We start from the raw sequence: 115,343 nt of genomic DNA, 5'->3' as shown, positions 1-115,343 counted from the left end.
GGCAATTTGAGCGCGGGCGAAAAGCTCTTCACAAATATCGACGACCGCATCGTCACCATGGCACAGGGCGCGGTGGCGATCGCCGGGCAGTCCGGCGCGATCGTCATGGCGATCCGCCAGGCGCTGGAGGATCGCGGCGTAGGCGTCGGCTACATGGTGACGACCGGCAACGAAGCAGGGCTCGAGACGCCGGACCTGATGCGCTATTTCGCCGAAGACCCGAGCATCAAGGTGATCGTGGTCTATCTCGAAGGCGTACGCAACACCAAGGCGTTTCGCGACGCGTGCAAGGCGGCCCGCGCCGCGAGCAAACCCGTGATCGCGCTCAAGCTCGGATCGTCGGAAGGCGGTCGTGCCGCGGCGATGGCGCATACCGGCGCACTCGCAGGCTCGATCGAGACGTTCGATGCCGTCGCAACGCGCGAAGGCGTGATCCGGGTCGGCGGCCTCGACGAGCTGATCGAGACCACCGAATGCTTCGTCCACGCAGCGGTGCCCAAAGGCGACCGGATTGCCGCGGTCACGCTGTCCGGCGGCAAGCGCGGCATGCTGATCGACGCCTTCTATGCAGAAGGCCTGAACTTTGCGCCGCTGAGCTCCCATGTCAGCTCGGAACTGGCAAAGATGCTCGGGCCGGGCTCCATCGTCGGCAATCCGCTCGACGCCGGTTTCGCCGCAGTGGTAGATCCCTCCGTGTACATGAAATCGATCGAGCTGATGATCGACGATCCCGAGATCGACATCGTCATCATCGACGCGGAGCTGCCGAAGACGCCGCACGAGCTGCGTGAGCGCAATCTGCGCATTGTCGACGGGATGGCGAGCCGGGCCTCGAAACCCGTGATCTACGTCAGCGCGATGTCGATCGGCTTCACTGAATTCACCAAGGGTCTGCGCAAATCCCTGCCTCATCTCGCCGTCATGCAGGGCATGGACCGCGCCGTGAAGGCGATCAAGTCACTGCTCGACTACGCCAAACTGCGCAAGGAGGTGCCCGACATCGCCTCGAGCTCCAGGCCTGCCGCACGGGCCCTGCTGGATAAGGCGCTGAAATCGGCGAGCGGCGCCGCACTCGACGAGGTCGCCTCGAAGAAGCTGCTGAAGGCCTATGGCATTCCGATCTCGAAGGAGGCGATCGCACAGACGGCGGCCGAGGCCGTGAAGATCGCCAAGCAGATCGGTTTTCCGGTCGTGGCAAAGGTCGTCAGCGCCGAGATCCTCCACAAGTCCGATATCGGCGGCGTGGTGCTGAACCTCAACAGCGCGGCCGAGGTCAAGAAGGCATTTTCCGACATCACCGCGCGGGTGAGCCGGTTGAAGGGCAAGCCGAAGCTCGATGGCATCCTGATCGCGCAGCAGGTCAAGGCCGATCTCGAACTGGTGGTCGGCGCCTCGCTCGACGCCGAGATGGGACCGGTGGTGCTGTTCGGCACCGGCGGCATCGACATCGAGCTGATGAAGGACGTCGCGCTCGCCGGCGCGCCGCTGGACGAGGCCGAGGCACGCCTCCTGATCGGCCGCACCAAGGCCGGCATCAAGATGCGTGGCTATCGGGGCAAGCCGGCCTTGCACGAGGCGTCGGCGGTCAAGGCGCTGGTCGGCCTGTCCAACCTGATGGCCGATGCCGGCGACCGGATCGCCTCGATCGACATCAACCCGTTCCTGATCAACGCCAGGACGGGCGTGGCCGTCGACGCCCTGATCGTGCTGAACAACGCTGCTGCAAAACGCGCGGCTGGGCACTGATGTCGCGTAAGGCGGGCTACGCTTCCGCCTTCGCTCGTCGAGCGACGGCGGACAAGTCGTTAACCGGCCCCCGCTAACATTGCGGCCATTCGGGCTCCTTCCAACTTGCCGGCTTTGGCCCTAAAATCGCACCTGATGGCACGCGCGAGCAATCTTGTGATCGGAACGGCGACGCTGACGGTGATCGCCGTGGCGTTCGGCGGCCTGCTCGGCCTGCAGAAATGGCGCACCGCCCAGAGCCGCAGCCAGTTGCGCGTGGTGTTCGAAGGCGGTTCCGCGAGCGGCCTGCGCCGTGGCGGTCCGGTCAATTTCGACGGCGTGCTCGCGGGCCAGATTCTGTCGATCAAGCTGGACAATCCGCGCAAGGTCGTGGCGCTGGTGATGCTCGATAACTCCGCGCCGATCCGCAAGGATACCGTGGCGGGAATCGAGTTCCAGGGTCTCACCGGCATTGCCGCGGTCTCCCTGATCGGCGGAGCGCCTTCCGCGCCGCCGGTGCCGCTGGATGCGGACGGCATTCCCGTGCTCACCGCCGATCTCAGCGACGTCGAAACCATCGTCGACACTCTGCATAGTGTCGACCGTACCATCGTCAGCAACGCGCCTGCGATCAAAGACGGCCTGCGCACGTTCGAGGGCTACACCGCCGATCTCAGGAGCAAGGGCGGCGAGATCGATTCCGTCATGGCCAAGGTCGACAACGCCTTCGCGGGATTCGACAAGGCGGTCACCAAGATCGAGAGCGTGATGCCCGGCTTCGCCGACGGCAAGGCCGACGAGCTGTTCGAGAAGATCAAGGGGCTGCGCGAGCTTGCCGACACCATGAAGAAGAAATCGGCGAGCTTCCTCGAGGACACCCGCCGCGCGCTGCTCGACGTCAGCGAGGCCGCCAACAAGATGAGCGGGACGCCCTCTCCCGCCGCCGCGCCGCGGCCGCCGCGCAAGCCTCCGCAGAAGAAACAGTAAGGCCTACCACGCGTAGCGGACGACGCCCTTGCCGGCGTAGGAGCGGGTGACGTTCGAGAACTCGCCCTCGAAGGTCGCTGCCGCAGACCAGCCGTTCATCCAGTTCATCTGCACCGACGCCGTGGTCAGCGCGGAGTCGCGCGCCTGCGCGGCACCGTTCACGACGAACGCCGTGCCGGGCAGGGTCTGGAACACTGCACCGACGGTACGATCGGGATTGTAGTCATGCGCCCAGGCGAGGCGGCCTCGCAGGGTCATCAGGCCGCCGGCCGCGGCAAAGGACCTGTCGGCGCGCAGGCCGAGCTCGGTGCGGGTACTGGTGACGTCCTTGGCAGCATAGTTGAGCGCAAAGGTGTTGCTGCCGACCACCGCGAATTCCGAATAGCTCGGCAGGCTGAACAGGGTGGCCTGAGCCGCGGCATAGGGCGTCAGGCCGATCCACTGCGTGGCATAGCGGTAACCGCCTTCGACACGGCCCGAGAAGGTGTTGGCGCTGAACTGCGCCCGCAGCTGATCGGTGCCAGCAGCGGTGACGATGCGGTTGGTCGTGACGTCCTGCCAGCCGTAGGCGAGTGCGGCCGTGATGTAGGCCGGCCCCGCCGTGTGGCGCACGAAGGCGCCGGCCTGGAACAGGTCGGAGCGGCCCCAGCCGAGACCGTTGACGTTGAAGCCGGTGCCGCCGCCGGCCAGCGCGAAGCCGGCAATCGTCGACGGCGAGAAGCGGTAGTCGAGGCCGACGGCAGTGCCATAGACGTTGCTGCTGGTGTTGTTCGAGCCGAGCGCAACATTGCCGTCGGTCGACTGCGAGCCACCATAGCCGGCCGCCCAGACATCCCAGCGCTGCTCGAACGTCGCGGCCGGTGCCTTGCGATAGACCGAGGCAAGGGCATCGCGCGCATCCTTGCCGCGCGCTCCCTTGCCGGTCGCGGCATAGGCATTCGCGCTCGTGTCGCCGGCGTAGGGCGTCGCACCAGGCGTGCCGCTGCGCCCGGAGCCGAACACGTCGGTCAACAGGCTCATGAACAGGTTCATTGCGTTGAAGGTGGTCTGCTGCGAACCGGTGCCGGGCTCGCCGGAGGCTTGCGTCAGCCCGTTGGGCCCGAGGCCGGCGAATCCGGCCTGCAGGAAGCCATTGGCGTTGAAGAAATTCTGAAGCGTCGTGGCAACGTTCTTCTGATTGACGTTGAGGGCGTATTTCGCCCCGTAGTCGAGTGTGAAATCGAGAAAGACGGCGCCGCTGGGGTCCACCGTCGTCGTGCCGATCAGGCCACCCGGAGCCGCGACCCCGGCAAAATTGTCGGTGGCAGAGCCGGAAAACTGCATGATCTTGTACTGCGGCAGTACGGTACTGCCGGCATACAGCGAGACGCCGACGGTGCCATTCAGGATGACGTTGCCGAAAACATTGGCAAAGCTCGCAGTGGTTCCGTTACCGACCTGCACGAGGTAGAGCGCGCCGGACTGGAAGCTGAGGTCCCCCAGAACCTGCATGCTCGAGCCCGGCCCGCCGTCGCCCGGCGCGTAGATGCCGCCGGTCGCGACAACGGTGTTGCCGACGATCCCGGCGCCGAACAGCGCGCCGCCCGCGTTCACAGTGGTCAGGCTCGATTGGGAGATATCACCGTCGACTCGCAGGATACCGCCGTTGACTGTCGTCGTGCCGGTATAGCTATCCGTGCCGGACAGGATCAGCGTTCCGCTACCGACTTTTTCAAGCGAGCCGGGGCCGGCGGGACCGCAACCACAGGGATCGAAATCGCCGATGACGCCGCTGACCTCCGTCGACAGATTGTTGCCGCCGACGACGAGCGTATTGCCGCCGCCGATGTAGTAGGTGCCACTGCCTTCGATCGAGCCCGCGGTGATGCGGCCGTCGCTGTTCGGGCCGATGCTGCTCCCGAAATCGACGATGCCGGTACCCGTGGTGATGAAGCGCGCATTGCCGCCGGTGGAATTGTCGAAGAACTCGGTTCTGCCGCCGTCCCTGGTCACGATCGTCGCATTGGCGGCCGTCGCGAACGCGTTGAAACTGGTGAGACCGTCGGCCTCATTGGTGATCGTTGCGTTGCCGGCAGTCGCCGTGTCGGATCCGAACGGCGTGCCAAACAGGGTGGCACCGAAATCCTTGTTGACGATCGTGGCTGAGGCGGCCGAGGATTGTTCAACGAACGCGGTGGCGCCGTTGTTCTGGTTGGTGATGTTGGCCGTGCCCGCGTCGGTGCGGCCAAAGAAGCCGGTCAAGCCGCCATCATTGTTGATGGTCGCCCGGCCGGCCGTGGCCGTATCGGTCCCACCGCCCAGCGGATCCCCGAAGTAGACCAGACCGTTGTTGGTGATCACCATCGAGCTGGCGGAGACCGCATTGCGGAACGACGTCGTGGCCGCGAAGTCATTGAAGAGCGTCGTGATACCCGAATTGTCGGCATTGACGATGCTGAATAGGCCCTCGTTGATGACGGCGCCGACGATGCTCGCGGTGTGGGTCGCGTCACCGAGCTGCAACGCCGCACACGAGCAGATGAAGGTGCCGCCGGTATAGGTGTTGGCGCCGAGCAGCGCCAAAATGCCGGGTCCCTGAACGTTGATCCCGTCGTTGCCCACGATGCGGGAAACGATGACGGCCGATGGATCGGCAGTACCGGTCACGTCGTTGGTGATGAACGTGGTGCCGCCTGCGGCCAGCCTGAGGTCGCCGCCCTGGATGGTGTAAACGGAATTGTCGGCTGTGAGGTCGAAACCCACGAGGCTGGTGAGCGAGACGCCACCCGGCGTCACCGTCACGGTCCCGCCCGTCGACGGCGTCGAAGGCGCACTGCTGCCGAACATCGTGCCGGCCGACGCGGGATCATAGGCCGCGCTGGTCGAACCGAAGAAATCCGTCCAGTTTGTCGTGGCGTTGTCCCAGACGCCGCCTCCGCCGTTGACGGCACCGTTCGGCGTGGTCTGCGAGCCGTTGAAGACCTGCTGGGCTCTGACAGGGCTCACCATGGCCGTCGCGCTCAAGGCGAGACCCGCCCAGAATGCCGCGCGAACTGCAGCGGCATTCCAGCGCGAGCCGCCCCGCCCGCTCCATGGTGATCGCAATTCCACCCCAACGCCCTTCGTTTCCCGGCGCTCTCAGCAGCACCGGCGGCAAACTAGGCGACCAGTTCCCCCCGTGAAACTACGGAATCGGCCATTGCGCTGACCGGGGCCGCAACTTGCGTTGATTCAACCTGCGATGTTGCAACCGCGCCACGGTTTTGCGCGCCGATTCCCATTCCGCGCATGCGAAGATGCGTCAGACTGTCCCGTCCTATGGACGAACGTTCACACGTTGGGTCGGCCGTTCGCAGCCTACCAAGGACCACCGGCACCGGTAGGCTAGTAATTGGAGGCCGCCGCCTCGTTCGGGATGCCGTCGATCGGGCATTCGTCGGTGCCCGGCGTCGAGCGGGTCATCGCCTCGACCATGTCGCGCGTGCCTTCCGGATCGGCGATCCAGTTCTTGTAGAAATCATACGGGCAGGCCGCGACGCCACGCGGGCTTTCGCCGGAATTGATCATGCCGGTATAGCCGCGGTGGACCAGCTTGTAGAGATGGTTCTGCGACTGGCCATTGCGGCGTGCGTCGCGGATCAGGTGTTTCGAGAGCTGGGCGTACTGGATGCCGTAATCCTCCTCTCCGCACTCACCGAGGGTGCGGCCATCGAAGCCGATGATCGCGGAGTGACCGAAATAGGAATAGACGCCGTCGAAGCCGGCAGCATTGGCGACCGCGACATAGACGTTGTTGGCCCACGCCATCGCCTTGGAAATCAAAATCTGCTGCTCCTTGGCCGGGTACATATAGCCCTGGCAGCGCACGATCAGCTCGGCGCCCTTCATGGCGCAGTCGCGCCAGATCTCCGGGAAGTTGCCGTCGTCGCAGATGATCAGGCTGACCTTCATCCCCTTCGGGCCGTCCGAGACATAGGTGCAGTTGCCGGGATACCAGCCTTCGATCGGGACCCAAGGCATGATCTTGCGATATTTCTGCACGATCTCGCCCTTGTCGTTCATCAGGATCAGGGTGTTGTAGGGCGCCTTTTTCGGATGCTCCTCGTGCCGCTCGCCCGTCAGCGAGAACACGCCCCACACCTTCGCCTTGCGACAAGCCTCGGCAAAGATCGCAGTCTCTTCACCCGGTACTGCCGAAGCTGTCTCGTACATCTCCTTGGAGTCGTACATGATGCCCTGGGTCGAATATTCCGGGAAGATCACCAGGTCCATGCCGGGTAGACCGGCCTTCATGCCAACCAGCATGTCGGCGATCTTGCGGGCGTTGTCGAGCACCTCGGCCTTGGTGTGCAGGCGGGGCATCTTGTAGTTGACCACCGCGACGCCGACGGTGTCGTTGCTGCTGGAAATGTCACCGTGAAGCATGTTGACCGCTCCTGTATTTCATTCGCTTGAGGTTGCCGCCGGGAAGCGCCGAACGCGTCAGTGGCTGATCATCCAGGGACGCGCGGTGGGGAAGCCCTTGGCGCCGCTCCTGGTCTTGGTCACCAGCCGCGCGGGCTTTTTCTTGCCGGACGAGCCCTTGTCCTTCACGGTTTTGCCAGTGGCGCAGCAGCCGCAGCCGGGACCATGCGACGCCTTGTATTGCGCCATCGTCTGCGGCGCGTGCGAGCTGCGCTCGTTGACGGCGTGCGCCTTGCGTTGCTCGGATGGCATGCAGAAGAAGTTCGGCGCGGTCAGGATCACACGTGGCGCCATCGTCTCGCAGTGCGGACAGCTTTGCGGATCGTCGCATTCCGCCATCGGGCGCAGGTCCTTGAACGGACCGCAATCATCACAAAGATATTCGTAGACCGGCATCGTTGATCCCTACGCATTTGGTGACCGCATGTGCGGAGACAGCCCCTCTCCCCGTGAGAACGGGGAGAGGAAGCGCGGCGTTATTTGTCCGGCGAGATCGGCATCTGGATGTCGCCCTTGATGTGCTTGATGGGTCCTGCCGCCGACGGCATCACGTCGAAGTCGAAGATCTCGGTCGGCAGCCACAGCGTGGCGCAGGCGTTCGGCACGTCGACCACGCCGGAGATGTGGCCTTGAACCGGTGCGGTGCCAAGGATCGAATAGGCCTGGGCGCCGGAGTAGCCGAACTTCTTCAAATATTCGATCGCGTTCAGGCAGGCCTGGCGATAAGCGATGGTCACGTCGAGATAGTGCTGCTTGCCGGCTTCGTCGACCGAGATGCCTTCGAAGATCAGATAGTCCTTGTAGTTCGGCGTGATCGGCGACGGCTTGAAGATCGGATTCTTGACGCCGTATTTCGCCATGCCGTCCTTGATCACCTCGACCTTGAGATGCAGCCAGCCGGCCATTTCGATGGCGCCGCAGAAGGTGATCTCGCCGTCGCCCTGGCTGAAGTGCAGATCGCCCATCGAGAGACCCGCGCCGGGCACGTAGACCGGGAAGTAAATTTTGGAGCCGCGGGAGAGATCCTTGATGTCGCAATTGCCGCCATGCTCGCGCGGCGGCACGGTGCGCGCGCCTTCGGCGCCGATCTTGTCCTTGACCTCGCCCTTGGCACGGCCGCCGTGAGCGGTCGGCCCAAACGGCGGATTGGCAAGGCCGGGCACGCGGGTCGGGTTGGTCGAGATCAGCTCGGCTTCGCGCTTATTCCAGGTGTCCAGCATCTTCGGATCGGGCAGGCAACCGATCAGGCCGGGATGGATCAGGCCGGCGAAGTTGACGCCGGGGATGTGGCGCGACGAGGTGTAGAGGCCCTTGATGTCCCAGATCGACTTCTGCGCCAGCGGGAAATGGTCGGTGAGGAAGCCGCCGCCGTTCTGCTTGGAGAAGAAGCCGTTGAAGCCCCACAGGCTTTCCTTGAGTGGGCCGACGTCGAGGAGGTCGACGACGAGGAGATCGCCGGGTTCGGCGCCCTTGACGCCGATCGGGCCGGACAGGAAGTGGACGATCGACAGGTCGATGTCGCGCACGTCGTCGGCGGAATCGTTGTTCTTGATGAAGCCGCCGGTCCAGTCATAGGTCTCGATGATGAAATCGTCGCCGGGATTGACCCAGGCCACGATCGGGATGTCGGGGTGCCAGCGGTTGTGCACCATGTCATTTTCGTAAGCCGACTTGGTGAGATCGACCTTGATCAGTGTCTCTGGCATCGAGATGCTCCCCTTTTACACGGTTGGTTAGACGGACAGATATTTCGAGACCTGCGCGGCATCGACGGCATCGCGCGGATCGTCGCGCACGATTTCGCCGTTCTCGATCACCAGTACGCGGTCGGCGATGTCGAGCGCGAAGCTCAGCACCTGCTCGGACACGACGATCGAGAGCCCCTTTTCGTCGCGGATCCGCTTCAGGGTGCGCGCCATCTCCTTGATGATCGACGGCTGGATGCCCTCGGTCGGCTCGTCGAGCAGCAGCACCTTCGGCTTGGTCGCGAGCGCACGCGCAATCGCGAGCTGCTGCTGCTGGCCTCCGGAGAGATTGCCGCCGCGGCGGCCTTTCATCTCCAGCAGCACGGGAAACAATTCATAGATGTCGGCCGGCACCTCGGTCCCGCCGGAGACGACGAGACCGGTCTCGATGTTCTCCTTCACCGTCATGGTCGAGAAGATCATGCGGCCCTGCGGCACATAGGCGAGACCCTTGGCCACCCGGTCGTAGCTCGGCAGATTGCCGAGCTCAGCACCGTCCATCGTGACCGAGCCGCTCTTCGTCGGCAGAATGCCCATCAGCGACTTCATCAGCGTGGTCTTGCCCATGCCGTTGCGGCCCATGATGGCCACGATCTCGTTGGGCGCGACCTTGACGTTGAGCCCATGCAGCACCTCGCTCTGGCCGTAGGCGACGTGGAGATCAGAAATTGCCAGCATCAGCGCGCTCCTTAGTGGCCGAGGTACACTTCGATGACCTTGGGGTCGTTCTTGACCTTCTCCATGGTGCCCTCGGAGAGGATCTGGCCCTGGTGAAGCACGGTGACCTTGTGCGCGATGTCCTCGACGAACTTCATGTCGTGCTCGATCACCAGAACCGAACGGTTCTTGATGATCCGATTGAGCAGCTCGGCGGTTTTGGCGCGCTCGGACACGCTCATGCCGGCGACGGGCTCGTCGAGCATCAGCAAGTCCGGATCCTGGATCAGCAGCATGCCGATCTCGAGCCACTGCTTCTGGCCGTGGCTGAGCAGATCGGCGTTCACGTTCAGCCGGTCCTTCAGGAAGATCATCTCGGCGACCTCATGCACCCGGTCGCGCACGGCGGCGTCGCGGGTGAAGGTCAGCGCACCGAACACGGAGCGGCCGCGCGGATAGGAGATCTCGAGATTCTCGAACACGGTGAGGTCGTCGTAGATCGACGGGTTCTGGAATTTGCGTCCGACCCCGGTCTTGACGATCTCGTTCTCCTTCATCCGGGTCAGCTCCTTGCCGCGGAACTGGATCGAGCCTGACGTGGCCTTGGTCTTGCCGCAGATCAGGTCGAGCACGGTGGTCTTGCCGGCGCCGTTGGGGCCGATGATGACGCGGATTTCGTTCTCGTCGACGTAGAAGGAGAGATCGTTGACCGCCTTGAATCCGTCGAACGACACGGTCAGCGCTTCGACGGCGAGCAGGAATTCCTTGGGCTGATGACCTACAAGCATGATGATCTCCTCACTCCGCCGGGGCGCCGTCGGCGACCGAGCTGTCGGTCCAGCCTTCGGGTTTCGGTTTGCGCGACGAGATCAGACGATCGATGCGCGGCTGCACATAGTCGCCCCAGATCCCGGCAAGTCCGTTCGGGAAGGCCAGGACCACGGCGATGAACAGGCCGCCAAGGCCGAACAGCCACAATTCGGGAAAGGTTTCCGACAGGCTGGTCTTGGCGAAATTGACCAGCAGGGTGCCGTAGACCGCGCCGAGGATCGACAGGCGGCCGCCGACCGCGGTGTAGATCACCATCTCGATCGACGGCACGATGCCGACGAAGGACGGCGACATGAAGCCGACATTGAGCGCGAACATGGCGCCGCCGATCGCAGCGAACACGGCGGCGATGCAGAAGGCGAAGATCTTGAAGTTCGCGACGCTGTAACCGGAGAACCGGACCCGGTCCTCCTTCTCGCGCATCGCGACCAGGATGCGTCCGAGCTTGGAGTGCCGGACGAACTGCGCGATCATGATGCAGGCAAACAGGCACCCGACCTCGAAGAAGTACAGCACGACCTTGGCGTGATCGGGCCTGATATCCCAGCCCTTCAGTGTCCGCAGATCGGTCATGCCGTTGATGCCGCCGGTGTAACCCTGCTGCCCGACGATGAGGATGGTGAGGATGGCCGCGACCGCCTGGGTAATGATGGCGAAGTAAGTGCCGCCGACGCGGCGCTTGAACATCGCAGTGCCGATGATCAGAGCGAAGATGCCGGGCACCAGAATGATGGCGGCGATGGTGAAGGTAAGGCTGTGAAAGGGCTTCCAGAACAGCGGCAGCGCGGTGATCTGATTCCAGTCCATGAAATCGGGAATTCCGGGGGTCGACTGGATCTTGGTGTTCTCCACGCTCGAGGCCTCGAGCTTGAGGAACATCGCCATGCAGTAGCCGCCGAGCCCGAAGAACACACCCTGGCCGAGGCTGAGAATGCCGTCATAGCCCCAGCAGATCACCAGCCCCAGTGCGACGAAGGCGTAGGTCAGATATTTGGCGACCAGATTGAGCCTGAAGACATCGAGCGTGAGCGGGAGGACCACCACCAGGAAGACCGCGAGCAACAGAATTCCGATCAGCTCCGATCGATTGAAGAAGCGATTGTCGGTCATTGCGTCAGCCTTCCGTTTCTCACTTGCGGACCTTGAGGGCGAACAGCCCCTGCGGCCGCAGCATCAGGATTCCGACAACGGCGAGCAGCGTCAGCACCTTGGCCATCGAGCCCGACATGAAGAACTCGAGGGTGGATTGCGTCTGCGAGATCGAGAAGGCCGATGCGATGGTGCCGAGCAGGCTCGCGGCGCCACCGAACACGACCACCAGGAACGTATCGACGATGTAGAGCTGTCCAGAGGTCGGACCGGTTGAGCCGATCATGGTGAAGGCGCTGCCGGCGATGCCGGCGATGCCACAGCCGAGACCATAGGTGTAGCGATCGACCTTTTCGGTGTTGATGCCGACCGCACCAGCCATAATGCGATTCTGCACCACGGCGCGCACCTGGCGGCCCCAGCGCGATTTGTACATGACGTAGGCGACGCCGACGGTGATCAGCACGGTCAGGCACATCACGAAGATGCCGTTGATCGGCACCTCGATGCTGTCGGTCACTTGCAGCGACCCGAGCATCCACTGCGGCAGCTCGACGCCGACCTCGCGGGCGCCGAACACGGACCGATAGGCCTGCTGCAGAATGAGGCTGAGGCCCCAGGTCGCGAGCAGCGTATCGAGAGGACGCTTGTAGAGATGCCGTATCAGCACCCATTCCACCAGCATTCCCAGCGCACCGGATGCGATAAAGGCCAGGATCATCGCGAGGAAGAAGTAGCCGCTGAACAGGCTCGGCAAATAGGTCTGGAAGAAATTCGAGGTCATCCAGGTGACGTAGGCCCCGAGGATCATGAACTCGCCATGGGCCATGTTGATGACGCCCATCTGGCCGAAGATGATGGCAAGACCCAGCGCCATCAGCACGTAGACCGAGAACAGGATCAGTCCTGCAAAGCCCTGCATGACGAAGATGGAGCCAAGGTCACCAAGCGAGTAGTCGCCGAACATCGATGTCCTCCGTCGGGGATAAGGTCCCGCGTCGCGAGTAGGTTCGCGACGCGGGGGTCTTGGGCGTGGACTTGCGGTCCACGCCAGGGAGAGGCTTTGTCTTTGAGGGAACGGCGATCGACGCCGCGTCTCTTACTGATAGCCGGTGTTACTGGTAGCCCTTGGGGAACGGATCCGGCTCGACGAGATCGGCGGTCTCGTAGATCAGCTCGAACTGACCATCGAGCTTGGCGCGTCCCACGCGGGTCTTCGACCAGAGGTGATGGTTCTCGTGGATGCGCACATAGCCTTCAGGAGCACCCTTGAATTCGACGCCCGGCGAAGCCGCTGCGATCTTGTCGACGTCGAAGGAGCCGGCCTTCTCGACCGTCAACTTCCACAGCCACGGGCCGAGATAGGCAGCCTGGGTGACGTCTCCGATCACGGTCTTTTCGCCCCACATCTTCTTGAATGCGGGCACGAAGGCCTTGTTGTTCGGATTGTCGAGCGACTGGAAGTACTTCATGCAGGCATAGGCGCCCGCAATGTTCTCGCCGCCGATGCCGTCGATTTCGTCTTCGGTCACCGAGATCGTCAGCAGCGCCTGCTTGGAGAGGTCGATGCCGGCAGCCTTGAGCTGCTTGTAGAACGCGACGTTCGATCCGCCGACGACGTCGGTGAAGATCACGTCGGGCTTGGTCAGCTTGATCTTGTTGATGACCGAGTTGAACTGGGTGTTGCCGAGCGGATAATACTCCTCGCCGACGACCTTGCCCTTCAGCACGTTCTCGACGTGCTTGCGCGCGATCTTGTTCGACGTGCGAGGCCAGATGTAGTCGGAGCCGATGAAGAAGAACGACTTGGCGCCCTTTTCCTTGGCGATCCAGTTCAGGCCGGCGAGAATTTGCTGGGTCGCTTCCTGGCCGGTGTAGATCACGTTCTTCGACTGCTCGAGACCTTCGTAGAAGGTCGGGTAGTAGAGCATGCCGTTATACTGCTCCATGACCGGCAGCACGGCCTTGCGGGATGCCGAGGTCCAACAGCCCATGATCGCCGCGACCTTGTCGTTGACCAGCAGCTTCTTTGCCTTTTCGGCGAAGGTCGGCCAGTCGCTGGCGCCGTCCTCCTGGATGAACTTGATCTTGCGCCCGAGCACGCCGCCCATGGCGTTGATCTGCTCGATGGCAAGCTTCTCGGCTTCGATCGAGCCAGTCTCGGAAATGGCCATGGTGCCGGTCGCCGAATGCAGGATGCCGACCGTGACCTCGGTGTCGGTGACCGCAAGGCCGGTGGTGTTGACCGCCGAGGTCGCCGGAGCCTGCGCAAAGGAAGCCTTCGGCAACATCGTGACAGCCGGGATGGCCGCCATTCCCATCAATAGTTTGCGCCGGAGCGGCGACAACAGGCCCTTGTTGGCTTCGTCTGACATGAGCACCCCACTGTTTGTTCGAGGACACGCGATTGGTGCCGTGAGGATGGCTCGAATTTGTGCAACGCAAGCATACGCAAGATCGCGTATACTGCACCGCAAAATACCGACGTAGGCTTTTGGTACGGGATTTGCGAGGTCACGAGAGGTTTCGGAAGAGTTTTGGGAGTGGGGTTAAGTGGCAGGGCGGCAGCGAATAGACCGCGTCAGGCGCCAGTATAATCAATGGGTCGCCAACCAGACGCTGGAAGACTACGCGCTGCGCTTCACCGCCAAGAGCGCGCGGCGCTGGTCCGCCGCCCGCGTCGCCAACACTGCGATGGGCGCAATCTCCTTCCTGGTGCTCGAGGCGATCGGCGGCACCATCACCCTCAATTACGGCGTCACCAACGCCGCCGCCGCGATCCTCGTCGTCTCCACGATCATCTTCTTCTGCGGCGTGCCGATTGCCTACTATGCCGCCAAATGCGGCATCGACATTGACCTGCTCACACGCGGCGCCGGCTTCGGCTACATCGGCTCGACCGTCACCTCGCTGATCTACGCTTCCTTCACCTTCATCTTTTTCGCGGTCGAGGCGGTGATCCTGGCGACCGCGCTGGAGATGTGCTTAGGGATTCCGCGCCCGATCGGCTATCTCATCAGCGCGGTCGCGATCATCCCGCTCGTGACCTATGGCATCACGCTGATCAGCCGCTTCCAGCTCTGGACGCAACCGCTCTGGATCGTCCTGCACATCCTGCCTTTTGCCGCGATTGCGTGGGCCAACCCCCATTCCTTCACGGAATGGCATAAATTCGCCGGCGAGCACGGCGACCCCGGCGGACATTTCGATCTGTTGCTGTTCGGTGTCGCATCCTCCGTGGTATTCTCGCTGGTGGCGCAGATCGGCGAGCAGGTCGATTTCCTTCGCTTTTTGCCGCGCGACCGCCGCACTTCAAAAACGTCATGGTGGATTGCGTTGATGAGCGCGGGTCCGGGCTGGATCGTGCTCGGCGCGTTAAAACTGCTGGCCGGCTCGTTCCTCGCGTTCTTTGCGCTGAGCCACGGCGTGCCGCCCGAAGAGGCCGCCGAACCTGCGCATATGTATCTCGTGGCCTTTCGCTACGTGCTGTCGGAGCCGGATCTTGCGCTGGCCCTCACCGGCGTCTTCGTGGTGCTGTCGCAGCTCAAGATCAACGTCACCAACGCCTATGCCGGTTCGATCGCCTGGTCGAATTTCTTCTCGCGTCTGACGCACAGCCATCCCGGGCGCGTTGTCTGGCTCGTGTTCAACGTGATGGTGGCGCTGCTGCTGATGGAGATCGGCGTCTACAAGGCCCTGGAGCAGACGCTCGCGCTCTACTCCAACGTCGCGATCGCCTGGGTCGGCGCGCTGGTGTCCGATCTCGTGGTCAACAAGCCGCTCGGCCTGCGTCCACCGCAGATGGAGTTCAAGCGCGCGCATCTCTACGACGTCAATCCGGTAGGCGTCGGCGCCATGACGCTCGCGATCATCGTCTCCATCAGCGCCTTTTACGGCCTGTTCGGGCCGACCGCCAAGGCGCTGTCCGCCTTCATCGCACTGGCGGTCGCCTTCGCTGCCGCCCCCTGATAGCATGGGTCACCGACGGCAAATACTACATTGCGCGCAAACCAAAGCGGAGCTGGCAGAACCTCGAAGCGATCCAGTGCTGTATCTGCGAACATTCGTTCGAGCCGGAAGACATGGCCTCCTGCCCCGCTTACGCCGGGCCAATCTGCTCCCTGTGCTGTTCGTTGGACGCCCGCTGCCACGATCTCTGCAAGCCGCACGCACGGATCCAGACGCAATTCTCCGAGACACTCGGCAAGATTCTGCCGCAGCCGATTTATCAGCGGATCAACTCGCAGTTCGGCCACTACATTGGCGTGTTCGTCGTCTCGGCCGGCCTCGTCGCGCTGGTGCTCGGACTGATCTATCTCCAGACCTCCGCGAGCGTGCATGGTGAGAACACGCTCGTCTCCAACGTGCTCTGGAAGGTGTTCTTCTCGCTCAGCATCATCATCGGCGTGGTCGCCTGGCTGTTCGTGCTGGCGCAGCAGAGCCGCCGTGCGGCAGAGGCTGAAACCAGACGGCAGACCACGCTGCTGATCCAGGAGATCGACGCACACAAGCGCACCGATGCCGAGCTCCAGCGCGCCAAGGAGGTCGCCGAATCCGCCAACCTCGCCAAGAGCCGCTATGTGGTGGGCCTCAGCCACGAGCTGCGATCGCCCCTGAACGCGATCAGCGGCTATGCCCAGTTGCTCGAGCAGGACACCTCGCTCCTGACCAAGCCGAAAGACCAGATCCGCGTCGTTCGCCGCAGCGCCGATCACCTCTCCGGCCTGATCGACGGCATCCTCGACATCTCCAAGATCGAGGCGGGGCGGTTGTATCTGTCGCGCGACGAGGTACGGCTGACAGATTTCCTCGATCAGCTCGTCGGCATGTTCCGTCTTCAGGCCGCGGCCAAGGGCATCGACTTCGTATTTCGGCGGCCGATGCACCTTCCGGTCGTGGTCTATGCCGACGAGAAGCGGCTTCGCCAGGTGCTGATCAATCTGCTCTCCAACGCGATCAAGTTCACCCAGACCGGCAGCGTGCAGTTCGTCGTGCACTATCGCAGCCCTGTGGCGGAGTTCGAGGTGATCGATACCGGCCCCGGCATCCAGGGTGACGATCTCGAACGCATCTTCGCGCCCTTCGAGCGCGGCGCGCTGGGCGTCTCGCAGCCGCAGACCGGGACCGGACTCGGCCTCACCATCAGCCGGTTGCTCGCCGGAGTGATGGGCGGCGATATCAAGGTCACCAGCACGGTTGGCCGCGGCAGCACGTTCAAGGTGAAGATGCTGCTGTCCGAGGTCACCAATCCGCAGCGTATCGCGCCGGTGGAGGCCCCGGTCTCGGGCTATCACGGCGCGCGCAAGACCATCCTCATCACCGACGACGATCCCGTTCATCGCGACCTCTTGCGCGAGGTGCTGACACCGCTCGGCTTCATCCTGCTCAGCGCGCCCGACGGGCCGGGCTGCCTCGCATTGGCGCAGCATTGCCGGCCCGATCTGTTCCTGCTCGACATTTCCATGCCGGGCATGGACGGCTGGACCGTCGCGGAGACGCTGCGTGCGAACGGCCATCATCAGGCACGCATCCTCATGGTGTCGGCCAGCGCCCTCGAAGCCCACGGCACGCCGCTGGCGCAACCCTTCCACGACGGCTATCTGATGAAGCCGATCGACATTCCGAGGCTGATCGAGACCATCCGTCAGCTCCTCAAGATCGAATGGCAATACGGCTCGGACGAGATCGTCGTGCCGCTGTGGCGGCCGGAGAACGGCTCGCGGCCGCCGGTTGAGCACATCGAGGCGCTGATCGGGCTCGGCCAGATCGGCTACGTCAAAGGCATCCAATTGAAGCTGGACGAGATCGGCAGCGAGCATCCCGAACATGCCGACTTCGTCGCGCAGATGCGATCGTTGGTCGACCGCTTCGACCTTGACCAGTACATGGCCACATTGAAAACATTGCATGCGCATGAGCACTGAGCCGAAAAAGCGCGACGTCGCGCTGGTGGTCGACGACTCCCCGAGACGCTGCGGCTGCTGACCGACGCGCTGGACGGCGCCGGCATGACCGTCATGGTGGCGCTCGACGGCGCAAGCGCGATGCGCATCGTCGATCAGATCACGCCCGATATCGTGCTGCTGGACGCCGTGATGCCCGGCATTGACGGTTTTGAGACCTGCCGGCGCCTGAAGCGCGACGCGGGGCTCGCGAATGTTCCCGTGATCTTCATGACGGGCCTGGCCGAAACCGAGCACATCGTGCGCGGGCTGGATGCAGGCGGCGTCGACTACGTGACCAAGCCGATCGTGATCGAGGAGATGCTCGCGCGCATCCGCGTCCATCTCGGCAATGCCCGCCTGACCCAGAGCGCGCGGGCTGCACTCGACGTCTCCGGCCGGTTCCTGTTCGCGGTCAACCGCCAGGGCAATTTGCTATGGGCGACGCCGCAGGCACAGAAGCTGTTGGCCGACCATCAGGGTGGGCAGACCGAGGACGACTTCAGCTTGCCGCCATCACTGCTGCAATGGCTGGAACAGGCCAAAGGCAAGGGCAGCTCGAAGTCTCAGGCCGCCTCCCTGCCGGACAACCCGCAGCTCCGCTTCTACTACCTTGGCGAAACCGCGCCGAACGAGTTCCTGCTGCGGCTGTCCAAGGAATCCGGCACCGCCTTGCCGCCGGAATTCACCAGCGAGCTCGGCCTCACCACCCGCGAAGGCGAAGTGCTGGCGTGGCTCAGCAAGGGCAAGACCAACCGCGACATCGCGCAGATTTTGGGTCTCAGCCCACGCACAGTCGACAAGCATCTGGAGCAGATCTACGCCAAGCTCGGCGTGGAGAACCGGACGGCGGCCGCGGCGATCGCGTCGAATGCGACGCGAAGGAATTCGTAGCCTGCGGATGAATTGAGACGTCACTCACCCAACAACCGGTGTCGTCCCGGACAAGCGAAGCGCAGGTCCGGGATCCATAGCCACAGGGAGACATTTGGCGAAGACTCGGAGTGACCCGTTCGCCCAATAACCACTCCCTGGGAGTATGGGTCCCGGGTTCGCTTCGCGCCCCGGGACGACGGCGGAGTGGGGGGACGATAGCTCTCGCCCCCTTACGCAAACAACGACCTCACCCGTACACGAACGCCTTGTCGTCCAGATCCGTCTTCGGGATCTCGTCCTTCTCGGTCCAGTAATCCTGGCTGTGCTGCCATTCCGGCTTGTCGCCGCGCTTGGGGAGCAGATTCATGTCGCGCATGATGTAGCCGGGGTTGAAGTTTTCCGGATCGATCCACGGCAGGATGGGCATGTTGTGGTCTTCGGCGCGGAGCTTGACCTCGACTTTTTTCTTGCCCTTCGCCTTCATGTGGCCGAGCAGCCGGCAGACGAAGTCGGCGACGAGATCGACACGCAGCGTCCAGCTCGCGCGGAAATAACCGAACACCCAGACCAGGTTCGGCACGCCCGTGAACATCATGCCGCGATAGGTGACGGTGTCGCCGAACGCCAGCGGCTTTCCGTCGATCTCGAAGGCGATGTCGCCGAGGGCCGAGAGATTGAAGCCGGTCGCGGTGACGACGATGTCGGCCTCGAGCAGCTTGCCGGACTTGAGCTGGATACCGTTTTCGACGAAGCATTCGATTTCGTCCGTGACGACGGACGCCTTGCCGCTGGCAATGCCCTTGAACAGATCGGCATCCGGCACGAAGGCGATGCGCTGCCGCCACGGCCGGTAGGTCGGCGTGAAATGCGTCTCGACGTCGTAGTCCGGGCCGAGCACCGCGCTGATCTGGCCGATCAGCTCCTTCTTGACCTGCTCGGGCTTGCTGATGCAGAGCTTCGTGAACGCATCCTGCTCGAACAGGATCTTGCGCCGGACGATCTCATGGATCCAGGCCTCGTCGACCTGAAGTCTGCGCAGCTCCTCGGCGATCTCGATGGCATTGCGGCCGAGACGGAAATAGGTCGGCGAACGTTGCAGCATGGTGACATGCGCGCACTTGTCCGCGATGTTCGGCACCAGCGTCGCTGCCGTCGCGCCCGAGCCGATCACGACAACCTTCTTGCCCGCGAGATCGATATCGTCAGGCCAGGTCTGTGGATGGACGATGCGGCCCTTGAAGCTATCAGCGCCCTTCCATTCCGGCGTGTAGCCTTCCGAATGGCGATAGTAGCCCTGACACATCCAGAGGAAATTCGCGGTGAAGGTCCTTGCTTCACCGGTGTCAGTCGTCACCGCCTCGATGGTCCAGAGATTTTGCTCGCTCGACCAGCTCGCCGAATTGATCTTGTGCTTGTAGCGGATGTGCCGGGCGATATCGTTGTCGTCGATCACCTCGTTCATGTAAGCGAGGATTTCCTCGGCGGTCGCGATCGGCGGGCCGACCCAGGGCTTGAAGCTGTAGCCGAAGGTGTGGAGGTCGCTGTCCGAGCGGATCCCGGGATAGCGATGCGTGCTCCAGGTGCCGCCAAACGTCGCCTGCGTTTCAAGGATGACGTAGCTCGTGCCCGGAAGCTGCTTTTCGATGTGATAGGCGCTGCCGATTCCGGAGATGCCGGCACCGACGATCAGGACATCGAAATGTTCAGAAGCCTGTTTGGCCGTGGCGTGACTGCGAACAGCGACATTCATTGTTGCTTCTATGCCTTGCTTGTTTTTGTGGCCGCCCTTGATTGGGCGACGCGTTTCCTCCGCGAAAGGCATCGTCGCCCATCGCGCTTCCCTACCAAAATGACATAGATCAATTCGCGGTCAAATCACAGCGCCGCACCCCAGCTCCGCGCGGTCTGCAAGATCCAGTCGCGATAGAGCGTGAGCGGCGTGACGCCGGTCAATCCGCCGCAGCCGGCGGCGCCGTTCGGTCCCGTGGACCAGCTGATGACGCCGACGAGCACCGGGCCGTTCGCCTTGTCCTCGAACGCGGGCCCACCGGAATCGCCGGTACAGGCGCCAATTCCGTCGCGAACACCGTTGGTTACGGGATCGACCAGGCGAATTTGCAGCGTGCCCGGCTGCCCCGTGGCAACCAGGCCGGCGACCCTTGTCGTGCCGCCGCTCTTGCCATCACCGCGCACGGTGACGCCGATCCCGGCGATCACGAAGCGGCTACCGACCCGGATTGGAATATTCGGTGCGTCGACCGCGACCACCGATTTTCCCTTGAGTGGAATATCGAGCTGCAACAGCGCCACATCGGCCGTCGCGCGATGCGCCTGCATCGCCTGCATGCTGAAACTCGGATGGATCGCGACCGTTCGAACGTTCAGCAATTGCGGCGAACCGTCGGCACTACGATCGACGATCTTGTAGTCTGCGCCGGGCTGCACGCAGTGAGCGACCGTAAGCACCAGTTTCGGTGCGATCAGACTACCGGTGCAGAAATTGCCGCGTGAGCCGACAATGGTGACGACAGCGCGCGCGACGCCATCGGTTTGCGGCGTACCGCCACCGACAATGGCGTAGGCGGGCGTGGCGAGCAGCAGCGCGGCCGTGACGAGAGTTGCAAGCTTCTTCATGGGAACACGGTTTGGCATCAGCATCGGCAAGGCAGGTGATTGCTTCGGACTGGCCCTTGCCGATAGCGCATGCTAGCGCTCTTGGAAAGGAATTGACGAGGGCAGGATAGTGGCGATCGAGGCTGTGATCTTTGATTTTGGCGGCGTTCTGACGAGCTCGCCGTTCGAGGCATTTGCGCGATTCGAAGCGGAACGCGGCCTCCCCGTCGACATCATCCGGCGCACCAATGCCGCCAATCATCTTGAAAACGCCTGGGCCAGGTTCGAACGCGCCGAGGTCGATATCGACACCTTCGATCATTTGTTCGCGGAGGAGTCACGCGCCCTCGGCGCGGAAGTGCGCGGACGCGACGTGCTGCCGCTGCTCCAGGGCGATCTGCGCCCGGAAATGGTCGAGGCCCTGAAGCGCATCAAGGCGCAATTCAAGACCGGCTGCATCACCAACAATCTGCCGGCCAACGCGATCGGCAGCATGACCGGTCGCTCGCTCTACGTCGCCGAGGTGATGGTGCTGTTCGACCATGTCATGGAATCCGCCAAGATCGGCCTGCGCAAGCCTGATCCGCGCATCTACCGGCTGATGGTCGAGACGCTGAAGGTCGATCCGAAGGCTTGCGTCTACCTCGACGATCTCGGCGTCAATCTGAAGCCCGCGCGCGAGATGGGCATGACCACGGTCAAGGTCACGAGCGGCGCCCAGGCGATCGCCGAGCTCGAAGCGGCGACGGGGCTGAAGCTCGGATAGTCTATCGTCCGTCATTGCGAGGAGCGCAGCGACGAAGCAATCCAGAATCTTTCCGCGGAGGGATTCTGGATTGCTTCGCTACGCTCGCAATGACGAGATTGGGGCGATGGCTTTCCTCAAACGGCCTACTCCGCCGCCGCAATGCGCTCCGGGAAGGCGGCCGCCAGCGAGGCGCGGTCGGGCTTCAGCACGCCACGCTCCGTGATCAGGCCGGTGACGAGCCGCGCCGGGGTCACGTCGAAGGCGTAGTTCGCGACCGGTGAACCTTCCGGCACGATCCGAACCGTCTCGAGCCGTCCATCGGCGGTGCGGCCGGTCATGTCGGTGACCTCGGTGCCGCTGCGCTGCTCGATCGGGATATCGCGGATGCCGTCATCGACGGCGAAGTCGATCGTCGGCGAGGGCAGCGCGACATAGAACGGCACGCCGTTGTCATGCGCGGCGAGCGCCTTCAGATAGGTGCCGATCTTGTTGCAGACGTCGCCATTCGCCGCGACGCGGTCGGTGCCGACGATGGCGAGATCGACCATCCCATGCTGCATCAGATGCCCGCCGGTGTTGTCGGGGATCACGGTGTGCGGCACGCCGTGATGGCCGAGCTCCCAGGCGGTGAGCGAGGCGCCCTGGTTGCGCGGGCGGGTCTCGTCGACCCAGACATGGACCTTGATGCCGCGCTCATGCGCCAGATAGATCGGCGCCGTCGCGGTGCCCCAGTCGACGGTGGCGAGCCAGCCGGCATTGCAATGGGTCAGCAAATTGACGACCTCGCCCGGCTTCTTCGCTGCGATCGCCTCGATCAGCTTCAGGCCGTTGTCGGCAATGCCGCGGTTGATCTCGACGTCCTGCTCGGCGATCTCGTCGGCGCGCGCATACGCCGCCTCCGCGCGCTCCACCGGATCGATCGGCGCAAGCGCCGCGTGCATCTCGTCGAGCGCCCATTTCAGATTGATCGCGGTCGGCCGTGCCACGACAAGCGTGTCATAGGCACGTTTCAAACCGGCACCCGATGCATCCTCACGCATCGCGAGGGCCATGCCGTAAGCGGCGGTGGCGCCGATCAGCGGCGCACCGCGCACCAGCATGTCGCGGATCGCGACCGCTGCGTCCTCGCAGGAGGTCAGGCGCGCGACGACGAACTCATGGGGCAGCCTGCGCTGGTCGATCGCGCCGATCGACCAGCCGTCACGCTCGCGCCAGATGCTGCGGAAATGCTTGCCGTCGACCTTCATGGCCTTCTGCCTTTCGTCTCAACCGCGCAGGATGCGCCCCGCCACCGCATCGAGCTTCTTCAGAAGCTCCGGGTCGCGGGCCTCGGGCGCCGTGATCAGCGCGGAGTCGAGCGCACGATCCGAGCCGATCGGGCACAGTTCATGCTCGCGCGGGAACTCCTTTGCCAGCCGCGCCACCAGCGCCTTCGCCTTGTCGGCGTTTGTGGTCAGCACACGGATGATATCCTGCACGGTGACGGCGTCATGGTCGGGATGCCAGCAATCGAAATCAGTCACCATCGCGACGGTCGCGTAGCAAATCTCTGCTTCGCGGGCGAGTTTCGCCTCGGGCATGTTGGTCATGCCGATCACGGAATAGCCCAGCGTTTTGTAGGTCATGCTCTCCGCGTAAGTGGAGAATTGCGGCCCTTCCATGCAGACATAAGTTCCGCCGCGCGCAATCGCGATGCCTTCGGCTTCGGCGGCCGCCGCGAGATGGATGCGCAGCCGCGGCGAGACCGGATGCGCCATCGACACATGCGCGACGCAACCCCGGCCGAAGAACGAGCTTTCGCGCTTGTGGGTGCGGTCGACGAACTGGTCGACGAGAACGAAGGTTCCGGGCGGCATCTCCTCCTTGAAGGAACCGCAAGCCGACAGAGAGATCAGGTCGGTTACGCCGGCACGCTTCAGAACGTCGATATTGGCGCGGTAGTTGATATCGGAGGGCGACAGCCGATGGCCCTTGTCATGCCGCGGCAGGAACACGATCGGCAGGCCGGCGATGGATCCGCGGCGCAGGGGCGCCGACGGCTCACCCCAGGGGCTCTTGATCACCTCTTCGTGCGCGCCCTCGAGACCCGGCAGATCGTAGATGCCCGAGCCCCCGATGATGCCCAATACCGCCTGCGTCATGCCTGCTCCACCCTGTTCGCCACGTGCGACATGGTTAAGCTATGCCAGCTTTACGGCGGCTTTGGAACGGGGGATACAGTAGACGGCGTCTCGCGAGCCGCGGTGAGCGCTCGCTACAAACTTGCTGTCGTCCCGGCGAACGCCGGGACCCCGACCGCGGAATCTATCGAGGTGGTTGGCTACAGTCCCGGGCGACCGATCTTCGCCAAACTGCTCCCTGGGGTTATAGGTCCCGGCGTTCGCCGGGATGGCACCGGGACGGAGCAGCGCACTTGACTAAGCCGCGGTCGCGGGCTGCAACTGGGTGGCAACCATCCGCTCCAGCGTCTCCACGGACTGAAAATTCTCCGGCGTGATCTCGGACTGCGGAATGGTGAAGTCGAACTCGGCTTCGACGCCCAGCATCAGATTGACCATGTCCATCGAGGTCAGACCCGCGTCGACGAGTTTTGCGGACGGCGTGACGTCGGCGGTGAGCGAATTCTGCTCGAGGATGCCCTTCACCAGCTTGATGATGCGGTTGCGCACGTCGGTATCGAAGGCCTGCATTTGAAGCTTCCCGTGTTGTTTCTTGATTGACAGCCTGTACGGCCCGCCAGCTCTGCGATTGACGCCACCATAGGCTCTTTCACGTTAGCAAACGATGACTCACGTTGATTAAAATTAACGGCTCTTCCAATTTGCTAACGCGACCATCTGAATTTGCGAGGTCCAAACAACTCGGCCTTAACTGTCCATTTGGAATGAGACGGCGTTTACCCTGAATTTAATCGACTAATTTGAGTCAAATCCCTAGCCTCCTTTCAAACGTAAATAGGGTCGGATGGTCGTAAGCAGCATCAATGCCGATGCCTGACGATCTCGAACGGCGAACCGGAGGCGGACGAATGAACGTGCGTGAAGCAGTCCTCACTGTCGACGAGACACAGACGAGCTTTCTCGAGCAGGGTCCATCCCTCATCGAGCGCGCCGCCCGAACCGCGACCGTGGCCGCAGCCGACGCCGAGGGCGTCGACCGCGACGCCCGCTTCCCCCACAAGGCTTTCGACGCGGCGCGCGAGCAGAAGCTGCTCGGCGTTATGATCCCCGTTGAGTATGGCGGCTTCGGCGCCTCGATCCACGACGTCACCGACATCTGCTACACGCTCGGACGCGCCTGCGCCTCGACGGCGATGATCTACGCGATGCACCAGACCAAGGTCGCCTGCGTCGTCAGGCATGGTCATGGCATTCCCTGGATGGAGACCATGATGCGCCGGGTCGCCCGCGACCAGTGGCTGCTGGCCTCCTCGACGACCGAAGGCCAGAACGGCGGCAACATCCGCGCCAGCGCGGCCGCCGTCGACCACGCCGGCGACACCGTCTCGCTGGTGCGCGACGCAACCGTGATCTCCTACGGCGCCGAGGCCGACGGCCTCGTCACCATCGCCCGCCGCGCCACCGACGCTTCTGCGTCCGATCAGGTGCTGCTGGCGCTCGCCAAAGACGATTATTCGCTGAAACGGACGCTGGGCTGGGAGACGCTCGGCATGCGCGGCACCTGCTCGACCGGTTTCGAGCTGAAGGTCGACTGCCCCGCCGACCGCGTCTTTCCGGAATCCTATGACAAGATCCACGCCCAGACCATGACGCCGTTCGCGCATCTGTGCTGGTCATCCGCCTGGGCCGGCATCGCCGCGGCCGCGGTGACGCGTGCGCAGGCCTTCATCCGCAAGGCAGCACGCACCTCCGGCGGCCAGATGCCGCCAGCCGCGGCGCATTTCACCGCCGCCAAGATGTCGCTGGCCAAGCTGCGCGCGCTGATTTCGGCCAATCTCGACGCCTTCGCACGTGCCGAGCATGACGAGCGCGCGCTGAGCTCGCTCGACTTCCAGTCCTCGATCACGCTTTTGAAGGTGCAGGCCTCCGAACTCGCGGTCGAAACCGTGATGCACGCGATGCGCACGGCCGGCCTTTCCGGCTACCGCAACGATGGCGAGTTCACCATGGGCCGCCACCTGCGCGACGTGCTGTCGTCGCCGATCATGATCAACAACGACCGCATCCTGGCCAACGCCGCGACGTCGACGCTGATGAGCGGCATACCGACGAGCCTTCGAGACTAACGAGCCTTCGTGACTGACGTGCCTTCGAGGCCAACAAGAATAATTTCAGATAGCAGGACATCGAACATGAACATTGCTGTTCTCCCCGATTCGCCCGAGACCGCGCCGCAAATCATCGATCCGCTCGATCACCTCGCCGACAAGCTGTTCCACCGCATGGGCGCGGACGGCGTCTATGCCCGCACCGCGCTCTATGAAGGCGTTGTCGAGAAGCTTGCCGCGCTGATCACGAACCATCGCGAGGCCGGCACCGAGGTGATGCGCTTCCCGCCGGTGATGAGCCGCACCCAGCTGGAGAAGTCCGGCTATCTCAAGAGCTTTCCGAACCTGCTCGGCTGCGTGTGCGGCCTGCACGGCACCGAACGCGAGATCAACGCTGCAGTGAGCCGCTTCGATGCCGGCGGCGACTGGACCAGCTCGCTGTCGCCGGCCGATCTCGTGCTGTCGCCGGCCGCCTGCTACCCTGTCTACCCGATCGCCGCGAGCCGCGGACAGCTCCCGAAGGGCGGCCTGCGCTTCGACGTCGCCGCCGACTGCTTCCGCCGCGAGCCGTCAAAGCATCTCGACCGGCTGCAGTCGTTCCGGATGCGCGAATATGTCTGCATCGGCACACCCGACGACGTCGCCGAGTTCCGCGAGCGCTGGATGGTGCGCGCGCAAGCGATCGCGACCAACCTCGGCCTCACTTTCCGTGTCGACTATGCCAGCGATCCCTTCTTCGGCCGCGTCGGCCAGATGAAGGCGGTGAGCCAGAAGCAGCAGCAGCTCAAATTCGAACTCCTGATCCCGTTGCGCTCGGAAGAGCAGCCGACCGCCTGCATGAGCTTCAACTATCATCGCGAACATTTCGGCACGACCTGGGGCATCCAGGACGCGAATGGCGAACCGGCCCACACCGGCTGCGTCGCCTTTGGCATGGACCGGCTCGCCGTCGCCATGTTCCACACCCACGGCACCGACCTTTCCGCCTGGCCCGCCAAGGTGCGGGATATCATGGGCCTGCAGCCGCAAGTCGCGGCCGATGCCCATGGCGAAGGTTGGCGCTAACAGAACGAGGCCTCCCATTTCCACGGGTAAGACGAGCGTGATCCACACCAAGGTCCGATGCCGCGAGATCACCGAGGCCGACGTCGACGCGGTCGCGGAGCTGCTGACGCGCGGCTTCGTCGGCCGCTCGCGCGACTACTGGATCCAGGGCCTGCGCCGGCAGGCCTTCCGGCCCGTGCCCGAGGGCTATCCGCGCTTCGGCTACATGATCGACAATGACGGCACGCCCGTCGGCGTCCTGCTGCTGATCTACACGACGCGGAACGACGGCGAGGCCACCGCCATCCAGTGCAACCTGTCGAGCTGGTATGTCGATCCTGCCTACCGCAACTACGCTCCGCTGCTGACCAAGATCGCGCAGCGACACAAGGATGTGACCTACCTCAACATCAGCCCGGCGCCGTGGACCTGGCCGATCATCGAGACGCAGGGCTTCCGGGCCTATTGCAAGGGAATCTTCTTCTCGGTGCCCGCGCTGACACGCGCGCCGCGTTGGAGCAAGATCGAGGTCATCTCGCAGCACGCCAAGGCGATCGAGGGGCTGACCGACGAGGAGACCGAGCTGCTGACGCGGCACGCACGCTACAATTGCCTCAGCCTCGTCTGCCGCACGCCGAAAGGAACGTTTCCCTTCATCCTGCAACCGGTGCGCATCCGCCGCGGCTTCATCGCACCGCCTGCAATGAAGCTGATCTACTGCCGCAACGTTGCCGAATACGTCGCCTGCGCCGGCCGCATCGGCCGGCTGCTGCTGAGGCTCGGCAAGATTTCGGTGGCGGTGGATTCCAACGCTCCGATTCCCGGTCTCGTCGGCATTTACACCGAGCGGCGCGGCCGGAAATATTTCAAGGGCCCGCACCGGCCGCAGCTTGCGGACCTTACCGATACCGAGCTCGTCCTGTACGGGCCATAGCGGAACGTCCGAGTCCCAATATCCGCTCTCGGCCAACTCCAGCTTGCAGGCACATTGCCGATACACGCGTCTCTCCGCATCGCCGGTCACCCTCCGTAAACTACTGCGCTTAAGGGAATTTTCCGGCCTCTTCGCTAGGCTCGGCGGTTGAATTACGTTGCGTCAAGTCTATTGCCCGCCGAGACACCGCCAATCCCATGACGTCGACCGACGATAACGAGCTTGGTGCACGCCGCGAAGAGGGCCCGCAGGCCCTGGTCGGGCTGAGCCAGCTTGCGCTCGACCACATGGAGCAGGGCGTCTGCGTCTACAACGCCGACAACCGGATCGTGCTGGTCAACCAGCGCTACCTCACGCTGTTCAACATGTCGTCCGAGATCGTGCGGATCGGCACGAGCTATCGGGACGTACTCAGTCACAGCGTTGCGCTCGGCAACATCCCGGCAGCGGAAGTAGACGCACTCCACGCGTCCCGGATTGCATTGATCGCGGCTGGAAAGCCGTTCCGTACCCGGCAAACGCTGGCAAGCGGCGTTGTCATAACGCTCGAACTGAAGCCGCTTCCCGGCGGCGGCTGGATGACGATCTGCGACGACGTCAGCCGCCTCGCCCGGCTCGAGGCGGAGCTGCGCCTCCAGACCGAGCGCAGCCAGCACGCGCTCGCCAACATGTCGCACGGCCTCATCATGTATGACGCCGACAGCCGCATCGTCGTCTGCAACGAGCGCTTCCTGAATCTCTACGATCTCGACCCCAATATCGTGAAACCGGGTGTCGCGCACAGCACGGCCATCGACCACTGGCTGTCGCGGGGCAACAAGGCGGACATGCCTGGAGACGAATTCCGCGATTCACGAATGGACGACGTTCGGGCCAGGAGCCCGAAAGCGGTCCTTGTGACACGCCATGACGGCGGAAAAGTTCATGCTGTGTCACGGTTCATGCCCGACGGCGGCTGGGTGACGGTGCATGAAGACGTCACCGAGCAACTGCAATATGAAGAGACGCTGAAGCAGCAAAACATGATGCTGGATGCGGCCCTCGAAAACATGGCGCACGGTCTTGCCTTCTACGACAGCGACATGCGACTTCGGGTCTGCAACAACACGTACCGGCAGATCTACCGGCTGTCGCCGGAGCAGACGCGACCCGGCACGCATCTCTCCGAGCTGATCGAGCGCTCGATGCAGAACGGCGCCTTTGCTACCGAATACAGCCCGCAGGAGATCCTGGAAACCGCCCGCGAACGGCTCGCGCACCGCGACTCCTCGCCGATGCGCCGGCGCATGGTCAACGACACCGTGATCTCGGTGCGTTACTGCGCGCTGGCTGAAGGCGGCTTCGTCGCCACCTATGAGGACATCACCGAGCGCGAGCACGCCGTCGAGGAGCTTAGCGAGCAGTACAGGCGCTTCGACGCGGCGCTGAACAACATGAGCCAGGGCCTGTGCATGCTCGATTCGAGCCTGCGCGTGATCGTGTTCAACCGCCGCTACATCGAGATGTACGGCCTGTCGCCCGAAATTGTTAAGCCCGGCGTCTCGATGCGCGAGATCATGGAACACAGCTGCGAGCTCGGCATCTACCCGAACATGACGGGCGCCAAGCTCTACGCAGACTATGTCGAACGGTTGCGCGAGGGCGAGCACACGCTGCATCGCCATTTGAGCGACGGCCGCATCATCAAGCTCAATCACAAGCGGATGGAGCATGGCGGCTGGGTCGTCACCTATGAGGACGTCACCGAGCGCCACAAGGCCCAGGCCCGCGTGGCGCACATGGCACGGCACGATTCTGCTCACCGACCTGCCCAACCGGACGCTGTTCCACGAGAAGATGGGCGATGGGCTGAATCAGGTGGCGACCGCCGGCGGCGCGATGGCCGTGCTGTGCTTCGACCTCGATAATTTCAAGACCGTCAACGACCGGTTCGGCCACGCCGCCGGCGATCGGCTGTTGCGCTGGGTCGCAACGCGGCTGAAGGAGAATGTCGGCGAGCACGACACCGTCGCCCGCCTCGGCGGCGACGAGTTCGCAATTCTGCAGCGCGGACCGCAGCCGCAATCTGCAGAGAAACTCGCTAGCCGTCTGGTCGACATCATCGCTCAACCGCTGCAGCTGGAAAGCCAGACGGTCCATGTCGGGGTCTCGGTCGGCATCGCAGTCGCCCCCGATCACGGGCTCGATGCCGACGAACTGATGAAATGCGCCGACCTCGCATTGTACCAGGCCAAGGCCAAGGGCCGCGGCGCCTATCAGCTGTTCGAGCCCGAGATGGAGGAAGAGGCACGCCGCCAGCACGCGCTGGAACACGATCTACGCGGCGCCTTGGAGGCCAACGAATTCCACCTGGTGTTCCAGCCGCAGGTGCGTCTCGACACCACAGAGTTGACCGGCTTCGAGGCGCTGCTGCGCTGGAAACATCCTGGGCGCGGCCTGGTTTCGCCTGCCGAATTCATTCCGCTGGCGGAAGAGAACGGGCTGATCGTCCCGATCGGCGAGTGGGTGCTGCGCACGGCGTGTGCGACGGCGGCGCCTTGGGCGGATCTGACGGTCGCAGTCAATTTGTCGCCGGTGCAGTTCCGTTCCCGCGGGCTGGTGACGATGGTCACGAGCGCACTCGCGGAGGCCGGACTGCCGCCGCGGCGGCTCGAACTCGAGGTCACCGAAACGGCGTTGCTCGACGACAGCGAGGCGACGATCGAGATTCTGCACCAGCTCCGCGCGCTCGGCGTGCGCGTCAGCCTCGACGATTTCGGTGTCGGCTATTCCTCGCTCAGCTATCTGCGCAAATTTCCGTTCGACCGCATCAAGATCGACCGGTCCTTCGTCGGCACGCTCGGCGAGAGCCCGGAGAGCGTCGCCATCGTTCGCACCATCGCGAGCCTCGGCTCCGTGCTCGGCGTCGAGACCACGGCCGAAGGCGTCGAGACGATCGAGCAGCTTGATTTCGTCCGCGCGTGCGGTTGTACCGCGGTGCAAGGCTATTATTTCGGCAGGCCCTGCCCCGCAGCCGAGGTCGGACGCGCCATCGAAACGCTGAATGCGGTTCGCCGCGTGGCGTAAGGGCTCCGGGCCTCAAATTCCGTCTCTCGGCACACGTCCAAACGACCAATTGTCGCACATGACTTTTTCGGCGGGATCGCGATCCCGTATGGCGCGGGCGGGCCACGCAATGCGCTTTTCTTCTCCCATGATTTCGAGGACAATCCCGCCATAACAATGAGAGACGGCGGTTCAATGAGACCGCCGCGAGGGAGGAGTTTCGATGTCGAGATTCGGGCTGAAGACGATTGCCTTTGCTGCCATGCATATTGTTGCCGCGTTGCTCGCGACCGCCGCCGGTGCGCAGGATTATCCCGTCAAGCCGATCACACTGATCGTGCCATGGCCGGCGGGCGGCTCGACCGACATCTCGATGCGCGCGATCGCCGACAGCGCCTCGAAGGTGCTGGGACAGCCCATCGTCGTCGACAACAAGGCCGGCGGCGGCGGCACGGTCGGGCCGGCGACCATGGCAGCGGCAGCGAAACCCGACGGGTACACCATCTCGCAGATCCCGATCACCGTCTTCCGCCTGCCCCTGATGCAGGACGTCTCATGGGATCCGGCCAAGGACTTTACCTATATCATTCACCTTACCGGCTACACGTTTGGCGTGACCACCAGCGCGGAGTCGCAGTTCAAGTCCTGGAAGGACGTGGTGGAGTTCGCCAAGGCGAATCCAGGCAAGGTGACCTATGCCACGCCGGGCACGGGCACCTCGCTGCATATCGGCATGGAGCAGATCGCGGGCATGTCGGGCATCAAGCTCACGCAGGTGCCGTTCAAGGGCGGCGCGGAGACCAATGCCGCGGTGCTCGGTCAGCATACCATGCTGCAGGCCGATTCCACGGGATGGCGACCTCTGGTCGACGCGGGCAAGTTGAAGCTCCTGATGGTGTGGACCGGTGCGCGGTCGCCGAACTATCCCGACGTGCCGACGCTGAAGGAGCTGGGCTATCCCATGGTCTACGATTCCCCGTTCGGCGTTGCGGGCCCGAAGGGCATGGACCCCAGGATCGTCGCCAAGCTGCACGATGCCTTCAAGAAGGCGGTCGAAGACCCCGCGGTGATCGCGACACTCGCCAAATACGACATGGTGCCGAACTACAAGAACACCGAGGACTACAGGAAATTCGTCGTCGAGGTCACGGAGTCCGAGCGCAAGGTGATCGATAGCCTCGGGCTTGCGAAGAAGTAAAGTTCCGCTGCCGTACGCGCTGACGTCATCCTGAGGCGCGGGCCGTACTTGCGGCTCGCCTCGAAGGATTGAGACGGGCACCGCCGCCCTTCGAGGGCCGCTGAAGAAGCGGCCACCTCAGGGTGACGGTGGTCTGGAGATGTTCAAATGACCAACCAAACCAACGTCAAACTCCGCCTCAACAACTCTGAACTCTGGGGCGGACTGATCGGGCTCGGGCTCGGCGGCTTCGTGATCTGGCAAGGCCTGAAGCTGAAGCTCGGCACCATCAACGATCCCGGCTCAGGCTACGTACTGTTCTACACGGGCATCCTGATGTGCGTGTTCGCAGGCTCCATCATCGTCTCGGCGGTGACCGAGGGTGGCCCCACGCTTGCTTCGCGATGGGTAAACGTGAGCTGGGGCAAGCCGCTTCTCGTCATCGTCTGCCTCATCGCGTTTTCGTTCGCCCTGGAGCCGTTGGGATTCCTGCTGTCGTCGATCCCGTTGCTGCTGCTGCTGTTGCGATTGATCGATCCTGTGCGCTGGACACTCGCCATCCCTGTCGCCGTGCTGGTGCCGTCAGGCATGTGGTGGGTGCTCAAGCGCTTGCTCTTGATCCAGTTGCCCTCGGGCCTGTTTGGGATCGGTTGACCCATGGACACGCTTCTCAACGTCGCGCATGGGTTCGGTGTCGCGCTGCTTCCGATCAACCTGCTCTATTGCTTCATCGGCGTCTTCATCGGAACGCTGGTCGGCGTGCTGCCGGGCATCGGGCCTATCTCCGCGATGTCGCTGCTGCTGCCCGTGACGCTGTCGGGCACGCCGGAATCCGGCATCATCATGATGGCCGGCATCTATTACGGCTCGATGTATGGCGGGTCGACCACCTCGATCCTGGTCAATATCCCGGGCGAGGCGGCCTCCGTCGTCACCTGCATCGACGGCCACCAGATGGCGAAGCAAGGCCGTGCGGGCCCAGCCCTCGGCATCTCCGCCTTCGGCTCCTTCATCGCCGGCACGTTTGCGCTCCTCGCGCTGATGCTGGTGGCACCGAGGCTTGCCAGCATCGCGATCGCGTTCGGTCCGGCCGAGTATTTCGCCCTGATGGTGCTGGGCCTCGTGGTGCTCACCTTCCTCACCCAGGGCTCGATGCCGAAGGCGCTTCTGATGGCCTGCATCGGCGTCGTGCTCGGGCTGATCGGGCTCGACAGCATCACGGCGCAGCCGCGGCTGACTTTCGGCCGTATGGAGCTGATCGACGGCATCGGCCTCGTGCCTGTCGTGATGGGCCTGTTCGGCGTCGCCGAGGTTCTGCTCAACACCGAGCAGGCGATCAAGCGCGACATTATCAACGCCAGGATCACGCAGCTCCTCCCCAACAAGGCCGACTGGCAGGCGAGCGCCGGCCCCGTCGCGCGCGGCACACTGCTCGGATTCCTGCTCGGCATTCTGCCAGGCGGCGGCGCGGTGGTGGCCTCGTTCGCGTCCTACGCGCTCGAGAAGCGACTATCGAAGACGCCCGAGCGGTTCGGCCATGGCGCGATCGAAGGCGTTGCGGGCCCGGAATCCGCCAACAATGCTGCGGCCGGCGGCGCGTTCATTCCACTGATGACGCTCGGCATCCCGCCGAACGTGGTGATGGCACTGCTGCTCGGCGCGTTCGTCATCCACGGACTGCAGCCGGGGCCGCTACTGATCACGCAAAACCCCGGCCTGTTCTGGGGCATCGTCGCCAGCATGTATATCGGCAATGTCATGCTGCTGATCCTGAATCTCCCGATGATCGGCATGTGGGTGCAGCTCTTGAAGCTGCCCTACAACATCCTTTTCCCCCTGATCATCCTGTTCACGATCCTGGGCGTCTACTGCTCCAGCAACAACGTATTCGACGTCTACGTGATGATCGCGTTCGGCATCGTCGGCTATTTCATGCGCAAGCTCGGCTACGAGCCGGCACCTTTGGTGCTCGCCTTCGTGCTCGGGCCGATGCTGGAGAACAATCTGCGCAAGTCGCTGATCCTGTCGCAGGGCGATCTCTGGACCTTCGTGCAGCGGCCGATCTCGGCCGCATGCCTTGCACTCGCGCTGGTGCTTCTGGTCGCACCGCTGCTGCCGTCGCTGCGCAAGAAGCGCGAGCTGGTGGCGCTGGACGAGGGCGCGTGAACGTCTTCTTTCGCCACGTTCGTTAAAACAACCCCATGCACAGTAGAAAGGGATTGATTCCAAAGGGGAAATTTTGACGTAAACCGTTACCCCGCGGCAGGCAGCGCGCTGTCCGGCGGCGCGCTCCACGGGCGCTCGGCCGAGGCAAGTCCGATCAGGCGGCCCTGGATATAGTCGCAGCCCCAGTCGCGCAGCATGTTTGCGGCGTCCTCGTCCTGCACCCATTCGGCCACCGTCTTGATGTCGAGGCGGCGGGCGAGGTCGATCAGGGTCTGCACGAAGGCGCGGTCGTCGGCGGAGTGGGTGATGTTCTGCACGAAGGCGCCGTCGATCTTGACGATGTCGACGCCGAGCTTGCGCAGGTTTCGGAACGAGGTGTAGCCGGCGCCGAAATCGTCGATGGCAATGCGGCTGCCGAAGTTCTTCAGCCGTGTGACGAAGCCGCGGACGTCCTCGATGTCCTGGATCGCGACCGTCTCGGTGATCTCGACGATCAGCCGTTCGGCAACGCCGGGATGCGCGTGCATGAGCGATTCGATGCTGGCCCACCAGTCCGGATCCATCGTCGTATCCGGCGAGATGTTGAGGCTGAGGCAGATGTGGGGCGCGGCCGCGAGCTCGGCGACCACGAGCTCGAGCACGCGGTGATCGACGAGGCGGATCAGGCCGAGCCGCTCGGCGACCGGCACGATGTCGGGCGCAAGCAGCACCTGGCCGCCGCCCTGGTCCATCCGCACCAGGCATTCGTGGAACGCACGTTCGCGCGAGGCGGCCGACACGACCGGCTCGTAGGCGAGCTTGATGCGGCGCTCGTTGAGCGCCGTGACGATCTCGTCGGTAACCCGGATGTTGACGCGGCGCTGTGCGTCGCGCGCGGCATCCGGACGCCATGCCGCGAACGAGCCGGCACGGCGGCGCTTGGCGGCGTCCAGCGTCTCATGGGCGCGATTGACGGCCTCGTCGGTGTTGCGGGCATAGCGCGGCATGCTGACCGCGCCGATCGAAGCGGTGACCGAGACTGGTCCGGATTTGGTCGGCACCACCTCGTCGCGAATGCCGGCAAGGAAACGCTCGGCGGCGACGTTCATGTCGTCGACGGTGCAGTTCTTCAGGATCAGGCCGAACTTGTTGCCTGAGAAGCGTCCGAGCACATCGCCGCCGCGCAGCCGCGCGCGAATACGCTTGGCAACGTCGAGGATGACGGCATCGGCAACGTCGAAGCCGAAGGCGTCGTTGACCCGGGCGAGACGATCGATGCCGACCAGCATGAAGGCCGCGGTCGAGCGGAACCGGGTCGTCTCCTCGATCGCCTCGGCCAGAGCCGCAATCAGGTGCGAGCGGTTGAGCTCGCCGGTCAGCGGATCGAGCCGGGCGAGCTTGGTCAATTCCTCGTCGCGGGCATGACGCTCGTTATTGATGCGGACGGAGCCGATCGCGCGGACCGGGCGGCCGTCGGGGCCGGCAAACCAGCGTCCGGTCTCCTCGATCCAGACCACGGGATCGGAGGCGCTCATGCGCACGCCGTACTCGACCCGGTAGGGCGTGCCGTCGGCGCCATGCACCGCTGAGGTTTGCGCCAGCGCCGCGGTCCGCAGCGACTGCGCGGGCTCGATCAGCTTGGCGAATTCGGCGCCGGTCGCCAGGCGCTCGGCCGGGATGCCGGGGAAGATGGCACTGGCCTGCTCGCCCCAGACGATGACGTCGCTGGCGATGTCCCAGGCGAACACGGCCTGACCGAGGGCGGCCAGGATGTCGGAGGCTTGCGGCAATGCGGGGGTCAAAATCGCCTCGTTTCGGGACAGCATGGAGTCCTGGACCGGGACAGACTACGGCCAGATTCGTTTCCAACCCTAGGCAAAGTTCATAAACAATTTGGAAACCACGTTTCGCGGGCCCCCGGAACCATCCCGGCGCGGCCGGCATAGACCTTGCGAGGACATCACACGCACAGGCGCCAGCGTCTCGAAGCGAGACAGCTGCCGAATCAACGGTGATTGCGATGTTGAGTACCGATCAATCGGACCATGTGGACAGCGGCCCCGGCACGGCCCTGGTGTCGACGATGCCGACGCTTGAGTGGATCCAAAAGGTGCCTCCGCCGCGTCCCGATCCGAGCTTCGTCACCCAGTTGATCGCGACCGCCGAGCATCTGCCCCAGACCAGCCGGCTCCGACACGCCTCTTCCGAGGACGCGCAGATGGCCTATGGCAGCAAGCGCCCGCTTCCGAGCGTCACCGCGCGCACGCGGCAGGTAGCTTAGAGGAGATCAGCGCGGCGGCACGTCGGAAGACGGTTGCGTGCCACTGCCCGGCTGCAGATGCGGCGAGGGAATTTCCGGCGAAGGCGAGTTCACCGGCTTCGGCGCGGGGTGATCCATCAGCACGGATTCGGCGACAGATTGCGCCGATTGCGCGGGCGGCTCGACCGCTGGCGGCGGTGCGTTCACCGGTTCGAACCTGGGCTCCACAACGGCTTCGTCGGCCGGCACTTCAGCCTGCCGCTTGGCCTTGCGAGGCACCGGCACCGTCGTCTCGGCAACATAGGTGACGCGGCGGCGCGTACGCTGGGCGATGCCGCCGAGGAAATCGGCCATCGCGAGCAGCACCAGCAGGAAATAGGTGGAGTTGCCGAATTTGGGCCACATCACGAATTCGGCTGCGGCGGCGCCGAACACGATCAGCGACAGCAGGTGATCCATCAGGAATTTTGAGCCGGGCCGGGCGCCTTTGACCACCTCCAAAAGCAGCAGCACGACACCGAGCGCGAGCAGCACGTCGGCGAGCGTGACCGGCCAGGCTTCGCCTGTGATCATCGGCACCTTGAACAGCACGTCCGTAAAGGACACGCTCGGCATCAGGAAGGCGATGATGTTGTAGACCGCGAGCGGAATCAGGAGCAGCGGGAAACCGACCATCGGCGAAATGCCTTCTCGATCAAGATATCCAGACAGGACAATGCGGCGGCGGAGCATTGGCTCCGTCGCCGTCACTGTCATATCTCAAGGGTTGGCCGAAATCAGGCAGGCAAATCATCCTGCCCAAGAAATCCCGCCCAAGGAAAAGTCCTCTCTCAGGACTCTTTCTTCTTCAGGACCTGACGGCCCTTGTACATGCCGGTCTTGAGGTCGAGATGGTGCGGACGACGGAGCTCGCCGGAGTCCTTGTCTTCCACATAGGTCGGCTTCTTGATGGCGTCTGCCGAGCGGCGCATGCCACGACGCGACGGCGAGGTTTTTCTTCTCGGAACGGCCATTTCAATATCCTCTAGGGATTGGTGTTTTCAGGGCATCGTCCGAGGGACGGCTCAGCACCCCAACGGGGCGAGCAAATGCCGATCAAGGCCGGGCTTATAGAGGAAGGCTGGTCGTAAAGCTAGGGTTCTGGGCCGGAAATTGCGCCCGAAAGGGGCTCAAAATCAGCGGGTATCCCGCCAGCAGGTCAAAAGTGAGCTGGCCTGGGCCCTTGCCACATAGGTCCCCGCCAGCCGCCGGACGCCCGGCCCCGGGGTCCTGGCGCTGCGTTTGACCGGATTCGGGAGGATCGAGGCCAGAAGCGCCGCCTCCCGCGGGGAGAGGTTTTCCGCCGACTTGCCGAAGGCATAGGTGCTGGCCGCCTCGACGCCAAACCGGCCCTGCGGCCCAAGCTCGGCAATGTTGAGGTAAATTTCCAGGATCCGCGCCTTAGGCAGGACCAGGTCGATCCAGAGCGCCAGAGGGAATTCTAGCGCCTTGCGGACGAAATCCCGCCCCTGCCAGAGGAACAGGTTCTTGGCCACCTGCTGGGTGATGGTGGAGGCGCCGCGGAAGGCGGTGCCGTCTTCCTGCGCGTCGTCGATCGCCTCGCGCAGCGCGCCCCAGTCGATGCCGTGATGCTTGCAGAAATGGGCGTCCTCGGCCGCCACCACCGCCCGCGGCAGTGAGGGCGACATGGCCGCCAGATCGATCCATTCCCGCTGCATCGGCGCGCCGCGGAGCGAACGCCAGGCCATCAATGTCGAAACCGGATGGCCGGCGCGGTAGAACGGGGCGATCACATAGGGCGCGAGAACGACCAGCGCGACCAGCAGGAGGAGGATTTTAACGATGCGCAAATCGACCTTTCCGGCGCAAAATAAACGCGGCCACGGATCCCGGTATTAAGTCTGTGATAATTCGGGCCTTTTCCAGCACTTTTTAGGCCTTCCAAACGATTGACTGAGGCGGGCTCATAAAGGATTGTCCCGCCGAATTTTAGTTCTGGAGCCCTTCTTGATGACCGGCACGTCCCCGTCCGATTTCGCCAAACGTCTGGACAAGACCGCTGATGATACCGAGGCCCTGCTCGGGCGCCTGCTGTCGGACGACATCCTGCACGATGAGATCGCCCGGCCCAAGCGACTGATGGACGCAATGCGCTATTCCAGCCTGAATGGCGGCAAGCGTCTGCGGCCGTTCCTGGTGGTCGAGAGCGCAGCCGTGTTCGACGTGCCGCGCGAAGCCGCACTGCTCGTCGGCGCGGCGCTGGAATGCATCCACTGCTATTCGCTGATCCATGACGACCTGCCGGCGATGGACAATTCGGACCTGCGACGCGGCCGTCCCACCCTGCACAAGAAGACCGATGACGCGACCGCGATCCTCGCCGGCGACGGCCTGCTGACGATCGCCTTCGACATCGTGACCCGCGACGAGATCCATCGCGACGCCAATGTGCGCCTTCTGCTGACGCGCGCGCTGGCGCGCTGCGCCGGCATTGGCGGCATGGTCGGCGGCCAAATCCTCGATCTCGCCGGCGAAGGCCGTTTTGGCGGCAACGAGCCGATCGATGTCGCTCGTATTCAGCAGATGAAGACCGGGGCGCTGCTGCGTTACGGCTGCATCGCCGGCGCGATCCTCGGCCAGGCCTCGCAAAAGGAATATCAGGCGCTCGACGATTACGGCCGCGCGCTCGGTGAAGCCTTCCAGATCGCCGACGACCTGCTCGACGTCGAGGGCGACGCGGCCGCACTCGGCAAGCCGGCCGGCGCCGATGCCGCGCTCGGCAAGACCACCTTCGTCACCCAGCTCGGCATCGAAGGCGCCAAGCAGCGCGTGCGCGACCTGCTCGCGCGTGCCGACAGCGCGGTGTCGATCTTCGGCGACCGCGCCGCCGTGCTGCAGGCCGCCGCGCGCTTTGTCGCCGAGCGGAAGAACTAACCGCGCGATGGCGGGCGGCAAAAAGAAGATCCCGCCCTCGTCCGCTTCCGCCAGATGTCGCGGCCGATGCGGCTGATTTATGCGCGGCCACGCACCTTCATCTCGCTCGGCGTCGGCATCCTCGTCTGCCTGCTTTTGCCGGGCTCGATTCGGCTGACGACGCGGCTCGTGATCGGCTGGGATTCGCTGATCGCGGTCTATCTGGTGCTGGTCTATGTGATGATGCTGTGCAACGACCACGAGCACATCCGCCGCGCCGCTGCGATGCAAGACGACGGCCGCTTCGTGATTTTGCTTGTGACAGCGATCGGCGCGTTTGCGAGCATCGCGGCGATCGTCGCCGAGCTCGGCGCCCACCGCGGCGCCGCGGAGCTGACGATCGCCATCACCACGATCGCGCTGTCCTGGGCCGCCGTGCACACCACCTTCGCGCTGCACTATGCTCATGACTATTATCTGCACCCGCCCGGCGGGTTGCAATTCCCCAGCGGCGACAAGGAAGACCACGCCGACTATTGGGACTTCGTCTATTTCTCGTTCGTGATCGGCATGACCGCACAGGTCTCCGACGTCGGCATCACCGACAAGACCATCCGCCGCACCGCCACCGCGCACGGCATCGTCTCGTTCATCTACAACACGGCCCTGCTGGCACTGACGGTGAACATCGCGGCGAGCGCGATCTCGAATTGATGCCGTCCTGGATTTTTCAAGGACGACATGGGGAGCCAGGGCGCGGACTCATACATTCCATCAGCCCGCGCGGAAGCCAAGGTTGAGTCCGGTCAGCCTTCAAAATCGGACACGGCCGGTTGGCCGTAACTTAGTCGGCTAAGGGCCAAAAGGCGACATCAGAAGCCTAGCGTGTTATCTGAAAACTCTTGCCGACCTTAGCCAATTGGGGCTTGCGAATGACCGACAAGTCAATCGACGGAACAATGTATCGAGTTGCCGCAACACTCTATAGCGGGGATGGCAAACGGTCTGCCGAAGTTCGCGAGTTCGCGAACGGAGAAACCTATTTGCTCGAAAGCGAATTGGTCGAGGGCACCATTTTTAAAGAAAGACATGAGGGTAGGATGGTCGGCCCGTTTCCCTCACCAATGCATGCAGAACAATTCATTGTAGCCACGCCTTGGTTCAACGGTACCGAATGATGGTCTTTGGCGTCAGCTTCGGGTCAAAAGCTGCCGATCACGTGGGAGGCGGGAGACTTCCGCTTTGCGTCGGTAGGCTGACGTTTAGGTCTAAGCCCTAGTTACACACCTCGACATTGGCGTCGTTGCTGGGGCCGCCGCCACCGCGATATTCGAGATGGCAGCCGCGGTTGACCGGACGGCAGCCGCTGCCATTACAGTAGACCTGCCCGCCACCGGCGGCGCGGCCTGCGCCGGCTGCGACACCAGCCGCGGCGCCAATTCCGCCGATGCCGCCATAACCGCCCGCAGAGCCCACCTTCGGACGCTGCCGTGCGGGACGATCTTCGCCGTCGTCACGCCGCGAGGTCGCGGGCTTGGAAGCCGACGGCTTGGCGGCGCGCTTCTTCTCGCATTCATTGTCGTCGTTCAGCGCAAAACCGTCGCCACAGACGATCTTGGTGCACTTGTCGCCGTCGGCCTTGAAGCCGTGCTCGCACACCAGCGGACAGACCCGCGACGGCTTTGACTTGACGGTGTCGAGGGCATCCGTGCTCGCCACCTTCACGTCGAGCTTGGTGCCGGCATAGCGGTTGAACTGCGACAGCGACCGCTGCGCGGACGTGTTCCAGTTGCCGTCGGCCTGGCCGGAGAAGCAGCCGACGCGGCTGAGCTCGGTCTGCACCGACCGGTTGAGATCGGCCGGCGCCGTCGCAGGCGTCAACGAAGCGACATTGGTGCCGGCGGGGCTGGCCGTGCCGGCCGGGGCAGCGTTCGGCGCCGCGGCGGCCAGATTGACGCGCTGCTGCTCGGCGGCAGCGGCCTGCTGCTGCGCCTGCTCCTTGACCTTCTGCGCGGCAAGCTGCGCCTGCTCGGCGGCTTTCGCATCGGCCGCGGCCCTGGTCTGTGCATCCTTCTGCGCGCCAAGCGCGGCGAGACGATCCCGCTCCGCCTCGGCCTGCTTCGCCTTTTCGGTGGCGGCCGCATGGGCCTGCTCGGCGCCGATCTTTTCAAGCTGAAGCTTGGCGAGGCTCGCATAGAAGCCGTCGGGATGCTGGGCGAGGAATGCATCCCACGCCGGCCTGTTGCCGACCTGGAGCGCGAGCTCGTAATCGCGGCGGATATCGGCCTGCGGGTTCGCCACCGGCGCCGCCGGGGCTGCGGCGACCTTGACCGGCACCAGCGGCACGTCTTCGCCACCAAGCGAGCCGTACACGAACGGCTCCTGCTTGTTGCCGGTCGACTTGAGAACCTCGTCGCGCACGAAGCCGAAGGCGCGGCGGACATCGAGGCCCGGCGTCGTCAGGTGCTTCGACAGCGCGACGGTAAACGGACTGTTGGCGCCGTCGCCGTCCTGCGCCGTGAAGCCGGCCTTGGCCGAATAGGCAATCAGCGTGTTCGGGCTGGTCGGCTCGACCTGGGCGAGGCCACGGCCAATGCCGCGCGAGGCGACCGTGCGCTTCATGGTCTTGCCGAACGGATTGTCGCGGCAGGCATCCAGGATCACCAGGCGAAGCTGCTTGGCCGGCTCGACCGCGACCAGGACGCGGTCGAGCGAGAGCGCCTCGTCGAAAACGTCGGTGTCGCGCTCGAGCTTGGCATCAACCGGGATCAGATAGTTCGAGCCTTCGACCTCGATGCCGTGGCCGGCATAGTAGACCACGGCGATGTCGGCATCGCGGGTTGCATCGGCGAATTCGCGCAGCACGCGCCGCGTGTCCAACGCCGACAGATCGTGCCGGGAATCGACGATGTCGAAGCCGGCCTCTTTCAGGGTCCTCGCCATCACCGAACCGTCGTTGACGGGATTGGTGAGCGACGGCGCGTGCTGATAGGCCGAATTGGCGATCACCAGCGCGACGCGCTTTCCGGCGAACGCGGGCCCGGCGCCGAACAGCAGCGCGGCAGCGAGGAGGAGCGGGCAAAGTCTGAGCAGATTGCGCATGACACGACTTCCACGAGTTCAGGGCAGTTCGAGCCCCTTTGGGACCGCTTTAGCAAGATCCGCCGCTGGCGCTTGTGATGGAGGTCACGAAGGCGGCGCCGGCGACCGGCCGAAAGACCCCTTTTGTTTGTCGCGCCAGCCCGGTCGGGGTTCGCCGGGACATCGGCGTGTGGGCCGGGTTCCCGTCATGCATCCCCGATGTGCCCCCGATATTGCGGCAGATCGTCCGTGATCTCATGCCAGGGCGCTTTCGAGCCCACGAAAATATGGGCGCCTCGGCCGGATCGAGGGGGTGTCGATCAGGGTTCCCATGGCGACGTGGACCCATTTCCCGTCGCGCACCCGGGAATAAAGCAGCGAGCCGCAGCGGGCACAGTGCACGTCATGGGTGGCGGCGTCACCGTAGATGAGGCGCTGGTCCTCACCCCGGACGAGACGGAGCTGGTCCTGCACAATTCCGGCGAATGGCTTGAAGGCGGAGCCGGTGGTGCGGCGGCAATTCGAACAGTGGCAGTTCATCGCGTAGGAAAACGCATCCGCCACCTCATAGCGCACGGCGCCGCAACAGCATTCGCCGGTGAGGATGCGAGCGTTCGAATTTTCTGATCCGGTCATGGCGACGCCTTGGCGCAAATGGCTGACACACCCATAGCGCATTCTTATGTCTACGACTAAGTTCGCCCCAATCCATCAGCCAAAGGGATGACCCATGAGCCAGAATCGTTCGAGCGTCGAAGCCGTCGTGCAATGCTATTTCGACGGACTTTACGAAGGCGACGCCGAGAAGCTCGGCGCCATCTTCCATCCCTCGGCCGATCTGCGCTGGGTCGAAAAGGGCGAGTTGCAGGTGCTGACCGTGCCCGACTGGCTCGACCGCCTGCGCAAGCGCCCCTCCGGCAAGGCCGAGGGCAAGCCGCGCGAGGATTTCATCGTCACCATCGACCGTTCCGACGACAAGACCGCCTTCATCAAGGTCCGCTGCCAGCTGCCGCCGCGCTTCTTCACCGACTATCTGGTGGCGATGAAGCTCGCGGACGGTTGGCAGATCGTGTCGAAGTCGTATCGGTATGACCTGAAGGAGTGAGGCCCTTCGCCCGACCCGCTGCGTCCCACAGTTCCGGACGCCTCACCCACATTCTCCGTCATCGCGAGCGTAGCGAAGCAATCCAGAAACCCTCCGCCGTGGCAGACTGGATTGCTTCGTCGCTTCGCTCCTCGCAATGACGACGCCCCACCTTCCGTTTTGTCCGAAAGTGCCCATGCCTCTCGACCGCCGCTCCCTGCTCGCCTCACTGTGCTGGATGGCCGCCTCTCCCGCATTCGCCGCGGATGCACTTCCAGAACTCGAATCCTACGAGCGCGAAACCGGCGGCCGGATCGGGGTCTACGCCGAAAACCTCGGGACCGGCACCAAGCTCACCTGGCGGGCCGATGAACGCTTCGTGATGTGCTCGACCTTCAAGGCCTCGCTTGCAGCTTGCGTGCTGGCGCGGGTCGATCGCGGCGAGGAGCAGCTTGCGGCCATGATCCCTTATGGCAAGGCCGACCTGCTGGACTATGCGCCGGTCGCCAAGCAAAACCTCGCGACCGGCAGGATGTCGGTCGCCGAGATGTGCAAGGCGATCGTCGAGCTCAGCGACAACAGTTGCGCCAATTTGCTGCTGGCGCGGATCGGCGGGCCGGCTGTTCTCACCGCATTCTGGCGATCGCTAGGCGACGCCACCTCGCGGCTCGACCACAACGAGCCCGAGCTCAACCGCTCACCGCCCGGCGATCCCCACGACACCACGACGCCGACGGCGATGGCAGGCAATCTGAAGCGGCTGGTGACCGGCGATGCGCTGTCACAGGCCTCGCGCGCGCAGCTCACCGAATGGATGGTGGGCTGCAAGACCGGCGCGAACCGGCTGCGCGGCGGCCTGCCGGCAGGCTGGACCATCGGCGACAAGACCGGCAACAACGGCAAGGATGCATCGGGCGACATCGCGGTCGTCTGGCCCAAGACAGATACGAAGACAGACGCGAAGACAGATACGAAGACCGGCGCGAACACCGATGCGCCGATCCTGATCGCGGCCTATACCCAGGGTGGCACGCCGACCGCGGCGCAGATCGAGGCGGTGTTCGCACGGATCGGACGCAGGGTGGCCGAGCGGCTGGCGTGAGCCGGGCCGCATTGACCTTGCGGGCGCTTCCGGGTCAAGACAAACCATCATGGAAGTGAAGTTTCAGATCTTTCTCATCCTGCTCGCCGTGCTGGCCGGCACGGCACTCGCCGCCCGCCGCTTCAACGTCGCGCCCGCCATCCTCCTGATGCTCGCGGGCGTCGGCCTCGCCTTCGTGCCGGGCATGCCGCCGGTTGAGCTGCCGCCGGCATTGGTGCTGCTGCTGGTGCTGCCGCCGCTGATCTACTCGGCAAGCGTCGCCATGAGCTGGCGCGAGTTCAGGAACAACCTTCGCCCGATCGTGCTGCTCGCGGTCGGCGCGGTGATCTTCACCACGGCGATGGTGGCGACCGCCACGCATTATCTGATCGGCCTGCCCTGGACCATCGGCTTCCTGCTCGGGGCCATCGTCGCACCGCCCGACGTGGTGGCGCCGCTCGCGATCGCGCGCCGGCTGCACATGCCGCGCCGGATCCTGGTCATCCTTGAGGGCGAGGGGCTCGCCAACGACGCCACTGCGCTGATCCTCTACCGCTTTGCGCTCGCCGCCATCATGGTCGGACATTTCTCGCTGCCGCTCGCGGCCGGCGAGTTCGTGCTGATCGTCGCCGGCGAGATCGCCTTTGGCATCGGCGTTGGCTGGCTCTCCCTGCGCCTCCGCAAATGGGCGCGGGATCAGCAGGTCGAGCTGACGTTGTCGCTGATCACGCCCTACGTCTCCTACTGGCTGCCCGAGCATGTCGGCGGTTCCGGGGTGATCGCCACGGTCGCCTGCGGGCTCTATGTGAGCTGGAACGGGCCGCTCCTGATCTCGTCGGCTACGCGCCTGCAGGGCATCTTCTTCTGGGACCTCGTGATCTATCTGATCGAAGGTCTGCTGTTCCTGCTCACCGGCTTCCAGATGCGCGCGCTCTACGAGAAATCGAAGGCATTCCCGCTCGACGACATCATGATCGCGACCGCCCTGGTCATGACCATCATCGTCCTCGCGCGCTTCGCATGGCTCTATCCCGCGACCTATCTGCCGCGGATACTCAGCAAGTCGCTGCGCGCGCGAGATCCGTCACCGCCCTGGCAATGGCCGTTCGTGCTCGCGTTCACCGGCGTGCGCGGGGCCGTGTCGCTGGCAGCAGCCCTGGCGCTGCCGTTCACCCTGCCGGACGGCGAGGCCTTTCCATATCGCGACCTGATCCTGTTCGTCGCCTTCGGCGTCATCTTCATCACGTTGATCGGCGTCGGCCTGACACTGCCGCCGGTGGTGCGCTGGCTCGGCATCGCCGAGGCCGGCCGCAACGAGCATGTCGCCGAGCACGAAGCCGAGATCGGCGCGCGCCGCCAGGCCCTCGACGCCGCGCTGAAATCGCTGGATGCGCTGACCGCGAAAAGGACGTCTCCGACGAGGTGATGCGGCTCCTGCGCGCGCGCCACGAGATTCGCTTCAGCCAGCTTCCCGACTCGCTCGATCCCGCCCACCACGACGTCTCCGCCGCAGGCACCGCGCTGACCCGCGAGCTGATCGCCGCCGAACGCAAATTCATCCATGACCTCCTGCGCGACGGCCAGATCACCGACGAAACAAGGCGCCGGATCGAGAGGGATCTCGATCTTGAGGAGGCGAGCCTGGCGAACCGGGAGTATCGGGGAGCGCCGCTGTAGCCTCCCGTCATTGAACCAGCCGCGCAAACTACCGCCTCCCGCAAAACTCCCCCATCGCCGCGGCCACCGCCTCCGCAATCGCCTCATGCCGCTCCGATGAGTTCAGCGCCATTTCCTCGTCGCGGTTGATGATGGAGCCGGCTTCGAGCAGCACTGCGGCGCTGCGCGTTTGCGACAGCACGACGAGGCCGTCATAGCGGTAGACGCCGACATCCTTGTCGAGCAACTGGCGCCGGTAGCGGCCCATCACCGGCAAGGTGTACTGGCTGGCATAGTGCAGGCCCTGGTCTTTCAACTGCCGTCCGATGATCCGGGCCAGCTTCAGGCTGGTGCCGAAGTGCGGATTGCGCTCGGACACGAACAGCGAATGGCCGGCGAAGCGGTCGCTGAAATAGCTCTTTGCACCGTCGAACTCCCAGGTCTCGAGCAGCTTGTCCGGCACCGAGTCGTGATGGATCGACAGGAACAGATCGGCCCGGCCGTCATTCGCGGCACTGACGCGCTTGAGCAAGCTCGCCTTGGCCTTGCCGTCCGTGACCAGCAGGCGGGTGGAGGCAAAGCCCTCGGACTTGAGCTTCGCCGCGACGAGCCTTGCAAGACGGAAGTTGAAGCCGAATTCCGGGTCGTTGCGCGCGCTCAACGCGCCGTAGGATTCCGGGGTGTGCCCGACGTCAAGAACGATCCGGAATTTCGGCGGCTCGCACTTGGCCCGTGTTTCCGGCGGCGTCGATCTCGCCTTTGCAGCCTTCCGCATCCCGGCCGCCTGGCTATCGTCGACGGAGGAAAGCAAAAGCGGAACCAGCGAGACAGCGACAGCGGCGATGGTGCGCCACGGCTGCCTCACACCGGCCGCTCCCCTTCACCGTCACGCGCGTCCCCGAGCGCGTGTGCGGCCAGTAGTCCCACATCGCGCGATGCTGGGTGCAGCGGTTGTCCCAGAAGGCGATGGCGTTCTCGGTCCAGCGGAAGCGGCACTGGAACAGCGGGTTCTCGGCGTGCTGGTAGAGATAGGCGAGCATCGCGTCGCTTTCGTCGCGCGGGATGCCGTTGATGTGCCGGGTGAACCCACGATTGACGTAGAGCGCCTTCCTGCCCGTGACCGGATGGGTGCGCACCACGGGATGCTCGGCGTTCGGATAGGAGGGACGGTCGGCGACGCCGTAATTGGCGTAGAGCCCGCGATAGATCGGCTCGCCGTCATGCAGTGCGGTCAGCCCGTCGAGATAGGCCTTCATGCGATCCGACAGCGCCTCATAGGCCGCATACATGTTGGCGAACAGCGTATCGCCACCGCGCGGCGGGCACTGCTTGATGTAGAGGATGGAGCCCATTGGCGGCTCGAGATCGCAGGACACATCCGAATGCCAGCCCTCGCCATTGGCACGCGGCGAGTTCTTGTCGGCGTAGATCTTCATCAAGGCCGGGTCTTCATCCTCGTGCGGCGCGGCGGGATGGAAATGCAGCTCGCCGAACTTGCGGCCGAAAGCGAGATGCTGCTGCGGCGTGATGTGCTGATCGCGGAAGAAGATGACGAGGTTTTCGGCGAGCGCGCGGTGGATCTCGTCCATCTGCCGGTTCGAGCGCGAATCGTCGGAGACGAGCCTGCCGAGGTCGACGCCGGTGATTTCCGCGCCGATGATGGGGGTGAGCTTCTCGACCGAGATGGTCTCGTAAGCCGCGCCGTCTTCGGCCGTGTGACGGTAGCGCGGGCCCTGCTTGCCGGCGAGTGAGCTCATGGCGTGTCTCCCGATCATTGTTGATTGGAGACATCGTAGCGCGGATGGAGCACAGCGCAATCCGGGAAGGTCGTTCCACGTTGGCACTGCCCCGGATTTCGCTGCGCTCCATCCAGGCTACGCGCGCAAAAATAAGGCGGGTCGCGCTTCGCCAACCCGCCTTACCATTCCAATGTTGGGTAGACGCCTACTCCGCCGCTGATACCGGCACCTTGGCGCCCTGGCCGTAGCGCTGGTCGATGTAGTCGATCACCAGCGCCTTGAAGTCGGCGGAAATCGTCGGCCCACGCAATGTCCGGAACTTCTTGCCGTCGACGAAGACCGGCGCGGCAGGGGCTTCGCCGGTGCCGGGGAGCGAGATGCCGATATTGGCGTGCTTGGATTCACCGGGGCCGTTGACGATGCAACCCATCACCGCGACGTTGAGCTCTTCGACACCGGGATATTTCGTCTTCCAACCCGGCATCTCGTCGCGGATGAAGGCCTGGATCGAGCTGGCCAGTTCCTGGAACGTGGTGGACGTGGTGCGGCCGCAGCCGGGGCAGGCCGCGACCAGCGGCACGAAGGTGCGGAAGCCCATCGTCTGCAGCAGTTCCTGGCCGACCTGCACCTCACGGGTGCGGTCGCCGCCGGGCTCCGGCGTCAACGAGATGCGGATGGTGTCGCCGATACCCTGCTGCAGCAGGATGCCGAGCGCGGCCGAGGAGGCCACGATGCCCTTGGTGCCCATGCCGGCTTCGGTGAGACCGAGATGGATGGCATAGTCCGACCGCGCCGCGAGATCCTGATACACCGCGATGAGATCCTGCACCGCCGATACCTTGGCTGAGAGGATGATGCGATTCTTCGGCATGCCGAGCTCTTCGGCGCGCGCGGCCGAGAGCAGTGCCGACTGCACCATGGCCTCGCGCGTCACCGCGCGGACGTCGCGCGGATTGGCGGATGCGGCATTCTCGTCCATCAGCTTGGTCAAGAGCTCCTGGTCGAGCGAACCCCAATTGGCGCCGATGCGCACCGGCTTGTTGTTCTTGTTCGCGATCTCGATGATGTCGCCGAACTGGGTGTCGCGCTTGTCCTTGAAGCCGACATTGCCGGGATTGATGCGGTACTTGGCGAGCGCCTCGGCGCAGGCCGGATAGGCCGCAAGCAGCTTGTGACCGATATAGTGGAAGTCGCCGATCAGCGGCGTGGTGATGCCGCGCTTGGCGAGGCCATCGCGAATGTGCGGGACGGCGGCAGCGGCCTCCTCACGATCCACGGTGATGCGGACCATTTCGGAGCCGGCGCGCGCGAGCGCTGCGACCTGGGCGATGGTGCCGTCGATATCGGCGGTGTCGGTGTTGGTCATCGACTGCACGACGATCGGCGCACCGCCGCCGACGGCGACGTCGCCGACCTTGACCTGGGTGGTCTGGTGCCGGGGCGCCGGGCCCGCGATATCGGAATCGATGGGGTTTTCGAGCTTGTTCATGGGGTCCAAATATCAGGTTTTGGTGACGTTCAGCAATGCATCGCGAGGCGCCGCAGCGACTTGACTGGGACGGTTAACCAGAAAAAGCCCAGCAATTACAAGGACGGCTGCTGCCCCGAAGGCCAGGCTCAGGTGATCGTGCATGATGAAATAGCTACCCACCACGCCAAACAAAGGGGTGATGAAGGTAAAAGCCGACAATTTGCTGGCGGAATAGGTCTTCACCAGCGCGAACCAAAGCGTGAACGTGGTTCCCACCACCCAGATGGCCTGGAACGCCATCAGGCCGATCGACAGCGGCGACGGGGTATGGGTGATGGTCTCGCCGAACAGATACGCCGCCAGTCCCAGGATCGGGATCGAGGTCGCAACCTGGTAGCCCAGCGCCTTCTCCGGCGCGGCGAAGCGAAGCCTCGTGCCCTTGGCGACCAGCGTCGTCGCGGCCCACAACCCGGCCCCGGCGACGATCATGAGGTCGCCGAGCAGGACGTGTGAATCGACATTGGCCTGCGGCACGCCGATCGCCAGCGCGACGCCGGCAAAGCTGATCGCCAGTCCCAGCCATTGCGTACTGCCAAGGCGCTCGCCGAGCACCTGGTAGGAGCCGAGCGCGACGAAGAACGGGGCGGTATAGAGAAACACCACTGCCCGCGAGGCGGAGGTCAGGCGCAGGCCCTGGAAGATCAGCACGAATTCGATGCCGAACATCAGCCCCGCGACGAGGCCCGGCTTCCACGTGCCGTCGCGCTCGAAGAATTTGACGCCGCGCAGGCTGCCGATGATGAACAACACAGGCAGCGCGCCCATCGAGCGGAACATCGCCTGGAGCATCGGCGGGATATCCGGAAGCACCAGCTTCACCGCGATCTGGTTGAAGGCCCAGGTCAGGCACAGCATGAGCATCAGGGCGATGGCGCCGGCACTGAGGGGGCGACCGGCGGACGGCGTGGTTTGAGGTGAGGACATTTCTACCCGAGATCCGGCTTCACGCCGTTGTTGCTTCAGGACGTTTTCTGACAATGGGTGCAGATGCCCGTGATCTCGACCACGGACAATTTTGGCGCAAAGCCGGAGCTGCGCGCGGCGGCGTTGAGGTCTTTCGCGAACGAGGCTGATGGAATCTCGCCGACCAGGCCGCAGCGCTCGCAGATCAGGAAGGCAACCGCCGAGGTCGCATCATGATCGTGGGCGGCGCAGGCGAGATAGGCGTTGCGGCTCTCGATGCGGTGCACAAGGCCGTTGGCCATCAGGAAATCGAGGGCGCGGTAGACCGTGATCGGCGCCGGCCGCGCCATCGATTTTGCCAGTTCGTCGATCACTTCGTAAGCGCCCAAAGGCCGATGGCTGGAAAGCAGAGCCCCCAGCACCTGGCGGCGGATCGGCGTGAATTTCTGCGCGCGTTGCTCGCAAACCGCCTCGGCATGCGACAGCGCGTCCGCAGTGCAGCGGCCGTGATCGTGATCTGGCGCGGGAAAGGTCGGCTTTGCGAGGGTCATGGGATCGGCGTTCTAGCATTTCAGCCGGGGAACCCAAAGCGCGACCGTCGAGCGGCTGCCAGCCATGCTTTTGCTGCGGGACAGCACCGCGTCAATCCGGCGTGAAATAATCATAAGCTTGCTTATTATATGTGAGCTTATTGGAGACGTAGCTTATGACCCGTGGGTCGGTCGACCAGAACTTCCTGTTCACACTCGGTGAGCTGTACCGGATGCTGCGCGTCTACGCCGACAAGGAGGCCTCGCGCTTCGGCATCACCCGCGCCCAATGGGCGGTGCTGGCCAAGGTCGAGCGCAGCGAGGGCATGAAGCAGTCGGAACTCGCCGAGCTTCTGGAGATGCAGCCGATCACGCTGACGCGGCTGATCGACAAGCTCTGCGACAGCGACTGGATCGAGCGCCGCAACGACGCCTCGGATCGCCGCGTCAAGCGGCTCTATTTGAAGAAGGCCGGCCGCACCTTGCTCGGCAGGATGAGCGGCCTGAAGTCGGAGCTGACGGCAAACGCGGCTCGAGGGCATCAATCCGGCGGACGCCCACCGCCTCCTCACCCAACTCGAAACCATCAAGGAAAACGTGCGTAACGCGATCCAGGCATCCGGAGCGGAACAAGCGCGTAAGGAGCAGCGCTATGGCTGATCAGGTCCTCAAATTCCAGCCCGAACAGAAGATCGACAGCGGCAAACCCAGCAAGAAGGCTGGTACCAATCCGCGCCGCCGCTTCGTCGCCGGTCTGCGCCGCTATCGCCGGTTCCTGCTGATGGTCGTGCTGCCTGTCATCGTCGCGATCGGCGGAATCACTTTCTATCTGAACGGCGGCCGCTATGTCGGCACCGACGACGCCTATGTCGGCGCGCAGAAGGTGCTGGTGACGCCCGACATCTCCGGCAAGATCCAGAAGGTCGTGGTCAGGGAGGGTCAGGTCGTCAAGCAGGGCGACGAGCTGTTCGAGATCGATCCCGTGCCGTTTCGCCTTGCGGTCGACGAGGCCAGGGCGCAGGTCATGCAGGCGCAATCGACCTATGACAATCTTCGCGCCAACATCAAGATCTATGGCGACATGCTCAACCTCGCCCAGCAAGGCGTCGACCTGAAGCAGCGCGACGTCGAGCGCAAGCAGGCGCTGGTCAAGAACAGCTTTGGCTCGCAGCTCGACCTCGACAACGCGTCGAACGCGCTGGTGACGTCGGGCTCGATCGCGCAATACGTCAAGCAGCAGCTCTCGACGGCCAAGACCCAGTTGCTTGGCGACACCGACCTGCCGCTGGAGAAATTCCCGGCTTACGCGGAGGCCAAATCCAAGCTCGACAACGCCGAGCGCAATCTCGACCACGCCGTGGTGCGCGCATCGATCGGCGGCGTCGCGACTCAGGTGGAGCAGATCCAGCTCGGCCGCTACGTCACCGCCGGCACGCCGGTGTTCTCCATCATCGACGTCGCCCATCCCTGGGTCGATGCCAATCCAAAGGAGAGCGACCTCACCTACGTCACCGAAGGCCAGCCCGTCACGCTCGAGGTCGATGCGTTCCCGAACCACGTCTTCAAGGGCAAGATCGGTTCGCTCTCGCCCGGCACCGGTGCGCAATTCGCGATCCTGCCGCCGCAGAATGCCACCGGCAATTTCGTCAAGGTGGTGCAGCGCGTTCCGATTCGCATCTACTTCGACGAGACCGACAAATATGTCCGGAAGCTGAAGGCCGGCATGAGCGTCTATGCCACCATCGACACCGGCCACAAGCGCTCGCTCGCCGGCCTGTTCGGCTTGTCGGCGACGGCGAGCCAAGACAAAGATCAGGACAAGGACTGATCCGATGGCGGAGTCCAATCCCGCCCTCATGGTCCCCGGCCTGCGCCGGAACATGGTGACGATCTGCGCCATGACCGCGACCATCATGCAGGCGCTGGACACCACCATCGCCAACGTCGCGCTGCCCTACATGCAGGGCACGCTGTCGGCCTCCCAGGACCAGATCAACTGGGTGCTGACCTCCTACATCGTCGCCGCAGCGATCATGACGGCGCCGGTGGGCTGGATCTCGAACCGCTTCGGCCGCAAGCGCATCTTCATCATCTGCGCGGCCGGCTTCACCTTCGCCTCCGTGCTGTGCGGCCTGGCGCAGGACATCAACCAGATGGTCCTGTTCCGCCTCCTGCAGGGCGTCTTCGGCGCCGCGCTGGTGCCGCTGTCGCAGTCGGTCATGCTGGACTACTACACGCTCCAGGAGCGTGCCAAGGCGATGTCGATCTGGGGCATGGGCGTGATGATGGGTCCGATCATGGGACCGTCTCTGGGCGCATGGCTGACCGAGAGCTATTCCTGGCACTGGGTGTTCTTCGTCAACATTCCATTCGGCGCCATCACCGTGCTTGGACTCAGCGTCTTCATGGACGAGACCAAGCAGGACACCAGCCTCAAATTCGACTGGTTCGGCTTTGCCGCGCTGGCGATCGGGATCGGCGCGCTCCAGCTCGCGCTCGATCGCGGCGAACAGCTCGACTGGTTCGAGTCGGTCGAGATCGTGACCGAGCTCATCATTTCGGGGATCGCCTTCTATTATTTTCTCGCTCACTCCTTCACGACCTCGCAACCCTTCATCCAGTTCGCGCTGTTCCGTGATCGCAACTTCGTGACCGGCTGCATCTTCATGACGGTGATGGGACTCGTGCTGTACTCGACCATGGCGCTGGCCTCACCGTATCTGCAAAACGTCATCGGCTATCCCATCATGACCGCCGGCGGCCTGCTCGCGAGCCGCGGCTTCGGCACGTTCTTCGCAATGATGATGGTCGGCCGCATCATGCGCTACATCGAGGCACGGACGCTGATCATTTCGGGTCTGACGCTGACGGCAGCCTCACTGTTCCAGATGACCGGCTGGACCGACCAGACCCAGGTGCCGGAAATCGTGGTCGTCAGCGTGATCCAGGGCTTCGGCTTCGGTCTCGTCTTCGTGCCGCTCTCGACCGTGGCATTCCTGACGCTGCCGAACGCCTTGCGCACCGACGGCACATCGATGCTGACCTTGCTCCGCAACGTCGCAAGCTCCGTCGGTATCTCGATCGTGATCGCGCAGCTGACCCAGGGAACGCGCAAGACCTACGCGATCCTGTCCGAGCACATCAATCCGTTCAACCACGCGCTCCAGATGCCCGACGTGCGCGGCATGATCAACCTCTCCACCGACGCCGGCCGCGCCATGGCGGACCGGATGGTCAGCGTGCAAGCGCAGATCATCGCATTTGCGCACGACTACATGCTGGTGATGGTCTTCATCCTCTGCACCATCCCGCTCGCCCTGATGATCGGTTCGACCAAGGCGACGCTGCGCAAGCAGAGCGCGGGGCCGGAACATGCGGTGATGGAGTAGCTATTCGAGCAGTAGCGGACCACCGTCATTGCAAGCGCAGCGGAGACAATCCAGGCTGCATCCGCGGAGATAGCCTGGATTGCTTCGTCGCAAGCGCTCCTCGCAATGACGAGTTTAGCACGAGCCGGCTACAACAGCTCCTCGCACCCCAGATCCTCCACCGCCATCATCACTCGCTCCAGATTGTTCCACCAGATTCCCGGCGGGAGGTTGATGCTCCATTGCCAGACCGGCTTGGTGATGTGCCAGAGCACCGACCAGCGATAATCCTGATCGAGCGCGCCGCGCGTGTAGCCGCCGACGCCGCAGGCGATCAGCGTCTCGTAATAGCGGTTGAGCAGCGCCCGCTCGAGCGCCTGCCGGCGCTCCGGATACCATTGCATCGCCATCATGTAGGCGAGATCGCTGGTTGGCACATTGATGCCCCACAGGTCGAAATCGAAGATGCGCACGGTGTCGGCGATTCCGGCGCGAGGCAGCAGGAAATTCCAGGTGTGGGCGTCACCATGGGCGATGCTGACATGACGGCGCGAATGATAGCGCTGCGACAGCCGGGCCGACTGCTCGATGAGGCGGCGATACAGGATGCGCCGCTCCTCACTGAGGCGATCGCCGAGCTGATCGGCGAAGCGGTCGTAATGACCGGCGAAAGTCTCCATGCGCGCCGCGCTATCCTCAGGACTCGCCCAGGTGCCGAAGGTCTGGCCGAGGTTGGGATGATCCCACCACACTGCATGCATGCGCGCCAGTGCCGTGACGGTAGCCATTGCCTGATCGCGCGACGGCGGCAGCGTCGGCACAGTCGCGAGCTCATGGCTGTCGGTGAGATCTTCGAGCAGGAGATGCCAGGCCCCGCTCGCCTCGTCGAAATGCCCGTCGAAGCAGCGCGGCACGAGCCCAGGCGGCATATGCGGCGCGAGCTGCGTGTAAAAGGCCACCTCGTGCTCGCCGCGATCTGCAGGTGTCCCGAAGAAGGCCGCTTTTGCTGTCTTCAGGATCAGCGATTGCGGCGCCCCGGCAGACTCACCGACGTAGCGCAGGCCGAGACGGACAATGTGTGACACCACCGTGTCGCGCCGATGCAGCACCTTCACTTCGCGGACGGCACCGGCATCCAGTACGCCGCCCCTGCGCAGCGCCGCCGTCAATCGGGCGGGCTCGACGACTTCAGGCAGTTGTGGAGGTGTCATGAAAGTCACGATGCCCCTGTCCCGCGCCATACTGCACGATCACACCCCCGGGCACCAGCCGCCGGCCTGATGCCCGGCGTCAAGCCGCGGCGGTCGAATCCCGCACGGTCCGGACCACGACCGACCGCAGCGATTCCAGATTGGCCGCCATGCCCGCAATCGCCTGCCTCACCTCGGCGGCGCGCTCGTTCACCGAGGCCGCGTCGCGGCTGACATTGCCGATCTTGGCCGAGACCTCCCTCGCGGAGGAGGCCGATTCTGAAATCGACCGCGCGATCTCGCGCGTCGCCGCGTCCTGCTGTTCCATCGCGGCCGCAACCGACGTCGCCACGCCGTCGATCTCGACGATGTGACCTCCCATGGTCTCGACGGCATCGACCGCGGCCTGCGTCGAGGCCTGGATTTCCGCAATCAGGCGACCGATCTCCTCGGTGGATTTGGCGGTCTGATCGGACAGTGATTTCACCTCGGCAGCGACCACCGCAAAGCCGCGCCCGGCCTCGCCGGCACGCGCCGCCTCGATCGTGGCGTTGAGCGCCAGTAGATTGGTCTGGCCGGCGATGCCGCCGATGAGATCGGAAACTTCCGCGATCTTCTTGACCGATCCGGCCAGCGCCTGGATGGTCGAACGTGCCTGTTCGCGGCCTGCGACCGCTGATTTGGTGACCGTGCTGGTCCGCGCGACCTGCCCGGCGATCTCGCGGATCGAGGCGCTCAGCTCTTCGGCGGCGGCCGAGACGGTCTGCGAACTGCCGAGCGCCTGGGTGGAAGCCGCGGCAACCGCCTGGGACTCCGAGGACAGCGACCGGGCGATCTCGGACAGGCTGGAGGCGGCGCGTTCCACCCCTTGCGTTGCTGCGCTCGCGGTGTCGACGGAGCGGCCGGTCTCGCGCTCGACGGTCTCGGCCATCTGGTGCAGGGCGCCGCGCTTGGCCGTTGCGGCCTCCTGGTCCTTCCGCAATTGCTCCTCGCGCAGGCGGGAATTCTCGACCGCGGCTTCCTTGAATACTAGCAGCGCACCGGCCATCGAGCCGACCTCGTCCCGGCGGTACGCAAAGGGAATGTCGGCGGAGAGGTCACCGGTCGCAAGCTTCTGCATGGCGCTGGTCATGCGCACGATCGGGCGCACCACGCCAAGCGCGACGCCGAGCAGACCGGCGGCGATGAAGGCCAGGACGGCCGCGGAAACACCGAGGAGGATGTAGAGGATGGAGGTGTCGCGTTCCGCGGCCAGCTTCTCCATGTCGGCATTCTGCTTGTTGGCGCTCTCGACGATGCTGTCGATGACGGCGCGATGTGCGGTGTAGGCATCCTTGACCTGCGCATAGGCGCGTTCGGCCGCGGCCATGTCCTTGCCCTTCAGGGCCGGAAGGAGCTGGTCGGAGAGAAGCTTCCAGAACTTCTGCACTTCGGCATCCGATTTCGACACCAGCGCGGTCTTCAGGTCGGCGGCCAGGCTTGACCCGACCCAGAATGCCTTGCGCTCGTCGTAATCCTTGCGGAGCTGGACCAAGCGCTCGCCATGGGCCGCCAGCTGGTCCGGCTCGCGCATGGCGAGGGTCGCTTCGAGATAGGCCTCGATGACATATTCGGGCGGCGGCAGAATGTCCGCGATGAGGTCGTTGCCGAGCTTGATGTCGGTATAGAGCGGCCCGCCGACCTTGAGCTCATGCACCGCGTACAGGCTGGTCAAGACCACAGCCGTAAAGCCGATGGCGAGAGCGACGCCGAACGCGATGATCGCGGAGGACAGCGAAAGGCGAATTTTCATGAAACGATCCAGGTCGCGCACCGAAGCCGGGGTGAGTCTAGATCAATGTGGTAAATGCGGAATTGCGCGAGCCAACCGTCGCCGCCCGCCGAACTCCGCAAAACTACGGCAATTGCCGTCGATCTGCCCGTTTTTGAGTCAGTGAAGCTGACACATGGAAGCGAAATCCATCGTGTCAGGCGCGAATACGACCCGGGTCGATCGCCCATGCGCGCGGTGAGAAGCGTATGCCGGCGACTTGACGTCGCCGACATGTCGTTGCCTCAGACGTCGAAGAACACCGTCTCGTCGCCGCCCTGCAAGCGCAGGTCGAGGCGGTAGGTCGGCTTGCCGGCTTCACGCGTCGCGATCAGCGTGGCGCGGCGATCGGCTGGCACCACCGCCAACACGGGATCGGCGGCGTTGCCGGCTTCGTCGCTGAAATAGATGCGGGTGTAGAGATGCCGCAGCATGCCGCGGCCGAACACGGCGAGAACGATGTGCGGCGCCTGCGGCTTGCCATCGGGATCGGGCACCACGCCCGGCTTGATGGTGTCGAAGGCATAGTTGCCGTCCTTGTCGGTGCCGCAACGGGCAAAGCCGCGGAAGCTGGCATTCGGCAGCGCCCGCTTGTCCTGCGGGTCGGCAAAACGGCCCTGGCTGTCCGCCTGCCAGATCTCCAGCATGACGTCAGGCACGGCGACGCCGTCGCCGTCGAACACACGGCCCTCGATGCGGACCCGATCGCCCGTGACGTCAGGCGTGAGGGTCGAGTTTGTGAACGCGTCGTTCCAAGCGTACTCGCCATTCGGCGTCAGGCCGTATTTGAAGAACGGACCGACGGTCTGCGATGGGGTGATACCGTAGTGCTTCCCGTTGTCCTGCACCTTAATGGTTCTCCATGGGGGTGGCGTTCTGGCCGCGCAGCACGATGTCGAAGCGGTAGCATAGCGCCCATTCGGGCTTGGTGTTCTCCAGGTCGAACGACGAGACCATGCGCGCCCGCGCCTTTTCATCCGGCACCGAGTTGAAGATCGGATCGAACGGGAACAGCGGGTCGTTCGGGAAATACATCTGCGTCACGAGGCGCGTGACGAAGGAATAGCCGAACACCGAGAGATGGATGTGCGCGGGACGCCAGGCATTGTGATGATTGCCCCAGGGATAGGCCCCGGGCTTGATCGTCACGAAACGATAGTAGCCGGCAGCATCGCTCACGGTGCGGCCCGCGCCCGTAAAGTTCGGATCGAGCGGCGCCGGGTGCTGATCGCGGACATGGACGTAGCGGCCGCAGGAATTGGCCTGCCAGATCTCGACCAGCGAGTTCGGCACGCCGCGGCCGTCCTCGTCGCGCACATGGCCGTGGACGATGATCCGCTCGCCGATCGGCTCGCCGCTGTGCTGGGTGGTGAGATCGTTGTCGCCGTCGCGCACGGTCTCGTGGCCGTAGACCGGGCCGGTCAGCTCCGACAGCGTGTGGCGCATCGGGATCAGCGGCTTGTTCGGCGCGCGCTTGATCGAGCTCTTGTATTCGGGCGACAGCGGCAACGGATGCGCCTTGTTGCTGTCCGTGGGATAGATGAAGGTCATTGGCGGGTTCCTCCCCCGGCCATTTCGGTCCGGCCGGTCAACGCTTTCGCCAATCATTATAGAATATAACTAATTGAGGGAAGCGGGTTTCCTTCGCCTCTCCCCGCAAGCGGGGAGAGGGGGAGAAACCACGATCAATTCAGCTTCTCGATCGCAACCGCAACGCCCTGGCCGACGCCGACGCACATGGTGGCGAGCGCGAGCTTGCCGCCGCGCTTTTCCATGCCGTGCACGGCGGTGAGCGCGAGGCGGGCGCCGCTCATCCCGAGGGGATGGCCGAGCGCGATGGCGCCGCCATGCGGATTGACGAAATCGGCATCGTCGGCGACGCCGAGCTGGCGCATGCAGGCGATGCCCTGCGAGGCGAAGGCCTCGTTCAGCTCGATCAGGTCGAAATCGCTGATCTTCTTGCCGAGCCGCTCCATCAGCTTGCGGGTCGCCGGCACCGGGCCGATGCCCATGATGCGCGGCGGCACGCCGGCCGAGGCGAGCCCGAGGATTCGGGCGCGCGGCGTGAGGCCATGCTTCTTCACGGCGGCTTCCGAGGCCAGGATCATCGCGGCGGCGCCGTCATTGACGCCCGAGGCGTTGCCGGCGGTCACCGTGCCGGGATTGCGCACGATCGGCTTCAGTTTTGTGAGGGCTTCGAGCGTGGTCTCGGGGCGCGGATGCTCGTCCTTGTCGACCGTGATGGGGCCGGCCTTGCCGCCGGGAATGGTGATCGGGATGATTTCCTCGGCGAAGTATCCGGCGGCGATTGCGGCGCCTGCGCGCTGCTGCGAGCGGATGGCGAAGGCGTCCTGATCGGCGCGCGAGACCTGGAATTCCTCGGCGACGTTTTCACCGGTCTCCGGCATGGCATCGACGCCGTACTGCGCCTTCAGCAGCGGATTGATGAAGCGCCAGCCGATGGTGGTGTCGAAGATTTCGGCGGAGCGCGAAAAAGCTTCCTGCGCCTTGCCCATCACGAAGGGGGCGCGGGTCATGGATTCGACGCCGCCCGCGATCGCAAGCTCGATCTCGCCGGAACGGATGGCGCGGCCGGCCGCGCCGACCGCATCGAGGCCGGAGGCGCAGAGCCGGTTCAGGGTCTGGCCGGGAACCGAGTCGGGCAGTCCCGCCAGCAGCAGCGCCATGCGCGCGACGTTGCGGTTGTCCTCGCCGGCCTGGTTGGCGCAACCGAAGAAGACTTCGTCCACCTGCGCCCAGTCGAGATTGGGGTGTTTTGCCATCAGCGCCTTGATCGGAGCGGCGGCGAGGTCGTCGGCACGCACCTTGGCGAGCGAGCCGCCGAAGCGGCCGATCGGGGTCCGCACGGCATCGCAGATAAAGACGTCACGCATCGTTGTTCTCCCTCAATGCCGCGGTTCGGCCAGAATTCTTCAATGTCGGCGGAGTTTTAGGAGGGCGCCCGCGGCAGGTCAATTGACGGTTTCGCGCGCGATTTGCAGGGGCCGCCGTCAACCACGCATGCCGCGCTGCGGACAACGTGGAAAACCCGTCCGTCCCGGCCAAAGCGATAGGAGCAGGTGCGGAAATTTTGTAGGTTGCGCCGCCCATGACAATGCAACAGCCGATCCCTGCACCGCCCCCTGACGAAGCACCCGCGCCGCCAGCGGAAGCCGCCGCGCGCGTCACGCCGATGATGGAACAGTACCTCGAGATCAAGGCGGCGCATCCGGGCCTCTTGCTGTTCTACCGCATGGGCGATTTCTACGAGCTGTTCTTCGAGGACGCCGAGATCGCCTCGAAGACACTTGGCATCGTGCTGACCAAGCGCGGCAAGCACCAGGGCGCGGATATCCCGATGTGCGGCGTGCCGGTCGAGCGCTCCGAGGATTATCTGCATCGGCTGATCACCGCCGGCCATCGGGTCGCGGTGTGCGAGCAGACCGAGGATCCCGCCGCCGCCAAGGCGCGCGGCAACAAGAGCGTGGTGCGCCGCGGCGTGGTGCGTCTGGTCACGCCGGGCACGCTGACCGAGGACACGCTGTTAGACGCGCGCGCCAACAATTATCTGCTGGCGATCGCACGCGCCCGTTCGTCCGCCGGCGGCGACCGCTTCGGTCTTGCCTGGATCGACATCTCGACCGCCGAATTCACGGTGATGGAATGTTCGGGCGGCGAGCTCGCGGCAACGCTCGCGCGCATCAATCCGAACGAGGCGATCGTCACCGACGCGCTCTACAGCGACAATGAGCTGAGCCAGACCTTGCGCGAACTGCCGGCGGTGACGCCGCTGACCCGCGACGTCTTCGACGGCGCCACCGCCGAGAAGCGGCTATGCGATTATTTCGCGGTCGCGACGATGGACGGGCTGGCGCAGCTGACGCGATTGGAAGCGACCGCCGCGGCCGCCGCCGTCACCTATGTCGACCGCACCCAGGTCGGCAAGCATCCGCCGCTGTCGCCGCCCGCACGCGAAGCCTCCGGCGCGACCATGGCGATCGATCCGGCGACGCGCGCCAATCTCGAACTGACGCGGACGCTCGCCGGCGAACGCCGCGGCTCGCTGCTGGACGCTATCGACTGCACGGTCACCTCGGCCGGTTCGCGGCTGCTGGCCCAGCGGCTGGCGGCACCGCTAACGGACGCGTCCGCGATCGCACGGCGGCTCGATGCGGTCAGCGCCTTCGTCGCGGACTCCGCTGCGCGCGAGGACATCCGCAGCATCCTGCGCGGCGCGCCCGACATGTCGCGGGCGCTGGCCCGTCTCTCGGTCGGCCGCGGCGGCCCGCGCGACCTCGCCGGCCTGCGCGATGGCATCATCGCCGCCGACCAGGTGCTGGCGCGGCTCGGCGAGCTCGACCGTCCACCGCAGGAGATCGGGACGGTGATGGCCGCGCTGCAAAGGCCGTCGCGAGAGCTTGCATCCGAGTTTGCCGGTGCGCTCGACGATCAGTTGCCGCTGATCAAGCGCGATGGCGGTTTCGTCCGTCAGGGCTACGAGCCTGCGCTCGACGAGGCCCGGAACCTGCGCGACGCTTCACGACTCGTGGTCGCCTCGATGCAGGCGCGCTACGCCGACAACACAGGCGTGAAGGGCCTGAAGATCCGGCACAACAATGTGCTCGGCTATTTCGTCGAGGTGACCGCACAGCACGGCGACAAGCTGATGTCGGCGCCGCTGAACACGACCTTCATCCATCGCCAGACGCTGGCGGGCCAGGTGCGCTTCACCACGTCCGAGCTCGGCGAGATTGAAGCCAAGATCGCCAACGCCGGCGATCGCGCGCTCGGGCTCGAACTTGAAATCTTCGAACGGCTGTCTGCCAAGGCACTGGCGATCAGCGACGATCTGCGCGCCGCCGCCCATGCCTTTGCGCTGCTCGACGTCGCGACCTCGCTGGCCAGGCTCGCGGTCGACGACAATTACGTGCGGCCTGACGTGGATGGCTCCCTCGCCTTCGCCATCGAGGCCGGCCGCCATCCCGTGGTGGAGCAGGCGCTGAGGCGCAATGGCGAGCCGTTCATCGCCAATGCCTGCGACCTGTCGCCCGGACCTGCGCAAAAGTCCGGCCAGCTCTGGCTGCTGACCGGTCCGAACATGGCAGGTAAATCGACGTTCCTGCGGCAGAACGCGTTGATTGCGCTTCTTGCTCAAATCGGAAGCTTCGTGCCGGCCACGCGCGCACGGATCGGCATTATCGACCGCCTGTTCTCGCGCGTCGGCGCCGCCGACGATCTCGCCCGCGGCCGCTCCACCTTCATGGTGGAGATGGTCGAGACCGCCGCGATCCTCAACCAGGCCGGCGAGCGCTCGCTCGTGATCCTCGACGAGATCGGCCGCGGCACCGCCACCTTCGACGGCCTCTCCATCGCCTGGGCCGCGATCGAGCATCTGCACGAAAACAACCGCTGCCGCACGCTCTTCGCGACGCATTATCACGAGCTGACCGCGCTCTCGGCCAAGCTGCCGCGCATGTTCAACGCGACCGTGCGCGTGAAGGAATGGCAGGGCAATGTCGTGTTCCTGCACGAGGTACTGCCGGGCTCGGCCGACCGCTCCTACGGCATCCAGGTCGCCAAGCTCGCAGGCCTGCCGCTGGCGGTGATCAATCGCGCGAAATCGGTACTGGCAAAGCTGGAGGCGCAAGACCGCGGCCAGACTGCGCGCGCGCTGGCCGACGACCTGCCGCTGTTCGCCGTGCCTTCGCGCGCCGCCGCCGAAGCAGCACCGCCGAGTGAGGCGGAACTGCTGATGGACGCGGTGAAGGCGCTGCATCCCGACGAGATGTCGCCGCGCGAGGCGCTGGATGCGTTGTATGCGTTGAAGGCCAAGCTGCCGAAACAGTGACCGCGCCGTAGGGTGCGGCAAGGCGAAGCGTGCCCACCCTGCAACGGCGAATTCGCAGCGCTTGCCTATGCCCTCGCCGCGATCGCGGCGGCTTCGCCGCGGCGCGCTGCATGCTGGTCGACATCTCGTTCGTCACCGTGCTCTGCTCCTCGACGGCGGCGGCGGTCGAGGTCACGTATTCGCTGACACTGTTGATCGCCTGCTTGATCGACCCGAGCGCGCTGACCACGTCGCCCGAGATGCCGTTGAGGCTGCCGATCTCCTGGCCGATCTTGTCGGTCGCCTGTTTGGCCTGGTTGGCGAGGCTCTTCACTTCTGAAGCGACCACGGCAAAGCCGCGACCGGCTTCGCCGGCGCGGGCGGATCTCGATGGTCGCGTTCAGCGCCAGCAGGTTGATCTGCCCGGTGATGTTGTTGATGAGCTCGACGATGCCGCTCATCGCTTGCGCGGCTTCGGTGAGACGCTGCGCCTGCGCGTCGGCGGAAGCGACCTGATCCACCGCACTCATCGCGGTCTCGCGCGATTTGGTCATCGCCTCGGATATCTCGCGCACCGAGGCATTCAGCTCCTCCGAACCAGCTGCGACCGACTCCATCATGGCGCGGACGCGCTCGTTGCCCATGCGGACCAGCACCTGCTTCGTGGTGTCGGTTGCATATTTCACGACCTTGAACGGCTTGCCGTTCATATCCATGATCGGGTTGTAGGAGGCCTGGATGTAGACCTCCTTGCCACCCTTGCCGATGCGCTTGTATTCGGCCGCCTGGTACTGGCCGCGGTTAAGCGCAGCCCAGAACTCGCGATAGGCGGCGCTGTCGCGCTCCGCCGGCTCGACGAACATGCTGTGGTGATGGCCCTTGATCTCGGCCAGCGAATAGCCGAGCGCGTCGAGGAAATTCGCGTTGGCCGCGATGATGGTGCCGTCCATGTTGAACTCGATCACGGCTTGCGCCTTGCCGATCGCTTCAATCTGGCCCGCAAGGTCGGCATTCCTGAGCTTCTGTTCGCTGACGTCGGTCGCGAACTTCACCACCTTGAAAGGCTTGCCGTTCTCATCGAAAACAGGGTTGTAGGAGGCTTGGATCCAGACTTCCTTGCCGCCCTTGCCGATCCGCTTGTATTCGGCGGCCTGGTATTCGCCGCGGTTGAGCGCGGCCCAGAACTCGCGATAGCCAGGGCTGTCGCGTTCGACAGGCGGAACGAACATGCTGTGATGTTTGCCCTGGATCTCGTTCAACGTGTAGCCGAGCGTATGCAGGAAATTCTCGTTGGCGGAGAGGACCGTGCCATCCATCGCGAACTCGATGACCGCCTGTGAGCGGTTCGCGGCCGTAACCTGCGCCCCGAAGTCGAGGTTCTGAAGACGGATCGAGGCATCGGACCATTCCACAACGACTCCCGCCCGGCTGCCGTCTTCGTTCTTCAGGGGTGTCGCGACGAGGTCGAATTTGTGGCCACCGACCTGGATCATCGCGCGATGCAGCGCGCTGAGGCTCGCCAGCATCTGGCGCTGATGCTGGGGATTCTTGTGAAACACATCGATGTTCGTTCCGACGAGCGTAGCCACGTTGAAGTGGGGCAATTCCTTCTTGAGGTCGGGCTCAGCCGCGCGCAGCAGGTCGGTCACCGCGTCATTCATGTAGACGATGTTCAGGTCGTTGTCGGCCACCATCAGGTTGGCGCTTACAGCCTTGGCGGCCATCGCAACCAATGCACCCGCATTCGACTTGCGCTTGAACATGATTCCTCCGTATCAATCTGGTTGTGCTCGCGCAGCATGGATTGATGGGCGCGATGAAATGGCCTTGAACGCTAAACTGGAAGCCAGCGGGTCCACGTATACGGATCAAGCAGAAATAAATCGCTAACTTACCTATCGAAAAACGCAGGCGCCTATCGCTGCCGCGCTCTCGCTCCGCTCAAAACACCGGAGTTTTGCGGAGATGTTCCAGGCAACACAGGTGCCAAGCGCAAGACAGATTTCGAACGCCGCGCTGAACTGCGCCACTGCAACGTGCAGAACGGCGATGACCGCACGCTATGCTTTCAAGCGTGTTGCTACGCACTCGCGGCCATGGCGGCGGCTTCCGCGGCCGCGCGCTGCATGCTGGTCGACATCTCGTTCGTCACCGTGCTCTGCTCCTCGATCGCGGCAGCCGTCGACGTCACATATTCGCTGACGTTGTTGATGGCCGTCTTGATCGAGGCCAGAGCTGTGACGACCTCGCTGGAGATGCCGTTGAGGCTGCCGATCTCCGCGCCGATCTTGTCGGTGGCCTGCTTGGCCTGGTTGGCGAGACTCTTGACCTCCGAGGCGACCACGGCGAAGCCGCGGCCGGCTTCGCCGGCGCGAGCGGATTCGATCGTCGCGTTGAGCGCCAGCAGGTTGATCTGCCCGGTGATGTTGTTGATGAGCTCGACGATGCCGCTCATCGCCTGCGCGGCTTCGGTGAGACGCTGGGCCTGCGCGTCGGCGGCGGCGACCTGATCGACGGCGCTGCCCGCGGTCTGGCGCGACTTGGTCATGGCTTCGGAGATTTCCCGCACCGAGGCGTTGAGCTCCTCCGATCCGGCAGCGACCGATTCCATCATAGCGCGGACGCGCTCGTTGCCCGTGCGGACCAGCACCTGCCTCGTGACATCAGTGGCATACTTCACGACCTTGTATGGCTTGCCGTTGAGATCCACGATCGGGTTGTAGGAGGCCTGGATATAGACCTCCTTGCCACCCTTGCCGATGCGCTTGTATTCGGCCGCCTGGTACTGGCCGCGGTTGAGCGCGGTCCAGAACTCGCGATAGGCGGTGCCGTCGCGCTCCGCCGGCTCGACGAACATGCTATGATGCTGGCCCTTGACCTCGGCCAGCGAATAGCCGAGCGCGCCGAGGAAGTTGGCGTTGGCGGTGATGATCGTGCCGTCCATGTTGAACTCGATGACCGCCTGCGCCTTGTCGATCGCCGCAAGCTGGCCATCGGAATCCGCGTTCTTCAGCTTCTCGGCGGTGACGTCGGTCGCGAACTTGACGACGCCGAACGGCTTGCCGCTCTCGTCGAGCAGCGGATTATAGCTGGCGAGGATCCAGACCTCGCAGCCGCCTTTGCCGATCCGCTTGAACTCGCCGGTCTGGCATTCGCCGCGGTTGAGCGCTGCCCAGAACTCGCGATAGGCTGCACTATCGCGCTCTTCCGCCGGCATGAAAATGCTGTGGTGCCTGCCCTGGATTTCGCCAAGCGAATAGCCGAGCGCGTTGCAGAAATTCTCGTTTGCGGTAACGACCGTGCCATCGAGGTGGAATTCAATCACCGCCTGCGCCCGGCCGATCGCGGCAATCTTCGAGGCGTCGGCGAGGCCGCGGATCTTCTTCTCGGTGATGTCGGTTGCCATCTTGACGACCTTGACCGGCTTGCCGTCACTGCCAGCCACCGCGTTGTAGGACGCTTCGATCCAGACCTCGCCGCCGCCCTTTGCGATCCGCTTGAATTCGCCCGACTGGAACTCGCCGCGATTGAGCGCCGCCCAGAACGCCTGATAGTCGGCGCTGTCGCGCTCGTCGGCCGGGACGAAGATCGAGTGATGCTTGCCCCTGATCTCGTCGAGCGAGTAGCCGAGCGCCTTGAGGAAATTCTCGTTGGCGGTGACGATCGTTCCGTCCATGTCGAATTCGATCATGGCTTGCGACCGCCCGAAGGCCTCGATCCGGGCCTGTGCATCACTGTAAGACTTGCGACCAAACATTCTCTGCTCTCCAGAATGAAATGCTCGCGGCGGAGCATTTGCGGCAGTGCCGACCTGCAATTTTCAATGAGGGGTTCCAACTGGTCTCGGCCAGATCGCGGCACGTCTGTGCCACCCCGGCAGACCACTGCTGCCCGACCTGTCGAACTGAACGGTCGAGGGCGAGAAACCCTCTAAATCAAACTCTCAAATCGATTGATAATGAAGATGCCGATTATCCGCAGGCAGCATTAATCTGAAAGTCATGTGCCGATCGAGAATTCAACGGCTTACGGGAATCACTGCGCCACGGCGATCCAGGGCCGACCACCGGGTGACTACGGAGACGCCCTGTCGCAGCCGCTCAGACGCAAAGGGACGCGGGCCGAAATCCGTTCTGCATTGGGCCGGATGCGATAACTGATTCACGCGCCCCTTCGCTTTCGTCGCCCGTTCCACCACAACGTCAGGTTCCACCCAATGCAGGTCGCTAGCGCGAGGCTCAGTCCGACCGCGGAACCGAAATTGGTGGCGCCGACGTGAACCACGGCAATCGCCATCCCGAATCCCAGCAGACCCCAGGCGGAGTTGGCGAGCACAGCGGCCGTCGGCGGTCCGCCGATGCGGGGATGCAGGATCACCATCATGCTGGAGAACACGACGGGATAGAGCGCAATGATGCCGCTGATGCGAGGACCAACCCAGCTCGACGTCGAGACGACGATGGCGACGAGGGTCGCGACCAGCGCGGCGCGCATCGGAATGTCGTACCAGCGGCGCGTCACGAGCGGCATCTTCACGTGGCGATAGCCCGCGAGCAGCGGAATGCAGATGCCGAATGCGATCAGGTTGACGGCGAGCCCAGCCGCCAGGCTCCAGTCGAACATGCGGATGACCGAAGCAATGGCGATCCAGACCGCGAAAGCGCTCCCGCAGCTCACCAGAAGACTGTGCCGCTGCGCCAGCACGACATAGGTGAGAGCCATGAAGATCGTCGCCGCGTTGACCGGAAGGCTCGACAGCGCGCCCTGTGCGATGAAGGCGGCGTCATGATCGATCGCGAGGAAGACGTAGGACGGACCTGCCGAGACCGGCAAGGTTGCGACCAACGCGCCGATCACCGGCCCCGAACGCTCGGTAATGACAGACGCCGACACGACGAACGCCGCCGCGATCGCCATGCGCAGAAAAAGGAAGAGAATGAAGTGGAGGTCGAGGGACATCTTTTCTTCTTACCCTCCCCAAGAACGGGAAGAGGCGGCTCATATGGAGCGTAGCGAAATATGAGACGGGGTCGGGTGACAGTCTCTCGACGGATGCGGTGCCCGAGTGGAGAGATCACCCCACCCCGCTCGCGCTGCGCGCGATCGACCCTCTCCCTCCGGGAGAGTCAGCAAGGTCACATCCGCTGCATCGACACCGAAACCTTCGGGCCGTTCTTGATGGTCTGATAGACCACGCAATAGCGCTCGGTGAGCTTCAGCAGCAGATCGAGCTTGTCCTGCGGCGCATCGGTGTCGACCTCGAAGCGCAGGCGGATCTCGGCGAAACCGACCGGGGCCTCCTTGTCGACGCCGAGCGTGCCGCGGAAATCGAGATCCCCTTCGGCATAGATGTTGCCGGTCTTGAGCGGCACCTCGATCGCGGTCGCAACCGACTTCAGCGTGACGCCGGCGCAGGCGACCAGCGCCTCGAGGAGCATGTCGCCGGAGCAGAGCTCGAGGCCGGAGCCGCCGGTCCCGGGATGCAGGCCCGCCATCGCAATGGCGCGTCCGGTCTCGACCTTGCAGGCGATGCCTTCGCTATCCGTTGAACCCTTGGCCTTCAAGGTGATCATCGCGGTCTTGGGATCGGCCTTGTAGCGTTCCTTGATCGGGGCCTGCATCTGGCGCAGTGCGGCGGCGTCCATTGTGTTCTCTCCCGGAAAGATCGTCTCTACGAAGTACCGGCTTGAGCCGGGATTGTCGACGACGCCGAGCGACCGCGCGGCGGCCATCCCCGCGCTATCCGGTAATTTTTTATTGTTTTGCAATAAGTTATGCTTAGATGCGAGCAGCACGATTCCGATCTCTCTGGGGCTCCCGCCGGCTGCGGGTCGGCTCGGGCAAGCATCGAACGACCACTGCCCGAGAATGGCGGGTGACAGCGCCTGCCACCTCTTATATCCGGTGAGACATGGACAGCATTGCGACTGAGCAAAAGCCAGGGATTGATGATCGCTTCGACACAGCGCGGATCACCGCCGCGGTCGACGCACTTGCCGAAAAGCACCAGGGACGTGAAGACGCGTTTCGCACGGCCATGGCGCAATTGCTCAAGGCCGAGCTGATCGCGGCGCGGGACGTCGCACAGGCGATCCTGCTCAAGGACCGCCACGGAAGGCACTGTGCCGAGCGGCTGTGCCACGTGCAGGACGAGATCATCCGCATCCTCTATTCGGCGGCGACGCGTCATCTCTATCGCTCGCCGATCCCGAGCGGGGCCGAGCGCATGGCGGTGGTCGCGACCGGCGGCTATGGCCGCGGCCTGATGGCTCCCGAGTCCGACATCGACCTGCTGTTCATCCTGCCCTACAAGCAGACCGCCTGGGGAGAGCAGGTCGCCGAAGCCATCCTGTATTGCCTCTGGGACATGGGGCTGAAGGTCGGCCATGCCACGCGCTCGGTCGACGAGTCGATCCGCCAGGCACGCGGCGACATGACCATCCGCACCGCGATCCTGGAGACACGTTTCCTCACCGGCGACCAGCCGCTCTATGACGAGCTGGTCGAACGCTTCGACAAGGAAGTGGTGCAGGGCACGGCGTCCGAATTCGTCACCGCAAAGCTCGCCGAACGCGAGGAGCGGCACCGGCGCGGCGGCCAGTCGCGTTATCTGGTGGAGCCCAACGTCAAGGACGGCAAGGGGGCGCTCCGCGACCTGCACACGCTGTTCTGGATCGCGAAGTACGTCTATCGCGTGCGCGACACCAACGAGCTGGTCGAACGCGGCGTCTTCGACGCGCAGGAATATCGCACCTTCCGCCGCTGCGCCGATTTCCTCTGGTCGGTGCGCTGCAATCTGCATTTCTACTCCGGACGGCCTGAGGAGCGCCTCTCCTTCGACCTCCAGCGCGAAATCGCGATCCGGCTCGGCTACACCTCGCATCCCGGCATGCAGGACGTCGAGCGCTTCATGAAGCACTACTTCCTGGTCGCCAAGGAAGTCGGCAACCTCACCGCCATTCTCTGCGCCAAGCTCGAGGACCAGCAGGCCAAGCCCGCGCCGGTTCTGAGCCGGATGATGGCGCGGCTGCGCCCGACCCCGGTGAAGCGGCGCGTGCCCGACAGCGACGACTTCATCGTCGACAACAACCGCATCAACGTCGCCGCCCCCGACATCTTCAAGCACGATCCGGTCAATCTGATCCGCATCTTCCGCCTGGCGCAGAAGAACAACCTCGCCTTCCATCCGGACGCGATGCGCGACGTGACGCGCTCGCTGGGCCTGATCAACGCGCAGATGCGCGAAAATCCCGAGGCCAACCGGCTGTTCATGGAGATCCTGACCTCCGACAACGCCGAGATCGTACTGCGGCGGATGAATGAGACCGGCGTGCTGGGTCACTTCATTCGCGCCTTCGGCAAGATCGTCTCGATGATGCAGTTCAACATGTATCATCACTACACGGTCGACGAGCACCTCATCCGCTGCGTCGGGTTCCTGCAGGACATCGAGCGCGGCGGCCACGACGAATTCGCGCTCGCCAGCGACCTGATGCGCAAGATCCGGCCCGAGCACCGTTCGGTGATCTACATCGTGACGCTGCTGCACGACATCGCCAAGGGCCGGCCCGAGGATCACTCGGTCGCTGGGGCCAAGGTCGCACGACGGCTCTGTCCGCGGCTCGGTTTCAGCGCCGCCGACACCGAACTCGTGGCCTGGCTGATCGAGGAACATCTGACGATGTCCACGGTCGCGCAGTCGCGCGACCTCTCCGACCGCAAGACCATCGAGAATTTCGCCGCCGTGGTTCAGTCGGTCGAGCAGATGAAGCTGCTCACGATCCTCACCACCGCCGACATCCGCGGCGTGGGCCCGGGCGTGTGGAACGGCTGGAAGGCGCAGCTTTTACGCTCGCTCTATTACGAGACCGAGCCGGTGCTGACGGGCGGCTTCTCGGAAGTCGATCGCGGCAAGCGGCTCACGGCCGCCCATGCCGAATTCCGCATGGCATTCGCCGAATGGCCGGCGGACGAGCTCGATGCCTATATTGGCCGGCACTATCCGGCCTACTGGCTCAAGGTCGAGCTCCCGCGCAAGATTCGTCACGCCCGCTTCGTCCGCTCCAGCGAGCAGGCCGGCCACAAGCTCGCGATCAATGTCGGCTTCGACGAGGTGCGCGGCGTTACCGAGCTGACGATCTTCGCCGCCGATCATCCCTGGCTGCTGTCGATCATCGCCGGCGCCTGCGCGTCGGCCGGCGCCAACATCGTCGATGCCCAGATCTACACGACGACCGACGGCCGCGCGCTCGACACGATCTCGATCTCGCGGGAATACGACCGCGACGAAGACGAGGGCCGGCGCGCCACCCGCATCGGCGAGATGATCGAGGACGTGCTGGAAGGCAAGTTGCGTCTGCCGGAGGTGGTCGCGCGGCGCACGGTGCGCAGCAAGGCGCGGCCGTTCACGATCGAGCCTGAGGTGACCATCAACAACCAGTGGTCCGACCGCTACACCGTGATCGAGATGTCCGGCCTCGACCGCCCCGGTCTGCTCTACGAGCTGACCACCGCGATCTCGAAGCTCAACCTCAACATCGCCTCGGCCCACGTCGCGACCTTCGGCGAGCGCGCCCGCGACGTGTTCTACGTCACCGACCTCTTGGGCGCACAGATCAACGCGCCGACGCGGCAGTCCGCGATCAAGAGCGCGTTGACCCATGTCATGGCCGGCGACAAGGCGGTTGCTGCACCGGCGGCGTGAGGAGCGACGCGTTGCGTCGCTAAATCTCTACGCCTTCATGCCGCAGCAGCCAGCGCTTGCGGTCCAGCCCGCCGCCGTACTTCACCAGCGAACCATCCGCGCCGATCAGGCGATGACACGGCAGGACCACGCTGATCGGGTTGGAGCCGTTGGCATGGCCGACGGCGCGAATGGCCCTGGGCGTCTCGATCCTCGCAGCGAGCGCACCGTAGCTCATCGTGGTTCCGGCAGGGATTTCGGCCAGAGCGGTCCAGACTTTCTGCTGAAACGGCGTGCCGGCGATGCGCCAGGCAATGCCTGAGAGCTGACCGAGGTCACCTTCGAAATACCTCGACAGCCCGGTCCGCAGCTCCGCCGGCGCAGGCTGATCACTCAGGTCCACCGCACCATAATGCAGGCGTAACAGCTCGCGCATGCGGTGCTCGTAATCCGCCCAATCGAGCGCACGCAGCGCCCCCTCGGCATCGGTGACGAGCAGCGCGATCCCGATCGGCGTCGCCAGGCGATCGAGGCCGAAGCTTACAGGCGGATTGGTTGATCGAGCGGCCATTGCGACACCATTGCATCGAAGCACGGCATCGCACTTGCCATGCCGGCCGTGCTAACGTCCACCCGAAAGCTGACGCTTTGGGGGAGCTCTACTTGAACTTGATCGCCAATATCCTGGTGGCGTTGGTCGCCGCACTGCACGCCTATTTCCTGATCCTGGAGATGTTTCTCTGGGACAAGGCGCTGGGGCTGAAGACCTTCCGCAATACGCCTGACAAAGCCGAGATCACGAAGGTGCTGGCGGGCAATCAGGGCCTCTACAACGGCTTCCTTGCCGCCGGCCTGATCTGGGGTCTGGTGCATGGCAACCCGGCCTTTGCGTTCCAGATCAAGGCGTTCTTCCTGCTCTGCGCGATCGTGGCCGGCGCCTATGGCGCGGCGACTGTCAGCGCGCGCATCCTGATCGTGCAGGCCCTGCCGGCGGCAATCGCGCTGGTTGCATTGTTGTTCGCCTGAGGCACGACAGCGCCGCGATCCTTGCGCGGGGCCTGCCGTTCCTTCACAATCTTCGGCAGCGATGGCGACCGTTGGCAATCAACGGGAAAAGACCGTCGACCGGAAAATTCCGTCAGGAGGAACAACCCAACATGAGCAATCGCAGAGCTTTCGTAGCTGCCACGGCGGCGCTCGCCTTCGTGTTCTCCGCCAGCCAAGCCTTCATAAGTCCAGCCTTCGCCCAGAAGAAATACGACACCGGAGCCAGCGACACCGAGATCAAGATCGGCCAGACCGTGCCGTTCTCCGGGGCCTATTCGGTCTATGCCAATATCGGCAAGACTCAAGCGGCCTACTTCAAGATGATCAACGATCAGGGCGGCATCAACGGCCGCAAGATCAATCTGATCCAGTATGACGACGCCTATTCGCCGCCGAAGACCGTCGAGCAGGTGCGCAAGCTCGTCGAAGGCGACGAAGTGCTGTTCACCTTCCAGATCATCGGCACCGCCGCGAACGCCGCCGTGCAGAAATATCTCAACGGCAAGAAGATCCCGCAGCTGCTGGCCTCGACCGGCGCCGCGCGATTCAACGATCCGCAGAACTATCCCTGGACCATCGCCTACAATCCCAACTACGTGTCCGAGGGACGCATTTATGCGAAGTACATTCTCAAGGAGCATCCGAACGCCAAGATCGGCGTGCTCTACCAGAACGACGACATGGGCCGGGACTATCTCGCGGGCCTGAAAAGCGGCCTCGGCGACAAGGCCGCCAGCATGATCGTCGGCGAGGTCTCCTACGAAGTCACCGACCCCACGGTGGACTCGCAGGTGGTCAAGCTGAAGTCACTGGGGGCCGATCTCTTCTACGATGCCTCGACGCCGAAATTCGCGGCGCAGGCCATCAAGAAGGTCGCCGAACTCGGCTGGAACCCGGTGCACATCCTCGACATCAATGCGAGCCCGATCTCGGCGACGCTGAAGCCGGCCGGCCTCGACATCTCCAAGGGCATCATCTCGACCCAATACGGCAAGGAGCCGAGCGATCCGCAATGGAAGGACGATCCGGGCGTGAAAGCGTTCTTCGCCTTCATGGACAAGTATTTCCCCGAAGGCGACAAGCTCAACACGGTCAACACCTACGCCTATTCGGTCGCCGAGTTGCTGACGCAGGTTCTGAAACAGTGCGGCGACGACCTGTCGCGTGAAAACGTGATGAAGCAGGTCGCCAACATCAAGAACTTCACCCCGAGCTTCGCGCTGCCCGGCATCAAGATCAACACCGGGCCGAACGACTACCGCGTCAACAAGCAGATGCAGATGATGAAGTTCAACGGCGAACGCTGGGAGCTGTTCGGACCGATCATCGAGGACAATGGCCCGGCGGGTTAGCAATCTCGTAGGGTGGGTTATTGTAACCCACCCTACGAACGGCCAGCACCTTCCCACCTTGCGTTGCAGCAACGCCTCATCCACAATCGCCCTCAGCGATGGCATCGGACGCACCGTGCGCCCGGCAGACCATCGGCGATAACAAACTGAGGAAACTGCGAATGAGGAACGGAATTCTGCATGCGGCCACGGCAGCGGCGCTGACCCTGGCGCTGTCGGCCTCTGCGGCCAATGCCCAGAAAAAATACGATCCGGGTGCCAGCGACACGGAGATCAAGGTCGGACAGACCATGCCGTTCTCCGGACCGGCGTCGGCCTATTCGTCGATCGGCAAGACCCAGGCCGCCTATTTCAAGATGATCAACGACCAGGGCGGCATCAACGGCCGCAAGATCAATCTGATCCAGTATGACGACGCCTATTCGCCGCCGAAGGCCGTCGAGCAGATCCGCAAGCTCGTCGAGAGCGACGAGGTTCTGCTGACCTTCCAGATCATCGGCACGCCCGTGAACGCGGCCGTCCAGAAATATCTCAATTCCAAGAAGGTGCCGCAGCTGTTCGCGGCCACCGGCGCATCGAGGTTCACCGATCCGAAGAACTTTCCGTGGACGATGGGCTTCAATCCGAACTACTTCGTCGAAGGCCGCATCTACGGCCAGTACATTCTGAAGGAGCACCCGAACGCGAAGATCGGCGTGCTCTATCAGAACGACGACCTAGGCAAGGATTATCTGAACGGCATCAAGGCCGGCCTCGGCGACAAGGCCGCCAAGATGATCGTAACCGAAGCATCCTACGAAGTTTCCGATCCGACCGTCGACTCGCAGGTCCTCAAGATCAAGGACGCCGGCGCCGATCTGTTCTTCAGCGCGACGACACCGAAACAGGCCGCGCAGGCGATCAAGAAGATCGCCGAGATGGGCTGGCATCCGGTGCAGATCGTCGACATCAACGCCACCTCGGTCGGCGCCGTGCTGAAGCCCGCCGGCCTCGATGCCGCCAAGGGCCTGATCAGCGTCAACTATGGCAAGGAGCCGCTGGATCCGAAGTGGAAGGACGATGCCGGCATGAAGCGCTATTTCGACTTCATGGCGAAGTACTATCCTGATGGCGACAAGGACTCGAACTTCAACACTTACGGCTACAGCACGGCGCAGCTGCTGGCCCATGTGCTGAAGCAGTGCGGTGACGATTTGACGCGCGAGAACGTCATGAAGCAGGCGACCTCGCTGAAGGACGTCGTCAGCGATACCGCCCTGCCCGGCATCAAGGCCAACACCTCGCCGACCGACTACCGCGTCAACAAGCAGCTTCAGATGATGAAGTTCAACGGCGAGCGCTGGGAGCTGTTCGGCCCGATCCTGGAGGATGCCGGCCCGGCGGGTTAATTCTTGAAAACAACGGCCTCAACGACGTCATGCCCGGGCTTGTCCCGGGCATCCACGTTCTTGGGGCGATAAAGGAAGTCGTGGATGGCCGGGTCAAGCCCGGCCATGACGGCTGAGAGAGATTCGTCCGACAGCATTCAAGTCGGCACCTCCCCAAAATTCTTCCCCACCGGCAGCACCGCATGCCGGATCAGGCGCGAATCCTCCACGGCAGCTTGCCGATGCTTCACCGCTTCGCGGTAGGCGGGATCGCGGATCATCTCGACGAAAGCGCCGACGCTCGGATACTCCGCGATGAAGCAATGGTCCCAACGCTCGTCCTGCGGTCCGATCAGCATCAGTTCGAACCTGCCCTGCCAGACGATGCGGCCGCCGAGGCGTTCGAACACCGGGCCGCTGTCGCGGCCATAGGCGGCATAGGCTTCCGCGCCGCTGGCCTTGCGCCCATCAGGGTAAGCCGCCTCCTTGCGCAAGCGGACCAGGTTGAGCATGTGGATCGGGCCGGGACGGTTGTTGTCCCGGAATTGCGCGAAGACGTCCTTGGTCGGATCGATATGGCCCATGCGGTTCCCTCTTGGTTTATATCCACGATCCTAGTCCTGCGGCCCAGGAAGCGGAACTGCGGCGGGCGAATGCCGCACCTCCTAATCGCGCGTTAACGCCGGGGTAACCGGGCCTTAAACCCCGGCCGCTAGCGTGCGGCGGGGCGGGCTGACCGGGCGTTTGCGTATGGGGTTGGGAAAGAAAAAGGGTGGGCGGAAGGAGCCGTTGTTCGGCTTGCCTGCTGCGCTCGCCGATCTGCGCCTGACCGCGGCGGACCGCATCCCCAACGCCGAGGACAAGCCGAAGAAGCCAGCGAAATCATCTCCCAAACGCAAGAGCGAGGATCCCGGCGACGAGCCGCCGCGCGAGCGCAAGGCGCCGGCCGGCCGCGGCGGCGCCAAGCGCCGCTCGAAATCGCGCTTCGGCGCAAGCCTCGGCCGCCTGGTCTATTGGGGCGCGGTGCTGAGCCTGTGGGCCGGGATCGCCGTCGTCGGCGTCGTGGTTTATGTCGGCGCTCATCTGCCGCCGATCGACTCGCTGGAAATTCCCAAGCGCCCGCCAACGATCCAGATCGTCGGCATCGACGGCAGCCTGCTCGCGCAGCGCGGTGAGATGGCCGGCGCCAACGTCTCGCTGAAGGATCTGCCGCCATATTTGCCGAAGGCGTTCATCGCCATCGAAGACCGCCGCTTCTATTCGCATTTCGGCATCGACCCGGTCGGCATTTTGCGCGCTCTGGTCACCAACGTGCTCCATCGCGGCGTATCGCAGGGCGGCTCGACCTTGACACAGCAGCTCGCGAAAAACCTGTTCCTGACCCAGGAGCGCACCATGCAGCGCAAGCTGCAGGAAGCCGAGCTCGCGATCTGGCTGGAGCGCAAACACTCCAAGAACGAGATTCTGGAGCTCTATCTCAACCGCGTCTATTTCGGCTCGGGCGCCTACGGCGTCGAGGCCGCGGCGCAGAAATATTTCGGCAAGCCGGCGAAGAACGTCACCGTCGCCGAGGCCGCGATGCTGGCCGGCCTCGTCAAATCGCCCTCGCGCCTTGCGCCGAACCGCAACCCCGAAGGCGCGGAAGCGCGCGCGAAGATCGTGCTCGCGGCGATGGCGGATGCGAAGTTCATCACCGACGCGCAGGCGCAGGCCTCGATCGGCCAACCCTCCTACAATGTGAAGCCTGCCGGTGCCGGCACGATCAATTATGTCGCCGACTGGATCGGCGAAGTGCTGGACGATCTCGTCGGCCAGATCGACGAGAGCATCAAGGTCGAGACCACGATCGATCCGAAGCTGCAGGGCGTGGCGGAAGCCGCCATCATCGACGAGCTCGCAGCCAAAAGCGTGAAGTTCAACGTCAGCCAGGGCGCGCTGGTGGCGATGACGCCCGACGGCGCGGTCCGCGCCATGGTGGGCGGGCGGAACTATTCCGACAGCCAGTACAACCGTGCGGTGACCGCCAAGCGCCAGCCGGGCTCCTCGTTCAAGCCGTTCGTGTACCTGACCGCGCTCGAGCAGGGGCTGACGCCTGATACCATGCGCCAGGACGCGCCGATCGAGGTCAAGGGTTGGAAGCCTGAGAACTACACCCACGAATATTTCGGCGCGGTGACGCTGACGCAGGCGCTGGCGATGTCGCTCAACACGGTCGCGATCCGCCTTGGCCTCGAGGTCGGGCCGAAGAACGTGGTGCGCACCGCCCACCGGCTCGGCATCTCCTCGAAGCTCGAGCCCAACGCCTCGATCGCGCTCGGCACCTCGGAAGTCTCCGTGGTCGAGCTGGTCGGGGCCTATGCCCCGTTCGCCAATGGCGGTTTCGCCGTCGCGCCGCATGTCGTCACGCGGATCAGGACGCTCAGCGGCAAGCTGCTCTACATGCGCCAGCCCGAGGAGCATAACCCGGTGGTCGAACCGCGCTATGTCGGCATGATGAACGCGATGATGCGGGAGACCTTGATCAGCGGCACCGCCAAGAAGGCGGAGATCCCCGGCTGGCCGGCCGCCGGCAAGACCGGCACCAGCCAGGATTACCGCGATGCCTGGTTCATCGGCTACACCGCCAACCTCGTCACCGGCGTCTGGCTCGGCAATGACGACAACTCGCCGACCAAAAAGGCGACCGGCGGCGGCCTGCCGGTGGAAGTCTGGACGCGCTTCATGAAGACGGCGCACGAGGGTGTGCCGGTGGCCGCCTTGCCGAGCGCGCCCGGCGGCTGGGGCCTGTCGAACCTCGCGCAGGCGGCCTCGCAGGTGTCACCGCCGACAATGGCCTCGCCGGGACCGGCGCCGGTCAGCAATAGCGGCTATCGACCACCGCCGCCCACGCGCGCCAATGCACGGCCGGAGGCGGCGGCGGGGCTCGATGGCTGGCTGATGGACCGGCTGTTCGGCGGGAATCGGTAGCGTTGCTGAGGGCCTCACAACAAAAACTGCGAAAACAACCCCATGCACAGTAGACGACAGCTGCGCCCGTGATGCTGAGTGAAGCGTGCGAACGCTTTGATGCGGCGGGGCTAATTGCTAGCAGCGCGCCCTAATCCTCGACGCCGTACCGGTGCAGATCGTTGCCGTACGTATCGAGCCACTTCTTGGCGCGCTCCATCGACGGGCACACCTTGCCGCACACGCGCCAGAACTTCGCCGAGTGATTCATCTCGACGAGATGGGCGACCTCGTGGGCGGCGAGATAGTCGAGCACGTAGGGAGGCGCGAGGATCAGGCGCCAGGAAAACGACAGCGAGCCCGCCGAGGTGCACGAGCCCCAGCGGCTGGACTGGTCGCGGATCGAGAGCCGCTTGACCTTGACGCCGAGCTCGGCGGCATGGGCTTCGGAAGAACGCTGCAGATCCTTGCGCGCCTCGCGCTTGAGGAAGTCGCTGACGCGGCGGTCGACATGCTCGAGCCCACCAGCCACGCAGAGGATTTTGTCACCGCTATCGCGGGTCTCTGTCCACACCGTGCCGCGGCTGCCGGCGCGATGAACGATGCGATGCGGCGTGCCGCGAAGCGGTATCACTGTGCCAGGCTGGAACGGCGCCGCCTTCGGCAAGCGGCCGAGACGCGCCGCGATCCACGCGCCGTGACGCTGCGCGAAGTCCTTTGCTTCGGCGAGCGTGCCCTTCGGCGGGATTGTAAGGATCGCCTCGCGATCGCTCGGATGAATTCGAAGCGTGTAACGGCGCGCGCGGCGATGCCGGCGCAGCCGAATCGCAAACATTTGCGACCCGTGGGTGATCACGAGGGCCTTCGGTTCGTGGGGCCGCCGATAAAGGAGTGCGCGTGTGGCCATGTCTGTCAGTCCGGGGAGCAGGAGTTCGCCCGGATTCTGCCATAACCGCCGCCAGGGAAAGCGCTCGGCGCAAAAACAAATCATTTGCCCAATATACAGGGGTTCTGGCGTCCGGGAGACCCTACAGACTGGGGTTGGAACCCCGATTTTTCGTCCCTGCTGGACGCATGCGGCACCCCCAAGAGGTGAGGCCGGACTCACTCCTATAAAACTACCTAAATACCTCGAATCTGGGGCGCCCCGCCGCCTGCCGGAAGCTCCGGCAGAACCCGAATTTTCGACTGGAAAGCCGAAAAACGGAGTTATTCGGCCGCGAGAGCCTGCAACGAGCTCGGATTCGCTGCGGAGACCATGAAGTCGTGAATCCTTGGCACGATTTCCGACTTGAAACGCGATCCGTTGAACACGCCGTAATGTCCGACGCCCTTCTGGACGTAATGAACGCGGCGATGATCGGGAATCGAGCTGCACAATGTGTGCGTCGCTTCGGTCTGACCGATACCGGAGATGTCGTCGTTCTCGCCTTCGACCGTCATCAACGCCACGCGCGTGACCTTGGAAGGATCGACGCGGGTTCCACGATGGGTCATCTCGCCCTTCGGCAGCGAATGCTTCACGAACACGGTGTCGACCGTCTGCAGGTAATATTCGGCGGAGAGATCCATCACCGCGAGATATTCATCGTAGAATTCACGATGCTTGTCGACGAGATCGCCGTCGCCCTTCACCAGATTGGCGAAGAGCTGCTTGTGGGCATCCATGTGGCGATCGAGATTCATGCTGATGAAGCCGTTCAGCTGCAGGAATCCCGGATAGACGTCGCGCATCATGCCCGGATGCGGGAACGGCACCTTGGTGATGACGTGGTTGCGGAACCAGTCGATGCCACGTTCCTGGGCGAGGTTGTTCACCGCGGTCGGATTGCGGCGGGTGTCGATCGGGCCGCCCATCAGCGTCATCGAGGTCGGCACGAAGGGATCACGCCGCGCTTCCATGATCGAGACGGCGGCGACGACCGGCACGGAAGGCTGGCACACCGCCAGCACATGCGTGTTGCCGCCGAGAACGTGCAGCATCTCGATGACGTAGTCGATGTAGTCGTCGAGATCGAAGCGGCCTTCGCTGAGCGGCACCATGCGGGCATCGGCCCAATCTGTAATGTAGACCTCATGCGCCGGCAGGAAGGCTTCGACCGTGCCCCGCAGCAGCGTCGCATAATGGCCGGACATCGGTGCCACGATCAGCACGCGCGGCTGCGGGCTGCGCAGCGGGCGGGTGAACTTGCGATCGAAGTAGAGCAAGCGGCAGAACGGCTTTTCCCAGACGGAGCGAACCTCGACGGGAACGCGGATGCCGTTGACCTCGGTGTCGTCGAGACCCCACTCCGGCTTGCCGTAGCGGCGCGTGGTGCGCTCGAACAATTCGCAGGCGGCGGCGACAGACTTGCCGACCTCGGTGCGCGTCCAGGGATTCAACGGATTCTGAAACAGGAGCTTGGTCGCGTCGGTGACAGCACGCGCCGGATTGAGAGAGGCGTGCGCCATCTCGTACATCCAGTACATCGGTGTCGTCAGGACCGGACTGCCTTCAGCCGCCAGGGGCGGCGCGCCGCCAAACTCACCAATAGGCATCGCTATATCCTTCTTCGCATCGCAGCATACTGCCGAATGCGTAATATTGCGTCAATGGATGCTTCCGTACATCTACGTAGCGAAGACGGTTAAACCAGCCTGAATCCACGATAAAGTGACGTTATTCGCCGCCCGACAGCAGCGATCCATTCTTCCTGGCGCTGCGCAAAAGGGCAAGGAATGCCCAAAAAGAAGCAACCAGCAGCAAGGCATTGATGGCCAACGCCTCCAGCATCAGATCGATCCGGAAGGTGTGCTCGATCAGCAACGCGCGCATTCCTTCGAACACGTAAGTCGGAGGCAGAGCCCAGGCGACATATTGCAGCCAGGCCGGCAGCACGCTCACCGGATAATAAATACAGGCGAGCGGCATGATCGCGAACATCAAGGTCCAGACGATGCTCTCGGCACCCAGGCCGTTGCGCAACACCAGACCTGACACAAAGATGCCGACCGACCAGCTCGTGAAGATCAGATTGCAGAAGAACGCGATCAGCGGCAGGCCGAGGCCGTAGACGTTGAAGTGAAACAGGACCAGCGCCAGCAGCGTCATCGGGATGACACCGATCGCGAGCCGGATCAGGCTCATCACCATGAGCGACAGCAGAAACTCGATCGGCTTGAGCGGGCTCATCATGAGGTTGCCGAGATTGCGCGCCCACATCTCTTCCAGAAACGAGATCGAGAAACCGAGTTGCCCGCGGAACAGGATGTCCCAGAGGATGACGGCACCGATCAGCGTGCCGCCGGCACGCGCGAAGAAATTGGAATTCTCGGCGATGTAATACTGGATGAAGCCCCATGTGATGACTTGCAGCGCCGGCCAGTACAGCAGCTCGAGCAGCCGCGGCCAGGACGACATCAAGAGGTACCAGTAGCGCAGGATCATCGCGCCGATGCGGTGCAGGGAGATGCCGCGGTGGAGGGAGAGGTCAGTCATGGGCGCTTCCCGGTCCACCCGCGCCGTCATTGCGAGGAGCTCGCGACAAAATTGCGGAGCAATTTTGCGCTGATGCGACGAAGCAATCCAGAATCCCTCCGCGGAGAGAATCTGGATTGCTTCGCTTCGCTCGCAATGACGAAGGAAACACCGCGAATCCTTTCATCGCACTTCCTCCTTCGCGCCGTTGCCCCGGCCGCGCGCGACGTCCAGGAACACCTCTTCCAGCGTCGTGCGGTTGTAGCGGGCCATGATGGCTTCCGGCGTGTCGTCGTCCTCGATGCGGCCGAGCTTCATGATGATGACGCGGTCGCAGAGCCGCTCGACCTCGAGCATGTTGTGCGATGCCAGGAGGATGCTGGCGTTGTTCTCCTTGCGATAGCGCTCCATATGCGCCCGCACCCAATCGGCTGTATCAGGGTCGAGCGAGGCGGTCGGCTCGTCCAGCAGCAACAGCTCCGGGTGGTTGATCAGCGCCTTCGCCAGCGCGACACGGGTCTTCTGGCCGGCGGAGAGCTTGCCGTTGGCGCGGTCGATGAAATCGGTGAGGTCGAGCTCGTCGGCGAGCTCGGCGATGCGGTCGGAAAGATTCTTCACCGCATAGAGCTTGCCGAACACGGTCAGATTCTGGCGCACCGTGAGCCGCATCGGCATGTCGACATAGGGGCTTTCGAAATTCATCCGCCCCAGCACGGACGCGCTCTCCTCGGGCATCGCTCGCCCGAGCACCCTGACGCGGCCGGAGGTCGGCAGCACCAGACCCATGATCATCGCGATGGTGGTGGTCTTGCCGGCGCCGTTGCCGCCCAGAAGTCCGGTGATGCTGCCGCGCGGGAGCGAAAACGAGATATCGTCGACGGCGCGGGTCTGCTTGTAGACCTTGACGAGGTGATCGACCTCAATTGCCGCAGGGGAGCTGCGCTCCGCGACAGTCGGCGGACTTGAAGCTTTGTCGTTCCCGGTCATGCTGGGGCGTTCTTCCGCTATTGCAGCGGAGAGCGCAAGGCTTGTAATCCGGGTGGTTCCGCGAGCCCCGCGTTTGTGACCAAGAAGGCACCGCCACATTGGCCGACATGACCGAGACTGCCGATACCGACTTCCGCCACGCACAGCGGCATATCCGCCTCGACACCATCCTGCGGCTGCGCTGGCTCGCGGTGCTCGGCCAGCTCGCCGCGATCTTCATCGTGGCGCAGGGACTGGAGTTCAACGTCGAGATCGTCCCCTGTGTCAGCATCATCGCCCTGTCGGCGGCGATCAACCTGGCACTCCAAACCGTATCCAATCCGCTGCAGCGGCTGGAGCCGATGCAGGCGGCCGGACTGCTGGCGCTGAACATCATCGAGCTGGCCGCGCTGTTGTTCTTCACCGGCGGTCTGCAGAACCCGTTCTCGTTCCTGTTCCTCGCGCCCGTGTTGATCTCGGCCACCGCGCTGCCGGCCCGCTTCACCTTCGGGCTTGGCGTGCTCGCCGTTGCCTGCGCTTCGGTACTGTTCTTCTACCATTTCCCCCTGCCCTGGGATTCCGACGATCCGCTGGTGCTGCCGCCGATCTATCTGTTCGGCGTCTGGCTCTCGATCGTGCTCGCGATCGGCGTCACCAGCCTCTACTCGTTCCAGGTCACCGAGGAGGCGCGCAAGCTCGCCGACGCGCTGGCCGCGACCGAGCTGGTGTTGACCCGCGAGCAGCATCTGACCCAGCTCGACGGCCTCGCCGCCGCCGCCGCGCACGAGCTCGGCACGCCGCTTGCGACCATCTTCCTGATCTCGCGCGAGCTCGAAAAGACCGTCAAGGATCCGAGCTTCGCCGCCGACCTGAAAACCCTGCGCGAACAGACCCAGCGCTGCCGCGAGATCCTCAGCAAGATCACCCAGCTCTCCTCCACCGGCGCGCCGTTCGACCGCATGAAGCTGTCGGAGCTGATCGAGGAGGTGGTGGCGCCGCACCGCGATTTCGGCGTCGACATCAAGGTGCGGATCGCGGTCGCCGTGGCCGCCGAGCCGGTCGGCTCGCGCAACCCGGCAATCCTGTACGGCGTCGGCAACATCGTTGAGAACGCGGTGGATTTCGCCCGCACCACCGTCGAGGTGAATGCGTGGTGGAACAAGGACAATATCGAACTCGTGATTTCCGACGATGGTCCCGGCATTCCGCCCGACATCCTGAACCGGATCGGCGAGCCCTATCTGTCGCGGCGGCGCACCCTGGATGACGGCGGCGGCGAACAGCGCGGCCTCGGCCTCGGCGTGTTCATCGCGCGGACCTTGCTGGAACGCACCGGCGCCAAGGTCTCGTTTACCAACCGGACGTTTCCGGAACACGGTGCCGTGGTCCAGATCACGTGGCCGAGAGAGCGTTTTGAGACTATCGAGACGCTCGAAGAAACAATAGGATAGACCGCGACCTTGCGTCGCACGACAGGGCCGATCGACTATTGGCGGCCTTGGCACCGTCTGATTGCGACGCCATATGTAGATGAGCAGGAGAGAGGAAAAACCTTGAACGCCATCGCCGAACTGAACGAACAGACCGACCGCTCGCTTCTCATCGTGGAGGACGACAAGCCGTTTCTGGAGCGGCTGTCGCGCGCCATGGAGACCCGTGGTTTTGCGGTGACGTCGTGCGACACGGTTTCGGATGGCCTTGCTCAAATCGGCAAGTCCGCGCCGGCATTCGCCGTGGTCGATCTTCGCCTCGGCGACGGCAACGGCCTCGACGTCGTCTCCGCGTTGAAGAAGAAGCGTCCCGAGGCCCGTGCGATCGTGCTGACCGGCTACGGCAACATCGCCACTGCCGTCACCGCGGTAAAGATGGGCGCGGTCGATTATCTCTCGAAGCCGGCGGATGCCGACGACGTCGTCGCGGCGCTGCTCTCGACCAGCGCGGAGAAATCCGAACTGCCGGCGAACCCGATGTCGGCCGATCGTGTCCGCTGGGAACACATCCAGCGCATCTACGAAATGTGCAACCGCAACGTCTCGGAGACGGCGCGCCGGCTCAACATGCACCGCCGTACATTGCAGCGCATTTTGGCCAAACGCGCGCCGCGATAACGGTCGCGTAGGGTGGGCAAAGGCGCAAAGCGCCGTGCCCACCAACACTGCTTCCTGGTTGAATTGAATGGTGGGCACGCTTCGCTTTGCCCACCCTGCGGCAGCCGTGATCGCGACGCCCTATTCCCAAAATTCCGCATGCCCTTGCGGATCGACCAGCCGGTTGATCCGCAACGCTGCCGCCATCGCGAAACGCACCGTCATCTGCTTGCGCGTGGCGGCTGCGAGCTTGTGCTCGGGTGCCTCGCACTGCATGTGCGCGCCATAGGCGTCCGCGATGATCAGGCCGGTATCCTGCGGAAAGATCTCGCACGGCAGGTCCTGCGTGAAGGCGAAGAACAGCCGGTCGCAATGGGCGCGGTATTCGTGCCATTTCTGGTCGGCGCGCAGATCCTCGACCGACGACTTGATCTCGACGATCCAGATCTCGCCGCGCTCGTTCAGCGCCACGAGGTCGGCGCGCCGCCCCGACGGCAGCGGCAATTCGCTGATGCAGGTGAAACCGAGCGAGCGGAGCAGCCGCGCGGTGCCGCGCGCGATGGCGAGCGCTGTCTCGGACTGACGGCGGTCCGGCGGCGGTACGAGGGCGATATTGCGGGCGGTGCTGTCCATGGGAAGAGTTTAGCCGATTCCATTTGGCCCGTCATTCCGGGACGACGGCGGAGGCGGAACCGCCCTCGTCCTTAACACTTATCACGCAGCCGCCGCACCTCGGCGGAACCACCGAGGCTGCGCGCATGATCGACGATCTCTGGTACAAGAACGGCGTGATCTATTGCCTGTCCGTCGGCACCTATATGGATGCCAACGGTGACGGCATCGGAGACTTCAAGGGCCTTTTGCGGCGGCTCGATTATCTGCACGGCCTCGGCATCACCACGATCTGGCTGATGCCGTTCCAGACTTCGCCGGGACGCGACGACGGCTACGACATCGCCGACTATTACAGCGTCGATGCACGTTACGGTACGCTCGGCGACTTCGTCGAGTTCACCCATGGCTGCAAGCAGCGCGGCATCCGCGTCATCATCGACCTCGTCGTCAATCACACCTCGGACCAGCATCCCTGGTTCAAGGAAGCGCGGCGCGACAGGAATTCCCCCTATCGCGACTGGTACGTGTGGTCCGACAAGAAGCCGGCCAATGCCGACAAGGGCATGGTGTTTCCCGGTGTGCAGAAATCGACCTGGACGCGGGACAAGGAAGCCGGCGCGTACTACTTCCACCGCTTCTACGACTTCCAGCCCGATCTCAACACCTCGAATCCGCACGTGCAGGCCGAAATCCTCAAGATCATGGGCTTCTGGATCCAGCTCGGCGTGTCCGGCTTCCGCATGGACGCCGTGCCCTTCGTGATCGCGACCAAGGGCGCCAGGGTGAAGAAGCCGGTCGAGCAGTACGACATGCTGCGCGCTTTCCGCGAATTCCTGCAATGGCGGAAAGGAGACGCCATCATCCTCGCGGAGGCCAATGTGCTGCCCGAGACCGACATGGAATATTTCGGCCGCGATGGCGACCGCATGCACATGATGTTCAACTTCCACGTCAACCAGAACCTGTTCTATGCGCTGGCCTCCGGCGATTCGCGTCCGCTGGCCAAGGCGCTGAAGGCGACCAAGCCACGGCCGGCGGCCGCGCAATGGGGCCTGTTCCTGCGCAACCACGACGAACTCGATCTGGGCCGGCTGACCAAGGCGCAACGTGATGTAGTGTTCAAGCGGTTCGGTCCCGACAAGGACATGCAGCTCTACGACCGCGGCATTCGCCGCCGCTTCGCACCGATGGTCGGCGGCGACCGCAGGCGGCTCGAGCTCGCCTACAGCCTGATGTGCACGCTGCCGGGAACGCCCGTGATCCGCTATGGCGACGAGATCGCGATGGGCGACGACCTATCATTGCCGGAACGCAATTGCGCGCGCACGCCGATGCAATGGTCGACCGAACCACACGGCGGCTTCACCAAGAGCGACAAGCCGGCATGTCCCGTGATCGACGAGGGCCCCTACGGCTACGAGCATGTCAACGTCGCGAAACAGCGGCGCGACTCCAATTCCATGCTGAACTGGACCGAGCGCATCGTTCGCATGCGCAAGGAGGTGCCAGAGATCGGCTGGGGAGATTTCGCCATCATCTCGACGCGAGATCCCGCAATCTTCATCATGCGCTACGACTGGCGCAACAATTCGGTGCTGTTCGTACACAATCTGGATGAGACGCCGCGCGAGACCGCATTCTCGGTCGGGCTGCCGGGCGATGCCGGCGAACATCTCATCAACCTGCTCGCGGAAGACCACAGCCACGCCGACAAGCAAGGCCGGCACCGCATCGTGCTGGAGCCCTACGGCTATCGCTGGTACCGGGTGGGCGGGCTGGATTATTTGCTGAAGCGGAGTGATATCGACGGGAGTACCACCGGCAACAAGCATCCGGGGTGATGTCGTGGGGGTTTGCTCCGCCGCTTCCACGATTGTCATTGCGAGCGCAGCGAAGCAATCCAGAGTCTTTCCGCAGAGGGATTCTGGATTGCCTCGCTGCGCTCGCAATGACGGGGAGAGAGCGACGGTCATCCACTTCGCCGTTGTCCTGGCGAAAGCTGCGGCTAGGCGGGCGGCCCGACGATCACCCCTTCATTGCCGCGCAGATCCAGCACGCCTTCGAGATTCTCGCCGTCGCGATCCAGAAACGTCGACAGCAGAATCCGGCTGCCAAACCCTATCGCGCTCGTCGTCACCGCGATCGGCTCCCGCCCGAGATTGAGCACGACGATCACGCCCCCGCCCTCGGCGTCACGGCGATAGATCAGCAGGTCGCCTTGCGCGGCGATTGGGTGGTAATCGCCATGGACCAGCGCCGGAGACGCCTTCCGCAAAGCGATCAGGCGCTTGTAGAGGCTCAGGATCGAGCGCGTGTCGGCGTCGAGATTGACGACGTTCTCGTGGACGTGATCCTCGGGCAGCGGCAGCCAGGGCCTCGTTTCCGAGAAGCCGGCAAACTGCGAGGAATCCCACTGCATCGGCGTGCGGCAGCCGTCGCGGCCGACGCCGATGCCCGGGACGTTCTTCTCGAAGGGGTCGCGCACGTCCTCGGGTGCGATCGCGAGCTGGTGCATGCCGATTTCGTCGCCGTAATAGAGCGTCGGCGTGCCGCGCAATGTCAGCAGCAGCATGGCGGCGACGCGCGCCTGCTCCGCCCCGACGCGGCTGGCGACGCGCGGGCGATCGTGATTGCCGAGCACCCAGTTCGGCCATGCCCCATTCGGCAGCGCTTTCTCGTAATCGTCGATGATCTTCTCGATCGAACGCGCGCTCCAGAAGGTCGAGAGCAGCGCGAAATTGAATGGCATCTGTGCGCCGGTGAGATCGTTGCCGTAATAGGCCATCAGGCGATGCAGCGGCAGATAGACCTCGCCGATCAGCACGCGGTCACCGAAGGAATCGATGACGCGCCGCATCTCGGCGATGACTCCATGCACCTCCGCCTGGTCGGTGGAATATTGCGTCAGGATCTTCTCGTTCGGCGGCCGGCCCTCGACGTAATGCGGGTTGGGCGGATTGTCGCGGAATTCGGCGTCCTTGATCAGGTGCCAGATCACGTCGACGCGAAAGCCGTCGACGCCCTTTTCCAGCCAGAACCGCATCACGTCGTAGATCACTTCCCGAACCGCGGGATTTCGCCAGTTGAGGTCCGGCTGCTGGGCCAGGAAGGCGTGGTAGTAATACTGGCCCGTGGTCTCGTCGAGTTGCCAGGCGCTGCCGCCGAACTCCGACAGCCAGTTGTTGGGCACGCCGCCATCGGACGCCGGATCGCGCCAGACGTACCAGTCGCGCCTGGGATTGTCGCGCGAGGAGCGGCTCTCGACGAACCAGGGATGCTGGTCGGAGGTGTGGTTCGGCACCAGGTCGAGGATCAGCTTCAGACCGTTATCATGCGTGGCCGCGAGCAGCGCGTCGAAATCCTGCATCGTGCCGAACAGCGGCGCGATGCCGGTATAGTCGGAAATGTCGTAGCCGAAATCGGCCATCGGGGAGGGGAAGATCGGCGACAGCCAGATCGCATCGACACCGAGCGATTTGACATAGGGCAGCCGCCGCAAGATGCCGGCGAGATCGCCGACACCGTCGCCGGTCGAGTCCTGAAACGAGCGCGGATAGATCTGATAGAAGATGCCGTGCCGCCACCAGTTCTCGCCGCTCTGTGTCATCTTGGAAATACCACCCTGAAACTGCGCCTTGCGCGGGAAAACGCGGAAGCAGCGTCCCGGTTCAAACCGCCGGTGAATTGGGACGGCCGTGTGACACCCGAGGCAGTTGTTCCCGATGCTCCGGAACGAATCTTTTGCTTGGCGGTAGGACAAAAATCGGCATTGTGGCGCGATGACCGAGCAAAACGACACCCAAAAATCCTCGCAGGAATCCGCGCAGGCCAAGGCCGGCGCGATCATCGTCCCCGTGACCCTGTTCGAGCAGAATTGCACCATCATCTGGGACGAGCCCGGCAAGAAGGCCGTGGTGATCGATCCCGGCGGCGACGTGCCGAAGATCCTGGAGGCGATCAAGCAGACCGGTGTCACCGTTGAGAAGATCTGGCTGACCCACGGCCATATCGACCATATCGGCGGCGCCGCCGAACTGCGCGATGCGCTCAAGGTGCCGATCGAGGGTCCACATGCCGCGGACAAATTCCTGCTCGACAACGTCGTGGAGAGCGGCGCGCGCTTCGGCATGACCGGGGTGCGCAACTTCGCACCGGACCGCTGGCTGGAGGAGGGCGACACCGTCGAGATCGGCGCCTTGTCGTTCGACATTTATCACTGCCCCGGCCATTCGCCCGGCAGCGTGGTGTTCTTCAACAAGGAGTTGCGCTTCGCCCATGTCGGCGACGTGCTGTTTGCCGGCTCGGTCGGGCGCACCGACCTGCCCGGCGGCAGTCACGCCACCCTGATCAACTCGATTCTGACCAAGCTGCTTCCGCTCGGCGACGATGTCGGTTTCATCTGCGGCCACGGCGCCGGCTCGAGTATCGGCCAGGAGCGGATGACCAACCCGTTCATCACCGGCGAGATGTGAGCGCGACGCGCGCTATTTCATCAAGCCTGCGGCCGTCAGCGCCCGGGTGATGACCGCACTGATATCGAGGCTGCGGCTTTTCTCGGGGTTCGGCTTGGCCGGTTGATCGGCGACAGCCGAACGGATCGACCTGGCGAGATGCGGCGCTGGTGACAGCGCAGTCATTGGCTTCGGCGCCGGAGCGGACTTTGCCGCCACTTTCTTCGTGGCATGGTTCGGAATCCAGCCGGTCAGGCCGAAGAACTTGGCGATGTGGTAGGACGACGAAATTCCAGCTTCAATCAGGAAGGCGCCCTCGACTCCATAGCGCTGATCGTTGTCGGCAATGCCAAGCGGCGTGCCGTGCGACATGCCGGTGATGGCGAAGGATTCGACGACGGTTTCGCCGTCCTTGTCCCACCAGGTCTGGCGCGGGTAGCCGTCGACGATCGTCTCGGCCATCGGCGCGCCGGGCAGACCGTGCAGATCCAGCCACTGCTTGACGATCGCGTTGGCATTGCCGGGATTGACGGTGCGGTCGGCGCTGCCATGCCAAACCGAGATTTTCGGCCAAGGCCCACGGTGGTTCGACGCCTGTCGGACGAGGTCTCCGAGTTCCCGCGCCGGCCGATCCGGCGAATGAAACATGCCGTCCAGTGCTTCGCGCAGATTGGTCGCGATGCCGTAAGGCAGGCCCGCGACAACAGCGCCGGCCGCAAAGACTTCCGGATAGGTCGCGAGCATCACGGAGGTCATGCCGCCACCGGCGGACAGACCGGTGATGAAGACTCGCCGCGCGTCGATACCGTGCGCTTCAGCCATGTGCGCGATCATCTCGCGGATCGATTGCGCCTCGCCGCCGTCGCGCGTGATGTCTTCGGTGTTGAACCAGTTGAAGCAGGTGTTGGCGTTGTTGGCGCGCTGCTGCTCCGGCATCACCAGGGCGAAGCCGTAATGATTTGCAAGCGTCGACCATCCCGCGCCGAGGTCGTAAGCGGCCGCAGTCTGGCCGCAGCCGTGCAAGACGACGACCAGCGCGCGCGGCTGCTGCAACTGCGCCGGCACAAAACTGTACATGCGCAGCTGACCAGGATTGGAGCCGAAGCCCGTGACCTCCTCCAGCGGGCTCGATGCGCTGGCGCCAAGGCCGAATTCGCGCAAGCGAAACCCATCCAGCTTGGGCAGCTGCCGTAGCAGTTCGAGATTTTTGGCTAATGACACCGGCAGCTCCAGGTGGGGGTGGCCCATCAACGTCCATCCCAACCAAATAGTTGCTGCAGTGCAAAATAAAAAGACCGTGTGCTGTCAGTCACCGTGGAATCGCGGGAAATCCCGCGGAAAGTCGTACGTATTAACCGCAATGCCTCAACTTCGTGCAAATGCGCGGCACATTCACACCGGAATGCGGTCGAGATCGTGATCAACGCCGCAAACAGCACGGGGGAAACGACAGGCCTGCGCGCGCAGATAGCAGAGATTCGATCGCGAAGGACACCGGATGCAACTGCGAGGAGAGAGAGAAGACGCGCGCATGCCTGCATTCCGTAACGCGGGACATCGCGCGATTGCGTTCGCTGTTTCCAACACGTAGCCTCGCCGCACAACAAACAGAAAATGACAGCCGGAGAGACCGCCATGGCGCGCCTGAAGTTCGGAGCCTTCCTTGCCCCGCATCACCCGATCGGGGAGCATCCGATGCTTCAGTTCCGGCGCGATCTCGACCTGGTCGAGCAGCTCGACGCGCTCGGCTATGACGAGTTCTGGTGCGGCGAGCATCATTCCTCCGGCTGGGAGATGATCGCCTCGCCCGAGATGTTCCTGGCGGCGGCGGGCGAGCGCACCAAGCGGATCAAGCTCGGCACCGGCGTAGTATCGCTGCCCTATCACCATCCCTACAACGTGGCCCAGCGCATGGTGCAGCTCGACCACATGACAGGCGGCCGCGCCATCTTCGGCTCCGGTCCCGGCGCACTTGCATCGGATGCGCACACGCTCGGCATCGACCCGATGACGCAGCGCGACCGCCAGGACGAGGCGCTCGGCGTGATCCGGCGGCTCTTCAACGGCGAGCGCGTCACCGCCAAGAGCGACTGGTTCACCATGAACGACGCCGCGCTCCAGATCCTGCCGCTGCAGGAAGAGATGCCGTTCGTCGTGGCCTCGCAGATCTCGCCGTCGGGCATGACACTCGCCGGCAAATACGGCATCGGCATCATCTCGCTGGGCTCGATGACGACGCAGGGCCTGATGTCGCTGCAGCAGCAATGGCAATTCGCCGAGGACGCCGCCAAGAAGCACGGCACCACGGTGAACCGCGCCGACTGGCGCGTGCTGCTGACCTTCCATATCGCCGAGACCCGCGAGCAGGCCCGCAAGGAGGCCGGCGCCGGGCTCATGCGCTGGCACAACGAGTATAACGTCGGCACGCTGCAGCGGCCGGGCCTGACCGCATTCGCCTCGCCCGACGAAGCCGTGGACAAGACCGCCTTCGTCGAAGGCGCGGCGTCCACCATCGGCACGCCCGACGATCTCGTCAAAACCATCAAGAACGTGATGCAGGTGTCGGGCGGCATCGGCGCGGTGATCGGCTTCGTGCACGACTGGGCCAATCCGGAAGCCACGCGCCGGAGCTGGGACATGGTCGCGCGTTACGTCGTGCCCGAGATCAACGGCTATATCGACGCCCTGCGCAGGTCGCAGAAATTCGTGATCGAGAACCGCGCCATCTTCGAGCGTGCGGGACAGGCCGTGATGGCCAAGATCATGGAGAACGACAAGGCCGCCGAGGCGCTGAAGGTGACCGGCCCCGGCCGCGTCGCCATTCCCGCCGTCAACGCCCCGGATTTGCAGAAGGAAGCGGCGAAGCGATAGGCCTGATCAAGGCTACGCCAGTAACCACTATCATGAGGACGTGATACCGGCCTGTGCTATGCTGATGACATCAGCCTGGCGCAGGCCGTATTAATGCCGCGGTCTCGCGATTTCTGTCGGTCCGCCAACCGGAGCAATCGTCATGTCGATGCAGAATGTCGCCCCTGCGCTTCCGTTCACCGCCCCCAAGCGCAACGCGCTGACGCACATCCCCGGCGACGAAGGCTGGCCGGTCATCGGCAAGACCTTTCAGGTGCTCGCCGATCCCAAGGGGCACATCGAGGCGAACGGTGCCAAATACGGCCCGGTCTATCGCACCCATGTTTTTGGCGAGACCAATGTCGTGCTGCTCGGGCCCGAGGCCAACGAGCTCGTGATGTTCGACCAGCAGAAGCTGTTCTCCTCGACCCATGGCTGGAACAAGGTGCTCGGGCTGCTGTTTCCGCGCGGCTTGATGCTGCTCGATTTCGACGAGCACCGGCTGCATCGCAAGGCGCTGTCGGTCGCGTTCAAGTCCGGGCCGATGAAATCCTATCTGTCCGATCTCGACAGGGGCATCGCCGCACGGGTCGCGCAATGGAAGGCGAACCCCGGCGAGATGCAGCTTTATCCGGCGATGAAGCAGCTCACGCTCGATCTTGCCGCGGCATCGTTCCTCGGCGCGGACATCGGGCCGGAGGTCGACGAGATCAACCGCGCCTTCGTCGACATGGTGGCCGCCGCCGTCGCGCCGATGCGCCGCCCTCTGCCGGGCACGCAGATGGCGCGCGGCGTGGCGGGCCGCAAGCGCATCGTCGCCTATTTCCGCCAGCAGATTCCGCTGCGGCGCGGCAATCATGGCGGCGACGATCTGTTCTCGCAGCTCTGCCGCGCCACCCATGAGGATGGGGCCCTGCTGTCCGAGCAGGACATCATCGACCACATGAGTTTCCTGATGATGGCGGCGCACGACACGCTGACCTCGTCGCTGACCACCTTCGTCGGCGAGCTCGCCGCCAATCCGGACTGGCAGGACAGACTGCGGGCGGAGGTTCTTGCACTCGGGCTTGCTCCCGGTGCGCCGAGCAGTTTTGACGATCTCGAAAAAATGCCGCTGTCGGAGATGGCGTTCAAGGAGGCGCTGCGGATCAAGCCGCCGGTGCCCTCGATGCCGCGCCGCGCGATGCGCGACTTCACCTTCCGGGGATTCACGATTCCCGCCGGCACCGCGGTCGGCGTCAATCCGCTCTATACGCACCACATGAAGGAGATCTGGCCGGAGCCCGATCGCTTCGATCCCTTGCGCTTCACCGAGGAAGCCCAGCGCAACCGCCACCGTTTCGCCTGGGTGCCGTTCGGCGGCGGCGCGCATATGTGCCTCGGCCTGCACTTCGCCTACATGCAGGCCAAGTGCTTCGCGCGGCACTTCCTGCAGAACATCGAGGTGTCGCTGGAGCCGGGCTACAAACCGGACTGGCAGATGTGGCCGATCCCGAAGCCGCGGGATGGGCTGAGGGTAAGGATGAAGGCGGTGTGACCACCGATCTCGTAGGGTGGGTCAGCGAAGCGTAACCCACCTCTTTAATCTCCGTGGTGACAGAGGTGGTGGGTTACGCCAGCGCCTGCGCTTCGCGCAGACGCCGTCTAACCCACCCTACGGCATCCCTCTTCGCCTCTACGCCCCCTGATCGAACGCGCTGCGCAAGGCCGCCAGGCCCTGCTGCTGCTGGCTCCAGTTGCGGCCGCCGGTGATGGCGCCGTCGATGACGAGGTCGTGGCCGTTGATGAAGCCGGATTCGTCGCTCGCCAGGAACACCGCGGCATGGGCGATGTCGTCGGGAATGCCGGCGCGCGGGATCGGCTGAGCGGTCTTGTAGACGTCGCGCATCACCGCCGGCGTCTTCTCGGCCGCTTCCGTCGACAAGCCCAGCGCCTTGCCGAAAATGCCGGTCGCGATCGCACCGGGGGAGATCGAATTGACGCGCACGTTGGACTCGCCGAGCTCCATCGCCACGCATTTGGTGAGATGGATCACCGCTGCCTTGGCCGCGCCGTAGACCAAGGACGAGGAAAAGCCGGCGAGTCGGCCGGCAATGCTGCCGTTGTTGATGATGCTGCCCGCCCCCTGCTTCTTCATGAAGGGCGCCGCGTGCTTCATCCCGAGCATGACGCTACGCACCAGCGTCGCCATCGCTGCGTCGAAGCGCTCGACCTCGAGACCTTCGATTCCGCCGGTCTGCGCCGGACCGCCGGCATTGTTGAAGAGGCAGTCGATCCGGCCGAACTTGTCCACTGCGAGCGCGATCAGCGCCTGCATCTGCGGCTCGACCGTCACATCGGTCTGGCGAAAGAGGCAGTTGGCCCCGAGCTGCTTCGCCAGCGCCTCACCCTCCGGTATACGCCGCCCCGCGATCACAATTTTGGCACCTTCGGCAACGAAGACTTCCGCAGTGCGCAATCCGATCCCGCTCGTCGCGCCCGTGATCACCGCAACCTTGCCGTCAAGCCTGCCCATGGAATCTCCCTGCTCTTGAACGATTTGATGCCAAATGGCCGACACCGACCGATGACGGCGCTGCGACAGTCGGGGTCGCGACGCTCACTATTCCTGCCAGCTATCGACAAGGCAAGCTTTGCTTGCGCATGCGAGATGCGTAACATCCTCGTCCACCTCTCGATTTTCGAGCGCATCTGGCAACCGGGCGGCGCATGCAGAAGCTGATCGATGAATTCCGCAAGGGTTGGCAGGGTGATACACCGCCTTCGCTCGGCCTGAGCATTGCGTTCGCTGTCGCCTGCCTGCTGGTCGCGACGCTGGTACGCTGGGGTCTGGCGCAGGTGCGCCCCGACGTCTACTTCATCCCGTACTTCCCGGCCGTGTTCTTCGCTGCGGCGTTCGGCGGCCTGCGAATCGGCATCATCACCGCGCTGATCGGCGGTGTGCTCGGCGTCGTCGTCAATTTCGGCGATGTTTTTGCCGATCGGTCCCGGTTCACCCTGTTGTCGCTGTATTGGTGCGTCTGCGCCCTCACCATCTGGGGCGTCGAGCACTATCGCACGATGCTGACGGAGCAGCGGCGGATTTCCAGGCGCCTGATCGAGGAAGAGGACTATCGCAAGCTATTGGTCGACGAGCTTCAGCATCGGCTGAAGAACAAGCTATCGACGGTGCATGCCGTACTGCATCAGGTGCTGCATGACGAACCGCAGGTCTGGGCCCGGATCGATCCCCGGCTGCGTTCTCTGGCCACGACCGACGATTTGATCTCGCGGATCGACAAAGCGGGCTGCGACATCCGCGACCTGTTGATCGCGGAGCTCGGGCCTTACGGCCATGTCCGCTTCACTCTCAATGGCGACCGCCTGTTCCTGCCGCCGAAGCTCGCGGTCACGCTTTCACTGATGTTTCACGAGCTCGCCACCAACGCCGGCAAATATGGCGCGTTCTCCTCGCCGCGCGGATTGTTGCAGGTGTCATGGACCGTCAGCGGCGACCGTCTGACCGTTACCTGGGACGAAACCGAAGGCCCGAGCATCGGCAAGGTGTCGGCGCCGGGCTTCGGCACCAAATTACTGAAGTCCGCGCTATCGGCCTTCGACGGCAAGACCGAGGTCTCGTATCTGGCGACCGGCCTGCATTGCATCATGCAATGCCGCATCCCGCCAAGCGGCTAGACCCGGCACAAGCGAAAGCGGACCGCGCGCTCCGCTCGCGGTTTCGCAATCGGCGTTGACCCTCTGTTAATGACGATCGGGGGCACGCGTCGCATCGCCGCAAGTTTCCCCCGAAACACCCTCGTATTTCTCCGGACCCCTTAACCAAACCTAAGAGGGAACCGCGCAAGATCGCGTCCATTGCAAAGGCGCGCTGAAACAACAAGATTCATGACTTCTATGAACGACAACAGATACTCCGGCGCGAGCGAAGCCGAACTCGGATTTCTCAAGGAAATCGTTAGAATGCTGCCGGCCGGCCTGACCGTGCAGGACGCGCAAGGCGAGCTTCTGCTGGTTAACGATGTCGCGGCCGCCCAGCTCGGCATGGACGGCAGCCGCCCCTCACCCGATCTCGCGCAGCGCCGGGAAGCATGCCAGCGTGCACTGACCGCCGGCCAGGCCGTCGTCACCGAGGAAGCACTTCACGACGGCGCCGCGCGCCAGGTGCTGCTGACCACACATCGTCCGGTCCGCCTTGCCGGACGCGAGCTCCTGATCTCGGCCTCCTCTGATATCACCGAGCAGAAGAACTTCGAGGACCAGCTGTTCCGCTCGGCCTATTTCGACGAGCTGACCGGCCTGCCCTCGCGGCGCGTGATCGAGCATCACGCGAACAGTTTGCTGGCGCGCGAGAGCACGACTGAACGCTTCGCGCTCGCCTTTCTCGACGTCGACAATTTCAAGCACATCAACGACTATTACGGCCACACCGTTGGCGATGCGCTGCTGGTCGAGCTGTCGAAGCGGCTCGGACGCGACTTGCGCGATTCCGACATGCTGTCACGCATCTCCGGCGACGAATTCCTGCTGCTGCTCTCCCCGATCCGGAGCCAGGAGGAGGTCGCCGAGTTCATGCAATCGACGCTGGAGCGGCTGACCGCGCCGTTCTTCATCGACAATTCGGAAGTCTTCGCCTCCACCTCGGTCGGCATCAGCCTTTATCCCGATCATGGCCGCAGCTTCGAGACGCTGCGCCAGAACGCCGACATCGCGATGTACCGCATCAAGAACGGTGGCAAGGGATCGGCGGCCTTCTTCGATTCCAGCATGGAGCGCGAGGCGCTGGCGCGGATGAAGATCGAGCAGTCGCTGCGGCTCGCCATCCTGGAAAAACGCTTCTGCTGCGCGTTCCAGTCCAAGGTGGACATCAGGACGCAGTCGGTGAAGGGCATCGAGGCCCTGGTGCGATTGCGCGACGACGAAGGCGTGATCCAGGCGCCGGGATCGTTCATCAACCTTGCGGTCGAGCTCGGGCTGATCGACGAGCTCACTCATCTCGTTCTCGCCGAGATCGTCAAGTCGATCGACCTGATCAACGACACGTTTGGCGCGGAAGCGACCATCAGCATCAACGTCGCCGCCAAGCAGGCCTGCAACCTCGAATTCATGCGCAATTTTGCACAGTCGCTGGAGGAGACCGGCTTTCCCCAGCGTTTCATGATCGAGGTGACGGAAGACGCCTTCGTCGCCAAGAGCCATTTCCAGTCGGAAATCCTACCGATGTTCCGCAAACTCGGCATCGGCATCTCCATCGACGATTTCGGCACCGGCTATTCGTCGCTGTCTGCGCTCGCCGACATCACCGCCGACGAAATCAAGATCGACCGCTCCTTCATCACCGACATCCATAAGCGTCCGCGCAGCCAGGGCATCTTGCGCGCGATCGAATCCCTGAGCGAGGCGCTCGGCATGACGGTGATCGCCGAAGGGCTCGAATCCTACGAAGAACTCGCCTATCTGCAGGCCGCGACCAAGATCCGCTACGCGCAGGGCTATTATTTCGCCCGGCCGATCTTCCTGGAGGAGCTGAAGCTCGCAACGCCCGCCTCCAGCGAGGCACGGGGCAGCGTCGCCAGCCGCCCGTTGCAGCAGAACCGCCAGGGTTATTCACGGGCGAACGGGTATCGGCGGTAGTGCGCGTTTCCGGATCGTGCGATGAGCGCTGATCGTTCCGTCATCCTGAGGTGGCCGCCTCTTCGGCGGCCCTCGAAGGACGACGGCCCGGCTGGTAACCGCCCGGGAGGATCGGGGCCGTTCATCCTTCGAGGCTAGCAAGAGCGCGCACCTCAGGGTAACTGTACGTGCACCCATCCCCATTTCTCCCTTTGAAATTGCTGCCCTTTTGCTAATACAGGCGGACTTCCCCGAGGTACGCCATGCCCTCTGCCCCCTCCGTCAGCGATCCCGCCTACGTCCGCGCACGGGCGATGGTGACGCTGTTCGAGCGGCTGGAGCATTTGTGCGAGGGCGCGATTGCGATCGATCGCGGCGGGCGGGTGATCTACGTCAACGAGAAATATCTGGCGTCGCTCGGCCTGAAGCAGACAGCGGAAGCGATCGGACGGCCGATCGAAGAAATCATCCCGAACAGCCTGATGCGGAATGTCGCCGAGAGCGGCGAGCCGATCCTGCTCGACATCATGGAGCTCGGCGGCGAGCAGCTCGTGGTCACCCGCATGCCGATCGAGGACGAGGAGCGCAACGTCATCGGCGCAATCGGCTTCGTGCTTTACGACCACATCGAGAGCCTGAAGCCGCTGCTCGCGCGTGTCACCCGGCTCGAGAGCGATCTGCGGCTGGCACGGCGGCAATTGTCGCACGCCCGTGCGGCACGCTTCACCCTTGCCGATTTCGTCGGCACGACACCGGCGATCGCCCAAGCGAAGGAATTTGCCAAACGCGCGGCGCGGCAGAGCGTGACCGTGCTGCTCACCGGCGAGACCGGCACCGGCAAGGAGCTGCTGGCCCAGGCGATCCACAATGCGTCCTCGCGCGCGGAGAAACCGTTCGTCAGCGTCAACGTCGCGGCGATCCCGGAGACGCTGATCGAATCCGAATTCTTCGGCGCCGCACCGGGCGCCTATACCGGCGCCGACCGCAGGGGACGCGAGGGCAAATTCCGGATCGCCGACGGCGGCACGCTGTTCCTCGACGAGATCGGCGAGATGCCGCTGCAGTTGCAGGCCAAGCTCCTGCGCGTCTTGCAGGAGCGCGAGATCGAACCGCTCGGCTCGGACAAGATCACCAAGGTCGATTTGCGCGTCATCGCCGCAACCAATGTGGACCTACGCAAGCGCGTCAGCGACGGCGCCTTCCGCGCCGATCTCTATTACCGTCTCAACGTGCTCTCGATCGATCTTCCTCCCTTGCGAAAATGCATCGACGATCTGCCTGACATCTGCGCGCGGCTGATCGAGGACATCAGCGCCTCCGGCGATTTCGTCAACGCCAGGATCACGCCAAGCGGGCTTTCGGCGCTCGCGCGCTACGATTGGCCCGGCAATGTCCGCGAGCTCCGCAACATCCTGGAGCGCGCGCTGATCCTGAGCGATACCGGACGCCTGACAGGCGACGATTTCGTTCACATCCTGCCGGTCAGCGCAAACATCGACGCAGCGCCGGTGCCGCGGATGACCGGCTCGGTCCTCCCCTACGCCGAAGCGGAGGCCGAGTTCGAGAAGCAGACGCTCGAACATGCGCTGGCCGCCAGCCATGGCCAGATCACGGAAGCCGCGCGCATGCTGCGGATCTCGCGCGCGACCTTCTACAAGAAACTCGCCAAGTTCGGGCTGGCGACCGGATCGCCGCCTGTCTGAGTTTCGAGACAATCCGTGTCTGGAGTCTCGGATTCCCGACAACACGATGCCGGCCTTGTCTTTGGCATCGTCAGCGCTTCTGCCGCATTTTCAGCCATTCCAACGCAAAGCTCCGCATCTGGCGCAGGGCTTGCTGTAGGCGGCCAGAGGAAACGCATGGGCTGATGCACGACGTGGCGGCGTCAAGTCATCGCGAACGTCGCGACGCCCACATGTCAAGAGATTGTCACATGCCCCTCATGCAGGCTCTGCCGGAAGGTGGAATTGCAATGTATGCACATGTGTGCAAATCGCTGTGATCAAGGCAGCTCATTCAAGGAGGAACCCATCGTGCGTCGATCGCTCATTCTCACGGCAGCCATCCTCGGCTTGGCCGCGACCGCCTCCGCCCGAGCCGACGACCTCAAGGTCGCGCTGATCTACGGCAAGACCGGCCCGCTCGAGGCTTACGCCAAGCAGACCGAAACCGGCCTGCAGATGGGCTTTGAATACGCCACCAAGGGCACGATGATGCTCGACGGCCGCAAGATCGTCATCATCACCAAGGACGACCAGGGCAAGCCGGACCTCTCCAAGGCCGCGCTCGCCGAAGCCTATCAGGACGACAAGGCCGACATCGCGATCGGCACGACTTCGTCGGCCGCAGCGCTCGCGATTCTCCCCGTCGCCGAGGAGAACAAGAAGATCCTGATCGTCGAACCCGCCGTCGCGGACCAGATTACCGGCGAGAAGTGGAATCGCTACATCTTCCGCACCGGTCGCAATTCGTCGCAGGATGCGATCTCGAACGCGGTCGCGATCGGCAAGCAAGGCGTCACCGTGGCGACCCTGGCGCAGGACTACGCCTTCGGCCGCGACGGCGTCGCCGCCTTCAAGGAAGCGCTCGCCAAGACCGGCGCGACGCTCGCCGCAGAAGAATATGCTCCGACCTCGACCACCGACTTCACCGCGGTCGGCCAGCGCCTCTTCGACGCGCTGAAGGACAAGCCCGGCCGCAAAGTGATCTGGGTGATCTGGGCCGGCGCCGGCAATCCGCTGGCCAAGCTCCAGGACATGGATCCGAAGCGCTATGGCATCGAGCTGTCGACCGGCGGCAACATCCTGCCAGCGCTGGCGGCCTACAAGGGCCTGCCGGGCATGGAAGGCGCGACCTATTATTACTACGACATCCCGAAGAACCCGGTGAACGACTGGCTCGTCGCCGAGCACCAGAAGCGCTTCAAGGCGCCGCCGGACTTCTTCACCGCCGGTGGCTTTGCCGCCGCGATGTCCGTCGTCGCCGCCGTCACCAAGGCGAAGTCGACCGACACCGAGAAGCTGATCACCGCCATGGAAGGAATGGAGTTCGACACGCCGAAGGGCAAGATGGTATTCCGCAAGGAAGACCATCAGGCGCTCCAGAGCATGTATCACTTCAAGGTCAAGGTCGATCCGAACGTCGCCTGGGCCGTGCTCGAGCCGGTGCGCGAGCTGAAGATCGAGGACATGGACGTTCCGGTCAAGAACAAGCGCTGATCTGTCTTCGCCTCTCCCGCGCGGCCCTCTTGCTTCACCTCTCCCGCTTGCGGGAGAGGCCGGGAGAGGGCTCCATCCTCTTGGGGAATCTTCGGCGCGGTGACACCCTCTCCCCGACCCTCCCCCGCAAGCGGGGGAGGGGCGCAGCGTGACCGTGGATACGTCTCGCCCTTATCACTCGCCGGACTGCTCATGACGCTGACTCTCGAAACCCGCGACCTCACCATCCGCTTCGGCGGGCATGTCGCGGTCAACAACGTCACCTGTACGTTCCGCCCGGGCGAACTCACCGCCATCGTGGGGCCGAACGGCGCCGGCAAGACCACTTATTTCAATCTGATCTCGGGCCAGCTTCGCGCGAGCAGCGGCAGCATCCTGTTTGACGGCACCGACATCACCCAGCAATCCGCGCCGATGCGCACGCGTGCCGGGCTTGGCCGCGCATTCCAGCTGACGAACCTCTTCCCGAACCTGAGCGTGGAAGAGAATGTCCGCCTCGCGGTGCAGGCGGCCGATGGCACCCATTACGACATGCTGCGGCCCTGGATGGTCCGCCGCGATCTGATCGCCCGCGCCGACGCCATCCTCGACCAAGTCGCACTCGGTGGCCGCCGCGGCGTCGCCGCGACCGCGCTGTCGCACGGCGACCAGCGCAAGCTCGAGGTCGCGCTGATGATCGCGCTGGAGCCGAAAGTGTTCATGTTCGACGAACCGACCGCCGGCATGAGCATCGACGAGGTGCCGGTCGTGCTCAACCTGATCGCGCAGCTCAAGCAGGACCAGAGCAAGATCATCCTGCTCGTCGAGCACAAGATGGACGTGGTGCGCTCGCTCGCCGACCGCATCATCGTGCTGCATAACGGGCAGCTCGTTGCGGATGGCCCGCCGGCCGAGGTGATCGCCTCGCCGATCGTGCAGGAAGCCTATCTCGGCGTCGCACCCAAGAAGGCGACGGAGAACGTTGCAGGGAGCGCGGCATGAGCGACCTGTTGAAACTCTCCGGCGTCCACACCCATATTGGCCGCTACCACATCCTCCAGGGCATCGACCTTGCGGTGCCGCAGGGGCAGACCACGATGCTGCTCGGCCGCAACGGTGCCGGCAAGACCACGACGCTGCGCACCATCATGGGCCTCTGGCAGGCCTCCTCCGGCGAAATCAGCCTCGCCGCCGAGCGTATCGAGAGCCGCGCCACGCCCGACATCGCCCGGCTCGGCGTCGGCTATGTGCCGGAGAGCATGGCGGTGTTCTCCGACCTCACGGTGAAAGAAAACCTCGTGCTGGCGGCGCGCGACGGGCCGCTCGACGACAAGCAGCTGGAATGGATTTTCGGCTTCTTCCCGGCGTTGCGCCGGTTCTGGCTGTCGCGCGCGGGCAGCCTCTCGGGTGGGCAAAAACAAATGTTGTCCATAGCACGCGCCATCATCGAGCCGCGCAAGCTGCTGTTGATCGACGAGCCGACCAAGGGACTCGCGCCGGCGATCATCGTGTCGCTGATCGAATGCCTGAAGGAGATCAAGCGCAAGGGCGCGACGATCCTGCTGGTCGAACAGAATTTCTTTGCCGCCCGCGAGCTCGGCGACAACGTGCTGGTGATGGACAACGGCACCATCGTCCATCGCGGCGAGATGGCGGCGCTGGCGGCCGACGTGCCGCTGCAGGAGCGGCTGCTCGGCCTGAGCCTGGAGGCGCATCAGTGACTGAACTTGCTGCAACCGATCCGCTGCCGAAGCCGAAGCGCGATCTCGCACCGGTCCTGCTGCCGATCGCGCTGGCGCTCGCGATGATTCCGCTGATCGGCTCGCCGAGCACATGGCTGACCTTGACCGCGGCGAGCCTCGCGATGGGCATGATGATCTTCATCATGGCCTCCGGCCTGACGCTGGTGTTCGGCCTGATGGACGTGCTCAATTTCGGCCACGGCGCCTTCATCGCCGTCGGCGCCTATGTCGCGACGCTGGTGCTGGCGCCGTTCGCGGCCTCCATCCAGGCCGACTCGCTCTGGATCAACCTCGCGGTGCTGGCGCCCGCGGCCCTGCTGTCGATGGCGGTGTCCGGCGCACTCGGCCTCGTGGTGGAGCGCGTGCTGATTCTTCCCGTCTATGGCCAGCACCTCAAGCAGATCCTGATGACGACCGGCGGGCTGATCGTCGCCGAGCAGACGCTCTATGCGCTGTGGGGGCCGCAGATCATCCCGATGCCGCTGCCGACCTCGCTGCGCGGCTCGTTCATCCTCGGCGACGTCGCGATCGCCAAATATCGCGTGCTGGCGACGCTGATCGGGCTCGCCGTGTTCATCGCGATCCAGCTCGTACTCAACCGCACCAAGCTCGGCCTTCTGATCCGCGCCGGCGTCGAGAACCGCGAGATGGTCGAGGCGCTCGGCTACCGCATCCGCCGGCTGTTCCTCGGCGTGTTCATGACCGGATCGGCGCTGGCCGGCCTCGGCGGCGTGATGTGGGCGCTCTATCGCGAGCAGGTCCATGCCTCCATGAGCGACGAGCTGACGGTGTTGATCTTCGTCGTCGTCATCATCGGCGGCCTCGGGTCGATCGGCGGCTGCTTCATCGGCGCGATTCTGGTCGCGATGGTCGCCAATTATGGTGGCTTCCTGGTGCCGAAACTCGCCCTCGTCTCCAACATCCTGCTGATGGTCGCCATTCTGATGTGGCGGCCGCGCGGCCTCTATGCGGTGACCAGCCGATGATGATCCTGTCAGGCGATCCGCCGCGCAGCCGCGTTCTCACGCTCGTTCTCGTCGTCATCATCCTGGCGCTGGCGTTGACGCCGTTCCTGTTCCCCGGCGCCAAGGCGCTGAATGTCGCCGCCAAGATCTGCGTCTTCGCCGCGCTGGTCGCGTCCTACGATTTGCTGCTCGGCTACACCGGCTCGGTGTCGTTCGCCCACACCATGTTCTACGGCATCGGCAGCTACGCCATCGCGATCGCGCTGTACGGGATGGGTCCGAACTGGGCCGCGGTCGCTACCGGCATCGTCGTCGGCCTGCCGCTGGCGGCCTTGCTCGCGCTCGCCATCGGCCTGTTCTCGTTGCGCGTCGCCGCAATCTTCTTTGCCATGATTACGCTCGCAGTTGCTTCCGCCTTCCAGGTGCTGGCCTCGCAGCTATCCTGGCTGACCGGCGGCGAGGACGGGCGCAGCTTTCAGCTGCCCGAATTGCTTCGTCCCGGAACGGTGCTGATTTCCAAAAGCCTGTTCGGCTTCGAGATCAACGGCCGCATCCTGACCTTCTACCTGGTGTTCGCAGTCTCGGCCCTGATGATCCTCGCCCTGCTCCGTGTGGTGAACTCGCCGTTCGGGCGCGTGCTGCAGGCGATCCGCGAGAATCGCTTTCGCGCAGAGGCGCTCGGCTTCCGCACCGTGTTCCATCTCACCTACGCCAACTGCCTGGCCGCACTGGTCGCCGCCGGCGCCGGCATTTTGAACGCGCTGTGGCTGCGCTATGCAGGCCCCGACACATCGCTCAGCTTCTCGATCATGCTCGACATCCTGCTGATGGTCGTGATCGGAGGCATGGGCACGATCTACGGCGCCATCATCGGCGCCACGATCTTCATCCTCGCCCAGAACTACCTGCAGTCGCTGATGGGTGTCGCATCCAAGGCGGCGTCGGAGGCCGGGCTGCCGCTGCTGCCGGGGCTGCTCCATCCCGACCGCTGGTTGCTGTGGCTCGGACTGCTGTTCATCGCCAGCGTCTATTTCTTCCCGACCGGCGTGGTCGGACGGCTGCGCAGCGGCGGTGGCGACAAGGGCGCGGGCGCCTCGCATTAAGCGGCAATTAACGATGCAGCGCAGCGGTTGTTGCTGGCTTCGCACAACCGCGAGGCGATTCCCGCCTCGCGGTATGCGTGCCTGACCGCGCAACCGGATTAATCCTTAGGTAACTGGCTTTGCTAAGGTTTGCGCCATTTGTGCGGTGTATTCGTGTTCCCTCAGGGAGGGGAATGCGCCAGGTCTCTGCAAGGATTGCAGCCGGAATGTCTCTAGCCGCTCGAAGCGGCTGGGAGGCAGCGACGCGGCGCGGCCCGGTGCTCTGGCTCACCCTGTGCGGCGTGTTGCTGGTCGCGGGCATCTTCGCTGTGACCGCCATGGCCATCGGCGATTTTCGCGAGCGCACGCTGACCAACCGCGAGCGCGAGCTGGCAAACACCGTACAGCTGATCGCGCGGCACTTCGATCAACAGTTCGAGGATTCCGACGTCGTCGCCGCCGACCTGATCGGGCAGATGAACCTGCCGGAGATCACCTCGCCCGCGATGTTCCGCGAACGGATGTCCGGACCCGCCGCCAACCAGATGCTGCGCGGCAAGATCAGCGCGGTCTCCTACCTCGGCGACATCGTGATCTACGACGCGGACGGCGACATCATCAACTGGTCGCGCGCCCAGCCGCTGCCCGCGATCAACGTCTCGTCGCGCACCTATTTCCAGACCTTCAAGTCAAATCCGGCATCGGAGCCGGTGCTGCTGGAATCCGTGCGAAGCTTCATCATCGGAAAATGGACGACCATCGTCGCGCGCCGGCTCACCATGCCGGACGGCACGTTCCTCGGCGTGCTGGTCCGCCGGATCGATCCCGATAGCTATCAACGCTATTTCGCCTCGGTCGCATTAGCCGAGGGCGCGGCCATCTCGCTGTTCGATCGCGAAGGCAAGATGCTGGCGCGTTATCCGCATGTCGAAGAGCTGATCGGCAGGAATTTCAAGGACGCGCCGCTGATGCGCAAGATGCTGGCCGAAGGCGGCCGGCATACGCTGCGCGTCAAGGGCCCGATCAACGGCGAGGAACGCCTCGGCTCGGCGGCGTCGCTGTCGCATTTCCCGCTGATCATCGTCGCGACCAACACCGCGAGCGCCGCGCTTGCCGACTGGCGCCACCAGACCGGCTTCATGGTCACCACGGCGACGGGTTTGGCTGCGGTGATCGCGCTGATCCTCTTCCTGATCATTCGCCAGATCCGCCGGCAGAACCGGGAGGCCCATGAGCGGATCGAGGCGGAGCGGCAGCGCCTGGACACCGCCCTGAACAACATGTCGCAGGGTTTGATCCTGTACGACGCCGCCGGCTATATCGTCACCTGCAACCGCCGCTACGCCGACATGTTCGGCCTGTCCACGGACGTCATCAAGCCCGGCTGCCACATTCACGAGGCCATGTATCACCGCAAGGAGCGCGGAGCATTCCGCGGCAACGTCGAGGCGTTCTGCGCCGATGTGATGCGGGTGGTCGCCGAAGGCAAGGTTTCGACCAGGATCCATGAGCTGCCCAATGGCCGCGCCTTCCAGGTCATCAACACGCCGCTGGCTCAGGGCGGCTGGGTCGCCACTATCGAGGACATCACCGAGCGCCGCAATCTCGAGCAGGAGCGCGACCGCAACTACACATTCCTGCGCGAGATCATCGATCACATCCCCTCCCAGATCACGGTGAAGGACGCCCGGACGCGGCAATACTTGCTGCTCAATTGCGTCGCCGAACAGCTGTTCGGCAAGTCTCGTCAGGACGTCGTGGGCAAGACCGCTTTCGACATTTTCCCCGAGGCGCCCGCCGCCCGCATCACCGAAGACGACAGCAATGCGCTGAAATCGGCCGTGGGATTGTTCAAGGACGAACACGCCTGGCAGATGCCGGGCACGGGGCTGCGCTACATCACGTCGACCCGGATCGGCATTCGCGATGAAGCCGGCGAGCCGCGCTATCTCATCCATGTCATCGATGACGTCACCGAGCGGCGACGTGCCGACGAGAAGATCGCGCATATGGCGCATTACGATGCGCTGACCGACCTGCCGAACCGCACGCTGTTCCGCGAACAGATCGAAGCCGAGCTCGCCAAGGTCGCCGGCGGCGGTCAGTTCGCGCTGCTCTACATCGACGTCGACGAATTCAAGGGCATCAACGATTCTGCTCGGCCACCACGTCGGCGACGATCTGCTGAAGGCGATCGCGACCCGGCTGCGCGGCTGCCTCAAGAAGGGCGACCTGATCGCGCGGCTCGGCGGCGACGAATTCGCGGTGATTCAGACGGGAATCCGGTCCGCTGCGGACGTGCTGTCGTTCGTGACGCGTATCTACGAGGCGATCCGCCAGCCCTATCACTGCCTCGGCCACCAGCTCTCCACCGATGCCAGCATCGGCATCGCGCTGGCGCCGCAGGACGGCACCGACCTCGACCAGCTCATCAAGAACGCCGACCTCGCCATGTACGGCGCCAAGGGTTCGGGCCGCCGCACCCATCGCTTCTTCGAGCCGGCGATGGACGCGAGCGCCAAGGCACGCCTGACCATGGAGCAGGACCTGCGCCAGGCCCTGGTGAATGGCGGCTTCGAGATTCACTATCAGCCGCTGGTCGATCTGCGCACCAACGAGGTCTCGGGCTGCGAGGCGCTGCTGCGCTGGCGTCATCCCGAACGCGGCTGGGTCTCGCCGGCCGAGTTCATCCCGATCGCCGAGGACACCGGCCTGATCAACGAGCTCGGCGACTGGGTGCTGCGCATGGCCTGCAACGAGGCCGCGACCTGGCCGGCGCATGTGCGGATCGCGGTCAACGTCTCGCCGGTGCAGCTCAAATGCGACACGCTGGCGCTGCGGATCGCCGGCGCCCTCGCCGCCTCCGGGCTCGACCCGCGCCGGCTCGAGCTCGAGATCACCGAGGCCGTGCTGATCCGCGACGACGAGGCCGCGCTTTCGATCCTGCATCAGCTCCGCGCGATCGGCGTGCGCATCGCGCTCGACGATTTCGGCACCGGCTATTCCTCGCTGAGTTATCTGAAGCGCTTCCCGTTCGACAAGATCAAGATCGACCGCTGCTTCGTCGTCGACATCGCGGAAGCGAGCGGCGCGCCCGTGATCGTGCAGGCCGTGGTGAACATTGCCGCCGCCAGCAACATGACCACGGTCGCCGAAGGCGTCGAGACCGAGGCGCAGCGCGAGATGCTGCGCTCGCTCGGTTGCACCGAGATGCAGGGCTATCTGTTCAGCAAGCCGAAGCCGGCGGCCGACGTGCGCAAGCTGTTCAGCCCGGGCGATGCCCGGCCCATCGCGGCGGTGGCCTGAGATGGCGAAGCCGGGCAAAGATCCAGCCGGCCCCGTCGACGTCGCCGATTCCTATGCCGTGCGGCTGATGCAGCATCTGGTGGTGCCGACCTTCGTGATCGATCCCAGACGCCGCGTCGTGATCTGGAACAGGGCCTGCGAGCGGCTGACCGGTGTCGCCGCCGCCGAGGTGATCGGCACCACGAAACACTGGCAGGCCTTCTATGAGACCAAGCGCCCGTGCCTCGCCGACCTCGTCGCGCTCGACCGCCCCGAGCAACTGCCGGAGTTTTATTCGGAATATGCCGCGCGCGGCCATAACGGCCTCGGCTTTTCCGCCGAAAACTGGTGCGTGATGCCGAAGCTCGGCAGCCAGCTCTATCTCGCCATCGACGCCGGCCCGATCCACGACGAAGCCGGCCATCTGATCGCGGTGGTGGAGACGCTGCGCGACCTCACCGACCAGAAGCGTGCCGAGAGCGCGCTGAAGGAGCTCGCCACCAAGGACGGGCTGACCGGCCTGTCGAACCGCCGCTCCTTCGACGAGATGCTGCAGGCGGAATGGGCCCGCGCCCAGCGGACGCAGAAGCCGATGGCGCTGCTGTTCGTCGACGTCGATCATTTCAAGCAGTTCAACGACCGCCACGGCCACCAGAGCGGCGACGAATGCCTGCGCGCGGTCGCCGCCGTCGTCAGCCGCCATGCCGTGCGCCCGCTCGACATCGCCAGCCGCTATGGCGGCGAGGAGTTCGCGCTGATCCTGCCAGACATGGATTGCGATGCCGCCTGCGCGATCGCCGACGAGATCCGCCGCGCCGTGATGGCCCTGGCGATCGCCCATGGTGCCGAGGGCGCCGGCGACCACGTCACCCTCAGCGTCGGTGTCGCCAGCCGGCTTCCCGGCGAAGCCGACGCCAGCCCCGACCGGCTGCTGGGCTCGGCCGACGAGGCGCTCTATGCGGCCAAACGGCTCGGCCGCAACCGCGTCATCTGCGCCGAGCGGCTGCTCGCCGAATTTGCAGGCCTCGGCCGGGACAGCGAGCCGGTTCCTGGCCGTTTGGGGCGCAAATCCGCATGATCGATGCGGCGGGAAGCAGTTGCCCGCCCCCGCCAATCGGCTAAATGAGGCTCGACTAGCACCCGTAGCTCAGCTGGATAGAGCGTTGCCCTCCGAAGGCAAAGGTCACACGTTCGAATCGTGTCGGGTGCGCCATAACTTTCAATGCCTTAGCACACCTCCTGAGAGATTTAGTAAGCAGCATGTCCGCGGTTTGTCCGCGTATTCTGTTCATCAGTTGTTTCCCTTGGAGCGATGCTCCAGTTCCGACCGCATGAAGCGGACCGCTTCCCGCGTTATATCCTGAACGTCTTTCGCCAGCGGGTATGCAGCATGGAACGCTTGCAGCTTCCTGCAAATGGCCGTGAGTTCTGGCTCAGTTTGCGCCTCCGCAAACAATCTGGGATTGCCTTCGCATGCCGGCATGGACGTGCGGAAGATTGTTGGTGCCAATATCAGAAAGGCGCGGATCGAAGCTGGCATCTCGCAAGAGGAGTTGGCCGGCCGGATGGGCGTTGAGCAACATCCTCGCCGACTACGCACGAGAGCACGCCCCCGAGACCGCTGCCCCGTGGAGAATTGCTTCAGCGGTAAAGCCGCTCGTAGAATTCTGGCAGGGACGAACAGCAGTAGACATCTCACGTGAGACCTGCCGCCGCTTCGAACAACATCGTGGACGATCGGCAGGAACTGTGCGGCGTGAGTTGGGTGTCCTCCGCGCCGCGATCAATCACGCATTCCGAGAGGGCCGTCTCACGCGGGTAGTGTCTGTACGGCTCCCAGAGACTCCGCAAGGACGCGACCGTTGGCTCACGCAAGCTGAGGCGCTTGCCCTCTACAAGGCTTCAATGAACGAGCCCGGGGTTCGGCTGCATCTTCCCTTGTTCATATTGATCGGTCTTTACACCGGGCAACGGAAGGAAGCGATCCTATCTCTGCGGTGGGCGCAGGTCGACCTGCATGCTGGCCTTATTGATTTCAACACGCCGGGCGCGCGGAGGACAAACAAGCGTCGTGCCCGCGTCCCCATTCCGCCGACTTTGCTTCGTGGACTGAGGCGTGCGCGGGAACGAGGCACAGATCTTGGTTATGTCGTCCACGAGAACGGCCAGCGCTTAAAGGATATTAAGCGCGGCTTTAGCTCAGCTTGTCGACGTGCGGGCCTGAAAGATGTCACGCCACACACCCTCCGGCACACTTGCGCAACTTGGCTAATGCAAAGAGGGGTCCCTACCTGGGACGCCTCGGGCTATCTCGGGATGAGCCGCGAGACACTCGAACGCGTTTACGGGCACCACCACCCTGACTTCCTACGAAGCGCATCCGAAGCCCTCAGATAGACTCACGCGTGTCTAAGCACAGCGGCGCTAAATCCGTTGGCGTTCACCGACGCGAACTTCGTGACTGTCGAGCCCCTAATACTTAAGTTTGGGCGTAAGCGCAGCGATCCATCAAATTTCTCGTTGATTATACGTCTTTCTACATTGCGCGCGACACGCCCCTCCACCTATCGTTGCAAGATATAAATTTCTAATTCAGGGCGAGGAATATGCCACGCTTCTCCAAACATTTTTCTTTGAGCTTAACTCAGCATGAGCTCGACTTTGTGGACGTAAGCAACACTTTTGACACTCCCGTTTACGTCGATCCGTATGCGATCGAGATACAAAACGACGTTTGGGCTGCCACTGCATCCGAGCTGATCCGAGTGTTCTTCAAGGAGGTTTTGAACGCAATTCGTAGCAAGGACATTCCACGGGCGATCAACCTGATGTCTCATCTGACCGAACCACAAGAGACTTTTCTAGGTGTATCAAGCGGAAATCCCGCAGGTCGTGGAGTTGGGCCCGGCCAATCCAGACAGTTGATCAGAGCGATTGCCACAAGCAAGGCCTACAAAACAGGCTTGTTAGCAGACTTGTCGGAAATGGCTCTCTACGTTGAAGGAATCGATCGAGATAAGATTTCCGACTTAACGACGAATATTATTCGTGAGCAGCTAGTCGACTACACCCAAAAGCAATGCGAACTTTATGACATTCCCACGCAGCAGTATTCTGGGCCCTCGCTGTGGGATGCTAAAAGAAAGAACTGGATCTCAAAATACGTCCAACTTCCATTCATAAAATCTACTCCCGTTCTCCTAGTGCCCAAGTATATTGTCAGAAGGAAATTGTCGCTCGACAGTCAAGAGTTTTACAACAAGCAGATAACGGACTATCTAATCGCTGAAAACCTGCGGGCGAGCAGCTCTCTGGTCCATGTGTTGAAGAGTGGAGAACCCAAAGTTTACAAGAGCGATGTGCGGAAGAAACACCCTAAATCAAAGTCGTTCATTGCGGACGTCGTGAAATCGCATCCCGAATTGCTCGCACTATACAAAGACATTGCTAGGAAGGAACGAAGCCTCTCAACATTTGACGACCGTGAGGATATTCCGACCCTTACTACTGCCTGCGCTAGGCTGGCAGAGCAATTCGCAAAGGTGCCTACGGGCGCCAAACATGCTGATGCTTATCATCGGCTAACAATGGGTGCACTGACAGCGCTCTTTTATCCGGACCTAATACTTCCGCAAAAGGAGTGGGAGGTGAATGACGGCCGGAAGCGCATCGACATTGTTTTTACAAATAACGCGAGCGTCGGCTTCTTCGCGCAAAGGCGCGACGATCCAAAGCTCAACGCCAACTTGGTGATCGTCGAATGCAAGAACTATTCAAGCGACCTAGCAAACCCAGAATTTGACCAGCTTCTCGGTCGCTTCGATGACAACCGCGGTCGCTTCGGTATTATAACTTGCCGTAGCATTGACGACTACAAGGCAGTCAAAAACCGCTGCTTGGACGCCGCATCGCGCTCCCGAGGATACATTATCGTTCTTACGGACGCTGACATGGTTGCGATGCTCACGGCAAAGTCTCAACTTCAAGACAAGCAGATCGCCGAGTTTTTGCACCGCAAATATCGGGAACTCCTGACCTGATTCTCTCGTACGGCGAGTGTTGTATCTTTCTCACCCTTGAGAGAGCTGGAACGCAAGGTAGTTGTCCGCGGATAGTCCGCGCTATCCCGACGTGTTCAACGGACATTTCGCCTAGTTAGATGGAAAAAGGCGAGAATTTTCAAAGCATCTGCCATGCTCGGCATCCTCCGAAGGCAAAGGTCACACGTTCGAATCGTGTCGGGTGCGCCACCTTTCGGCGAGGTCTTCCCAATCAACTCCCGCCCGTCGCGCGACCGCTAACGGTCGATGCTTCACGCGCTCGGATTCCTGGCGTCTGCCCTCCCTGGAGGAAAAGGCTACGTCAGCATCGCAATGATCTGCTGGATCTGGTCGGAGGCGGACGTCACCAGTCCGTCATATGATGTCTGGCCGTGTGCGGCAGCCCTCAAGATGCATTCGGCTACGGCGGCTTTCAGACCGAACACCGATTGATCGGCTGGCACGCTCGCCATCACGGTCTCGAGTGCCTGGCGCATGGTCTGAATGAACTCGGAGCTGTATTGCATCGGCTGTCCTCCGCACCTCGATATAGGACTGCGTGCCCAGGCTCGCCACTCACAAGCCTGAGATTGACGGTCACGGCGAAGTCACAGCTGAAGCAACCATCACCTCGCACTTCCGTTTGCGCAATTGTATCATCTCCCCATGAGCGAATCCGGCACGACGACTGGTGAATCTGCGCCCATCCGCAAGATCATCCATATCGACATGGATGCCTTCTATGCGTCCGTGGAGCAGCGCGACAATCCGGAGCTGCGCGGCAAGCCGGTCGCCGTGGGAGGCTCCGCCGAACGCGGCGTCGTCGCGGCCGCCAGCTACGAGGCCCGCGCGTTCGGCGTCCGCTCTGCCATGCCATCGGTGACCGCGAAGCGACAATGTCCCGATCTCATCTTCGTCAAGCCGCGTTTCGAGGTCTACAAGGCGATCAGCAGGCAGATCCGCGACATCTTCGCCGAGCACACGCCGCTCATCGAACCGCTATCGCTCGATGAGGCCTATCTCGACGTGACGGAGAATTTGCAGGGCATCCCGCTGGCGCGCGACGTCGCGCTGCGGATCCGCGAGACAATCAAAGCCGAGACGGGCCTCAATGCTTCGGCAGGCATCTCCTACAACAAGTTTCTCGCAAAACTCGCCTCCGATCATCGCAAGCCGAACGGTCAGTTCGTGATCTCGCCGGAAATGGGACCGGCCTTCGTCGAGACGCTGCCCGTCGGCAAATTCCACGGGATAGGCCCTGCGACGAGCGCCAAGATGAATGCGCTCGGCCTGTTCACCGGCCTCGACATCCGCAACCAGTCGCTGGAATTCATGAACGCGAATTTCGGCAAGTCGGGCGCCTATTACTATTGGATCTCGCGCGGCGTCGACGAACGGCCGGTCCGGGCCGACAGGGTGCGCAAGTCCATCGGCGCGGAGACCACGTTCCAGTCAGACCTCGACACATTCGGCGCGCTGGTCATCGAACTCAGGCCACTGGTCGACAAGGTCTGGCGCCATTGTGAGGCGACCGGCAACCGCGGCCGAACCGTCACCCTGAAGATCAAATTCGCCGACTTCGAGATCATCACGCGCAGCAGGTCCGCACCAGCACCGGTTGCAGGCCGCGACGATCTGGAGCGGCTGGCCTGCGGCCTGCTCGAAGCTGAAATGCCGCTGCCCAAGCGCGTCAGGCTCCTGGGCGTCTCGCTGTCTGCTCTTCAGATCGGGGACGATGCGGAGCCACAGCTGACTTTCGGCATCTGAACCGGACCGGCAATGACAGCGGCGGGATTTTCAAACCCGCCACCGATCACGAGGTCGACCCGCTCGAACCAGTCAGTGCCGCACATGCTCGAACACCACGATCACGCCCGTCGGCTCCGGCTCATGCGCCATCAGGCGCGTCAGTTCGGCATCGCTCCAGTCGGCGAGGCTGACGACCTCGCCGGTCTGGCGCTCCGCACCCAATGACGGCGTCGGTTCAAGCACCTTGAGACCGGTCTCGTCGACGAAGAAGGTATGCTCGCCGAACATGTCGTTGAGCTGCGGCATGGCGGGATGCTCGTCGGGCAGCACCTGGGCGCCGAGCTGGTTGACGGTCTGCTTCACCTGTTCGGTCGTAAGCTTCATGCACGGTTCCGTTCTGTTGTCGGGTTTCACTGAGACGGACGAGATGCGGGCGTTCCCTGCCCCCTGTTCGCCCGCCTCAACTTCCCGAACGGATGCTGCACGCAAACGTTCCCGAGAAATGCTTTTCGTGATCGCGCGTTCCCGCTGCCGCGCCCGCGGCAAGACATCGCCACACGATGTCCACGTTCCCGTGGCTGGCGACGCTAATCGACGGCTTCGACGATGCGGATGTCGCGATCCGCGCCGTCGCCGAGCAGATCGTGCGC

General features: G+C 63.7%; 86 protein-coding genes, 1 tRNA gene and 9 pseudogenes (1 of these 96 running past the window's edge). 48 read left to right on the top strand and 48 right to left on the bottom strand.

Annotation, left to right across the window (positions count from 1 at the left end; translation table 11 throughout):
* Positions 1 to 57: 57 nt before the first annotated feature.
* Both ACQ86E_RS15260 and ACQ86E_RS15255 read left to right on the top strand, forming a co-directional pair.
* The gene (locus ACQ86E_RS15260) at positions 58 to 1,746 is read left to right on the top strand and encodes an acetate--CoA ligase family protein (protein WP_431206480.1); all 1,689 of its coding nucleotides are present in this window, start codon (positions 58 to 60) and stop codon (positions 1,744 to 1,746) included.
* Positions 1,747 to 1,881: 135 nt separating this feature from the next.
* Positions 1,882 to 2,712 (top strand): MlaD family protein, encoded by an 831-nt coding sequence (locus tag ACQ86E_RS15255; protein ID WP_431206065.1) that lies wholly within the window; start codon positions 1,882 to 1,884, stop codon positions 2,710 to 2,712.
* A gap of 3 nt (positions 2,713 to 2,715) precedes the next feature.
* Here ACQ86E_RS15255 and ACQ86E_RS15250 read toward each other — a convergent pair whose 3' ends face one another.
* The 9 genes from ACQ86E_RS15250 to urtA all read right to left on the bottom strand — a co-directional run bounded on the left by ACQ86E_RS15250 (position 2,716) and on the right by urtA (position 13,852).
* Positions 2,716 to 5,700, bottom strand: a complete 2,985-nt coding sequence (locus ACQ86E_RS15250; protein WP_431206064.1) for an autotransporter outer membrane beta-barrel domain-containing protein — start codon at positions 5,698 to 5,700, stop codon at positions 2,716 to 2,718.
* A gap of 375 nt (positions 5,701 to 6,075) precedes the next feature.
* Complete coding sequence (locus ACQ86E_RS15245; RefSeq protein WP_431206063.1) at positions 6,076 to 7,116, bottom strand: aliphatic amidase; 1,041 nt, start codon at positions 7,114 to 7,116, stop codon at positions 6,076 to 6,078.
* Positions 7,117 to 7,173: 57 nt separating this feature from the next.
* Positions 7,174 to 7,551, bottom strand: coding sequence for an FmdB family zinc ribbon protein (locus ACQ86E_RS15240; protein ID WP_431206062.1), 378 nt, complete (start codon positions 7,549 to 7,551; stop codon positions 7,174 to 7,176).
* A gap of 80 nt (positions 7,552 to 7,631) precedes the next feature.
* On the bottom strand, positions 7,632 to 8,861 hold the full coding sequence (fmdA, locus tag ACQ86E_RS15235; protein WP_431206061.1) for a formamidase: 1,230 nt from the start codon (positions 8,859 to 8,861) through the stop codon (positions 7,632 to 7,634).
* Between the two features lie 27 nt (positions 8,862 to 8,888).
* The gene (gene urtE, locus ACQ86E_RS15230; protein WP_431206060.1) at positions 8,889 to 9,578 is read right to left on the bottom strand and encodes an urea ABC transporter ATP-binding subunit UrtE; all 690 of its coding nucleotides are present in this window, start codon (positions 9,576 to 9,578) and stop codon (positions 8,889 to 8,891) included.
* An 11-nt stretch (positions 9,579 to 9,589) separates the two neighbouring features.
* A complete protein-coding gene (urtD, locus tag ACQ86E_RS15225) occupies positions 9,590 to 10,345 on the bottom strand; it encodes an urea ABC transporter ATP-binding protein UrtD (protein ID WP_143842796.1) in 756 nt (251 codons plus the stop codon).
* A gap of 10 nt (positions 10,346 to 10,355) precedes the next feature.
* Positions 10,356 to 11,498 (bottom strand): urea ABC transporter permease subunit UrtC, encoded by a 1,143-nt coding sequence (gene urtC / locus ACQ86E_RS15220; protein WP_431206059.1) that lies wholly within the window; start codon positions 11,496 to 11,498, stop codon positions 10,356 to 10,358.
* Positions 11,499 to 11,517: 19 nt separating this feature from the next.
* Positions 11,518 to 12,444 carry an urea ABC transporter permease subunit UrtB gene (gene urtB, locus ACQ86E_RS15215; RefSeq protein ID WP_431206058.1) on the bottom strand — a complete coding sequence of 309 codons (927 nt, stop codon included), beginning with the start codon at positions 12,442 to 12,444 and terminating at the stop codon, positions 11,518 to 11,520.
* Between the two features lie 148 nt (positions 12,445 to 12,592).
* Positions 12,593 to 13,852, bottom strand: coding sequence for an urea ABC transporter substrate-binding protein (gene urtA, locus ACQ86E_RS15210; protein WP_431206057.1), 1,260 nt, complete (start codon positions 13,850 to 13,852; stop codon positions 12,593 to 12,595).
* A gap of 178 nt (positions 13,853 to 14,030) precedes the next feature.
* On the opposite strand from urtA, the pseudogene ACQ86E_RS15205 reads away from it, so the two are divergent.
* Positions 14,031 to 17,401 (top strand): annotated as a pseudogene (locus ACQ86E_RS15205) (hybrid sensor histidine kinase/response regulator).
* Positions 17,385 to 18,313 (top strand): annotated as a pseudogene (locus ACQ86E_RS15200) (response regulator). The pseudogenes ACQ86E_RS15205 and ACQ86E_RS15200 overlap by 17 nt, the downstream one beginning before the upstream one ends.
* A 229-nt stretch (positions 18,314 to 18,542) precedes the next feature.
* On the opposite strand, the gene ACQ86E_RS15195 reads toward ACQ86E_RS15200, so the two are convergent.
* Complete coding sequence (locus ACQ86E_RS15195) at positions 18,543 to 20,045, bottom strand: flavin-containing monooxygenase (protein WP_431206056.1); 1,503 nt, start codon at positions 20,043 to 20,045, stop codon at positions 18,543 to 18,545.
* Between the two features lie 125 nt (positions 20,046 to 20,170).
* The gene (locus tag ACQ86E_RS15190) at positions 20,171 to 20,929 is read right to left on the bottom strand and encodes a S1 family peptidase (protein WP_431206055.1); all 759 of its coding nucleotides are present in this window, start codon (positions 20,927 to 20,929) and stop codon (positions 20,171 to 20,173) included.
* 109 nt (positions 20,930 to 21,038) lie between these two features.
* Between ACQ86E_RS15190 and ACQ86E_RS15185 the strand changes: the two genes are divergently transcribed.
* Positions 21,039 to 21,674 (top strand): HAD-IA family hydrolase, encoded by a 636-nt coding sequence (locus ACQ86E_RS15185; RefSeq protein WP_431206054.1) that lies wholly within the window; start codon positions 21,039 to 21,041, stop codon positions 21,672 to 21,674.
* A 125-nt stretch (positions 21,675 to 21,799) separates the two neighbouring features.
* Here ACQ86E_RS15185 and mtnA read toward each other — a convergent pair whose 3' ends face one another.
* From mtnA to ACQ86E_RS15170, 3 genes are all read right to left on the bottom strand, one after another.
* Complete coding sequence (mtnA, locus tag ACQ86E_RS15180) at positions 21,800 to 22,903, bottom strand: S-methyl-5-thioribose-1-phosphate isomerase (protein ID WP_431206053.1); 1,104 nt, start codon at positions 22,901 to 22,903, stop codon at positions 21,800 to 21,802.
* 18 nt (positions 22,904 to 22,921) lie between these two features.
* Positions 22,922 to 23,797: an S-methyl-5'-thioadenosine phosphorylase gene (locus tag ACQ86E_RS15175; protein ID WP_431206052.1), complete on the bottom strand. Its 876-nt coding sequence runs from the start codon at positions 23,795 to 23,797 to the stop codon at positions 22,922 to 22,924.
* A gap of 276 nt (positions 23,798 to 24,073) precedes the next feature.
* The gene (locus ACQ86E_RS15170; protein WP_015689285.1) at positions 24,074 to 24,346 is read right to left on the bottom strand and encodes a phosphopantetheine-binding protein; all 273 of its coding nucleotides are present in this window, start codon (positions 24,344 to 24,346) and stop codon (positions 24,074 to 24,076) included.
* Between the two features lie 338 nt (positions 24,347 to 24,684).
* On the opposite strand from ACQ86E_RS15170, the gene ACQ86E_RS15165 reads away from it, so the two are divergent.
* From ACQ86E_RS15165 to ACQ86E_RS15135, 7 genes and pseudogenes are all read left to right on the top strand, one after another.
* Entirely contained in the window at positions 24,685 to 25,902 is a 1,218-nt protein-coding gene (locus tag ACQ86E_RS15165; protein WP_431206051.1) for an acyl-CoA dehydrogenase family protein, read from the top strand.
* Positions 25,903 to 25,968: 66 nt separating this feature from the next.
* Positions 25,969 to 26,949 (top strand): amino acid--[acyl-carrier-protein] ligase, encoded by a 981-nt coding sequence (locus tag ACQ86E_RS15160; protein ID WP_431206050.1) that lies wholly within the window; start codon positions 25,969 to 25,971, stop codon positions 26,947 to 26,949.
* A gap of 37 nt (positions 26,950 to 26,986) precedes the next feature.
* Complete coding sequence (locus tag ACQ86E_RS15155; RefSeq protein ID WP_431206049.1) at positions 26,987 to 27,862, top strand: acyl-CoA acyltransferase; 876 nt, start codon at positions 26,987 to 26,989, stop codon at positions 27,860 to 27,862.
* A 197-nt stretch (positions 27,863 to 28,059) separates the two neighbouring features.
* Positions 28,060 to 30,928, top strand: a pseudogene (locus tag ACQ86E_RS15150) (PAS-domain containing protein).
* 202 nt (positions 30,929 to 31,130) lie between these two features.
* A complete protein-coding gene (locus ACQ86E_RS15145) occupies positions 31,131 to 32,105 on the top strand; it encodes a tripartite tricarboxylate transporter substrate binding protein (RefSeq protein WP_431206048.1) in 975 nt (324 codons plus the stop codon).
* Between the two features lie 147 nt (positions 32,106 to 32,252).
* A complete protein-coding gene (locus ACQ86E_RS15140; RefSeq protein WP_431206047.1) occupies positions 32,253 to 32,738 on the top strand; it encodes a tripartite tricarboxylate transporter TctB family protein in 486 nt (161 codons plus the stop codon).
* A 3-nt stretch (positions 32,739 to 32,741) separates the two neighbouring features.
* Positions 32,742 to 34,250 (top strand): tripartite tricarboxylate transporter permease, encoded by a 1,509-nt coding sequence (locus tag ACQ86E_RS15135; protein WP_431206046.1) that lies wholly within the window; start codon positions 32,742 to 32,744, stop codon positions 34,248 to 34,250.
* Between the two features lie 86 nt (positions 34,251 to 34,336).
* On the opposite strand, the gene ACQ86E_RS15130 is transcribed toward ACQ86E_RS15135, so the two are convergent.
* Positions 34,337 to 36,055, bottom strand: a complete 1,719-nt coding sequence (locus ACQ86E_RS15130; protein WP_431206045.1) for an EAL domain-containing protein — start codon at positions 36,053 to 36,055, stop codon at positions 34,337 to 34,339.
* Positions 36,056 to 36,249: 194 nt separating this feature from the next.
* Between ACQ86E_RS15130 and ACQ86E_RS15125 the strand changes: the two genes are divergently transcribed.
* A complete protein-coding gene (locus ACQ86E_RS15125) occupies positions 36,250 to 36,510 on the top strand; it encodes a hypothetical protein (RefSeq protein ID WP_431206044.1) in 261 nt (86 codons plus the stop codon).
* Between the two features lie 6 nt (positions 36,511 to 36,516).
* On the opposite strand, the gene ACQ86E_RS15120 is transcribed toward ACQ86E_RS15125, so the two are convergent.
* The 3 genes from ACQ86E_RS15120 to mtgA all read right to left on the bottom strand — a co-directional run bounded on the left by ACQ86E_RS15120 (position 36,517) and on the right by mtgA (position 38,339).
* Positions 36,517 to 37,164: a hypothetical protein gene (locus ACQ86E_RS15120; RefSeq protein WP_431206043.1), complete on the bottom strand. Its 648-nt coding sequence runs from the start codon at positions 37,162 to 37,164 to the stop codon at positions 36,517 to 36,519.
* Between the two features lie 155 nt (positions 37,165 to 37,319).
* Complete coding sequence (gene rpmF, locus ACQ86E_RS15115; protein WP_007598106.1) at positions 37,320 to 37,502, bottom strand: 50S ribosomal protein L32; 183 nt, start codon at positions 37,500 to 37,502, stop codon at positions 37,320 to 37,322.
* A 162-nt stretch (positions 37,503 to 37,664) separates the two neighbouring features.
* The gene (gene mtgA, locus ACQ86E_RS15110; protein WP_431206042.1) at positions 37,665 to 38,339 is read right to left on the bottom strand and encodes a monofunctional biosynthetic peptidoglycan transglycosylase; all 675 of its coding nucleotides are present in this window, start codon (positions 38,337 to 38,339) and stop codon (positions 37,665 to 37,667) included.
* Between the two features lie 160 nt (positions 38,340 to 38,499).
* Here mtgA and ACQ86E_RS15105 point away from each other — a divergent pair, with 160 nt between their 5' ends.
* The 3 genes from ACQ86E_RS15105 (at position 38,500) to ACQ86E_RS15095 (ending at position 40,580) form a co-directional block, all read left to right on the top strand.
* Positions 38,500 to 39,423: a polyprenyl synthetase family protein gene (locus ACQ86E_RS15105; RefSeq protein WP_431206041.1), complete on the top strand. Its 924-nt coding sequence runs from the start codon at positions 38,500 to 38,502 to the stop codon at positions 39,421 to 39,423.
* Between the two features lie 66 nt (positions 39,424 to 39,489).
* Positions 39,490 to 40,116 carry a DUF1345 domain-containing protein gene (locus ACQ86E_RS15100; RefSeq protein ID WP_431206040.1) on the top strand — a complete coding sequence of 209 codons (627 nt, stop codon included), beginning with the start codon at positions 39,490 to 39,492 and terminating at the stop codon, positions 40,114 to 40,116.
* 218 nt (positions 40,117 to 40,334) lie between these two features.
* Positions 40,335 to 40,580: a hypothetical protein gene (locus tag ACQ86E_RS15095; protein ID WP_431206039.1), complete on the top strand. Its 246-nt coding sequence runs from the start codon at positions 40,335 to 40,337 to the stop codon at positions 40,578 to 40,580.
* A gap of 97 nt (positions 40,581 to 40,677) precedes the next feature.
* Here the strand turns inward: ACQ86E_RS15095 and ACQ86E_RS15090 are convergent, their stop codons facing one another.
* Both ACQ86E_RS15090 and ACQ86E_RS15085 read right to left on the bottom strand, forming a co-directional pair.
* Positions 40,678 to 42,504 (bottom strand): caspase family protein, encoded by a 1,827-nt coding sequence (locus ACQ86E_RS15090; protein ID WP_431206038.1) that lies wholly within the window; start codon positions 42,502 to 42,504, stop codon positions 40,678 to 40,680.
* A 185-nt stretch (positions 42,505 to 42,689) separates the two neighbouring features.
* A pseudogene (locus ACQ86E_RS15085) lies at positions 42,690 to 43,119 on the bottom strand (GFA family protein).
* Between the two features lie 94 nt (positions 43,120 to 43,213).
* On the opposite strand from ACQ86E_RS15085, the gene ACQ86E_RS15080 reads away from it, so the two are divergent.
* The 3 genes and pseudogenes from ACQ86E_RS15080 to ACQ86E_RS15070 all read left to right on the top strand — a co-directional run bounded on the left by ACQ86E_RS15080 (position 43,214) and on the right by ACQ86E_RS15070 (position 46,325).
* Positions 43,214 to 43,588: a nuclear transport factor 2 family protein gene (locus ACQ86E_RS15080; RefSeq protein ID WP_431206037.1), complete on the top strand. Its 375-nt coding sequence runs from the start codon at positions 43,214 to 43,216 to the stop codon at positions 43,586 to 43,588.
* Between the two features lie 175 nt (positions 43,589 to 43,763).
* Complete coding sequence (bla, locus tag ACQ86E_RS15075; RefSeq protein WP_431206036.1) at positions 43,764 to 44,669, top strand: class A beta-lactamase; 906 nt, start codon at positions 43,764 to 43,766, stop codon at positions 44,667 to 44,669.
* Positions 44,670 to 44,718: 49 nt separating this feature from the next.
* A pseudogene (locus ACQ86E_RS15070) lies at positions 44,719 to 46,325 on the top strand (Na+/H+ antiporter).
* A gap of 28 nt (positions 46,326 to 46,353) precedes the next feature.
* On the opposite strand, the gene ACQ86E_RS15065 reads toward ACQ86E_RS15070, so the two are convergent.
* The 5 genes and pseudogenes from ACQ86E_RS15065 to ACQ86E_RS15045 form a co-directional block, all read right to left on the bottom strand.
* Complete coding sequence (locus tag ACQ86E_RS15065; protein ID WP_431206035.1) at positions 46,354 to 47,079, bottom strand: N-acetylmuramoyl-L-alanine amidase; 726 nt, start codon at positions 47,077 to 47,079, stop codon at positions 46,354 to 46,356.
* 100 nt (positions 47,080 to 47,179) lie between these two features.
* Positions 47,180 to 48,061, bottom strand: a pseudogene (locus ACQ86E_RS15060) (TauD/TfdA dioxygenase family protein); the annotation flags it as partial.
* A gap of 187 nt (positions 48,062 to 48,248) precedes the next feature.
* Positions 48,249 to 49,532, bottom strand: coding sequence for a flavodoxin-dependent (E)-4-hydroxy-3-methylbut-2-enyl-diphosphate synthase (gene ispG, locus ACQ86E_RS15055; RefSeq protein WP_431206034.1), 1,284 nt, complete (start codon positions 49,530 to 49,532; stop codon positions 48,249 to 48,251).
* A 12-nt stretch (positions 49,533 to 49,544) separates the two neighbouring features.
* A complete protein-coding gene (locus ACQ86E_RS15050) occupies positions 49,545 to 50,498 on the bottom strand; it encodes a DMT family transporter (RefSeq protein WP_431206033.1) in 954 nt (317 codons plus the stop codon).
* Positions 50,499 to 50,533: 35 nt separating this feature from the next.
* Entirely contained in the window at positions 50,534 to 51,028 is a 495-nt protein-coding gene (locus ACQ86E_RS15045) for a Fur family transcriptional regulator (RefSeq protein ID WP_431206032.1), read from the bottom strand.
* Positions 51,029 to 51,183: 155 nt separating this feature from the next.
* Here ACQ86E_RS15045 and ACQ86E_RS15040 point away from each other — a divergent pair.
* The 3 genes and pseudogenes from ACQ86E_RS15040 (at position 51,184) to ACQ86E_RS15030 (ending at position 54,396) form a co-directional block, all read left to right on the top strand.
* Positions 51,184 to 51,667, top strand: a pseudogene (locus ACQ86E_RS15040) (MarR family winged helix-turn-helix transcriptional regulator).
* The gene (locus ACQ86E_RS15035; RefSeq protein WP_431206031.1) at positions 51,660 to 52,835 is read left to right on the top strand and encodes an HlyD family secretion protein; all 1,176 of its coding nucleotides are present in this window, start codon (positions 51,660 to 51,662) and stop codon (positions 52,833 to 52,835) included. The pseudogene ACQ86E_RS15040 and the gene ACQ86E_RS15035 overlap by 8 nt, the downstream one beginning before the upstream one ends.
* A 4-nt stretch (positions 52,836 to 52,839) precedes the next feature.
* The gene (locus tag ACQ86E_RS15030) at positions 52,840 to 54,396 is read left to right on the top strand and encodes an MDR family MFS transporter (protein WP_431206030.1); all 1,557 of its coding nucleotides are present in this window, start codon (positions 52,840 to 52,842) and stop codon (positions 54,394 to 54,396) included.
* A gap of 128 nt (positions 54,397 to 54,524) precedes the next feature.
* Here ACQ86E_RS15030 and ACQ86E_RS15025 read toward each other — a convergent pair whose 3' ends face one another.
* From ACQ86E_RS15025 to pcaF, 5 genes are all read right to left on the bottom strand, one after another.
* The gene (locus ACQ86E_RS15025) at positions 54,525 to 55,616 is read right to left on the bottom strand and encodes a phosphotransferase family protein (RefSeq protein ID WP_431206029.1); all 1,092 of its coding nucleotides are present in this window, start codon (positions 55,614 to 55,616) and stop codon (positions 54,525 to 54,527) included.
* Positions 55,617 to 55,665: 49 nt separating this feature from the next.
* Positions 55,666 to 57,357 (bottom strand): methyl-accepting chemotaxis protein, encoded by a 1,692-nt coding sequence (locus ACQ86E_RS15020; RefSeq protein ID WP_431206028.1) that lies wholly within the window; start codon positions 57,355 to 57,357, stop codon positions 55,666 to 55,668.
* A gap of 263 nt (positions 57,358 to 57,620) precedes the next feature.
* Positions 57,621 to 58,223: a protocatechuate 3,4-dioxygenase subunit alpha gene (pcaG, locus tag ACQ86E_RS15015; protein WP_431206027.1), complete on the bottom strand. Its 603-nt coding sequence runs from the start codon at positions 58,221 to 58,223 to the stop codon at positions 57,621 to 57,623.
* 1 nt (position 58,224) lies between these two features.
* Positions 58,225 to 58,926 (bottom strand): protocatechuate 3,4-dioxygenase subunit beta, encoded by a 702-nt coding sequence (gene pcaH / locus ACQ86E_RS15010; RefSeq protein ID WP_431206026.1) that lies wholly within the window; start codon positions 58,924 to 58,926, stop codon positions 58,225 to 58,227.
* 134 nt (positions 58,927 to 59,060) lie between these two features.
* Complete coding sequence (pcaF, locus tag ACQ86E_RS15005) at positions 59,061 to 60,269, bottom strand: 3-oxoadipyl-CoA thiolase (protein WP_045010212.1); 1,209 nt, start codon at positions 60,267 to 60,269, stop codon at positions 59,061 to 59,063.
* Between the two features lie 215 nt (positions 60,270 to 60,484).
* On the opposite strand from pcaF, the gene mutS reads away from it, so the two are divergent.
* Positions 60,485 to 63,223: a DNA mismatch repair protein MutS gene (mutS, locus tag ACQ86E_RS15000; RefSeq protein ID WP_431206025.1), complete on the top strand. Its 2,739-nt coding sequence runs from the start codon at positions 60,485 to 60,487 to the stop codon at positions 63,221 to 63,223.
* 65 nt (positions 63,224 to 63,288) lie between these two features.
* Here mutS and ACQ86E_RS14995 read toward each other — a convergent pair.
* From ACQ86E_RS14995 to ACQ86E_RS14980, 4 genes and pseudogenes are all read right to left on the bottom strand, one after another.
* A pseudogene (locus ACQ86E_RS14995) lies at positions 63,289 to 64,965 on the bottom strand (methyl-accepting chemotaxis protein).
* 317 nt (positions 64,966 to 65,282) lie between these two features.
* Positions 65,283 to 66,959 (bottom strand): methyl-accepting chemotaxis protein, encoded by a 1,677-nt coding sequence (locus tag ACQ86E_RS14990; RefSeq protein ID WP_431206024.1) that lies wholly within the window; start codon positions 66,957 to 66,959, stop codon positions 65,283 to 65,285.
* Between the two features lie 404 nt (positions 66,960 to 67,363).
* Positions 67,364 to 68,161, bottom strand: coding sequence for a hypothetical protein (locus ACQ86E_RS14985; RefSeq protein WP_431206023.1), 798 nt, complete (start codon positions 68,159 to 68,161; stop codon positions 67,364 to 67,366).
* Positions 68,162 to 68,337: 176 nt separating this feature from the next.
* The gene (locus ACQ86E_RS14980) at positions 68,338 to 68,847 is read right to left on the bottom strand and encodes an OsmC family protein (protein ID WP_431206479.1); all 510 of its coding nucleotides are present in this window, start codon (positions 68,845 to 68,847) and stop codon (positions 68,338 to 68,340) included.
* Positions 68,848 to 69,113: 266 nt separating this feature from the next.
* Between ACQ86E_RS14980 and ACQ86E_RS14975 the strand changes: the two genes are divergently transcribed.
* The gene (locus tag ACQ86E_RS14975; protein WP_431206022.1) at positions 69,114 to 71,906 is read left to right on the top strand and encodes a [protein-PII] uridylyltransferase; all 2,793 of its coding nucleotides are present in this window, start codon (positions 69,114 to 69,116) and stop codon (positions 71,904 to 71,906) included.
* 19 nt (positions 71,907 to 71,925) lie between these two features.
* Here the strand turns inward: ACQ86E_RS14975 and ACQ86E_RS14970 are convergent, their stop codons facing one another.
* Positions 71,926 to 72,456: a methylated-DNA--[protein]-cysteine S-methyltransferase gene (locus ACQ86E_RS14970; protein ID WP_431206021.1), complete on the bottom strand. Its 531-nt coding sequence runs from the start codon at positions 72,454 to 72,456 to the stop codon at positions 71,926 to 71,928.
* Between the two features lie 98 nt (positions 72,457 to 72,554).
* Here ACQ86E_RS14970 and ACQ86E_RS14965 point away from each other — a divergent pair, with 98 nt between their 5' ends.
* The 3 genes from ACQ86E_RS14965 to ACQ86E_RS14955 all read left to right on the top strand — a co-directional run bounded on the left by ACQ86E_RS14965 (position 72,555) and on the right by ACQ86E_RS14955 (position 75,672).
* Positions 72,555 to 72,911 (top strand): DUF1304 domain-containing protein, encoded by a 357-nt coding sequence (locus ACQ86E_RS14965; protein WP_431206478.1) that lies wholly within the window; start codon positions 72,555 to 72,557, stop codon positions 72,909 to 72,911.
* 131 nt (positions 72,912 to 73,042) lie between these two features.
* Positions 73,043 to 74,284, top strand: coding sequence for an ABC transporter substrate-binding protein (locus ACQ86E_RS14960; protein ID WP_431206020.1), 1,242 nt, complete (start codon positions 73,043 to 73,045; stop codon positions 74,282 to 74,284).
* A gap of 161 nt (positions 74,285 to 74,445) precedes the next feature.
* A complete protein-coding gene (locus tag ACQ86E_RS14955) occupies positions 74,446 to 75,672 on the top strand; it encodes an ABC transporter substrate-binding protein (RefSeq protein WP_431206019.1) in 1,227 nt (408 codons plus the stop codon).
* On the opposite strand, the gene ACQ86E_RS14950 is transcribed toward ACQ86E_RS14955, so the two are convergent.
* Entirely contained in the window at positions 75,669 to 75,809 is a 141-nt protein-coding gene (locus ACQ86E_RS14950; protein WP_431206018.1) for a hypothetical protein, read from the bottom strand. The genes ACQ86E_RS14955 and ACQ86E_RS14950 overlap by 4 nt on opposite strands.
* On the bottom strand, positions 75,810 to 76,235 hold the full coding sequence (locus ACQ86E_RS14945; RefSeq protein WP_431206017.1) for a DUF1330 domain-containing protein: 426 nt from the start codon (positions 76,233 to 76,235) through the stop codon (positions 75,810 to 75,812).
* 166 nt (positions 76,236 to 76,401) lie between these two features.
* On the opposite strand from ACQ86E_RS14945, the gene ACQ86E_RS14940 reads away from it, so the two are divergent.
* The gene (locus tag ACQ86E_RS14940) at positions 76,402 to 78,618 is read left to right on the top strand and encodes a transglycosylase domain-containing protein (RefSeq protein ID WP_431206016.1); all 2,217 of its coding nucleotides are present in this window, start codon (positions 76,402 to 76,404) and stop codon (positions 78,616 to 78,618) included.
* A 130-nt stretch (positions 78,619 to 78,748) separates the two neighbouring features.
* On the opposite strand, the gene ACQ86E_RS14935 is transcribed toward ACQ86E_RS14940, so the two are convergent.
* The 4 genes from ACQ86E_RS14935 to ACQ86E_RS14920 all read right to left on the bottom strand — a co-directional run bounded on the left by ACQ86E_RS14935 (position 78,749) and on the right by ACQ86E_RS14920 (position 83,041).
* Positions 78,749 to 79,588, bottom strand: coding sequence for a M48 family metallopeptidase (locus tag ACQ86E_RS14935; RefSeq protein ID WP_431206015.1), 840 nt, complete (start codon positions 79,586 to 79,588; stop codon positions 78,749 to 78,751).
* Positions 79,589 to 79,806: 218 nt separating this feature from the next.
* Positions 79,807 to 81,135: a polyhydroxyalkanoate depolymerase gene (locus ACQ86E_RS14930; protein WP_431206014.1), complete on the bottom strand. Its 1,329-nt coding sequence runs from the start codon at positions 81,133 to 81,135 to the stop codon at positions 79,807 to 79,809.
* A gap of 121 nt (positions 81,136 to 81,256) precedes the next feature.
* Entirely contained in the window at positions 81,257 to 82,075 is an 819-nt protein-coding gene (locus ACQ86E_RS14925) for an ABC transporter permease (protein WP_431206013.1), read from the bottom strand.
* A 162-nt stretch (positions 82,076 to 82,237) separates the two neighbouring features.
* The gene (locus ACQ86E_RS14920; protein WP_431206012.1) at positions 82,238 to 83,041 is read right to left on the bottom strand and encodes an ABC transporter ATP-binding protein; all 804 of its coding nucleotides are present in this window, start codon (positions 83,039 to 83,041) and stop codon (positions 82,238 to 82,240) included.
* Between the two features lie 107 nt (positions 83,042 to 83,148).
* Between ACQ86E_RS14920 and ACQ86E_RS14915 the strand changes: the two genes are divergently transcribed.
* Both ACQ86E_RS14915 and ACQ86E_RS14910 read left to right on the top strand, forming a co-directional pair.
* On the top strand, positions 83,149 to 84,471 hold the full coding sequence (locus tag ACQ86E_RS14915) for an ActS/PrrB/RegB family redox-sensitive histidine kinase (protein ID WP_431206011.1): 1,323 nt from the start codon (positions 83,149 to 83,151) through the stop codon (positions 84,469 to 84,471).
* Positions 84,472 to 84,573: 102 nt separating this feature from the next.
* A complete protein-coding gene (locus ACQ86E_RS14910; protein ID WP_431206010.1) occupies positions 84,574 to 85,128 on the top strand; it encodes an ActR/PrrA/RegA family redox response regulator transcription factor in 555 nt (184 codons plus the stop codon).
* A 120-nt stretch (positions 85,129 to 85,248) separates the two neighbouring features.
* On the opposite strand, the gene ACQ86E_RS14905 is transcribed toward ACQ86E_RS14910, so the two are convergent.
* Positions 85,249 to 85,740, bottom strand: coding sequence for an MmcB family DNA repair protein (locus ACQ86E_RS14905; protein ID WP_431206009.1), 492 nt, complete (start codon positions 85,738 to 85,740; stop codon positions 85,249 to 85,251).
* 125 nt (positions 85,741 to 85,865) lie between these two features.
* Between ACQ86E_RS14905 and ACQ86E_RS14900 the strand changes: the two genes are divergently transcribed.
* Positions 85,866 to 87,563 carry an alpha-amylase family protein gene (locus ACQ86E_RS14900; protein WP_431206008.1) on the top strand — a complete coding sequence of 566 codons (1,698 nt, stop codon included), beginning with the start codon at positions 85,866 to 85,868 and terminating at the stop codon, positions 87,561 to 87,563.
* A gap of 164 nt (positions 87,564 to 87,727) precedes the next feature.
* Here ACQ86E_RS14900 and ACQ86E_RS14895 read toward each other — a convergent pair whose 3' ends face one another.
* Complete coding sequence (locus tag ACQ86E_RS14895; RefSeq protein WP_431206007.1) at positions 87,728 to 89,329, bottom strand: alpha-amylase family glycosyl hydrolase; 1,602 nt, start codon at positions 89,327 to 89,329, stop codon at positions 87,728 to 87,730.
* 172 nt (positions 89,330 to 89,501) lie between these two features.
* Between ACQ86E_RS14895 and ACQ86E_RS14890 the strand changes: the two genes are divergently transcribed.
* Entirely contained in the window at positions 89,502 to 90,194 is a 693-nt protein-coding gene (locus ACQ86E_RS14890; protein WP_431206006.1) for an MBL fold metallo-hydrolase, read from the top strand.
* 12 nt (positions 90,195 to 90,206) lie between these two features.
* On the opposite strand, the gene ACQ86E_RS14885 is transcribed toward ACQ86E_RS14890, so the two are convergent.
* Positions 90,207 to 91,394 (bottom strand): extracellular catalytic domain type 1 short-chain-length polyhydroxyalkanoate depolymerase, encoded by a 1,188-nt coding sequence (locus ACQ86E_RS14885; RefSeq protein ID WP_431206005.1) that lies wholly within the window; start codon positions 91,392 to 91,394, stop codon positions 90,207 to 90,209.
* 414 nt (positions 91,395 to 91,808) lie between these two features.
* On the opposite strand from ACQ86E_RS14885, the gene ACQ86E_RS14880 reads away from it, so the two are divergent.
* Both ACQ86E_RS14880 and ACQ86E_RS14875 read left to right on the top strand, forming a co-directional pair.
* Positions 91,809 to 93,044 (top strand): LLM class flavin-dependent oxidoreductase, encoded by a 1,236-nt coding sequence (locus ACQ86E_RS14880; protein WP_431206004.1) that lies wholly within the window; start codon positions 91,809 to 91,811, stop codon positions 93,042 to 93,044.
* A gap of 142 nt (positions 93,045 to 93,186) precedes the next feature.
* Positions 93,187 to 94,560, top strand: a complete 1,374-nt coding sequence (locus ACQ86E_RS14875) for a cytochrome P450 (protein WP_431206003.1) — start codon at positions 93,187 to 93,189, stop codon at positions 94,558 to 94,560.
* 138 nt (positions 94,561 to 94,698) lie between these two features.
* On the opposite strand, the gene ACQ86E_RS14870 is transcribed toward ACQ86E_RS14875, so the two are convergent.
* The gene (locus ACQ86E_RS14870; protein ID WP_431206002.1) at positions 94,699 to 95,538 is read right to left on the bottom strand and encodes an SDR family NAD(P)-dependent oxidoreductase; all 840 of its coding nucleotides are present in this window, start codon (positions 95,536 to 95,538) and stop codon (positions 94,699 to 94,701) included.
* A gap of 194 nt (positions 95,539 to 95,732) precedes the next feature.
* On the opposite strand from ACQ86E_RS14870, the gene ACQ86E_RS14865 reads away from it, so the two are divergent.
* The 13 genes and pseudogenes from ACQ86E_RS14865 (at position 95,733) to ACQ86E_RS14805 (ending at position 112,944) form a co-directional block, all read left to right on the top strand.
* Positions 95,733 to 96,698: a sensor histidine kinase gene (locus ACQ86E_RS14865; protein WP_431206001.1), complete on the top strand. Its 966-nt coding sequence runs from the start codon at positions 95,733 to 95,735 to the stop codon at positions 96,696 to 96,698.
* Between the two features lie 219 nt (positions 96,699 to 96,917).
* Complete coding sequence (locus ACQ86E_RS14860) at positions 96,918 to 98,654, top strand: putative bifunctional diguanylate cyclase/phosphodiesterase (protein WP_431206000.1); 1,737 nt, start codon at positions 96,918 to 96,920, stop codon at positions 98,652 to 98,654.
* Between the two features lie 242 nt (positions 98,655 to 98,896).
* The gene (locus ACQ86E_RS14855) at positions 98,897 to 100,336 is read left to right on the top strand and encodes a sigma-54 interaction domain-containing protein (RefSeq protein ID WP_431205999.1); all 1,440 of its coding nucleotides are present in this window, start codon (positions 98,897 to 98,899) and stop codon (positions 100,334 to 100,336) included.
* Positions 100,337 to 100,666: 330 nt separating this feature from the next.
* Complete coding sequence (locus tag ACQ86E_RS14850) at positions 100,667 to 101,851, top strand: substrate-binding domain-containing protein (RefSeq protein WP_431205998.1); 1,185 nt, start codon at positions 100,667 to 100,669, stop codon at positions 101,849 to 101,851.
* A gap of 192 nt (positions 101,852 to 102,043) precedes the next feature.
* On the top strand, positions 102,044 to 102,832 hold the full coding sequence (locus ACQ86E_RS14845; protein ID WP_431205997.1) for an ABC transporter ATP-binding protein: 789 nt from the start codon (positions 102,044 to 102,046) through the stop codon (positions 102,830 to 102,832).
* Complete coding sequence (locus ACQ86E_RS14840; protein WP_431205996.1) at positions 102,829 to 103,551, top strand: ABC transporter ATP-binding protein; 723 nt, start codon at positions 102,829 to 102,831, stop codon at positions 103,549 to 103,551. Before ACQ86E_RS14845 ends, ACQ86E_RS14840 begins: the two co-directional genes overlap by 4 nt.
* Positions 103,548 to 104,558, top strand: a complete 1,011-nt coding sequence (locus tag ACQ86E_RS14835; RefSeq protein ID WP_431205995.1) for a branched-chain amino acid ABC transporter permease — start codon at positions 103,548 to 103,550, stop codon at positions 104,556 to 104,558. Before ACQ86E_RS14840 ends, ACQ86E_RS14835 begins: the two co-directional genes overlap by 4 nt.
* On the top strand, positions 104,555 to 105,640 hold the full coding sequence (locus tag ACQ86E_RS14830) for a branched-chain amino acid ABC transporter permease (protein WP_431205994.1): 1,086 nt from the start codon (positions 104,555 to 104,557) through the stop codon (positions 105,638 to 105,640). Before ACQ86E_RS14835 ends, ACQ86E_RS14830 begins: the two co-directional genes overlap by 4 nt.
* Before the next feature lie 206 nt (positions 105,641 to 105,846).
* A pseudogene (locus ACQ86E_RS14825) lies at positions 105,847 to 108,925 on the top strand (bifunctional diguanylate cyclase/phosphodiesterase).
* Between the two features lies 1 nt (position 108,926).
* Entirely contained in the window at positions 108,927 to 109,982 is a 1,056-nt protein-coding gene (locus tag ACQ86E_RS14820; RefSeq protein ID WP_431205993.1) for a sensor domain-containing diguanylate cyclase, read from the top strand.
* Between the two features lie 58 nt (positions 109,983 to 110,040).
* A tRNA-Arg gene (locus ACQ86E_RS14815) sits at positions 110,041 to 110,117 on the top strand.
* A gap of 260 nt (positions 110,118 to 110,377) precedes the next feature.
* Positions 110,378 to 111,301 (top strand): tyrosine-type recombinase/integrase, encoded by a 924-nt coding sequence (locus ACQ86E_RS14810; RefSeq protein ID WP_431205992.1) that lies wholly within the window; start codon positions 110,378 to 110,380, stop codon positions 111,299 to 111,301.
* A gap of 209 nt (positions 111,302 to 111,510) precedes the next feature.
* Positions 111,511 to 112,944 carry a hypothetical protein gene (locus ACQ86E_RS14805; RefSeq protein WP_431205991.1) on the top strand — a complete coding sequence of 478 codons (1,434 nt, stop codon included), beginning with the start codon at positions 111,511 to 111,513 and terminating at the stop codon, positions 112,942 to 112,944.
* 317 nt (positions 112,945 to 113,261) lie between these two features.
* Here ACQ86E_RS14805 and ACQ86E_RS14800 read toward each other — a convergent pair whose 3' ends face one another.
* Entirely contained in the window at positions 113,262 to 113,471 is a 210-nt protein-coding gene (locus ACQ86E_RS14800) for a hypothetical protein (protein ID WP_431205990.1), read from the bottom strand.
* A gap of 139 nt (positions 113,472 to 113,610) precedes the next feature.
* On the opposite strand from ACQ86E_RS14800, the gene dinB reads away from it, so the two are divergent.
* On the top strand, positions 113,611 to 114,711 hold the full coding sequence (gene dinB / locus ACQ86E_RS14795; protein WP_431205989.1) for a DNA polymerase IV: 1,101 nt from the start codon (positions 113,611 to 113,613) through the stop codon (positions 114,709 to 114,711).
* A gap of 72 nt (positions 114,712 to 114,783) precedes the next feature.
* Here dinB and ACQ86E_RS14790 read toward each other — a convergent pair whose 3' ends face one another.
* The gene (locus ACQ86E_RS14790; protein ID WP_431205988.1) at positions 114,784 to 115,077 is read right to left on the bottom strand and encodes a hypothetical protein; all 294 of its coding nucleotides are present in this window, start codon (positions 115,075 to 115,077) and stop codon (positions 114,784 to 114,786) included.
* Between the two features lie 203 nt (positions 115,078 to 115,280).
* Positions 115,281 to 115,343, bottom strand: the 3' end of a protein-coding gene (locus ACQ86E_RS14785) for a DUF1330 domain-containing protein (RefSeq protein WP_431205987.1). Its footprint extends 231 nt past the window's final position; the window shows 63 of its 294 coding nt (coding positions 232–294); the start codon falls outside the window, past its right edge — the gene reads right to left on this strand; it ends in the stop codon at positions 115,281 to 115,283.

It is taken from the genome of Bradyrhizobium betae, from assembly GCF_050632175.1.
Classification (GTDB): Bacteria; Pseudomonadota; Alphaproteobacteria; order Rhizobiales; family Xanthobacteraceae; genus Bradyrhizobium; species Bradyrhizobium betae_B.
Note: the sequence above shows the minus strand (reverse complement) of the source record. Positions and strands in the feature narration are given on the sequence as shown.

Excerpts from the sequence above, each read along its gene's own strand:
- ACQ86E_RS15260 (WP_431206480.1), top strand. The coding sequence starts at position 58 with ATGGCACAGGGCGCGGTGGCGATCGCCGGGCAGTCCGGCGCGATCGTC.
- ACQ86E_RS15255 (WP_431206065.1), top strand. The coding sequence starts at position 1,882 with ATGGCACGCGCGAGCAATCTTGTGATCGGAACGGCGACGCTGACGGTG.
- ACQ86E_RS15250 (WP_431206064.1), bottom strand. The coding sequence starts at position 5,700 with ATGGTGAGCCCTGTCAGAGCCCAGCAGGTCTTCAACGGCTCGCAGACC.
- ACQ86E_RS15245 (WP_431206063.1), bottom strand. The coding sequence starts at position 7,116 with ATGCTTCACGGTGACATTTCCAGCAGCAACGACACCGTCGGCGTCGCG.
- ACQ86E_RS15240 (WP_431206062.1), bottom strand. The coding sequence starts at position 7,551 with ATGCCGGTCTACGAATATCTTTGTGATGATTGCGGTCCGTTCAAGGAC.
- fmdA (WP_431206061.1), bottom strand. The coding sequence starts at position 8,861 with ATGCCAGAGACACTGATCAAGGTCGATCTCACCAAGTCGGCTTACGAA.
- urtE (WP_431206060.1), bottom strand. The coding sequence starts at position 9,578 with ATGCTGGCAATTTCTGATCTCCACGTCGCCTACGGCCAGAGCGAGGTG.
- urtD (WP_143842796.1), bottom strand. The coding sequence starts at position 10,345 with ATGCTTGTAGGTCATCAGCCCAAGGAATTCCTGCTCGCCGTCGAAGCG.
- urtC (WP_431206059.1), bottom strand. The coding sequence starts at position 11,498 with ATGACCGACAATCGCTTCTTCAATCGATCGGAGCTGATCGGAATTCTG.
- urtB (WP_431206058.1), bottom strand. The coding sequence starts at position 12,444 with ATGTTCGGCGACTACTCGCTTGGTGACCTTGGCTCCATCTTCGTCATG.
- urtA (WP_431206057.1), bottom strand. The coding sequence starts at position 13,852 with ATGTCAGACGAAGCCAACAAGGGCCTGTTGTCGCCGCTCCGGCGCAAA.
- ACQ86E_RS15195 (WP_431206056.1), bottom strand. The coding sequence starts at position 20,045 with ATGAATGTCGCTGTTCGCAGTCACGCCACGGCCAAACAGGCTTCTGAA.
- ACQ86E_RS15190 (WP_431206055.1), bottom strand. The coding sequence starts at position 20,929 with ATGAAGAAGCTTGCAACTCTCGTCACGGCCGCGCTGCTGCTCGCCACG.
- mtnA (WP_431206053.1), bottom strand. The coding sequence starts at position 22,903 with ATGAAGGTCGACGGCAAGCATTTCCGCAGCATCTGGCGCGAGCGTGAC.
- ACQ86E_RS15175 (WP_431206052.1), bottom strand. The coding sequence starts at position 23,797 with ATGACGCAGGCGGTATTGGGCATCATCGGGGGCTCGGGCATCTACGAT.
- ACQ86E_RS15170 (WP_015689285.1), bottom strand. The coding sequence starts at position 24,346 with ATGCAGGCCTTCGATACCGACGTGCGCAACCGCATCATCAAGCTGGTG.
- ACQ86E_RS15165 (WP_431206051.1), top strand. The coding sequence starts at position 24,685 with ATGAACGTGCGTGAAGCAGTCCTCACTGTCGACGAGACACAGACGAGC.
- ACQ86E_RS15160 (WP_431206050.1), top strand. The coding sequence starts at position 25,969 with ATGAACATTGCTGTTCTCCCCGATTCGCCCGAGACCGCGCCGCAAATC.
- ACQ86E_RS15145 (WP_431206048.1), top strand. The coding sequence starts at position 31,131 with ATGTCGAGATTCGGGCTGAAGACGATTGCCTTTGCTGCCATGCATATT.
- ACQ86E_RS15140 (WP_431206047.1), top strand. The coding sequence starts at position 32,253 with ATGACCAACCAAACCAACGTCAAACTCCGCCTCAACAACTCTGAACTC.
- ACQ86E_RS15135 (WP_431206046.1), top strand. The coding sequence starts at position 32,742 with ATGGACACGCTTCTCAACGTCGCGCATGGGTTCGGTGTCGCGCTGCTT.
- ACQ86E_RS15130 (WP_431206045.1), bottom strand. The coding sequence starts at position 36,055 with ATGCTGTCCCGAAACGAGGCGATTTTGACCCCCGCATTGCCGCAAGCC.
- ACQ86E_RS15125 (WP_431206044.1), top strand. The coding sequence starts at position 36,250 with ATGTTGAGTACCGATCAATCGGACCATGTGGACAGCGGCCCCGGCACG.
- ACQ86E_RS15120 (WP_431206043.1), bottom strand. The coding sequence starts at position 37,164 with ATGGTCGGTTTCCCGCTGCTCCTGATTCCGCTCGCGGTCTACAACATC.
- rpmF (WP_007598106.1), bottom strand. The coding sequence starts at position 37,502 with ATGGCCGTTCCGAGAAGAAAAACCTCGCCGTCGCGTCGTGGCATGCGC.
- ACQ86E_RS15105 (WP_431206041.1), top strand. The coding sequence starts at position 38,500 with ATGACCGGCACGTCCCCGTCCGATTTCGCCAAACGTCTGGACAAGACC.
- ACQ86E_RS15100 (WP_431206040.1), top strand. The coding sequence starts at position 39,490 with ATGCGGCTGATTTATGCGCGGCCACGCACCTTCATCTCGCTCGGCGTC.
- ACQ86E_RS15095 (WP_431206039.1), top strand. The coding sequence starts at position 40,335 with ATGACCGACAAGTCAATCGACGGAACAATGTATCGAGTTGCCGCAACA.
- ACQ86E_RS15090 (WP_431206038.1), bottom strand. The coding sequence starts at position 42,504 with ATGCGCAATCTGCTCAGACTTTGCCCGCTCCTCCTCGCTGCCGCGCTG.
- ACQ86E_RS15080 (WP_431206037.1), top strand. The coding sequence starts at position 43,214 with ATGAGCCAGAATCGTTCGAGCGTCGAAGCCGTCGTGCAATGCTATTTC.
- bla (WP_431206036.1), top strand. The coding sequence starts at position 43,764 with ATGCCTCTCGACCGCCGCTCCCTGCTCGCCTCACTGTGCTGGATGGCC.
- ACQ86E_RS15065 (WP_431206035.1), bottom strand. The coding sequence starts at position 47,079 with ATGCGGAAGGCTGCAAAGGCGAGATCGACGCCGCCGGAAACACGGGCC.
- ispG (WP_431206034.1), bottom strand. The coding sequence starts at position 49,532 with ATGAACAAGCTCGAAAACCCCATCGATTCCGATATCGCGGGCCCGGCG.
- ACQ86E_RS15050 (WP_431206033.1), bottom strand. The coding sequence starts at position 50,498 with ATGTCCTCACCTCAAACCACGCCGTCCGCCGGTCGCCCCCTCAGTGCC.
- ACQ86E_RS15045 (WP_431206032.1), bottom strand. The coding sequence starts at position 51,028 with ATGACCCTCGCAAAGCCGACCTTTCCCGCGCCAGATCACGATCACGGC.
- ACQ86E_RS15035 (WP_431206031.1), top strand. The coding sequence starts at position 51,660 with ATGGCTGATCAGGTCCTCAAATTCCAGCCCGAACAGAAGATCGACAGC.
- ACQ86E_RS15030 (WP_431206030.1), top strand. The coding sequence starts at position 52,840 with ATGGCGGAGTCCAATCCCGCCCTCATGGTCCCCGGCCTGCGCCGGAAC.
- ACQ86E_RS15025 (WP_431206029.1), bottom strand. The coding sequence starts at position 55,616 with ATGGCGCGGGACAGGGGCATCGTGACTTTCATGACACCTCCACAACTG.
- ACQ86E_RS15020 (WP_431206028.1), bottom strand. The coding sequence starts at position 57,357 with ATGAAAATTCGCCTTTCGCTGTCCTCCGCGATCATCGCGTTCGGCGTC.
- pcaH (WP_431206026.1), bottom strand. The coding sequence starts at position 58,926 with ATGACCTTCATCTATCCCACGGACAGCAACAAGGCGCATCCGTTGCCG.
- pcaF (WP_045010212.1), bottom strand. The coding sequence starts at position 60,269 with ATGCGTGACGTCTTTATCTGCGATGCCGTGCGGACCCCGATCGGCCGC.
- mutS (WP_431206025.1), top strand. The coding sequence starts at position 60,485 with ATGACAATGCAACAGCCGATCCCTGCACCGCCCCCTGACGAAGCACCC.
- ACQ86E_RS14990 (WP_431206024.1), bottom strand. The coding sequence starts at position 66,959 with ATGTTTGGTCGCAAGTCTTACAGTGATGCACAGGCCCGGATCGAGGCC.
- ACQ86E_RS14985 (WP_431206023.1), bottom strand. The coding sequence starts at position 68,161 with ATGTCCCTCGACCTCCACTTCATTCTCTTCCTTTTTCTGCGCATGGCG.
- ACQ86E_RS14980 (WP_431206479.1), bottom strand. The coding sequence starts at position 68,847 with ATGGACGCCGCCGCACTGCGCCAGATGCAGGCCCCGATCAAGGAACGC.
- ACQ86E_RS14975 (WP_431206022.1), top strand. The coding sequence starts at position 69,114 with ATGGACAGCATTGCGACTGAGCAAAAGCCAGGGATTGATGATCGCTTC.
- ACQ86E_RS14970 (WP_431206021.1), bottom strand. The coding sequence starts at position 72,456 with ATGGCCGCTCGATCAACCAATCCGCCTGTAAGCTTCGGCCTCGATCGC.
- ACQ86E_RS14960 (WP_431206020.1), top strand. The coding sequence starts at position 73,043 with ATGAGCAATCGCAGAGCTTTCGTAGCTGCCACGGCGGCGCTCGCCTTC.
- ACQ86E_RS14955 (WP_431206019.1), top strand. The coding sequence starts at position 74,446 with ATGAGGAACGGAATTCTGCATGCGGCCACGGCAGCGGCGCTGACCCTG.
- ACQ86E_RS14950 (WP_431206018.1), bottom strand. The coding sequence starts at position 75,809 with ATGCTGTCGGACGAATCTCTCTCAGCCGTCATGGCCGGGCTTGACCCG.
- ACQ86E_RS14945 (WP_431206017.1), bottom strand. The coding sequence starts at position 76,235 with ATGGGCCATATCGATCCGACCAAGGACGTCTTCGCGCAATTCCGGGAC.
- ACQ86E_RS14940 (WP_431206016.1), top strand. The coding sequence starts at position 76,402 with ATGGGGTTGGGAAAGAAAAAGGGTGGGCGGAAGGAGCCGTTGTTCGGC.
- ACQ86E_RS14935 (WP_431206015.1), bottom strand. The coding sequence starts at position 79,588 with ATGATTTGTTTTTGCGCCGAGCGCTTTCCCTGGCGGCGGTTATGGCAG.
- ACQ86E_RS14930 (WP_431206014.1), bottom strand. The coding sequence starts at position 81,135 with ATGCCTATTGGTGAGTTTGGCGGCGCGCCGCCCCTGGCGGCTGAAGGC.
- ACQ86E_RS14925 (WP_431206013.1), bottom strand. The coding sequence starts at position 82,075 with ATGACTGACCTCTCCCTCCACCGCGGCATCTCCCTGCACCGCATCGGC.
- ACQ86E_RS14920 (WP_431206012.1), bottom strand. The coding sequence starts at position 83,041 with ATGACCGGGAACGACAAAGCTTCAAGTCCGCCGACTGTCGCGGAGCGC.
- ACQ86E_RS14915 (WP_431206011.1), top strand. The coding sequence starts at position 83,149 with ATGACCGAGACTGCCGATACCGACTTCCGCCACGCACAGCGGCATATC.
- ACQ86E_RS14905 (WP_431206009.1), bottom strand. The coding sequence starts at position 85,740 with ATGGACAGCACCGCCCGCAATATCGCCCTCGTACCGCCGCCGGACCGC.
- ACQ86E_RS14900 (WP_431206008.1), top strand. The coding sequence starts at position 85,866 with ATGATCGACGATCTCTGGTACAAGAACGGCGTGATCTATTGCCTGTCC.
- ACQ86E_RS14895 (WP_431206007.1), bottom strand. The coding sequence starts at position 89,329 with ATGACACAGAGCGGCGAGAACTGGTGGCGGCACGGCATCTTCTATCAG.
- ACQ86E_RS14890 (WP_431206006.1), top strand. The coding sequence starts at position 89,502 with ATGACCGAGCAAAACGACACCCAAAAATCCTCGCAGGAATCCGCGCAG.
- ACQ86E_RS14880 (WP_431206004.1), top strand. The coding sequence starts at position 91,809 with ATGGCGCGCCTGAAGTTCGGAGCCTTCCTTGCCCCGCATCACCCGATC.
- ACQ86E_RS14875 (WP_431206003.1), top strand. The coding sequence starts at position 93,187 with ATGTCGATGCAGAATGTCGCCCCTGCGCTTCCGTTCACCGCCCCCAAG.
- ACQ86E_RS14870 (WP_431206002.1), bottom strand. The coding sequence starts at position 95,538 with ATGGGCAGGCTTGACGGCAAGGTTGCGGTGATCACGGGCGCGACGAGC.
- ACQ86E_RS14865 (WP_431206001.1), top strand. The coding sequence starts at position 95,733 with ATGCAGAAGCTGATCGATGAATTCCGCAAGGGTTGGCAGGGTGATACA.
- ACQ86E_RS14860 (WP_431206000.1), top strand. The coding sequence starts at position 96,918 with ATGAACGACAACAGATACTCCGGCGCGAGCGAAGCCGAACTCGGATTT.
- ACQ86E_RS14855 (WP_431205999.1), top strand. The coding sequence starts at position 98,897 with ATGCCCTCTGCCCCCTCCGTCAGCGATCCCGCCTACGTCCGCGCACGG.
- ACQ86E_RS14845 (WP_431205997.1), top strand. The coding sequence starts at position 102,044 with ATGACGCTGACTCTCGAAACCCGCGACCTCACCATCCGCTTCGGCGGG.
- ACQ86E_RS14840 (WP_431205996.1), top strand. The coding sequence starts at position 102,829 with ATGAGCGACCTGTTGAAACTCTCCGGCGTCCACACCCATATTGGCCGC.
- ACQ86E_RS14830 (WP_431205994.1), top strand. The coding sequence starts at position 104,555 with ATGATGATCCTGTCAGGCGATCCGCCGCGCAGCCGCGTTCTCACGCTC.
- ACQ86E_RS14820 (WP_431205993.1), top strand. The coding sequence starts at position 108,927 with ATGGCGAAGCCGGGCAAAGATCCAGCCGGCCCCGTCGACGTCGCCGAT.
- ACQ86E_RS14810 (WP_431205992.1), top strand. The coding sequence starts at position 110,378 with ATGCCGGCATGGACGTGCGGAAGATTGTTGGTGCCAATATCAGAAAGG.
- ACQ86E_RS14805 (WP_431205991.1), top strand. The coding sequence starts at position 111,511 with ATGCCACGCTTCTCCAAACATTTTTCTTTGAGCTTAACTCAGCATGAG.
- ACQ86E_RS14800 (WP_431205990.1), bottom strand. The coding sequence starts at position 113,471 with ATGCAATACAGCTCCGAGTTCATTCAGACCATGCGCCAGGCACTCGAG.
- dinB (WP_431205989.1), top strand. The coding sequence starts at position 113,611 with ATGAGCGAATCCGGCACGACGACTGGTGAATCTGCGCCCATCCGCAAG.
- ACQ86E_RS14790 (WP_431205988.1), bottom strand. The coding sequence starts at position 115,077 with ATGAAGCTTACGACCGAACAGGTGAAGCAGACCGTCAACCAGCTCGGC.